Source organism: Streptomyces liliifuscus (assembly GCF_016598615.1).
Taxonomy (GTDB): Bacteria; Actinomycetota; Actinomycetes; order Streptomycetales; family Streptomycetaceae; genus Streptomyces; species Streptomyces liliifuscus.
The window spans coordinates 5,055,383-5,166,393 of record NZ_CP066831.1; the positions used below are offsets into that span (position 1 = coordinate 5,055,383).

Consider the following 111,011-nt stretch of genomic DNA (forward strand, 5'->3'; position numbering starts at 1 on the left):
GGCCCCGTGATGGGGATAGACCACGGTGTCGCCAACCTTGAACGTCATGTGACAGGTACCCCTTCCGTGGCTATCCAGGGTAACACGGAAACCGCGTGTTCTGAATGGCGTTTTCGCAGGTCAGGGCATATCTCGGGGCTTGACAATCGCGACATGAACGTGCTGCGGAGGGGTAGCGGAGGACGGTATTCGCAGGTCGGAGCGGCTCTCCACGCGGAGGGAAACGCGCACGTTACAACACCCCGAGACCCCGCTCACGTGCCTGAACGTCCAGATTTGTCGGGTTCCGAGAGCCCACGTTCCGCTACTCCGTTCGGTGAGCGGAGTCGAGTACGAGGGGAATCCGGAATTGATCACGGCGACCGAAGGCGCGTCGAAGATCGGCCGGAGAGTCGACCCGAGAGTCGGCCCGAGAGCCGACCGGAGATCGACGGAAGATCACCGGAAGATCGACCGGGCATCGGCCGAAGATCGATTTCCGGGATCGCCATGCATTCCTTACGTGATTTCCGCGAGAGCCGGACGGGGGGCTTACCGATGCTTCTTATGTGAATGGCAGACCAATGTGCGCCCAATGGAACCGCCGAGTGTGTTGAGCGGCCGGTGACGGGCCCGGTGACAAGGGAGGCACGACCGGGCCGGAGCGCACCCACCGGCCGCTTGAGGCGGGTCGGGTGCGGTGGCGCGGGAACGGCTCGGTAACCTAAGGCCGCTGACAGACCCTTAGGGCGGCTTTATGCAGGAGCCGCTCTGCTTCGCCCACGTTCAAGGAGTTGCCGCCGCCGTGAGCAGCAGCCTTCGACGCGGCACACTCGCCGCCGCCGCCATCGCGTTCTCGGTCGCCTCGCTCGCCGCGTGCGGTGCCGGCAACAAGGCCGAGACGCTGGAGATCAAGCCGGACAACGCCGCCACCAGCGTTGGTGACATCAAGATCCAGAGTGCCGTCGTCGTCACCCAGCCCGAGCTGGAGTCGACAGGCCCCGCCGTCGTCTCCGCGACCCTGTTCAACGAGGGCCCCACCGCCCAGACGCTCGACTCCATCGCCGTGGAGGGCATCTCCGCGCCCGCCAAGCTCAAGCCGGCGAAGGGCTCGGGGGCGCTGACCATCCCGGCCGGCGGTTCGGTGATCCTCGGCGGCAAGGGCAACGCCTCCGCCGTACTGGAGAGCAGCCGTGAGGCCTTCGAGGACGGCGACGCGCAGCCGGTCACCTTCACCTTCAGCAAGACCGGTGACGTGACGCTGAAGGCGTTCGTCGTGCCCGCCGAGAGCTACTTCTCCAAGTGGGGCCCGACCGAGATCCCGACGACGCCGTCCGCGAAGCCCTCCGGTTCGGGCTCACCGACCGGCTCGGCGAGCGGGACGCCCTCGGGCTCCCCGTCCGGTTCCGCGTCGGGCGAGACCGGCGAGGCGGGCTCCGAGCCCTCCGACACCGCCGCCTCGTCGAGCGCGACGTCCTCGGAGTCGGCCGCGGGCCACTGACACCAGTACGACGTAAGGGCGGGCCCCCTCTGGAGGGGGCCCGCCCTTACGTCGTACCCGTTCTCTCTAACGCTCCCAAGCGGTTTACGGCTCGAACTTGTAGCCCAGGCCGCGGACCGTGACCAGGTAGCGAGGCGCGCCCGGGTCCGGCTCGATCTTGGCGCGGAGACGCTTGACGTGGACGTCGAGGGTCTTGGTGTCGCCCACGTAGTCGGCGCCCCAGACCCGGTCGATGAGCTGCATACGGGTCAGGACACGGCCCGCGTTGCGCAGCAGCATCTCCAGGAGGTCGAACTCCTTGAGGGGGAGGTCGACCTTGGAGCCGGAGACGGTGACCACGTGGCGGTCCACGTCCATACGGACCGGACCGGCCTCCAGGGCCGCCGGGGTGACCTCCTCGGGCTCGCCGCGGCGGCGCAGGACGGCCCGGATACGGGCCACCAGCTCGCGGGACGAGAAGGGCTTGGTGACATAGTCATCGGCTCCTATTTCGAGCCCCACGACCTTGTCGATCTCGCTGTCCTTGGCGGTGACCATGATCACCGGGACGTTGGATCGGCTGCGCAGCTGGCGGCACACCTCGGTGCCGGGCAGTCCGGGCAGCATCAGGTCGAGGAGGACGAGGTCGGCGCCGTTGCGCTCGAACTCGTCGAGTCCGTCGGGCCCGGTGGTCGCGATGGCGACCTCGAAGCCCTCCTTGCGGAGCATGTAGGACAGAGCGTCGCTGAAGGACTCCTCGTCCTCGACGACGAGCACTCGGGTCACGGAAGGACCTCCGGGGCAGAAAACGGTTCGTACGGGGATGAGACGGTGGTCGTCCCGTCGGTCTGACCGGTCTCGTCGTCTTCGTCGAGTCCGGGCGTCTGGTCGTCGGTCGCGCGGTCGCGGGCCGCGCCCGCCTCCGGCAGCCTCAGGGTGAAGGTGGAGCCCTGACCCTCGGAGCTCCACACCGTGACCTCCCCGCTGTGCGAGGCTGCCACGTGCTTGACGATCGCGAGCCCCAGTCCCGTACCGCCGGTTGCGCGGGAGCGGGCCGGGTCGACGCGGTAGAAGCGCTCGAAGATGCGCTCCTTGTCCTTGTCGGAGATGCCGATGCCCTGGTCGGTCACGGCGATCTCGATGAGGTCTCCGCCGGGCGCGGTCACCCGGCGCGCGGCTATGCCCACCCGGGTGCGGGCGGGCGAGTAGTTGACGGCGTTCTCCACGAGGTTGCCCAGCGCGGCGGCCAGCTGACCCCGGTTGCCCCAGATACTCAGATCGGCGGTACCGCCGGCGGCCATGGTGATCTGCTTCGCGCCGGCCTGGTGGCGGCAGCGGTCGATCGCCTCGGCGACCAGCTCGTCGATACGAACGGGCTCGGCGTCCTCCAGCGGGTCGTCGTTCTGGACCCGGGAGAGGTCGATGAGCTCCTGGACGAGGTTGGTGAGGCGGGTCGCCTCTATCTGCATCCGTCCGGCGAAGCGTTCCACCGCCTCCGGGTCGTCGGAGGCGCCCATGACCGCTTCGGAGAGCAGCGAGAGCGCGCCGACGGGGGTCTTGAGCTCATGGCTGACGTTGGCGACGAAGTCGCGTCGTACGGCCTCGATGCGGCGGGCCTCGGTGAGGTCCTCGACGAGGAGCAGTACGAGCCGGGAGCCGAGCGGCGCCACCCGGGCGGACACGGCGAGTGCCTCGCCGCGGCCGGTGCCCCGCCGGGGCAGATCCAGCTCGACCTGCCGTATCTCGCCGTCCCTGCGGGTGTCCCGAGCCATCTGGAGCATCGGCTCGACGGCCAGTTTTCCGCCCCGGACAAGACCGAGGGCGTACGCTGCCGAGCTGGCCTTGACCACGGCGTCGGCCTCGTCGAGGACGACCGCGGAGGAGCGGAGCACGGACAGGACCGTGTCCACGCCCGGCGGAAGCACCGGGTCCGTGTGCAGGGAGGTGCGGGTGGGGCGTTTCTGTTCCCGCTCGCTCCAGCGGAACGCCAGCATGGCGATGACACCGGTGAGTACACCGGCGATCGCTGCCGCTGCGGCGACCGCCGCGTTCACGTCCATGGCTCCAGGTTAGGCACGCCGTACGCCCCGGTCACAGCCGTCCGAGGGTGGACTCGAACACTCGTCGCCCAGAGTTCACCCTGGAGACCATGCTGGTTCACTTCGTACGAGCGGGATGCATACGCCTCCCACCTGGGAGAAGAGGCAGTGTCGCCCAGAGTTCACCTGGGGGCCAGTGATGGTTCATTTGAGGGGGCGGAAACCGACGCGTTCAGGCCGGACCGTGGGAGCGTGGGGTTCGAGGGCCTGTGCCGAAAGTGGCGCCGTCCGTCCGAAGCCCGGCAGACGACACTTTCGACACAGGCCCTAGCCCCCTGAACCCCCGAATGCAGACGTAGAGAGGGACACCCTGATGCGGGACGCGTACCACGAGGAACTTGACTCGATCGGCGAGGGCCTGGTCGAGATGGCCCGGCTCGTCGGCTCGGCGATCGGTCGCGCGACGACGGCGATCCTCGACTCCGACCTGAAGCTGGCGGAGAGCGTGATCGCCGCCGACCAGAAGGTCGACGATCTCCAGCACGACCTCGAGGCACGGGCGATAGCCCTGCTGGCCCGGCAGCAGCCCGTGGCCACCGACCTGCGGATCGTCGTCACCTCACTCCGTATGTCCGCCGACCTGGAGCGCTCCGGCGACCTCGCCCAGCATGTGGCGAAGCTCGCACGGCTCCGCTTCCCGGAGCGCGCGATTCCGCACGACCTGCACGCCACGATCCTGGAGATGGGCCAGCTCGCGCAGCGCCTGATGGCGAAGGCCGCGGAGGTCATCATCACCAAGGACGTCGACCTCGCGCTGCAGCTGGAGCAGGACGACGACGCGATGGACCTCCTCCACCGCACGCTCTTCCAGCACCTGCTGGACGACCGGTGGAAGCACGGCATCGAGACGGCCGTGGACGTGACGCTGCTCGGCCGTTACTACGAGCGTTTCGCCGACCACGCCGTGTCCGTGGCCAACCGCGTGGTCTACCTGGTGACCGGCGAGCACGCGGACGAGCTCCAGTCCGCACCGCAGGTGGAAGGGGCGTAGGCCCCCGGCGGTGGGGCGGGCGCATCGAATCGTCGCGGGAGCGCGCGAGCCTCTGTGCGCCGTTGATGCGCCCGACCGGGTGGGCATGCAATGGGTGTAGGCACAAGCCTTCGAGGAGGGACCCATGGCCGAATCCCCCACCACGCCCGACCCGACCCAGGAACGCGACACCGAACAGCCCGCCGAGATCAAGAGCCTGCCGCTCTTCGGCGCCTGCGGCTGCGGCTCGGGCTGCGGATGCGGGTGCCAGTCCGGCAATCCGTGCCAGTGCGGCTGATCACGCCGGTGCGGACGGTCGCGCCGGCGCCGCCGATCACGTACGACGTTTGACTGCGAATGACTGCGAACGGGCCCCACTTCAGGTGCGGGGCCCTTTCGTACGTATGGGCGCCGGCGCTCGTACGACGGCGAGGCGGCCTGCTCCTCCGGCCTCCACGGCAGGCTGCGGGTCGGGGCCTTCCACACCAGCCAGTCCGTCGTCGCCCGGACCGAGCCGTCGCCCGTACGCGGGCGAGCCGCCCGGTGTCGGCACGATCACCGCGGCAGTGGTGGCTGCCGCCGTCGCGGGCGATGCCGTACAGCCAGGCGTAGGGCGCCCCGCGCTTCGGGTCGTACTGGCCGGCGGTCTCCAGCGCGGGGACGAAGAAGTCGGCTGTGAGGTCCGCCGCCACCTGCGGACGACTCGTACGCCGGGTCACGAAGCCGAGCACGGCGTAGAAGTTCTCCTCGTGGAACAGCGCGAACCCGGCGGCGTCCGCCCGCGGCGGCGCGGCCCGACTCGCCCATCGCCCGGGCCCTGCGGCCCGTTCAGGTATCAAGGGCACCCGTACCTCCAAGTGGTCGACGGTCCCTTCACCCCCTGGTCGGCCGACCGACCGCGAACCGTTGCATCGGTTCCGGGCGCCAACTCCTCCGGGTCCAAGAACTCAGGGACAGGATGAGAGCGGACCGGGCTCACCGCGGTAGGCGCTCGCACGGGGCCGACCGGGCCTTCCCCCTCGCACGACCCTGTGATCCGTAGTTCGAGACGGACGAAGTCGTGCCCCGGCCTCGGAATGCCGACCTGGTGACGTCGTGCCACGCTGAGATCGGGGATCGAGTCGGTCCGGGTGCTCCGAGCTTGACCGGACGACTCTGCGACCCGAGGAGGCCGGCATGGCCAGTTACGCCACCCGAAGCAAATCGGCCGACGCGGCGGATCCACGCCCCTGGCACGGGCCCACATCCGGAATCACCATCTTCGCGGCAGTGCTGATGATGTTCGGCGGAGCGATGGCGATCTTCGAGGGAATCGCGGCGATCGCCAAGGACGACCTGTTCATCTCGACCCGCAACTACGTGTTCGAGTTCAGCCTGGCGGGCTGGGGCTGGGTCCACCTCATTCTGGGAATCGTCCTCGTCTTCGCGGGGTGCGCCGTGCTCACCGGAGCGCTGTGGGCGCGCTTCTTCGGTGTACTCGTGGCCGGTCTGGGCGCACTCGCCAACTTCCTGTGGGTGCCGTACTACCCCCTGTGGGCCCTGTCGCTGGTCGCCGTCAACATCTTCGTCGTCTGGGCGCTGTGCACGGGTATGCACAGAGAGGCCGAAGACGGCCGGGTGACGTGACCCGGGGATGCCCGATCAACCGGAGATCCTCCCCACGACCGGAGGCCCTCCCCATCGCCGGAGAGTCTCCCCACGCCAAGAGCCCCCGCCCCGCGAAGAAACCGCGGGGCGGGGGCTCTGAGGTGTGCGCTTACTTCTTCTTGCCCTGGTTCTTGACGGCCTCGATCGCGGCCGCGGCCGCGTCCGGGTCCAGGTACGTGCCGCCCGGGTTCACCGGCTTGAAGTCGGCGTCCAGTTCGTAGGCGAGGGGGATGCCCGTCGGGATGTTGAGGCCCGCGATGTCGGCGTCCGAGATTCCGTCGAGGTGCTTGACCAGGGCGCGGAGGCTGTTGCCGTGGGCCGCGACCAGGACCGTGCGGCCCGCCAGGAGGTCCGGGACGATGCCGTCGTACCAGTACGGGAGCATGCGGACGACGACGTCCTTCAGGCACTCCGTGCGGGGGCGGAGCTCCGGGGGGATCGTCGCGTAGCGCGGGTCGTCCGACTGGGAGAACTCCGTGCCGTCCTCAAGGGCCGGCGGCGGCGTGTCGTACGAGCGGCGCCACAGCATGAACTGCTCCTCGCCGAACTCCGCGAGGGTCTGCGCCTTGTCCTTGCCCTGCAGCGCACCGTAGTGGCGCTCGTTCAGGCGCCAGGAGCGGTGGACCGGGATCCAGTGGCGGTCCGCCGACTCCAGCGACAGCTGGGCGGTGCGGATCGCGCGCTTCTGGAGCGAGGTGTGGACCACGTCGGGGAGAAGGCCGGCGTCCTTCAGGAGCTCGCCGCCGCGGACTGCCTCCTTCTCGCCCTTCTCGTTGAGGTTGACGTCCACCCATCCGGTGAACAGGTTCTTCGCGTTCCATTCGCTCTCGCCGTGGCGGAGGAGGATCAGCTTGTACGGTGCGTCGGCCATGGCCCCGAGCGTAATCGAACCCACAGATCGCCCGCTCCCCCGCCCGGAACCCGGACAGCGCGAGGGCCGGCCAGAGGGCCGAAGGCCGGTCGCGACGCCCACAGTTGACGGCTTCTGTTAATTGAGTGGACCCCACCGGAGCCGTACTCGTAAGTTGCGCTCATTACCTGAGCCACTTACAAGCAGCCGCCTGCGCGCAGCTGTCGACACGCACCCGGGGGTCCCGATGTCACTCACGTCCATGAGACGTGCCGCCCGCGAGACCGTCTCGGGGCTCCCCCGCGAGTTCTGGTGGCTGTGGACCAGCACGCTCGTGAACCGGCTCGGCGCGTTCGTCGCCACCTTCATGGCGCTCTACCTCACCCTGGACCGCGGCTACTCCGCCTCGTACGCCGGACTGGTCGCCGCACTCCACGGGCTCGGCGGAGTCATCTCCTCGCTCGGCGCGGGCGTCATGACGGACCGGCTCGGACGGCGGCCCACCCTCCTCGTCGCCCAGTCCTCGACCGCCGTCTCCGTCGCGCTGCTCGGCTTCGTGCACCATCCGGTCGCGATCGCCGCCGTCGCCTTCCTGGTGGGGATGGCCAGCAACGCCTCCCGGCCCGCCGTCCAGGCGATGATGGCCGACATCGTCCGGCCCGAGGACCGCGTCCGGGCCTTCTCCCTCAACTACTGGGCGATCAACCTGGGGTTCGCCGTCTCCGCCATGGCGGCCGGGTTCATCGCCGAGTACAGCTACCTCGCCGGCTTCCTCATCGAGGCCGGGATGACGATGATCTGCGCGATCCTCGTCTTCGCGAAGCTGCCCGAGTCGCGGCCCGAGCGGGTCTCGAAGGGGGTCGACGAACCCGAGGTCGGGCTCGGGACCGTGCTGCGCGACGGGCGCTTCATGGGTGTCGTCGGGCTGTCCTTCCTCGTCTCGCTGATCTTCCAGCAGGGGTATCTGGGCCTGCCCGTGGCGATGGGCGAGGCCGGGTTCACCCCCGCCGACTACGGCATGGCGATCGCGGTCAACGGCGTCCTCATCGTCGTCCTCCAGATCCCCGTCACCCGCTTCATCGAACACCGGGACCCCAGGCGTCTCCTCGTCCTCTCGTCCCTGCTCGCCGGGTACGGGTTCGGGCTCACCGCCTTCGCCGGCTCGGTCGGCGTCTTCGCGCTCACCGTCTGCGTCTGGACCCTCGCCGAGATCGTCAACGCGCCCACCCAGACCAGCCTCGTCGTCCGCCTCTCCCCCACTCACGGCCGGGGCCGCTACCAGGGCATGTACACCATGTCCTGGTCCGTCGCCGCCCTCGTCGCGCCCCTGATGTCCGGTTTCGTCATCGACCGGTACGGGGCGGAGTGGCTGTGGGGCGCGTGCGCGGTCATCGGTACGGTCGCGGGTCTGGGCTACTGGGCCCTGATGCGCCACCTGCCGACGCACGACCCGGAGGAGACGGAGAAGCCGGAGAAGCCGGAGAAGCCGGAAGTCGAGGCCCCGGAAGCCGCCGAGGCACCCCTCGCCGCCCCCAAGCCCGAGGTCAGCGCGGCGTGAACCAGCCCGCCGTACGAGTCACGGATGCATCCGCGCCCCCTTGAGCACCTTGTCCACCGCGTTGCGCGGCCCGTACACAGCGAGCCCCACCAGGTCCAGCTCCGCCGTCGGTACGGCCCGTACCGCCGCCCGGTTGTCGCGGTCGTTGCCCGTGGTGAACAGGTCGGACGTGAAGACCGCCCGGGGCAGCGCCCTGGACAGCACGCGCGCGTGGGCCGCCGTCAGCGTCTCCTTCGTGCCCTGGAACACCAGGACCGGCTGGCGGAACATCGGCAGGTAGCCGGTCCCGTCGGCGTCCTCGTACGGCTCGCCGATCACCTCGGGCACGGACGGCCCGATCCCGCTCACGAGGAACGCGGTCACGTTCAGCCGCTGCCACGGCTCCAGATCCTCCCGCAGCAGGACGGCGATCTTGGTGTCGAAGCGGACGGGTTCGGCGCGAGCGGGTTCCGTGGGCAGGGATTCCGTGGAAACGGATCCCGTGGGAAAGGGTTCAGCGTTCATGCAATGAGACTGCCGAGCCGCGTACGCCCCCGTCTTGTACGTTCTTTGCATGGTCGCCCAGCGTGAGGTCTCCGCGTGGCGCCCGCGTGTACCGGGTGTCGTGGAGGTGTTCCACGCCCATTTCACGGAGTACGCGTATCCGATGCACGTGCATGACGCGTGGACGCTGTTGATCGTCGATGCGGGGGCCGTGCGGTACGACCTCGACCGGCACGAGCACGGCACCCCGCACGACACGGTCTCGCTGCTCCCGCCGCACGTCCCGCACAACGGCTCGCCGGTCACCTCGTCCGGCTTCCGCAAGCGGGTGCTGTACCTGGACCTCAGCCGGCTCGACGAGACCTATATCGGCCCGGCGGTGGACACCCCGGACCTCGTCGACCCCGTACTGCGGACGCGTGTCGGGCAGCTGCACACCGCTCTCGCCCACCCCGGCGACGAGTTGGAGGCGGAGAGCAGGCTGACCCTGATCGGCGAGCGGCTGCGCGGCCATCTGCGCCCGCGGGCAGGGGAGGACCTTCCGCCTCGGCCCGACCACCCCCTCGCCCACGATCTCCGCGAACTCCTCGACGAGCGGCTCGTCCAGGGGGTGAACCTGGAGGAGGCCGCGGGTCTGGTGCACGCACACCCCGCCCACCTGGTGCGGGCGTTCAGCGGTGCCTTCGGGATCGCACCGCACCAGTACCTGATGTCCCGCCGCGTCGACCGCGCCCGCCGTCTCCTCCTCGACGGCCGCACGCCCGGCGAGGTGGCGGCGGAGACCGGCTTCTACGACCAGTCGCATCTGACCCGGCACTTCAAGCGGCTGGTCGGGGTGGCTCCGGGGCGCTACCGCCTCAGCGCGCGCTGAGGTGATCGCCGAGGTGATCGCCGAGGTGATCGCCGAGTTCCAGCTCGCGTTGGGCCTCGTACAGGTTCCGCGGGCGTACCGTCCCCGAGGTCCCGTAGAGCTCCAGGCGTGAGTGCAGGTCTCCGGAGAAGTCGGGTACGTCGATCTGGTCGAACTCCGTCACCTCGTTGATGCCGACCGTGGCGCTGTAGGGGGCGAGGCCGTCGATCCTCGTCAGGCCCGCGCGGGCGTTGGTGACGCGGATGTTCCAGTGGGTGAACCGGGCGCCGAAGAGCGGTCCGGCACTGGCGTCACCGCCGTGGCGGCCGTTGTTGGTGACCGTGATGTCGGTACGGACGTTCGCGAAAGGCATGCCCCGGTGGGTGTCGAAGGTGCCCATGCCCATGTCACCGCGCGACCAGACGTTGTACGAGGACAGCCCCTCCACGTTGATGCCGTGGAGCTGGGTGCCCGCGGGGGCAGGCGTGGTGCGCCGCTCGATGACGAAGTCCTCGACGAGGTTGTCGTGCGAGCCCTCGCGGCAGAAGTACGGGTGGTGCGAACCCCGGCCCGCGACCCGGGTGTTGCGCAGGGTGCAGGCCGAGGCGGCCACCAGGCCGAAGCCGTTGTCCATGTGGCGTACGACGATGTCGTCGGCCCAGCAGTCGTACGCGCACTGGAAGGCGACGCCGTTGTGACCCCGGTCGAGGAGGTGCGGGGCCTGCGAGGTCTCGACGGCTTCCAGGGTGAGGCCCTCCACACCCGAGCCGGTCAGCGCCTCCACGTGGGTGGTGAGGCGCGGGTCCCACTCGGGGCGGGTGTCGAGCGGGAGCGGTCGCTCCAGGGTGACCTTTCTGCCCCGCACGCGCGCGATGCGCACGGGCCACTCGTACGGGACGTAGCTGGTCAATTTTGTCTTGTCGTCCCAGTGGTAGGCCTCCGGGCCCGGGCCGCCGCCCGCCATGTGCTCCAGGAGGGTGTGTCCGGCGTCGTCGGCGAGGCGGAGGAGGACGAGCCGGCCGGGTCTGAGTCGTCCCGGGTCCGCGACCGTCACCGTCCAGGAGCCGCGCCGGGCGGGCTCGACCTTGGTCAGGGTCTCCCACTCGTCCCGCTTGTTGCCGGTCCAGCCCTCGAAGGGCCAGGCCTTCGCCCGGATGGCGTCCGTCAGGCTGTCGAAGCGGTCCGACGGGCAGAACCAGATGAGGCCGCCCGCCCATGACCAGGACGACTTGTCGCCGCCGTAGCGCGAACCGTAGGCGCCGATCAGCTCGCTGAGACTGCGGGTCGCGTACAGCTTCGTACGGGCGCTGCCGGCGCCGCGCAGGACGACGTTCGAGTGTCCGACGTGGATCAGGCCGTCGAGGCGGTAGGTGCCGGGCGGGATGAGGACCGTGCCGCCGCCGGCCCTTCCGGCGGCAGCGACGGCACGGTTGATCGCGGGGGCGGAGTCGGCCGAGCCGTCCGCCGTGGCGCCGTACACGCGGACGTCGGCCACGACGGGGCGGCGGGGGAAGCGTGTCGCCCCGGCGCGTTGACCGGCCCTGCCGATGTACGGGATCTGCGGGTGCGTGAAGGGGGTGCGGGTGAACTCGCGCCAGAGGGCGGGCACTTGCCCGTGGACGCCACCCGGGGCGCCACCCGGGACCGCACCCGGGACAGCACCCGGGTCGCCGGTCGGGACGCCGGCTGCGGCTTGCGCGGTGGCGGCCGTCGCCCGGCCGCCGGTGACAGTGCCGGTCACGGCGCCTGCCGCCACCGCGGTCGCGCCGCCGAGCAGGGCCCGTCTGGTGGGGCCCTCGTAACGGTCACTCATGCCCGAACCGCCTTCCAGGGATGGGAATTTCCATGGATGTGAACGACGTTCAGATGTGCGTTGGCGGTGAGCATGACACGCGACCCTTGCACGGGGAAAGAGTCGCGCAAGGGTTGATTGATGGAACGCTGATGGGGAGTTAGTACGGACCAGTTGGTCAGTCGGTCGAACGGCGAGTCAGGTGACTGAACGCGTCGAGGTTGCGCGTGGACTCGCCGCGCGACACCCGCCAGGCGTACTCCTTGCGGATCGCGGAGGCGAAACCGAGCTCCAGGAGGGTGTTGAAGCTGCCGTCGGCGGCCTCCAGGACCGAGCCGAGCAGCCGGTCGATCTCGTCGGCGGTGACCGCGGCGAGCGGGAGCTTGCCCGCCACATAGATGTCGCCGAGGGAGTCGACCGCGTAACCCACGCCGTAGAGCTTGAGGTTGCGCTCAAGGAGCCAGCGGTGCACACCGGGCTCGTTCTCGTCCGGGTGGCGGATGACGAAGGCGTTGAGCGACAGGGAGTGCCTGCCGACGATCAGCGAGACGGTCGTGGACAGCTTGCGGGTGCCGGGCAGCTTCACCACGAAGTGGCCGGGCTCCGGGCTCTCCCACTCGATCTCGGCGTCCTTCAGGACCTCCTCGATGGTCCCCGCCGCGCTCTCCACATCAGCCATGGTGGGAGCGTACGTGACGGCGGTGCTCGTGCATCGCCGCCGTGTAGACGTCCGCGGTGGCGGCGGCGGACGTGTCCCAGCCGAAGGACTTGGCGTGCCAGGCGGCGGCCGCGCCCATCCGGTCCGGGAGCGCCCGGTTGTCGGCGAAATCGCGCAGCACGCGCGCGTAGTCGACGGGATTGTGGCCCGGGACCAGAAAACCCGTCTCCTTGTGCCGGACCGCGACGGGCAGACCGCCCACCGCGGCCGCGAGCACCGGCGTGCCGGCCGCCTGCGCTTCTATGGCGACGAGCCCGAAGGACTCGCTGTAGGAGGGCATCACGAGGACGGACGCGGCCCGGAACCAGTCGGCGAGCTGCTCCTGTCCGACCGGCGGCCGGAACCGCACGACGTCGGCGATGCCGAGCCGGGCGGCGAGTTTCTGCAGGCCCTCGGGCTTGGCGAGGCCGCTGCCGCTCGGACCGCCCACGATGGGCACGACGATGTTCGAACGGAGGTCGGGTCGCTCCTCCAGGAGGACGGCGACCGCGCGCAGCAGCACGTCGGGCGCCTTCAGGGGCTGGATGCGGCCGGCGAAGAGAGGTATCAGGGCGTCCTGCGGCAGGCCGAGCCGGTCGCGCGCGGCTGCGCGTCCGTCGGCCGGGCGGAAGCGGTCGAGGTTCACACCCGGGTGCACGACCGCGACCTTGCCGGGCTCGGCCTCGTAGTGCCGTACGAGTTCGTCGGCCTCTTCGGAGGTGTTGGCGATGAGGCGGTCGGCGGCACGCACGATCTGCGTCTCGCCGATGACCCTGGCGGCGGGCTCGGGGGTGTCGCCGTCGGCCAGGGCGGCGTTCTTGACCTTCGCCATGGTGTGCATCGCGTGCACCAGGGGGGCGCCCCAGCGCTCGGCGGCCAGCCAGCCGACGTGGCCGGAGAGCCAGTAGTGCGAGTGCACCAGGTCGTAGTAACCGGGCCGGTGACCCGCCCAGGCCTGCATCACCCCGTGCGTGAAGGCACAGAGCTGCGCGGGCAGATCCTCCTTGGCGAGCCCCTCGTACGGGCCCGCGTCCACATGCCGTACGAGGACTCCGGGCGCGAGTTCCACCTTGGGCGGCAGGGCCCCGGTCGTCGCGCGCGTGAAGATCTCGACCTCGATGTTGATCGCGGCGAGGCGCTGGGCCAGCTCGACGATGTAGACGTTCATGCCGCCCGCGTCGCCGGTGCCCGGCTGGTGCAGCGGTGAGGTGTGCACGGAGAGCATCGCGACGCGGCGGGGCCGACGGTGCAGCCTCAGCCTCGAAGGGGCCGCCGGGGAGCGGCGCCCGAGCCTGCTCACGTACTGGCTCACGTGGCGTTCCTCCTTGCTGCGGACCTGCTCTGACCGTGGTGCGGGCATGCCTGACGGAGGACGTGAAGCGCCCTCCAGCTCCTTGAACGCCGGAGCACTCTGCTCCATTTCCTCTTTGCCGAATCATTACTGGGGGTCGCTCAACCGTTCGATGGTGTGATGCGTGGGGGCGCCCTCTCAGGGGCTCCGCCCCCGCTGCGCAGTTCCCCGCGCCCCTAGGTTTTTAGGGGCGCGGGGAACTGCGCGACCAGCCACAACGCACCCGCACGTACGTCTCAGCCCGCGCCGCCGCCGCAGGCACACGCACCGCATACCCTTGCCCCCATGAAAGCCCGCGCAGCGACCCCCGTCGGGACGGTGACGCGCGGCACCACCAACCCCAACCGCCTGCGCCGCATGGACCGCTGGATCGCGACGACCCACGGCGCCGAACTGCGCAGGTCGGACGCCCCCGTAGCCGTGGACCTCGGCTACGGCGCGGCCCCCTGGACAGCGGTGGAGCTCCTCCACCGCCTCCGCACCACCGCCCCCCGCACCCGCGTGGTCGGCGTGGAGATCGACCCGGCCCGGGTCGCGGCCGCGAAGCCGTACGAACGCGAGGGGCTGGCCTTCCGCCACGGCGGCTTCGAGATCCCCCTGCCGGAGCGGCCGTCGCTGATCCGCGCGGCGAACGTGCTGCGGCAGTACGAGGAGGCGGAGGTCGCCGAGGTCTGGGCGCGGCTGTGCGCCCGCCTCGCTCCGGCGGGCGCCGGCTCGCGGGGCGGACTCCTCGTCGAGGGCACGTGCGACGAGATCGGCCGCAGGCACGTATGGGTCGCGCTCGGCCCCGAGGGCCCGCGGACCGTCACGTTCGCCACCCGCCTCGGCTCCCTGGACCGCCCGTCCGACCTGGCCGAACGCCTCCCCAAGGCCCTCATCCACCGCAATGTCCCGGGCGAACCGGTGCACGCCTTCCTCCGCGATTTCGACCGCGCCTGGGCGGCCGCGGCGCCGTACGCCTCGTACGGCGCCCGTCAGCGCTGGATCCGGGCCGTACGCGATCTGACGGCGGACTGGCCGGTCACGGACGGGGCGAGTCGCTGGCGGCAGGGCGAAGTGACCGTGCGCTGGGAGGCGTTGGCGCCTCGCTCATGAGTCGGCCGGACCCACGGACATGAGTTCGGCCGAGCCGTAACCCGGTGGGAACGATCTCGGTGAGTCGTTCGTCACATTGGCGGGGAACGCGCGGGAGATCATCGTCGATTGGGCAGTGAGGGGTGGGGAACGGGCAGTGCCGGGGAGGGAGTTCCTGCCCGCCTCTGTCACATTGCGCGCCGACATGGCACGATCCCCGAGGCCTTCGTAAGTTACTGACGGTAAATCAACTTGGGGGTTGGTCCATGGGATCCGGCAAGCGGAGCCTGACCACTACGGCCATGGCCCTGGCCTGCGCGGCAACCATCCTGTCCGCGCCGGGAGTGGCCTTCGCGGCCCCGACACCGACCCCCACGCCGACGCCGACACCGGCCCCGAGTTCAACGCCCGCGAGCACCAAGGACCTTGAAGCGGTCCGCAAGAAGCTGGACACGCTCTACCACGACGCGGCGGTCGCCACGGACGCGTACAACCTCGCGGAGGAGCGTGCCGAGGAGCAGTCCACGCAGATCGTCGGGCTGGCCCGCTCGATCGTCGAGGGGCAGGCGCGGCTGGACCACCTCAAGGACCGCGCGGGCGCCGCGGCCCGCGCCCAGTACCGCAGCGGCGGACTGCCGGACGAGGCCCGGCTGATGCTCAGCGACGACCCGGCGCAGTTCCTGGACGGCGCGGGCCGGATCCGCGAGGGCGCACAGGCGACCAAGGGCCTGCTCGCCGAAATGAAGCGCACCCAGGAGGACTTGGAGCAGTACGCGCGTGACGCGGCGGCCCAGTGGAAGAAGCTGGAGTCCAACCGCGAGGCGAAGGAGAAGGCCAAGAAGAAGGTCAAGCAGCAGATCGCCGCCGCCGAGAAGCTCGAGTCGCAGCTGGAGAAGGAAGAGAAGAAGCGCCTGGCGAAGCTGGAGCAGCAGGCCGCGTACAAGGCGCAGTCGGCCTGGCTGGGCTCCGGAGTCCTCGACGAGATCAGCGGCAAGGCGTCGGCCCAGGGCAAGAAGGCCGTGGAGTACGCGACGAAGCAGATCGGCAAGCCGTACGAATGGGGCGCCGAGGGGCCCAACACGTTCGACTGCTCGGGCCTGACCTCACAGGCGTGGGCGGCAGCCGGGCAGGGCATCCCGCGCACGTCCCAGGAGCAGTGGAAGCAGCTCGACCACATCGCCGTCGAGGCCATGCGCCCCGGCGACCTCATCATCTACAACTCCGACGCCAGCCATGTCGCCCTCTACATAGGCGACGGCGCGATCATCCACGCCCCCCGCCCGGGGCGCACGGTGACGATCGCGGGGGCGGGATCGATGCCGATACTCGGGGTCGTACGCCCCGAGCAGTGACACCGCCTGTCCGCCGGTGGGGCCGGCTGTCCGCAGGTGAAGCCGGCCGTTCGCCGGTGACACCGCCGGTCCGCCGGTAATGGCATCGCTCCACTGGTTCGCCGGTAACGGCATCGGTCCACTGGTTCGCCGGTGACGCCGTCAGCCCGCCAGTGGCTCCGCCGGTCCGCCCGGACCGGTCGTCCGGACGGGGACGCTCACCCGTCCACCGGGGTCGTACGTCCCGACAAGTGACGCTTGGTCGCTTTGGTGACGTCGGGGGCGTGACCTGTCGCACGTGATGCGCGGCACGTTCCGGGCTGCCCGGCAACCCCCGGGGCGTGATGTACGTCATCCCGGACAAGAGCGCATCCTGCCCAATTGCGGTACGGGATGCGGCATATGACGGTGGCTGTTTTGGACGTGCCCGGGCCTCCGCCATTCCTTTGTGGCGGCGGCTGACGCTATGGTCCCCGTCGGTGGACCGAGACCCCTCGGTCCACCATGCCCTCGGGGGGAGGGAAGGAACCCAGACGATGCCCGTACCCGTACCGCGGCAGAGAGCGATCCCCGCCGTGGAAGGTGGTCAGGCTCGCGCCGCGTCCTCAACCGGCGGACCGGCTCAGGCCGTGCCCGCACCCGGCGCCCTGCCCAGCCAGGCGCCGCCTTCGACGAGCCGCGAAACAGGCGGCGACAACTGCGACGACCCCGGCCACGGGAGCGACGCCCACCACGGCGGCTTCCACCACGACGGCGTCCACAACGGCAGTGCCCCCACCGGCACGGCCCCGCTGACGCTGCTCGTGATCGAGGACGACCCGGCCGGCTCGCTGAACGTGCCCACGCTCCTGGACTCGGCCGGCAAGCCGATACGTATCCGTACCGCCCGCAACCTCACCGAGGCCGAGCGGCTGCTGACCGACGACGTCCAGTGCATCCTGCTCGACCTCGCGCTGACGACCGGCGGCCGGACGGCCGCCGACACCGAGGCGGAGGACGAGCTGGCCACGCTCAAGCACGTGCTGCGGCTCGCGCCGCGGCATGCCGTCCTCGCGCTCACCGCGTCCGAGGACGCCGAGCACGGCGCCGAGGCGGTGCGCGTCGGCGCCCAGGACTACCTCTTCCGCGACGAGCTGGACAGCCGGCTGCTGAGCCGCGCGATCCGGTACGCGGTGGAGCGGAAGCGTTCCGACACGGCCGAGCGGCGGCTCACCGAGTCCAAGCTGCGCGCGCAGGAGAACGCGCGGCTCGAGCGCGGCCTGCTGCCCACGCCCCTCCTCGAGGGCTCCTCGCTGCGGTTCGCCGCGCGCTACCGGCCCGGCCGCTCGCGCGCGCTGCTCGGCGGCGACTTCTACGACACGGTCCGCACCCCCGACGGCACCGTGCACGCCATGATCGGCGACGTCTGTGGTCACGGCCCCGACGAGGCGGCGCTCGGTGTGGAGCTGCGGATCGCCTGGCGCGCGCTGACGCTGGCGGGCCTGTGCGGCGACGAGCTGCTGTCCACGCTCCAGCAGGTCCTGGAGCACGAGCGCGACAACGACGAGATCTTCGCGACGCTCTGCACGGTGGACATCGCGCCGGACGGCCGTCGCGCGGGTCTGTGCCTGGCCGGTCACCCGGCCCCGCTGATCTCGCGCCCGGCCCGCACGCGAGCCGTCGTCGGCGGCGCGGACGGCGCCGGGGACCCGGCGCCTCCCGTAGCCGAGCTGCTGCCGTACGAGAACGGCGGCCCGGCACTGGGTCTGCTGCCGAACGCCCGCTGGCCGCGCCAGCAGGTGGAGCTGGGCGGCGAGTGGAGTCTGATGCTGTACACGGACGGCCTGATCGAGGGCCGGACCGGTGAGGGCCGGGAGCGGCTCGGTCAGGACGGGATGGTGGACATGGTCCGCCGCCAGTTGGCGCAGGGGCTGCGGGGCGAGGAGCTGCTGCGGGCCGCGGTGAACGAGGTCCGGGCCCTCAACGGCGGGGAGCTCACGGACGACGTGGCTGTGCTGCTGCTTGACCGGGTGGCTTAACGGGCCGCTCCGCGGGGTCCCGCTGCTCGCTGGCTGCGCGGGCCGTCTGTCGGCCGTCCGCGGCTGGGCACGTATGTGCCTGCGGGCCGTCCGTGGCTGGTCGCGCAGTTCCCCGCGCCCCTGAAGGGGCGCGCCGACGTGCGGGCGGCTTGAAGGGAAGGTGTGGGGGCTCAGCGGCCGCCGTTGTACGGGCCGTACGGGCCGTCGCTGCTGCTTCCGCCTCGGCGGCCGCCCCCACCGCCGGAAACCTGCTTGAGCGCGGGCCGGACGTCGACGAAGAAGACGATCGTGGCGATGAGGCCGGCGATCTGCAGGAAGACCATCGGGACCAGCAGATTCACGGCCACCGTGACGCCCAGGATGATCAGCCAGAACATCTTGCTCTGCTTGTTCGCGGCGCGGTACGCGTCGTCGCGCGCCAGGCCTGCCATCACCAGCGCCACCACCGCGAGCACCAGCATGCCGAGGAAGATCAGCGACATGAAGCCGCCGAACGCGGTCAACAGCACTTGGCCCACCTACCCGATTCGAGTCCTCGTCCCTACGCGGTCACCGTACCCGCAGAACGGGTCGGGGACTCCGATAGTGCCCGGAGTCCCCGACCCGTTTCACAACACCCTGCCGCCGTCGACCCGGCGGCTGCGCCGCGCCTACTTGGCGGGCGGCGTCGTCTTCTTCGCGGTGGTCTTGCGGGCGGCCGGGGCCTTCTTGGCCACGGGCTTCTTCGCCGGGGCGGCCTCGGCCTTGGCCTCGGCGGGCTTCTCGGCCTTGACCTCGACCGGCTCCGGCTTCGGCTCGACGGCCACGGCCAGCTCCTCGATCTCCTCGGCCGCCTCGCCGCGCCAGGTCTTCACGGTCTGCTCGCCGCGCTCGGCGACCTTCTCGTACGTCTCGCGCGCCTTCACGGCGTACTCGGCGGCCACGCCGACGCTGCGGAGGGCGAAGTCCTGAGCCGTCTCACCGATCTTCTTCAGGTCGGTGTCCAGGGTCCCGATGAACTCGTTCACCTTGGTCTGAAGGGTCTCCTGCGCCTCCTTGGCGCGGGCGGTTGCCTTCTCCTGGACCTCGTTCGGGTCGATGCCGCGTACGGCGTCGATACGGGCCGGGGCCTCGGCACGCAGCTGCTCGACGATGCCGGGCACCTTCTTGGCCTGCTGAATGGCCAGGTCGGCGGTGCCGGCGGCGAAGTAGAGCGGGGTCGGGTCGCTGAAGGTCTTGCGCAGGTCGTCGGTGATGGCCATGGCGATGGTCCTCCCGGAATCGCTAGTGCTTGAAGCGTGAGGGTTTTTTGGTGCGGTACTCCGCCGCCGGCCGGGCCGTTCCATGCCGTGCCCGGCCGTGCCGTACCGGCAACGCCGTGCTTGTCATGACGTGCCCGGTCAGCTCGCGGAGGACTGCTGGTCGTGAGGGTCGTTCTTGTCGTGCTGGTCCTGCGGATCGTGCTGGTCGTGCGGGTCCTTCGGTGCGGCATCGCTGCCGTCGGCCGTGCGGGCCCTGTCAACGACGGTGTCCGGGCCATCCGTCACGTCCGTTACGCCGGTCGTGCCGGTCGCGTCCGGTGCGTCTGCCGCACCGGGGACGCCCAGAGCCTCCTCGACCGCCTTGATCTCGATCTCGAACCCGTTCTCCTTGCGGAAGGACTCGTAGATCTGGAGCAGCACCTGCTTCTGCCGCTCGTTGAGCGTCGGGTCGGCGAGGATGACGGCACGCGTCTCCACCTCGTCCCGGTCGCGCTCGGCGTCGAGGATCCCGGCACGGACGTACAGCGTCTCGGCGGAGATCCGCAGGGCCTTGGCGACCTGCTGCAACACCTCCGCGCTCGGCTTGCGCAGCCCGCGCTCGATCTGGCTCAGATACGGATTGGACACCCCGGCGGCCTCGGCGAGCTGCCGCAGGGACAGCTGCGCGTTGCGCCGCTGTTCACGCAGATACTCACCAAGATTGCCGACGTTGAGCGATGCCATGTCCCTACCCTGCACCACCCCCGCTAACTATTGCAAGCACCTGCTTGCAAAAGTGCGCCACGCCACTTGCGACTGATCACTGAGCACTGAGGCTGGTCACTCGTTGCCCGTTCCCAGCGGAAGTGACCGAGTCGACGCCGCCGGAGCCCGCAGGGGTACCCGATTGTGCGGAGGGCGACTCCTTCGGAGCCCGGTCGGCGTTGATCGGGTCGGCGTGCTCGCGTAGGAGGCCGATCAGGGCGTCGCGCCTGCCGTCCGCCGGCTGGAGACGGTTGATGAACACCACCGTGGCCGTGTTCTCTCCTGGAGAGAATCTTCAGAGGGCCTCGGCGCCCAAGGCGATGTCGAAGCCGGCGCCGTTGCGTGCCAGGCCCACCAGGAGGATGCCGGCCCATTCCAGGGCGTGGGCCATCTCGAGCCCTCCTGCGTCGAGGGGCCGCATGTCCAAGCTCTCCAGAAAAGCCGCGACACGTGCCTTCGCCTCGGCGCTGTCGCCTGCGAAGAACACGTCCAGGGGCCTGTCTTCGGCAAGGACGCCGCGGAGTATCGAATTGAATGCCTTCACGACGTGTGCGCCCTCGGGGGCAGCGGCGGCGATCTGCTCGGACACCGAGTTGCCCGGGGCAGTCACGAGTCCACTTACGTCGGCGTTGAACGGGTTGGTGATGTCGACGAGGATCTTGCCGGCCAGCGCATCGCCGTAGTGCGCGACCACTTCAACCGCGCTGGCGTACAGGACGGCCACGATGACGATGTCACCCGCCGGCCTTGCGCCGAACGTGCCGACGGTGGCTCCGTTGCCGATCCGGTCGGCGAGCGCCTGAGCCTTGGCGGTGTCGCGGCTCATGAGCTCGATCGTGTGGCCGTGCTTCGCCGCCCGGGTGCCGATGGCGGTGGCCATGTTGCCCGAGCCGATGATGCTGATGATGGTCATGACGCGTGTTCCCTTGTTGTGTTGCGCATGGATCAGTTGGCCGTGGGGGGGCTTGCTGGCGTCCTGGCCCAGCGCCGAGCAGAGCTGCTGGGAGACGCTGTCGAGCGCGCCGGCCCTACCCGCGTCGCCGCGCCCAGCCGGATGCGCGGTATCAACCTGGGCCGACTCGGGTACCCGCCGGCGCGGTGCGGCGCCGCGCCGGACCGCCAGGCCGGCGCCCGGCCTGCGCGGCGCGGCGCTGACGCCCTCCAGCGACGCGCTCAGATCACTGTGGTGCCGCCGTCGGCGACCAGTTCCATGCCATTGACGTAGCTCGAGTCGTCCGAGGCGAGGAACAGCGCGACCGACGCGATCTCTTCGGGGCGGCCCATCTCCCTCCGCGGGATCACGGATTCGAACTGCGCCTTCATCTGCTCGTCCATCACCTCTTCCAGAATCGGCGTGGCGACCTGGCCGGGGGTCAGCACGTTCACCCGGATCCGCCTGTCCCTCAACTCGGACACCCACACCCGTGCGTAGGCGGGCAGTACGGCCTTGCTCGCCGCGTACACGCTCCAGTCGGGGTAGCCCCGGAGCGACGCGTTCGACCCGGTCATGAAGATCGAGCCTCCGTCGTTGAACAGGGGCAGCGCCTTCTGGACCGTGAACAGCGTGCCGCGCGCGTTCAGCGAGAAGGCGGCATCGAACTGCTCCTCGGTGACCTCGCCGAGCCTGCCCTGCTCGCCCGTCCCGGCACTGGCCCACAACACGTCGACCGAGCCCTTTTCCCGCTTGACCGTCTCGAACAGACGGTCCAGATCAGCGAGGTCGGCCGAATCGCCCTGCACGCCGGTCACGTTCCGGCCGATCAGCTTGACGGCCTCGTCCAGCGCGTCCTTCCGCCGGCCCGAAATGAAGACGTGAGCTCCTTCATCGACGAACAACTTCGCACCGGCCAGCGCCATCCCACTTGTCGCGCCTGTGATCACCGCAACCTTGCCATCGAGCTTTCCCACGACCACTCCATTCATATGCCGCGCCGACGTTATGTACACCGGTCTGCGTACTTAACGTAGCGAGCAGCCGCATGGGGCGCAAGCTATGTACACCGAGCCGTACCGAAGCGGGCTACACTGAGGGGGTGACAGAGTTGGAGAAGGGGCCGCGAGGCGTGCGCCGCGGCAGGGGCGCACGAGAGCGCATCGTCAGCGCGTCGCAACAGCTGTTCCGCGATCAAGGCATCAACTGCACCGGCATGGACCAGCTCTGCGCGGTGGCCGAGGTGTCCAAGCGCACGCTCTACCAGCACTTCACCGGCAAGGACGAGCTGATCGCCGAATGCCTACGCCGTTTCGACCCCGACATCCTGCCCGAGGTGTTCGACCGCACCGACCTCACACCTCGCGAGCGACTCCTCGCCACGTTCGACGTGCACGCGCCCCTGTGCCCGTTCATCGCGGCGGCCGTCGAGATCCCCGACCCGGACCACCCGGCACGCGTGTACGCCCGCGACTACAAAAAGGCCTTCGCCACCCGGCTCACGGATGCCGCCCGCGAGGCCGGCGCCACCAACCCCGAACAGCTCGGCGAGCAACTGGCGCTGCTCCTGGACGGCGCCTCGGCCCGCAGCCGAGTCCTCAACACCGAAGCGTTCAGCACCGCCGCCGCGATCGCAGCCGTCCTCGTCGACAGCGCCATCCCCACGGCAGCGGCACAGGCACAGGCACAGGCCGGCGCAAGCGCTGTCTAACAGCACGGCCAGGATGACGAAGGCGCCGGCCGGGGTGGCGCCCCACGTTTCCGAGATCAGCGGTCCCAGCGGTCCCATCCCAAGTGAAGGACCCCGGATCAGGACCACAGCGGCAGATCGCTTCCGCTGAGAACGGACACCTGGTTGCCCGACCCGTCGACCAGAGTGCCCAAGGCCGAAAGCCAAAAAAGTGCCGGCCGACACGTCCATCGGGCGTGTCGGCCGGCATGGTCGCCGGGGCGGGGTACGGCCCCCGCGGGCGGTCAGCGGGTGGTGAGGAGTTCGAGTGTGTCGATCACTCGGTTGGAGAAGCCCCACTCGTTGTCGTACCAGGCGACGACCTTGATGTGGCGGCCCTCGACGCGGGTGAGGGCCGAGTCGAAGATCGACGAGGCGGGGTTGCCCACGATGTCCGACGACACCAGCGGGTCCTCCGAGTACTCAAGGACGCCGGCGAGCGGTCCCTCCGCCGCCGTGCGGTAGGCCGCCAGGACGTCGTCGCGGGTCACGTCACGGGCGACCGTCGTGTTGAGCTCGACGATCGAGCCCACCGGCACCGGTACGCGGATCGAGTCGCCCGACAGCTTGCCGTCGAGATTCGGCAGGACCAGGCCGATCGCCTTGGCGGCGCCGGTCGTGGTCGGCACGATGTTGACGCCGGCGGCCCGGGCGCGACGGGCGTCGCGGTGCGGACCGTCCTGGAGGTTCTGCTCCTGGGTGTAGGCGTGCACCGTCGTCATGAACCCGTGCTCGATGCCGGCGAGGTCGTCGAGCACCTTGGCCAGCGGGGCGAGCGCGTTGGTCGTGCAGGAGGCGTTCGAGACGATCGTGTGCACGGCCGGGTCGTACGCGTCGGTGTTGACCCCGAACGCGAGCGTGACGTCGGCGCCGTCCGACGGCGCGCTGACGAGCACCTTGCGCGCGCCCGCGTCGAGGTGGGCCTGGGCGGCCTTGGCCGAGGTGAACCGGCCGGTGGCCTCCAGGACGATGTCGACGCCGAGTTCGGCCCACGGCAGCTGCGCCGGTTCGCGCTCGGCCAGCACCTTGATCCGACGGCCGTCGACGACGAGGACGTCCCCGTCCACGGTCACCGGGCGCCCGAGCCGGCCGGCCGTACTGTCGAAGGCGAGCAGCCTGGCGAGAGTGGCGGGCTCGGTGAGGTCGTTGACGGCGACGACCTCCAGGGCGCTGTCGCGCTCCAGCAGTGCGCGCAGCACATTGCGTCCGATGCGGCCGAATCCGTTGATGGCGATGCGAGTCATGAGTGAGGTCCCTTCCCTTCGCCACCAGGCTCGCGCGCGGCCGACGCCGCTGACAGTGGCGGGATCGCCATGGTTCAAAAGGATCCCGCCAGACCGGAATGCCGTACGCGGGCCGGACTACTCGCCCCGCGTGAACGTGCGCCGGTACTCGCTCGGTGTCGTCCCGAGGATCCGCTGGAAGTGCAGGCGCAGGTTCGCGCCGGTGCCGAGCCCGATGTCGGCGGCGATCTGTTCGACGCCGCGCTGCGAGCGCTCCAGCAGTTCGCGGGCCAGGTCGATCCGGGCACGCATCACCCACTGCATCGGCGTGTAGCCGGTCTCGTCGACGAACCGCCGGGAGAACGTACGCGGCGAGACCCCCGCCTGCCGCGCCAGTACGTCGAGGGTGAGGGGCTCGTCGAGCCGGTGCAGCGCCCACTCGCGGGTGGCGGCGAACCGCTCGCCGAGCGGCTCGGGGACGCTGCGCGGCACGTACTGGGCCTGGCCGCCGCTGCGGTAGGGGGCCGCGACCAGCCGCCGGGCCGCGTGGTTGGACGCGGCCACCCCGAGGTCGCCACGCAGGATGTGCAGGCACAGGTCGATGCCGGAGGCGGCGCCGGCCGAGGTGAGCACGCTGCCCTCGTCGACGAACAGGACGTTCTCGTCGACCCGGACGAGCGGATGCCTCGCCGCGAGCGCCCGCGTGTAGTGCCAGTGCGTCGTGGCGCGCCTGCCGTCGAGCAGGCCCGTGGCGGCGAGCGCGAAGGCGCCCGTCGAGATGGCGGCGAGCCGCGCGCCCCGCTCGTGGGCGGCGATCAGCGCCTCGACGACGGCCCGCGGCGGATCGTCGCGGTCCGGGTGCCGGTAACCGGGTACGAAGACGATGTCGGCCCAGGCCAGCGCGTCGAGGCCGTGGGCGACGGAGTACGCGAGACCGTCGCCGCCGGTCACGAGGCCGGGCGTCGCCCCGCACACCCGCACCTCGTACGGCATGCTCGCGCGGGTCGTGAACACCTGCGCCGGAATTCCGACATCGAGCGGCTTCGCACCCTCCAGCACAAGGACGGCGACGCGATGCAGGCGGGGTGCGGGCACAGGAAGAGGTTACGCGGGGAGGCGGGGCGTGCCCTCGCTACGCCCCACCCGGCACCCGGCACCCGGCACCCCGCATCCCCCACCACCCCGCACCCCCCATCCCGCGCGGACAGGGCGGGCGCTCGCCGCGACCGGAGCGGATTCAGACCGGGTCAGGCCGGGTCAGGAACCGGCGGGGCGGTGAAGTCCACATCGGCCGCGGGCAGGACACGGATGCCGCGCGCCGGGAAACCGATGTGCCGGTAGATGGCGTTGTGGTGCATGACGGCCCGGTCGGAGGCGACGAACCCGTCCACGTCAGGGCGGGCAGAGGTGGTGTGCCCGTCGGCGACGAGCACGAGGTCGTACCCACGGCTGAGTGCCTGCCGCGCGGTCGTGTCCACGCAGAACTCGGTGGCGAACCCGGTCACGACCACCTCGGTGACGCCGAGTTCCGTGAGCAACGGGCCGAGGTCGCTGTCGAGAAAGGCGTCGGCGGAGCCCTTCCTGACCGTCTTCTCGCCCTCTCCGGGGGCCAGTTCGAGCACGATCTGCCATCCGTCCGTGCCGGGCTCCAGCCCCGGGCCGTCGTGCTGGACCGTGATGACGGGCACGTCGGCCGCACGGGCACGTTCCCGGAGCAGGGCGATCGTGGTGACGGTCTCCTTCGGCCGGTGGGAGATGGCCACGGCGGCGTTCTGCATGTCGAGGACGAGGAGCGCGGGTACATGGGACATGAGGGCACCGTATTGGGGTGCGGACGGATGGGGAGGCGGTTTTCGCCGGAGGGCCGACACCCCCGACCCTGTTCCGGCCGAGGTCGCCGAAGCCGTACCGGAATTCCGTAGTGCCGTTCCCGCGGCACGCCGCACAGCGCTAGCGTCGGATCCCATGATCGTATGGCTCAACGGCACCCATGGCGCGGGCAAGACGACGACCAGTGCACTGGTGCAGCAACTGATCCCGGACTCACGGGTGTTCGACGCCGAGAAGGTCGGCGAGACACTCATGGACATCACGCCGGGGCTGCCCGGGCCCGGGACGGACAACTTCCAGCACTGGCCACCGTGGCGGCCGCTCGTGGTCGAGACCGCCCGCCGCGTACTCGACTACACCGGCGGCACCCTGGTGATGCCGATGACCGTGCTGGTCGAGGAGTACTGGCGCGAGATCAGCACGGGCCTCGCCCAACATGCCATTCCCGTACGGCACTTCGTCCTCCACGCCGACCAGGACACCCTCCGCGGGCGCATCGCCGGCGACACTGTTCTCGGCCCCGACTCCCCGTTCCGTCTCAAGTATCTGGAGCCCTACGCCGAGGCGGCCCGCACGTGGTTGCACGACGAGGCCGAGGTCGTCGACACCACGCACCTCACGCCCGCCGAGGCCGCCCTGCGGATCGCGGAGGCCGTCAAGAGCTGAGGTCCGCCCACCCCGTTCCCGCCCCGACCCCGCAGGTCGTCGGGTACCCGAGCGCCGGCTTCGACTCGGGCTCGGTGACCTCGCTGGCGATTTCAGGACAACGGTCGCGGCGCCGATCGCCGCGGTCCCGGCGGGGAGGCCCGAGCAACTGTGCGGAAGTCCCGCCGCCTCGCCCTGGCGGAAAAGCACGGGGCGCACCTTCAACCTGGGGAACCATGAGGCATGCGCCCAGATGACTGGCACCTCACCGAAGACGTCGACGAATTTCTCGCCCGGGCCGGAGACTTCCTGCGCTCGCGGCCCGGCCCACATGTCATGCAGCTGACGTGGGCGGAGAGAGTGCGAAAGCGCGGGGCGGCCTCGTTCGGCGCCGAAGCCCCCGTCTTCGGCGTACTGGAGCAGGCGGGCGAGGTCAGCGCCACCTTCTACCGGCTCCCGCCCCGCGCGCTGGGCCTCTCCCCGCTCACGCCCGGGCAGGCCGACTCCCTCGCCGCCCGCCTGGCCGCCCTCGGGCACTCCCCTTCCCGCGTCAACGCGGACCACGGCACCGCCACCACCTTCGCCGAGGCCTGGCAGCGGCACACAGGCGCGACGCCGAAACTCCACGACACACAGGTCCGTCTGTACGGCCTCGGCACGCTCACCCCACCGGATCCGCTACCGGCCGGCCGGAGTCGTGTCCTGGGCGAGCAGGACCTCGAGGAGGCCATCTTCTGGTGCGGCGAGTTCGCCAAGGCGGTCGGGGAAGACGTCTCCATCAACGCCGACACCTGGGCCGAAACCCGCTACGCCGACAAGCGCTACACGCTCTGGGAGACCCCGGACGGCACCCCCGTCTCCATCGCGGGCATGAACCCGTTGATCGGCGGCCAGATCCAGGTGGACATCGTCTACACCCCGGCCCACCTGCGCGGTCACGGCTACGCGGCTGCCGTGTCGGCGGAGGTGAGCCGGGCCGCGCTGGCCGCGGGCGCCAAGGACGTCGTCCTGTTCGCGGACGTGTCCAACCCCACCAGCAACGCCCTCTACCAGCGCCTCGGCTATCGCAAGCTCAGCGACTGGGCCGCGTACGACTTCTCGGGTGCCGGTCAGTAACGGAGAAGCCAAACCCGCCGCCGGTCACTAGCGTGATGGGCATGGATCTCAAGCTTGCACAGTGTTTCATCGCCGTCGACGACCACGACAAGGCACTCGCCTTCTACCGCGATGTGCTCGGTCTCGAAGTGCGCAACGACGTCGGATTCGAGGGGATGCGCTGGGTGACCGTCGGCTCGCCCTCGCAGCCGGACGTGGAGATCGTCCTGGAACCGCCGCTCGCGGACCCGAACGCCACGCCCGCCGACCGGCAGGCCGTCGCCGAGCTCATGGCCAAGGGCCTGCTGCGCGGTGTCATCTTCCGGACCGACGACTGCGACGCCCTGTTCGAGCGGATCCGCGCCGCAGGCGGCGACGTACTGCAGGAACCGATGGACCAGCCGTACGGAGTACGCGACTGCGCCTTCCGCGACCCGGCGGGCAACCTCCTGCGGTTCCTCCAGCCGCGCGGCAAGTAGTACGGCGAGGAGTACGGCACGCGGCAGGGCGCGGCGAGTGGCTCGGCGATCACAGGGGAAGCGGTCGCCGAGCCGCTCGGCGCAAACCGGTCACCGGTCTCAGGTCCCAGTCACCAGTCACCAGTCACCAGTCACCAGATGATGACCCCGCCACGGAGACCCAACGCCCGTCGGGCCGCGTTCACGATGTTGTCCAGGCGGCGGCTCACGTCGTCGGCGTGCTCGGCGTGGGACTTGCGCGACGCCGCCCCCGTTCCCGCCTCCGCCTCCGTCGCAGCCTGCGCCATCATGTGATCGGCGATCCGCGACAGATGGGTGCGGAGCAGGTCGCACTCGGCGAGGAAGTCGGACATCTCGTCCGGTGCCACCGTCAGGTCCTCGGTGGCCAGCCGCGGGAAGAACCGCGCGCCGAGCGAACGAACCGGCTCCGACCCCCACACCTCCGTACGCCACCGCTCCCAGCCGGCCACGTCGGAGGACTCGGGCGGAACGTCCAGCACCTCGATGCCGCCCTCCGCTCTGGGCACGTACACATCGACCGACAGACTCATGGCAGGGAGTCGACCACGGACGGGCCCCGCCGGTCCACCACACCCGAGCCACGCGCCCGCCGCTCCACGGACCGGCGAGGCGTCAACGGCCCCTGGAGTCGGCCGCCTTGTTATTCGGACGATCCCTGAACAAGGCCTGAAAACACGCATTGCCTTGCCGCACCCATTCCATTAACCTTTCCTCCGTGACTGCCGGGTCGGCCTTGGGCCAACAGCGAGTAGGGTTCCCGGCCTCCGAGTGAGGCCCGGGCGGGCCAGAGGGCCGCCCTTTCTGATTCAAGCGCGCCGAGCGCTCGTACGGAGTTTCCTGTACGAGTGCCATGCCGCGCCGCACGCGTCATGCCACGCCACGCCATGCCACGCGAGATCACAACCTCCGCGTGCCGTTCCGCATACCGCGCACGGCGTACCGCGTGCCACCACGTATCCGCACGTCTCCCCACCGGTGCCGCCGCAGGCGCATGCCCGGCCGACGTTCGCCCTGTCGACGTTCGCTGTGTGCGCATTCGCCCTGTCGGCATTCGCCCCGCCGGGAATTCGCGCGCCTTCATCTCGTCATCACCGCACTGCTACCGCGGGCGTACCCGAATTCGCCCCGTGGCGATTCCCCATGCCCCGATCCAGTAATCACCCTCCAAAATTACCCACCAGTAATCACCAAGAGGAAGAAGAGAATGCCCATCGATTTCAACCAGCAGGTCATCGAAGAGTTCCGTGCCAACGCGGGCCAGGTCGGCGGCTATTTCGAGGGAGCCCGGCTGATCCTCCTGACCACCACGGGAGCGCGCTCGGGCAAGCGGCACACGGCCCCGGTCGCCTACTACCCCGACGGCGGCGCCAGTGTGCTGGTCATCGCCTCGGCCGCCGGAGCCCCGACACACCCGGACTGGTTCCACAACCTCCTCGCACACCCCCAAGTCACCGTGGAGACCGGGGTGTTCACGTACGAGGCGACGGCGGAGCCGCTGGCCGGCGCCGAACGGGACAAGGCCTTCGCCCGTCTGGTCGAGGCCGAACCGGGCTGGGCGGACTACCAGGCGAAGACCACGCGGGTGATCCCGGTCGTCGCCCTCCAAGAGATCCCCGTCGACGGCCCGCCGAACGTGAACGCCACCTCGATGGGCCAGGGACTCAAGGTCATCCATGACGCGTTCCGCCGTGAACTCGCCCTGATACGAAAGGAGTTCACCACCGCCGGGCCCACCCTCGGCGCCCAGCTCCGCGTCAACTGTCTGACACTCTGCGCGGGCCTGCACAACCACCACACCGGCGAGGAACTCGGCATCTTCCCGTTCCTCGGCGGCCGCAGCCCCGAACTCGCCCCGGTCCTGGAACGCCTGCGCGAGGAACACGAGCGCATCGCCGCCCTGACCGCGGAGTTGAAACGGATCATCGGCGACGACTCCGCGGACCCCCAGCACGCCCGCCGGGAGGTCGAACGCCTCACCGCCGAGTTGGAGACCCATCTGGCCTACGAGGAGGAGCACTTGATCCCCGCCCTCGACGCACCCCTGACCGAGCCGACCCCCTAGTCCGGCCTGCCGCTCGCGGCGCCTGCCCAGCGCCGCGAGGGTCACGGTGACGGTAGCGGCCGCGGGCCGGTGGAGCGGCGGCGGGCCGCCGGTCGGTCGGTGTCGTACGTCCGGACGCCGGCCGGGGATGTCCTCATACAGGCGTCGGGGGCCGGACCCGGCGGCCGGGAGCCGGAACCTGGGATCCGCTGGGCACCGCCCGACGGATCCTGGTGGTCCTGTCCTGGACAGTCCCCAGAGCCCCTCGACTCCTCGGCCCCTTGGCTCCTCGGCTCCTCGGCTCCTTGGCTCCTTGGCTCCTCGGCCCCTCGGCCCCTCGGCCCCTCGGCCCCTCGGCCCCTCGGCCCCTCGGCTCCTCACTCGAACGGCAACGGCCGCGCGTGCACCACGTCCAGTCGTGACACGGCCCGGGTGAGCACGACGTACAGCCGATGCAGGCCCCGGGTCTCCCCCTCCGCGATCGCCGCAGGCTCCACGGCGACGACATGGTCGTACTCCAGGCCCTTCGCGAGCCCGGCCCCCAACACCGTGACGCGCGCGCCCAGTTGGTCGACCTCGGCCGCCTCGATGCCGGCGCCGCCGAGCGCCTCCCGTACCCGTACGACGTCCGAGTCGGCGGTGATGACGCCTACCGACCCCTCGTACGAGAGGGCGCGTCGCACGGCCTCGACGGTCTCGCCGAGCACGTCGTCCGTGCAGCGGATCCTCAACTCGCCGTCCTTGCGCAGGGATTGACCGGCGGGAACTCCCACGTCCAGCTTCGCCAGTACCCGGTTCGCCAGCTCGACCACCGCCTGCGGCACACGGAAGCCGGTGGTCAGCGGCACGACCACCGCCTCCGGTCTGCCCAGGTGGCCGAGGAGTTCGCCCCACTCCCGCGCGGCCCACGGTGTGGTCCCCTGTGCGAGGTCGCCGAGTACGGTGAGCGACCCGTAGGCCGCCCGCCGGCCGATCGCCCGGCACTCCATCGGGGAGAGGTCCTGTGCCTCGTCGATCACCAAGTGGCCGTAGCCTTCCGGGTGTTCGACGAGACCGGCGACCTCGTCGAGGAGGACGAGGTCGGCCGCCGACCACCGGGCGGACTTCCACGACCGGGGCGGCCGCGCCCACAGCAGTGCCTTCTGTTCGTCCGCGTCGAGCACCCCGTCCGCCGCCGCGCCCAACACATCTGGATCGGCGAGGAGTTCGGCGACGACCTCCTCCGGCCGCGCCTTGGGCCACACGGCGTCGACGTACGCACCGACGGGCCGGGCCCGCGAGATCTTCTGGACCCAGGCGCTGGACTGGGGCCCGGCACGCCGTTCGGCCCGCTCCCGCACGTACCGCACGATCCGCGTCCGGACCCGCTCACGCCCGACGGCGTACGGCAGTTCCTCGGCCCGTACGCCCGCCACGATCCGCGCGAGTGTCTCGCCGGGCACCCGCCACCGGTACGAACCGTCGGGCACCGCAAGGCCGTTGACCCCCTCGGCCCCTTCCGGGTTCACCCTGGCGTAGAGGGCCCGCCGCAGCACCTCCGCCATCCGGGCGTCGTGCTTCACGACCGCGGTGGCCTCGTCGTCCTCGCCCGTGACCGGGTGCCGGCCGATCTCCTCCCCGACCGTGGACTGCCGTACGCCGGTCTCGCCGAGCGCGGGCAGCACCTCCGAGATGTAGGAGAGGAAGGTGCGGTTCGGCCCCAGGATCAGCAGCCCACCGCGCTGGACGCGCTGCGGGAACGTGTAGAGCAGATACGCGGCCCGGTGCAGCCCGACAGCCGTCTTCCCGGTGCCGGGCGCGCCCTGCACACAGACGGAGACGGTGAGGTCCGCCCGTACGAGCTCGTCCTGGTCGGGCTGGATGGTGGCGGCGATGTCGCGCATCGGGCCGACGCGGGGCCGCTCGATCTCGCTCGCGAGGATGCGGCTGGCGGCGGGGGTGCCGGTGCGGTGCCCGTCCGGCGCCCCACTGCGGTGCCCGTCCGGGAGCCGCTCGTCCTCCAGGAACTCCCCCTCCAGGTAGTCCCGCTCCAGGTGCTCGACCTCCAGCCGCTCGTCCTCCAGACCGGTGAGGTCGGTCGAGTCGCCGCGGCTCCCCGGTGCCCAGCCGAACCGCCGCCGCACGCGCACACCCTGTGGATCGCGGGCGCTCGCCTGGTAGAAGGCGCGCGAGACGGGAGCCCGCCAGTCCACGACGAGGGGCGGGGCGGAGGGGTGCTCGGTGATCCTCCGGCGCCCGACGTGATAGCTCTGCCCGGCGTGGTCACCGGCGCCGCCGCGCTCTCCCCCGAAGTCCAACCGCCCGAAGAACAACGGCCCTTCGGGCAGTTCCCGCATCTCCTTTGCCCGACTGCGCAGCCGGTACCCGAGCACTTCGGCGTCGGCACCGGACGCGGACACGTCCTCTCCGGTGACGACGTGTTCCTGGGCACCGTCGACCATCGCGGCGAGAGCGGCACGGCAGGTGTCGTGGTAGGCGCGTTCCTGAGTGAGGGAGGTGATGAGTACGGGGTCGGGTGACGTCATTCGAGCAAGAGTAACGGAATAACGTAACCGAGTTAAACTTTTTACTTGGTTATGGAACGGGCGCGGCTCAGCGACCGAGCGTCACACGCAGCGGGGCAGGCCGGCCTCAAGCCTCGCGAACGCGCGCTGCGCCGCGACGACGGCATCGCGCCGCACGTCCGCGACCGGCTCGCCCTCCGCGATCCGCCGCCAGTTCTCCTGCGCGAGGATCCGCTGCACGGCGACGATCTGCCCGGCGGCGAGCCTGGCCTCAAGGCCACCGCCGAGCGCCTCGGTGAGGGCGTCCTCGGAGCGCTCCAGATACTCGTACAGCCGCGCGACCAGCGAAGGGGTCCCGTAGAGCAGCCGGTGGAAGGCGAGGATGTGCGGGTCACCGTTGACCCCGGTGATGGGGTCGCTCCGCTCGATCCCGGCCAGGAAGTGCCGGCGCAGCGCGTCGACGGCGGACTCCCCCGACGCCCGCGCGGCGACCACCCGCGCGGCCTCGGCCTCGTGATCGGCGAACCGGTGCAGAACCAGGTCCTCCTTCGACGAGAAATACCGAAAGAGGGTCGGCTTCGAGATCTGCGCGGCGGCGGCCACCTCGGCGACGGAGACCCGCTCGAACCCCTTCTGCAGGAAGAGCGTGATGGCAACGTCCGAGACGTCCTGGTACATGCGCAGCTTCTTACGCTCACGCAGCCCCATGGCACCCGCGGCTCCTGCCACACCCGCCGCCCCTGACACACCCACCACACCCGCCTTACGCGGCGCGCCCACGGCACTCGCACCACTCACCGCCCGCGTGACCCCGGTCGCACCCGGAGCACCCCTCGCACCCGTCTCGCCCATGCCCCGAGCCTACGCACTTTCCGGACTCCCGCCCTCCCCTTGAACGCCACTACCTCAGCCCCGTGGCTGGTTCCGACCCCTCTTGCCGGCTCCTCTTGACCTCAACCGAACTTGAGGTCGAAGACTCGGTGCTCCACCCCCTCCCCTCTGGAGATCCCCGTGCGAGCAGCCCAGGTGACACGGTTCGGCGACCCGTCGGTCCTGATCACGACCGACCTCCCGGACCCGGCCCCCGCCCCCGGCGAAGTACTGATCGACGTCGCCTACGCGGACACGATCTTCGTGGAGACGCAGATACGGGCCGGCGGGGGCGGCGACTACTTCCCGGTGACCCCTCCGTACGTACCCGGGGGCGGCGTCTCGGGAGTCGTGAGCGCCCTCGGCCCGGACGTCCCCGATGAATGGCTGGGCCGCCGGGTCACTGCGTTCGTGACGGGCGCGTACGCGGAACGGGCCGTCGCGGCCCCCTCCGCCCTGACGGTCGTACCGGACTCGCTGGATCTCCTCGACGCGGCGGCCCTGATCCACGACGGAGTGACATCGACGGGCCTTCTGGAACTCACCGAGGTGACCGAGACGGACCGGGTCCTGATCCTGGGCGCCTCGGGCGGCATGGGCACACTCCTGGTCCAGCTGGCCCATGCGCGGGGTGCCCGGGTGGCGGGCGTGGCCCGAGGAGAGGCGAAGCTCGCCCTGGTACGGGACCTGGGCGCGGACGCGGTGGTCGACGCGACGTCCCCCGACTGGCCGGCCCTGGCCCGCCACGCCCTCGGCGGCTCCGACGGCGCGGCGGACGTGGTCCTGGACGGCGTCGGCGGCCAACTCGGCGCGACGGCCTTCCCCTTGACGGCAGACGGCGGCCGCTTCTCGGCCCACGGCGCCCCGACCGGCGGCTTCACCACCGTGGACACAACCGAGGCAGAACGGCACGACATCACCCTGTTCGGCATCGCAGACGTCCAGTTCAGCCCACCCGACGTCAGCCGCCTGACCACCTACACCCTCGGGGAAGCGGCGGCGGGACGGTTGCGGCCGGTCATCGGGGAGGTGTTCTCGCTGGAGGAGGCGGGGGCGGCACATCGGGCTGTCGAGGGGCGGGGGCTGGTGGGGAAGGTGGTGCTGAAGGCGTGAGGGAGGCCGAGAGCCCCGCTCAGGCCGACGCTTCTCACCGCCAGTGCGGGACTGCCGCCAGACTCCACAGGTCGTCGAGGTGCTTGTTCCACGTGTCCACGACGGCCTTGGAGTCGTCATTGCCGTCACGGACCCACACATTGAGGTCCGTGCGATACCCCTTGGGATCGTAGAACTCGGGGTCCGAGCTGCGCTGCACTGTCCGGGCGACCACGTCGTAGAGCCCGTGCAGCACCTGCTCCCGGTTGAAGATGCAGATCTTGTCCCGCGGTATGCCGGGGTAGAAGCGGTACTCGCACTCCGCGGTCACCCGTCCCACAATCGTGAGCCGCTCGGCGAGCACCGACAACGTCTGGTCGTACTCCTGGCATTTCAGTTCCAGGCGCCTGCGGAAATCCGGGTCATCCATTGGCGCGCCGTCCGGCCCCACGCGTGAAGGGACGGTCATCTGCTGCCCGAAGTCCGGAATCAGCACCCGCACGGAGACGTGTCTGGTCGGCCCTGGATCGTCGAGGAGACCCTCCAGACGGTGATAGAGCTCGTTGTAGAGCGTCTCCCCGGTGTAGCCGAGAAACCGGATCTCCACCTCGCGGGCACGGAACGCTTCGCTCACGAAACTGCCCAGGTCCCGTGACTGGACCCGACCCTGCGGCGGCAACCGAAGCGACGCGGCCAGTTCCCTCACCGAGTCGTACAGGACGTAGCCGACCAGGCTGAGCAGGGCGCCGCCGAGGGCCGCCTTGCCTTCCAGCGCGTCACCGACCGGCTTGACGAACTGTGCGGTCAGCCCGACGACAAAGATCCCGAGAAGCAGGGCCCGCGTGACAAGGGGCTCGAACCGCGCCTGATACCGCCTCAGACGTTCACCACCGCTTACCGCGGGACCGCCTCGCGCGCCGGACATGGCCAGCCCCTCTCCCCCGAGGCCAGACAGTTCGACGCACCGCCTCACCTACCGGCGGACAACCCGACCTGTCTGGTGGAGCCATGGTCCCCATCCGGCAGCGCGCGGGCAAGGTAGGGGTTCGACAGTTCCCGAAGAGGCAGCCCGAGCGAGCCCTTCGCGGCTCTGAGGGTCATCCCGTACGTGTCCACCGCACGGCTGACGTTGGGAGCGTCAAGGCTTGCGCCCGTGACCATGCGGTCGAGGTCCACGTAGGCGGAGCGGATGTTCTCCATCCACCGATACAGGTGCCAGTCCCGCTCCCAGTCCTTGGTGTGGGTGACGGGTAGAGCCTTGCTCCAGCGCTGGAACATGCGGACACGGATCTCGGGACGCGTCGGTGTGAGGTGCATGTGCCGGACCAGGTCGTAGAGCGGGTCGCCGACCATCGCCATCTCCCAGTCGATGATGGTGAGCGCCAACTTGTCGTTCCGGCGAACAAGGTTCCAGGGGTTCAGGTCCCCGTGCAGCAAGGCTGCCTGACGTGGCGTCATGTGGTGTCGGGCCAGAATCTCCTGCAGGCGGCCTGCGTTGGGCAGCCCAAGAACTCTTGCCAGTTGTTGTGTCTCCTTGGGCAGCTCATCCACCAGGCGGACGAGCAACTCCCTCAACCAGTCGAAAAAGCCGACGGCATCGGCGGTCGGGTCCAACGGTCCGTAGTCCACGTAGGCCAGGGCCCAGAGCTGGTCGACGAGCCCGTCAGCCTCGTGCGGCAGCAAGCCGTGCACGGGATGGCTGGGAGCCTGGCCGCTGTCATGCGGCCCGACGTACGTGTGAATCGCGAAGGGATCCTGCGCATGGCTGGTACCCAAAGCCAGCACTCGCGGTGCGGCGACGGCCGCTCCGGACTCCTCGATGGCCCGTAGCACGGCGTGCTCGCTGAGAAAGGTGGGCTCGCGACGGCTGACAGCGGCGACCTTGCGCCGCACCATGACGGGGATTTCGACGCCCGGCACACGCACCACTGTGTTGAGGTGCGCAGTGCCCTTGAACACGTGGGCGGCCGGCGCGGCGCCCTCCGCCCTCAACGCGTCCAGTACAGCGGTGTGCGGGAAGTCCGAGGCCTCCAGGAGCCGCCCGTCGGGTTGCCAGTTGATGGTGGTGACGGCTTGGCGGTCCTGGCACCATTCGTTTCGGGACAGCTGCCACCGGTGCAGGACACGCTCGATCTCGGCCTCGTCCGGCACGGTGACGAGGCCCAGCGGTTCGGCCGCGGCCTCCAGTGCACGCCGCACCGCCTGTGTCGCCATCTCCAGGTACTTCTGGTCGAGCGAGACCTTCAGGGACTTCGCCGCTCGCATCACATCCGGATACAGGGACTGTGCCCGTTCGAAAGCGACATAGTGACCGAGATCCTGGCCAAGGCCCGCGACAGCCGTCGGCCTGACCCCTTGCATGGCGTTCGCCCAAGATTCAACGACGTCGTCCCACTGATCCTTCGGGTACTGCATGCGGACCAGGTGGGTGGCCAGATCGTGCAAAGGGTCGCCGTAGGTCGCAAGCTCCCAGTCGACGCAGATCAGAGGCGGCTCGCCACGGTAGGTCACGATGACGTTGTCGCGGTGCAGATCCGTATGGAGCAGGCTGTATGGGCGCCGGGCCATCGCGGGCACTCGGTCCGCCAGCCGGATCAGGGCGTCCTCGGGAACGCCGAGAGCGGCAAACAGTCCACCGAACTCGTGCCAATTGGGCTGACGGATCTGCCGATCGGCGAGACGCGCCAGCGTACGCAGGAACCCTTGGCTGTCCTTGTCGCTGCGCGGCCAGCCGTCCGGGAGCGGTGGTAACGCCTCCCGCCGCACCCGTGACATCTGGGCCAGCAGACCGGTCATCGCCTCGACCAGCATGGAGTCCACCCGTTTGCCGTTCGGGCAGGCCATGGAGAGCGGAAGGCCCTCCACATAGCTGTGCACGGCTGTTTCACCACGTCGACGCAGACAACGCGGCACATGCGGCAACGTGCCCTCGATGGCGTCAAGGATGTCTGCTTCGCGCCAAGTCCTGATCACCACGGGCAGAGCTTCCGGTCGGGGCATCCGTACGGTCACGGAAGTACCCGGATCGCAGTTCACATGGCGCGCCATGGCCTCGGTCAGCGGCAACACATAGTTCCGGTTGTGATGGCCACCGCTCATCAAGCCGCTCTGCATCGCCACCCGTACGAAGGTGTCATACGCGTCGTTGGCGATACGTTGCTCCCTGGGCACAGGCCCGGGCGCCGGAGATGCGCCCACTGGCCACTCCTGGGGGTGAAGGTGAGCAAACCTTAGCCGGGTCCTAGATCACTCACGACCGGAGACCGAAAGTGGCTGGTCTCAATGTGGTAACTGAGGTGTACGGGACATCCGAGGTGGGCATTAGGCATGCCTTTCCTCACTGCGCGAGCATGTCCCAGATCGAGTCGAACCAGGACTGCATGCTGCCGACGAAGACGGTTCCCGGGGAGTTCGGGTCGTCATCCCTCTCGTAGTGCGTCAGAGTCGCCCCGAGTCCCAGCACGTCCAACGCCACGACCTCCGCCCCGTCATCCAGCTCGATGTTCCGCTCGATCACCTCGTACGGACCGTGCAGCGCCTCACTGCCGTTGAGCAGGTAGAGCTTGAAGGTCGGCACCAATGGAACGTGACGAATCCCGATGTCGACCGCGGGCACCAGATCGTCGGTCCGCAAGTCCCGCAGCGCTCCCCTCAGCGAGGCGGAGTGCCGCCTGGTGATCTCGTGCAGGCGATTCTGCAGGCGCAGGTCAGTCGGGTCGTCCTTGGTCCTCGGGTAAGGCAGCCTCAGCTCCTCGGACGGCAGCAACATGCGCACGGCGATTCGATCGGGAGAGATATCGCGGTCCCGTATCCGCTCCGCCTGCATGCGGATGTGGGCGTCCAGAGACTCCGACGTCAGCGTGTAGACGTCCAAGGTCACCTCGGGAGCCTCGAACGCTTCGTTGATGAACGACCGCAACGTCACCGCCTGCGCGGGGCGCACGGTCCTCGTCGCCGAGGAGTGGATTCGCTGCGCCTTGATCACCCTGGATCCGCTGCCCTGGCGGGTCTCGATCCAGCTCTCGTTGCCCAGCGCTCTCAGGACTCGCTGCACGGTGTCCCTGGAGACCCCGAACTCCTGGGCCAGAACACGCTGGGGCGGCAGAAGCGTTCCCAGGGGGTAGACGCCATTGGCCATACGGGCCCGCAGTTCGTCCGAGACTCTCTCGAACTCCCTGCCGCCACCGTCTACAACTCCCTCTCCACTCACAGCTGGACCGTACCTCTTCCGGACGGCAGGCAAACCAATTTCAGTCAAGTGACCAGACCAACAGGCCTGCCAGTTAAGGGATCTAGAGATGCGGGGAAACCAACCTCAAGCCAACCAGTCCAATTGGTAGGCAAGTTGGCCGCTTCACTGAATGCGGCCAGAGGGGTGGGGTCCATGTTCCTTCAAATCCTGCTGAACGCCGTTACGGTCGCCCTGACACTGGCGATGCAGTACGCGCTCGAGGCCTTGAGGCAGTGGCTCAGCAACCGCCGCTCCACTGCGGCAGCGGAATAGCCTTCGCGGTGCCGGGGCGGAGGGTGTCGAGCCCGCTTCGACACACCGGCGGAGCCGACCTCCGCGCGTCCGGGGCAACCGATCAGGTAAGGGCACGAACGCTCCGCCAGCGCAGTAACGCGGCCTCGGTCGCGAGCGGGCCCGGAACGGTCTCCAAGCCCAACGGCTCGGCGGCACTGCTCAGCACCCCCCACACCTTCAAGGCGGCTGAACGGAGTCGCCGTCGATCGAACTTCCCGTCAATGTCCATGGATTGCGACACCCGGATGACATCGGTGAAGACCGACTGGGCCTTCTTGAAGTCGAGCAGCCGCGGAAGATCCTCACGCCACCCCTGTGCACTGCCAGGTCTGATGTCCTCGACGACCTCGCACCAACGCCGGATCATCTGCCGTTCCTGCGCGGGCGGATACCGCATCAGATACAAGTGGGTGGCCAGGTCGTAGAGCGGGTCGCCGAACATCGCCAACTCCCAGTCGATGGCCCAGAGCTTCCCGTCCCGATCGAAGATGAAGTTCTCACGGTGCAGGTCGGCGTGCAGGAGACAGAACGGCCTGTCGTGCAGACCGGCCACCCGCGTCCTCAGCCGGCGAAAGGAGTGTGGTTCGAGGCCGAGAGCGGCGAACAGGTCTTTGTACTCGCTCAGATTCCGTTCATACACCTGGTCCTGCGTGAACGAGATGAGCGTTTCGAGGAAGCCCGCACTGTCACCTTCCGTCGCACGGTCCTCCGGCCGGCAACGGCGCTCCGCGACCAGAGTGGACGATGTGACGGTCACCAACTGGCGGAACAGTCCGAGAATCTGGTCGAACACGAGGGACGGAAGAGCATCTCCGGACGGATGCAGCGCACCCAGCGTCGAGCCCTCCACGAATCGCTGCAGGTTCACACCACTCACCCGGGCGACCTCGGGAATGACGTCGATCCGCCGCTGCAGGTCGTAGAGCAGGCGTTCCTCCGACCCGAAGCAACGCCGGTCGAACCACAACAGCCGCTCGCGCGGCTCCCGGATCTTCCATCGCCCCTGGAGACCGGATCCCTCCTCGGCAGACAGAGGGAAGACATAGGTTTCGTGGTGGTAGCCGCTGAGGGGGCCTTCAACTGCGTCCAGGGCAGCACTCATCGCTGCGACACGGGGCGGAGGTGCAGGTGCTTCGGGTGCCATCGCCCCGTTTCTCTCTCAGACCGGTCGACGGGAGGTGGAGGCACGCTACTCCTCCGATACGCCGTAGCGTGTCAGAACCGTTTCAACTGGCCCCGACGTCATTGTGGGCGAGCACGGGAACGCCCCCGGCTCACGGCCCGTCACGCACGAAGCATGTCAAGTACCGGTTCAAGAGAGCCGACGACCACCTCCGCGCCCGCCTTCCTCAGTTCCTCCCCCTTGTCCTCGTTACGCGCGTAGCCGAGGAACGACACCCCGGCCTCCTTCGCGGCGACGAAGTCCGAGGGGGCGTCGCCGATCATCAGGGCCGCGGCGGGGGCGGCTCCCAGTGCGCTGAGGGCGCGGTTGAGGCAGTAGGGGTCGGGCTTGAGCCGGTTGAGTTCCTTGGTTCGGCCGTAGATGTTGGGCGCGAAGCAACCGATGAGGCCTCGGCTCTCCAGGTAACTGGCCGACGTGCGGGCCGAGTTGTTGGTGGCGATGGCCAGCCGGGCGCCCACCGCGCTCCAGGTTCGTATCAGCGGGTCCGCGAACTCGGTGGGCCAGGCGGAGGGGACTGCCTTGAGTTCCTGCTGGGTGAGGCGTTCCTCGAGTTCGACCACCAGATCGCTGTGCGGATGGCGGCGGTTGACGGCGTACAGGACCGCCATCGGGTCGGGGTGGACGCGTTCCTCCTCGGTCAGCAGTTCGCGCAGCCCCTGCCGCTCCAGCCACTCCACCAGATCCTTCGCCACCGTCTCCGCCGAGTGCCCCGCGAACAACCGACAGATCGGCCCGTCGAAGTCGAAGAGGATGAAGCGGGCGCGCTCGATCACTTCCTGGAGGTTCGCTGTCTCTGCTGCCACCGGACCAGTCTGCTTCGTATCAGGAGTCACTAGGAGAGTGTCAGGTCCGTCGTAATGGTTTCCCAGAGGGCGTCGAACCACTTTTGGGACTGCTCGACGAAGGCGGCGTCGCGTTGGCCTGCCCTTTGCTCGAAGGAGAACAAGAGGGATGTGGAGCCCAGGGCGTCGTACATGTCCAGTGTGCCGCTGTCGCCGGCCTCCTCGCGCCTGGTGATCATGTAGTACGCGATCAGCGCCTCGACGCCGTTGAGCAGGTACAGCTTCACCGGCGGGGTGAACGGGAGTGCCCGGAAGGTCACGTTGACGTCGATGCCGTGGGAGGAGCGCAGCGACCTGAGGTTGTGGCGCAGGACGTGGCCCTGGGCATTGCGCATCTCCAGCCAGCGCTGGTGGACCGGATCCTCGGCCCCCTGCGCGTCCACCGAGACGGGGAAGGCGAGGTTGATGTCACGGGAGGGCAGGAGGATACGGACGCTGATCGACTCCGGGCGGAGCTTGCCCTCGTGGATCAGGCGGACCGGTTCGCCGAGGGCCAGCATCAGGGTCTCGGCGGTGAGGCACGCGGCGTCCACCCGGACATGCGGCACGGCGAACGCCTCGACCAACTGCGGTGCCAACCCGACCATCGTGGGCTGAGGTTCGTCCCGCGCGGGGGTCACGTCCGCGATACGCGGGGGGCTGCCCTTGCTGACGTTGCTGAGCCGGCCCTCGTCCTGAAGTGCCCGCAGGGCCTGGCGGATCGTGCCGCGCTCCACGCCGAACTCCTCGGCGAGCTCCGCCTGAGTGGGCAGGCGGTCGCCGGAGCGCAGGTCACCCACGCGGATGCGGTCCCGCAGGATGTCGGCGATCTCCTGCGGCGAGAGCTTTCTGCTGCCGTTCACTGCCACGTTCTCCTGGGTCACGACCAAACGCTACAACTCCGCTCCATCTTAGGGGAGTTGTTTGAAAGTTGTTTTGAGGTAGGCACCAACTGGGGATATCTTAGTCAGAGTTGGCAACCAACTTAGCGAAGATGGTGGAAGGTTTGCCTCCTCTCGCAAGTAGTTGGCAAATGGGAAGGCTCCGCGCCTCTCCAGCATCGTCCCGCACCACCGCACCACACGCCCCACCCCATCGCACCCCGCCGCATCGCGCTCCACCGCCCCACACCGCCCGGCCCTCGCCCCGCCTCCGCCCCGCCCCCGCACAGCCCGAAAGACCGAAGGAGGATCCACCATGCCCGTCATCGCCTTCCTCTCCGCCGTCTTCGTCGTCACCTTCGAGCAGCTCGTCCAGTGGCGGTACGGTCCCAGCGGCGTCGTCGGGCTGCTGCTGCTCACCATCGGCATCAAGGCCAAGAGCCCGACCTGCAGCTCGATCGGCGCCGTGATCCTCGCCCTCATGGTCTCCGGGCCCGCCCTATGACCCGTACGAACTGCGAGGACGAAGCCCCACCCGAAGATCAGGTACCCATCTGTGGGAGACCTCAGCCCGTGAGCACCAGCTCGGAGCTGATGGTCTCCCACAGTGCGTTGAACCACAGATGGGACTGCTCGACGAACGTCGTGTCCCGCATCCCGTCACCCTGCTCGAAGGGGAACAGCATGGACTGGGTCCCCTCGGCGTCGTACATCTCCAGGTACTCGTGGTCGATCTCCTCGCCGCGCCGCGTCAGCGTGTAGTACGCGAAGAGCGCCTCCGCGCCGTTGAGCAGGTAGAGCTTCACGGGCGGGGTGAACGGCAGGGCGCGGAAGGTGATGTGTACGTCGATGCCGTGCGTGGCCCGTAACGCCAGCAGGTTGTGCTTGAGGACCTGGCCCTGTGCGTTGCGGTGGGCCAGCCAGCGGCGCTGCAGCCGGTCGTCGACCGTGTCGTCCACCAGCGCCGGGAAGGCGAGGTCGATGTCGCTGGACGGCAGGAGCACCCGGACGTCGACCCTGGCCGGTTTTATTCGGCCCTCGTGGATGAGACGCAGCGGCTCACCCATCGCGAGAGTGAGGGAGACCGCCGTCAGACACAGGGCGTCGATCTCCACGTGAGGGGCCGAGAAGGCCGCCGTGATCCGCGACGCGAGCGCCACCATGGTGGGCTGCGGCGGGGCTCCGGGCCCGGTCAGAGCGGGTCCCACGTCCTGGGCGACGGTCGCCGGGCTCCCTTTGGACACGTTGGACAGCAGGTGTTCCGACTGGAGGATGCGCAGCGCCTGGCGCACCGCCCCGCGCTCCACGCCGAACTCGTCGGCCAACTGGGCCTGTGTGGGCATGCGCTGCCCAGGCCGCAGCTCACCGGACCTGATCCGGGTGCGCAGCTCGTCGGCCACCTCGCGGTGTGACCGCTGTGGCTGTTGTGACCTCTTCCGCCCATTGACGGCGACGTGTTCCGGGTCCACAACCAAACACTACAACTTCGCGCCATCTTTGGGCAGTTATTGAGAAGGTGGTTATGAGACGCATCCAAGAGGAGATAACTTCAGTGAAGTTGGTAACCAACTTGAGGAACATGGTCAAGCTTCCCAGGGGTTGGCCACCAGAGTCGGAACTGTCGACCAGGTGGACGGTCCCAACGGGGGTTCGCCTCCCCGTCCCGAAGGAGGGACCGCATGCCGCTCATCGCCATCATCGTCGCCGCCCTCGCCATCGGTTTCGAGCAGCTGATCCAGGTGAAGTTCGGGGCGATGGGCGTCATCGCCTTCGTCGCCCTCGCCGTCGGTATCAAGGCCAAGAACTCAATGATCGGCGGCATCGGGGCCGTGATCCTCGTGATGCTGCTCGCCCAGTCCGGCTGATCGGGCGCCACCGTCCGGCAGTCCGGCCGACCGGGCTCCCTTCCGGAGGGGAGCCGGGAGCCCGGTCGGTCCGCACCATCGCGGATCGTTCTCGAGATCCGCTGCAGAACAACTGAATCGCTGGAAAAGACAACTGAACAGCTACGGATCACAACTGAACAGCCACACGCAACAACGGAGGAGAAGCCGCCGACACGGAACGGAGTACCAGGGACAAGCGAATCAGAAGATGTCCGGGCACCACGGTCGCCTGGACGTGCGCAGCAGGGCGTCGGCCAAGGAGGCGGCGCCCGCTCGTTCTTCCCGCACCCGCCCCAGCGCCGCAAGCCGCACCGCGGACTCGTCCCCGAGCCAGAGAGACCCCAACTCACTCACATCCAGGGTGAGTTCGGCGTCGGCAGTGGTCCGCGCACAGCTCGCGCCCGCCTCCGACGCGTCCAGCCGGTACCGGCCCCCGCTCAGCCCTCCCCGGTCGACGACCTCCAGGACGAGCGTCCCCGTCGCCCCGTACGTACGCGCCTCCAGTGCCGCCACGACATCCAGGACCCGCACCCACAGCAGGTCGGCCTGCGTCAGGATGCGTGCCGCGCGCGGATCCGGCAGCAGATGCGGCAGCAGGTCGTCCGGTGCCCGCCACCCCGTCCTGACCTTCGTGACCCAGTCGACCGAGCACACGTACTGCCACAGGGCGCGCTCCGCCGCCGGCGTGACCGCGATCATGTCCTTGACCTTCGCGGTCTCCAGCGGCTGCTTCACGTCCCCCCAATGGTCGTCCACGGTGTACGTGAGCAGCCCCTCGGCCTCTCCCTCCGCGTTGCGGTACACGGCGTGGAAGGGCTCGGTCCACGATGCCGGGTCGACCACCAGCGCGCCCGTACGGACCTGCCACCACCGCTCGTCGCGGTCGACCACGCCCGGCTGCGCCCGCCTGAGCCGCTCGTGGAGCTCCGGGCCGGTCTTCCGTACGTCGTCGCCGTCCACGAGGTCGATACGGCCGCCGTCGTCCGGGCCCGACCAGCGGGGGTCGAGCCCTGCCCTCGGCACGTCGATCGTCCACTCGGCGGTCGTCGTGGCCACGCCGAACCCGTACCGGCCGTAGATCGGGTACTCCGCGGCGATCAGCGTCGCCACGGTGTCGCCCCGCTCCTTCGCGGCCGCCAGGTCCTTGGCCATCATCCGGGTGAGGATGCCTCGGCGGCGGTGGGTCGAGGTGACGGTCACGTTCGAGATCGCGTCGGCCCGGACGGGGGTGCCGCCCACGGCTGTGACCTCCTGTGGGAACGAGCGGAACGTGCCTACGCATCTGGTGCCGTCGAATGCGCCCAGTGTTCGTTCGGGGATGATGTAGGTGGTGCGGTCCCTGACGTCTGCGTCCGACACGGTCGGGGGGAACTGGAATCCCGTGTTCAGCGCGCGGATCCAGTCCCTGGTCTCGTCCTCGTGGATGGGGCGTATGTCGATGTCCTGGCGGGGGGTCATACCGTCACGCTAGGCACACGTGGTGTGGGGTGTCGCGCCGTTTTTCTCTCCCCCAACCCCACCCCTTCCCGAAACTGGGAGCTCCGCCCCCAGACCCCCGGGTGGGTGGGCTCAGGATCGCGGGTGGGTGCGGGCCCGCCGTGGCTTGTCGCGCAGTTCCCCGCGCCCCTAAAAACACCGGTGGCCGCCGCCGATCTGCCACGTACCGGCCCGTCCTGGGTTGCTCGCGCCGTTCCCCGCGCCCCTGATGGGGCGCTGTCCGGCGTTCCCCTCACCCCCCTCGCTGGGGCCGGATGGTCCGTCGGCCGGAGGGGACGTGGCGGGATGTGCGGCCGCAGCTTACGAGGACAACAGTGGGCGGCCACCGTGCCGCAACTGCGCTTTACGTCACCGGCTGCGGACGCACATTCCGACGCGGCCCCGCACCCAGGCCACGAGCCGAAGCCCCCACTCACCCAGGGGCGCGGGGAACTGCGCGACCAGCCACAACGCACCCGCAGACGTCGAACCCACAGAAGGCGACGTCACATCAGCAAGTCGTCCACCTGCGCCTCGCCCTCGCGATAGCGACGAGCGATCTCCGCACTGCAATCGTCCGCGGTCCGCTGCAACTCCTGCCGCCGCCGAGAAACCTGCTGCTCGTACCGCACGAGCCGCCCCATCGCCGCGTTCAGCTCCAGATCCGTACGCGCCTCCAGATCGGACAGCTCGACCTCGGCGAGCATGTCCGAGGCCAGCCGCCGGAACTCCTCGCTGTGGGGCGTACCCACAGTGACGTGCCGCGCCGACGACCGCTGCCGCGCCGGCGCATCCGTCAGGATCTCCGACAGGCGCTCCACGACGGACGCCTCGGCCGCGATCCGCGCCTCGCGCCCCCGCCGCGGGGCACCCCGCCGCCCCAACTCGGCCCGCAGGATGTCGATCCGCCCCTGCAGCAGCCGCCGCACATAGCTCAGATCGGCCTCGTCCCGCTGCGCGTCCCTCCGCAGGGTGCGCAGTTCGGGCAGCCGCAGGACGCCCAGCCCCGGTTCGGGCTCGGGCGCCGACTCAGGCATGGGCATGGGACTGTCCGTACGCTGGGTGGGCGGCCGCGCCGCGACCGGGCGCGCTGACGACGACGGCGAAGACTGCGGCAGGGACGCCTCCGGCGATGGCGACTGCGATGACGGCGGCTCCCCCCGAATCAGCGATACGACCCCGGGTGACTGCCCCGTACTCGGTGTGCTCATGTGCCTCAACCGTCCCCTCGACCGGCGCGTGTGAGCATCGTGCCACCCCAAGTGGCCGCTATGTGACCGAGTGCCCCCGATCGGCCCCAGATGGGGGGTTAAGGATCAATAAGAAAGCCCCGTACGGACGTCGGTGCGGAGGCCGACACCGTCGTCAATCCGACGCACGGCATGATGGTCCGTATGCGTGCGGTGGTGCAGAGAGTGGACGGCGCGAGTGTCGTCGTCGAGGGTGAGACCGTCGGGGAGATCAACGGCGAGGGCCTGTGCGTCCTGGTCGGGGTGACCCACGAGGACACCAAGGAGAAGGCGGCCCAACTGGCCCGCAAACTCTGGTCGATCCGCATGCTGGCCGACGAGAGGTCGTGCTCGGACATCGACGCCCCGCTGCTCGTCATCAGCCAGTTCACGCTCTACGGGGACGCCCGCAAGGGCCGCCGCCCCACCTGGAACGCGGCCGCCCCCGGCGATGTCGCGGAGCCCCTCGTGGACGAGGTCGTGGCCCAGCTCCGTGCGCTGGGAGCGACGGTGGCGACGGGCCGCTTCGGCGCGCAGATGCGCGTCTCACTGACGAACGACGGCCCGTTCACGGTCCTGCTGGAGATGTAACGGCCAGACTGCCGGAGACACAGCCGCAGCCGCACCCACCGGGCGGGCCCTCCACAGATCCGCCCGGCAGCCCCTGGTGGGCCCTACGGCTCGACCACGACCTCCTGCGCCGCGGCCGTCGTGTCGGCCACCAGTCGCGCGTCCAGCGGTACGTTCCGCTTGACGAGGCCGAGGGCGATCGGCCCGAGCTCGTGATGGCGTACGGCCGTGGTCACGAAACCGATCTTGCGCCCGTCGGGTCCCTCGTCCGCGAGCCGGAGCTCCGCGCCGTGCGGCGGCAGATGGACCTCGCTGCCGTCCAGGTGCAGGAAGACGAGCCGGCGCGGGGGCTTGCCGAGGTTCTGGACGCGGGCGACGGTCTCCTGCCCGCGGTAGCAGCCCTTCTGCAGATGCACCGCGCTGCCGATCCAGCCCAGCTCGTGCGGGATGGTCCGGTGGTCGGTCTCGAAACCGATCCGCGGCTGGTGGTGCTCGACGCGCAGCGCCTCGTACGCGAGCAGCCCGACCGCCGGACCGTGCTGGTCGACGTCGGCGGCGTACGACTCCAGGTCCGTGCGCGGCAGGAACAGATCACGTCCGTACGGCGTCTCGCGGACGACTACGCCCTCGGGGACGTCGGCGATGGAGCCGGCGGGCAGGTGGACGACCGCGAACTCGGCAGTGCGGTCGGTGACTTCGACGCGGTAGAAGAACTTCATCGACTCCAGGTACGCGATCAGCGCGTCCTGGCTGTCGGGCTCCACATGGGCCCAGGTGGTCGTCCCGTCGTCGACGAGATAGAGCGCGTGCTCGATGTGGCCGTGCGCGGAGAGGATCAGCGCCTCGGTGGCGCGGCCCACCGGGAGGTCGCTGACGTGCTGGGTGAGCAGCAGGTGCAGCCAGCTGAGCCGGTCGTCGCCGGTGACGGTGACCACACCGCGGTGCGAGAGGTCCACGAAACCGGTGCCGCCGGCGAAGGCACGCTGTTCTCGGAACAGGTCCCCGTAGTGGGCGGCGACACCTTCGTCCACACCCTCGGCGGGCACGGCACCGGGCAGGGACAGCAGAGGGCTCTTCATATCCACACAGCCTACGACCGAGTAGGGGCGCTTTTTATTTCCGGCGGAGTGCCGCTTCCCACTCGCGGCAGGGAGCCGCTCCGCCGCACCCTCCCCCGCCTACTCCCCCTTCGCGGCCTTCTTCGCCGCGCTCGCCGTGCAGTCCTCGCAGCGGCCGAAGATCGCGAAGTGCTTCATGTCGGTGGAGAAGCCGAACGTCTCGCGGAGCTTGGCCGTGAAGTCGGCGGCGATCTCGACGTCCGCCTCGATGACGTTCGTGCAGTCGCGGCAGACCAGGTGGAGATGGTGGTGCCGGTCCGCGAGGTGGTACGTGGGCGCCCCGTGCCCGAGATGCGCGTGCGAGACGAGCCCGAGCTCCTCCAGGAGCTCCAGGGTCCGGTACACCGTGGAAATGTTGACCCCCGACGCCGTCTTCCTCACCTCGATGAGGATGTCGTCGGGGGTCGCGTGCTCCAGGGTGTCCACGGCTTCGAGCACGAGTTGTCGCTGCGGTGTCAGCCGGTAACCGCGCTGCCGCAGATCGCTCTTCCAGTCAGTGCCTTCGGTGCTGCTTCCAGTGCTCACCACACCGAAAGTCTAGAACTACTTGAAGAAAGCGATCCCGTCGTCCGGCATGTCGTCCGGCAGGGCCTTGGCCCAGCGCTCGACGTCCTCCGGGCTGACGACCTTCTTGAGCTGGGCGGACATGTACGGGCGGAGCGGGACCTCGGGGGTCTGCTTCTCGCCGACCCACATGAGATCGCTCTTCACATAGCCGTACAGACGCTTGCCGCCGCTGTACGGGCCCGAGGCGGCCGTACGGGCTACCGCGTCCGTGACCAGGTCGATCTGGGGCTTCTTGTCGGCCATCTCGCCGTACCAGATCTCGACGACGCCGTCGTCGCGGACCATGACGACCTCGACCTTGCGGTTCTGGTCGATCCGCCAGAAGCCGGACTCGGACTCCAGCGCGCGCACCTTGTTGCCCTCGGAGTCGAGGACCCAGGTGTGCGAGTGGTACTCCAGGAAGTCCCGCCCGTCGTGGGTGAAGCTGACTTCCTGGCCGAAGTTGCACTTCTCGTCGCCGGGGAAGTCGTGGACGCCCGCGCCGGTCCAGTTGCCGAGCAGGAAGGCAAGGGGGACGAGGTCCTTGTGCAGGTCGGACGGGATCTCGATCATGAGGTCGGCAGTTCCTTGATGGGGGTCAGCGCTGGCCCTGGTACAGCTTCTTCACGGCCAGCCCGGTGAAGGCGAGAACGCCGACACAGACCAGGACCAGCAGGGCTTCGAAGAAGTACTCAAGCACGGGGTGCTCCTCGGGGGTGACGCGGTGGTGGGCAGTACAGAGCCGCTCCCCACTCTAGTGGGGGTGGGGAGCGGCTCTCTCTCCGAGGTCCGCCGGTCAGCTCAGGAGCTGGCTCTGCAGGACGACGGTCTGCTGGAAGGGGACCGCCCCGGCGGTGCCCTTGCGGGACTGGACGATCACGGCGACGGTGTCGCCGGCCGAGAGGTAGGCCTGCCGGACCTGCTCGGCACCGTACGGCTCCGTCTCCACGTACGGCGCTCGGGTGACGTGGGCGAACTCCGTCTTCTCCGGGAAATCCTCGTCCCGGTCGAACTCCTCGGCACCGCGGACGGCGTACGTCGGGCTGTCGTAGTGGATCAGTTCGGTCGCGTACAGCTCGTCCGCGGCGGCCGCGGTGTCGAAGCGCAGCAGGTAGATCCGCGTGTGCGTGCCGTCCTGCGTGGTCCAGCCGCGGGCGGCGATGTGCCGCAGCCCGTTGTCGGTCATCACCTGGCCGGCGGCCTTGCGGTCCTCCTTCGACGTGAACTCCGCCAGGAAGCGGTCCGTCGCGAGCCAGCCGCCCTTGCCGCGCAGCGCCTCGTCCGCCTTCGCTCCCTCGGGGGCGGGCAGTACGAGCGCGCGCAGGTCGGCGTGGTGGGTGGCAGCCCCGTTGGCCTCCGCGAAGGGGGCCGGACTGCCGGCGGGCAGGGGCGGCCTGACGATCTCCGGGTAGTCCCAGCGCCCGTCGGACTCGGTCGCGAGACCTGGCAGGTCCGTGCGCTCCTGCCGCGTGATGCCGTACGCCGCAGCCGTGCCGACCGCCGCGAACACCACCGCGACGGCGGTCCACCGCAGCACGGCACGCAGGACCCGGCGGTCTTTCCCCGCCGTGGGCGGCACGAGCGGTGTTCCTTCGGGGACTGCGGGCACTGCGGGGAGCATGTCGGGCGGGGTAGACACGGGTGCCTGCCGCTCCTCGGTCTGCTGGGTCTGCTCGGTCATACCGCCTCCCCCGGATCGGTGATGCGGTCGAGCTGGGTGCGCAGCAGCAACGCGACTCCCTCGGTGTTCAGTGGCCTGATCCCGGACGCGGTGGCGCTGACCAGCACGTCTCCCTCGTACGCGGAGCAGAACATCGCCTCGATCTCCTCGCCCGTGGTCTTCGGCTGCAGAAAGCACTTGGCGTTTTTGTGGCCCTTGACGGCGGGGCCCGCGCGGAAGACGTCCATGGCGTCGAGGAACTCGTTCTGGAACGTCGCGATGTCCCGGACGGCCGCCTTGTTCTCCATCCGGGACAGCACGACGCTCACCGCGAAAGCGGTCTTCGAGTCGGCGTAGGAGTTGCCCGCCGTGCTGATGTAGCTGCGCATCGCCATGCCCTGGACGCGCTGCTTGTCGATCTGTTTCTCCAGCCGCAGTCGCTGGGAGCGGGGCAGGCCGCGCAGCGACTCCTTGCGCAGGGCGACGGCCTCGGCACCGCTGAGGCGGGCGTCGTAGCCGTACTCGTTGAGGTCGGGGCCGCGGCCCCAGTCGTCCTCCCCGTACGGGACGAGCAGACCGGCCAGCCCTGTGGCGGCGGCCGGCTTCCTGTCGTCCGCCTTGTCCGCCGGGATGTCCCAGACCGGCGCGCCCGCGTCCCGGTCGGCGTCGTTCACGGTCACGACGGTGTAGCCGGTGCCTGCGAGGACGGCGGCGACCAGGAGGCCGGCACCGACGAGGGCGGCGATCCGGCCACGGCGTACGGGTACGGGCTTCTTCGCGTCCGGCGCCACGGGCTCGGCCGCCAGTGTGGCGTCCACCGGCTCCACCGGCACCTCGGGCTCGACCGACACCTCGGGCTCGACCGGCCCGGCTTCCCCCGTGGGGACACTGCTCGGGTCGTCGCTCACAGCCGCTCCATCTGCCGCTCGGCCAGGTCCATGATCTTCGCCTTGGCGATCGGCCTGCTGTCGTTCACGAAGATCTGCATGGCGATGTCGCCCCGCCAGGCATGCGCCTCGGCCGTGTACATCGGGAGGTATCCGGCCTTGTTCTCGGGCTGCTTCCGTACGTACGCCATGCCGTCGCCGGTGCCGGGGACGGCCCAGCTGTCCGTGTCGTACTCCGCCTCGCCGTACTGCTCGCCCTCCACCCGTTCACGGGCGGCCAGGCGCTCCTCCTGGCGGTACTGCACGAGCCGGATCACGACCGAATGCGTGCCGCCCGTCTGCCAGGCGGTGACGGCCGCGCGCCGGAACTCGTCGTCGATGAGGGTGCTGTAGGCCGCCGTCGGCTCGGTGTACCCGTCCGCGTACGTGTCGAGACCCACCCACCCGTCGACGCCTTCGGCGGAGGTTATGTCCCGCGCCCCGCCCGGCCGCTTGATCAGGAGTTTGCGCAGGTCACCGTCGGTCCTCACCCTGCGGTCCTGTGCGGCCGACAGGGGCTGGGGCCCGTTGCCCTCGGCCTGCGGAAGCGACGGCTGCGAGAGCGACGGCAGCTCGGTGGGCTCGCGGTCGGCCTGGATCAGGTATCCGGCACAGGTGCCGGCGACCACCCCGAGCACGGCAGCCGTGGCGATCAGGACCGTCGTACGTCCACGTCGGCGCACACGAGCCGCAGCCGCCGGTTCCTCCACCGAACCCACCAAACCTGATGTTTCGGGCACTTCAGGTACTTCCAAGACGTCCCCCACAGAACGCGAAGTGCGGATTCCGTATCCGCGCGCACAGGAGACCCATGGCCAACACGTGGGGTTGCAAGGGAGTTGATTACGATTCGACCATGGCGAAGAAGCTCGTGATCAAGGTGACGGCGGGGGCCGATGCTCCCGAACGCTGCTCGCAGGCGTTCACGGTGGCGGCGGTCGCCGTGGCCAGTGGGGTGGACGTGTCGCTGTGGCTGACGGGCGAGTCCGCGTGGTTCGCGCTGCCGGGCCGGGCCGCCGAGTTCGAGCTGCCGCACGCGGCCCCGCTCCCCGACCTGCTCGACTCGATCCTGGCCGGCGGCCGCCTCACCCTCTGCACACAGTGCGCCGCCCGCCGGGACATCACAGAGAAGGACGTCATCGAGGGCGTACGCATCGCAGGCGCCCAGGTCTTCGTCCAGGAGGCCATGAGCGACGAGACGCAGGCACTCGTCTACTGACCCGGGACCGGGACGGTCACTGCCGGCGTTTCTTGCCGTCCAGTTCGTCCCACCAGTCGTCGGACTTGGGGTCGCCGGACGGGTCGTCCCACCAGCGGTCGTCGGGGCCTCGGCGGTTGGCCGCCATGGCCGCGATCGGGGGAATCACCATGGCCACGACGCACATACCGACCGCCACGGGCACCGACCAGAGCCGCACGACTCCCCAGGCCAGCACGAACAGCCCGATGCACGTCCCCATCATGGCGAAATACACGTGACGCCTTCGCGCGTACATACATCCAGCGTAGGCCTGGGCGAGCCGAAGGGCCGCACCCCTTTACCGGTAAGCGTCCAACCCCCGGGGGTGCGGCCCTTCGGCCGTTTATACGGTGTCTGCCGTCAGGTGGTTCAGACGGGTTCAGACGGTGATGGCCACTTCGGCCAGGCCGCCGGTCTGGGCGACGACCGTGCGGTCGGCCGTGCCGCCGGGAACGAGGGCGCGGACGGTCCAGGTGCCCTCGGCCGCGTAGAAGCGGAACTGTCCGGTCGCCGAGGTCGGGACCTCGGCGGTGAACTCGCCGGTCGAGTCCAGGAGGCGGACATAGCCCACCACCGGCTCGCCGTCCTTGGTCACCTGACCCTGGATGGTGGTCTCACCGGGCTTGATCGTCGAGGCGTCCGGGCCGCCGGCCTTCGCTCCACACATGTTTCGTTTCCGTCCTTCAGGCCTTGTCTTCGAGGATTACTTGTTGGCGCCGAGCTCGATCGGGACGCCGACGAGGGAGCCGTACTCGGTCCACGAGCCGTCGTAGTTCTTGACGTTCTCGACGCCGAGCAGCTCGTGCAGCACGAACCAGGTGAGCGCGGAACGCTCACCGATGCGGCAGTACGCGATGGTGTCCTTGGCGAGGTCGACCTGCTCCTCGGCGTAGAGCTCCTTGAGCTCGTCGTCCGACTTGAAGGTGCCGTCGTCGTTGGCGTTCTTCGACCACGGGATGTTGCGCGCGGACGGGACGTGGCCCGGACGCTGCGACTGCTCCTGCGGCAGGTGGGCCGGCGCGAGCAGCTTGCCGCTGAACTCGTCGGGCGACCGGACGTCGACCAGGTTCTGCGAACCGATGGCCGCCACGACGTCGTCGCGGAAGGCGCGGATCGCGGTGTTCTGGGCCTTCGCCTTGTAGTCGGTCGTGGCGCGGGTGGGCACCTCGGCGACCAGGTCGCGGGAGTCGAGCTCCCACTTCTTGCGGCCGCCGTCGAGAAGCTTCACGTTCTCGTGGCCGTACAGCTTGAAGTACCAGTAGGCGTAGGACGCGAACCAGTTGTTGTTGCCGCCGTAGAGGACGACCAGGGTGTCGTTGCCGATGCCCTTCTCCGACAGGAGCTTCTCGAAGCCGGCCTGGTCGACGAAGTCACGGCGGACCGGGTCCTGGAGGTCCTTGGTCCAGTCGATCCGGATCGCGTTGCGGATGTGGTTCTTCTCGTACGCGGACGTGTCCTCGTCGACCTCGACGATGGCCACGCTGGGGTCGTCCAGGTGGTCCTGGACCCAGTCGGCGTCTACCAGGACGTCGCTGCGGCTCATGCTCGTTCTCCTCCGGGGCAGTTGCGGCGGGGCGTTGCGTCAGAAATGGGGTGCGATACGCGCTCGACGATCGGCTGCGATGGCGTACGCGGCGCAGGGGTGGCCCCGACGAGAGAGGTCGAAGGGCCCGGCTCGCGGAAGTACGGCGCTTCCGCTCAGAAAGTGCGACAGAGCATGGCGGCGACGCGGCACAGGTCTACTGCCCGCCGCTTCGTGAGATCCGCCTGTCGCTTCATGACGTCGATCGTAGGGACGGACAGGCGGGCATGTCACCGGTGTGTCGTATTCTGAGACGCGATCGTCCGCGATGTGGGATGAGGAGGGTGTCCGGCCCGTTTTCTCCCGGCCCCGGAGGCGCTGCAGCCGTCGTCACATCTCTCGCACATCTGCTGTGCGGACGGGGGTGTCTCGCCTTTCGGACGGACCCGGACGGTCACTCGATCGGGGCCAGGGTTCGTCCTGGCCGGTGGCCGGATGCCCTGACTCCCTACCCGACCAGGCTGACGTCCGAACCCTTCACCTTGATGTCGACGCCCTTCGGGGCCGCCTCGACCTTGTCGAGCTTGATGCCGCCGGGCAGGCCGTCGATCTGCTGCCGGAAGTCGGTGATCAGGCGGACCTTGTCCTCGGCGAGCTGGACGCCCAGGTTGGGGAGGGAGTCGGCCTGCACCTCGACGGTGTCGCCCTTGACGCTGACCGAGCTGAGCACGGAGACCGGGCGGGGGAGCTTGGTGCCGAGCACCGTGGCCTCGACCTCGACCTTGATCTTGCCGTTGCCGCCGTCGGAGAGGCCCACGACCTTGGCGGTGACTCCACTCGCGACGTCCACGGGTTCGGCCTTCGCCGCCTTGAGGAGTTCGTCGTACGTGATCGTCGCCGTGCCGGTCGCCGTGGCGGCCTTCGCGGAGCTGTAGTCGCCGGAGAACGCGACGCCTCGCATCTGGGCGGTGAGGTCGTCGATACGGATCTTGTCCGGGGCGGTGCCGCTGGAGGCGCCCGTGCCGCCGGTGGCGCCGCTCGTGTCGGCCTCGTAGTTCTTGATGCCGACCTCCACCTCGTCCAGTTCGCCGCCGACGACCTGAGTGAGGAAGGGGAAGCCCTTGATCGAGACGCTGGGGGTGGTGGCCAGGCCCTCGTTGGTCTTCAGCCTGTCCGCGGCCTCGTCCTCGGCGAAGCCGACGGCCACGCGGTCGGCGATGATGAAGAGGCCGCCGAGGATGACGGTCACGATCAGAAGTATTCGTAGTGCTCGCATGGTTTTCGTGTTCCCCCACCTTGGCGGTCTCCTGGCGCGAGGGTAACCCTGCCGGGGCCTCCGGCCGGGGGGACGGGGGGAGTTGTCGATCAGCTGTGACAGGGGTGACCGCGGGACCAGCCCTTTTCCTCGCCCCCGCCGCCCCTACCCATTCCCGTCCCTTACTCAGGGGCTCCGCCCCCGAACCCCCGTATCGGCCTGAACGGCCTCGTCCTCAAACGCCGGACGGGCTGGTAGTCAGCCCCTCCGGCGTTTGAGGAGCGGGGGTTCGGGGGCTGGCCCCCGAAAGGGACGGGAATGGGTAGGGGCGGCGGGGGCGAGGAAGGGCGGTCTCGTCAGGCCAGCGCGCGGCCCAGTACGTAGATTGCCGGGGCCGCTGCTGCCAAGGGGAGGGCGACCCCCGCGGTGAAGTGGACGAAGCGGGACGGGTAGTCGTAGCTGGCTACTCGGTGGCCGATCAGGGCGCAGGCGGCGGCACCCGCGCCGAGGAGTGCGCCGGACGGCACACCGAGGTCGGTCGGACCGCCCGCCACAGCCCCCGCGGCCGCGCCCGCCACCAACGCCACAACCACCGAGACGACCGTCGGCAGAGGCAGCGCGCGGGCCAGCACCGCCGCCCCGACCGCCACCGCCCCCACCGTCACCGCGTCCGGCTCCGCCGCCAGATGCCCCGTCGCCACGATCGCCAGCGCCGCCGAGACGACCGTGGCCATCAGCCCGGACATCCGCTCGTCCGCCGACGCACGGCTGCGGAGCTGGAGGACCAGGGTCAGCAGCACCCAGACGCCCAGCGTGCCGAGGATCGCGGCGGGAGCGTTCTCCCGCCCGGCCGCGAGCAGCGCCACGTCCGAGGTGAGCGCGCCCGCGAAGGCGAGCACGATGCCCTGCCTGGCAGGCCACATCCCGTTCAGCCGGAACCAGCCCGCCGCGGTCACCGCCTGGAGGATCACCAGCGGTACGACCAGTGCGTACTCCCCGATTGCCGCCGCCCCTGCCATCAGCAGCCCGAGGACCGCCGTCAGCGCGGCCGGCTGCAGGCCGGGCTCGATGATCGGCGAACGCCCCTCCGCACGGGCCCGCTGGGCGGCGGTGAGGCGGGTGTTTCCGGTGACGGTGGCCGGCCCGTACTCCGGCGCGGAGGCAGGAGAGGGAGCCTGTGCGCCTGGCACGGGCGCGTGCGCCTGGTTTCCGTAGCCGTGAGCGTCCTGGCCGCCCAGACCGTCCTGATGGCCCTGATGCCCCTGTGGTCCCTGCGCGCCCTGGTAGCCCTGCGGCTGGGCCGCCTGGCCCTGCTGGTTCCAACCCGTCTCCGCAGGCATCGGCTGCCCCACCACCCCGTACTGACCGCCCTGAGCCCCTTGAGCGGCTTGAGCGCCGTACTGAGCCGCGTACTGCTGCTCCCCCGGACCGTGCGGAGCCTGCTGCGGCAAGTACGCCGTGTCCGCGGCCGGGGCAGGCGCAGGTGCCGTCGGTGTGAGCGGTGGCTGGACCTGGGTCTCCCAGGTCTGGCCCTCCCACTGCTGGGTGTACTGCTGCTGGTCGGGCTCGGCGTCGGCCTCGTACTGCTGCTGATGGCCCGGCCACCCGGCCGGCGGCTGCTGGTAGGGGTCGTAGCCCTCGTACGGCTGGTTGCTCATCGTCCCGTCACCCTCCTGCGAACGGCGGGAGCACTTCGACCGTGCCGCCCTCGGCCAGCCGTACCGTCTCATGTCCTCGGGTGCCCACGGGGTCACCGTCGATGAGGAACGAGCATCGCCGCAGGACGCGGACGAGTTCGCCGGGGTGTCGCTCGCGTGCCGCGTCGAGCGCGTCCGCGAGGGTCTCCGCCTCGTACGGCTCCTCGGCGACGCCCGCTGCGGCCTTGGCGGCGGCCCAGTAACGCACCGTGCCCTTTGCCATCTGAATCCTGATTCCTGATTCCTCGGTCGACGGGTCGACCGTCGGTCGGGTGAATGGGTGACAAGCTGACAAGCACCGCCCAGGCTAGCCCGCGGGCGCTGCCGCCCCGGCCGCCCACTGCCCGATGCGGGCCAGCAGCGCGTCGTCCGCCGCGTTCTCCGCGTGGCCCATTCCCGGCTCCAGCCACAGTTCGGCGTGGCCGTCGGAGGCGTCGGCCAGCATCCGGGGGTGGTCCACCGGGAAGTAGCCGTCCTGCTCGCCGTGGACGATCAGCAACGGCGTGGGCGTGATCAGCGGGACCGACTCCACCGGGGAGGAGGGGACGGGGTCCCACTCGCGGTGGTGGATGCGGGTGCGCAGGCCGTAGCGGCCGACGGCACGGCCCATCGGGCGGGTTACCAGCCAGTGCAGGCGGCGCATAGGGGCCGTGCCCCGGTAGTACCAGCGAGCGGGTGCGCTCACCGAAACCACGGCGTCCGTATGCGCTCCCGTGCGCCCCTCGTGCTCCTCGCCGCCGGCCGAGTTGATCGCCGCGTGCCGCAGGACGACCGATCCGCCCATCGAGAACCCGACCGTGGCCACCCGGGTGTGACCGAGTTCTCGTGCCCACTCCACCGCCGCCGCCAGATCTAGCACCTCGCGGTCGCCGACCGTCGAACTCCCGCCGGAGGCGCCGTGGCCCCGGAAGGAGAACGTGACGACCGCCCCGTACTGCGTGAAAGCGGTGGCCGCCCGCCGTACGTGCAGCCGCTCCAGGTCGCCCGTGAAGCCGTGCGCGACGACGATGGCGAGGTCGCCGGGGGCGTCGCCGAGGACATCGTCCGCGGTGTCGGACGTACCCCTTCCGGGGTCGTACGCGGCATCGATCGTGACCCCGTCGACCGTGCGGAGAAATCTCCGCAGAGGTGGCCGCAGGGTTGTCTCAAGGCGTGGACGAATCAAAGATCGCGTCACATGACCTGCCGGACCTAGGTTCATGTGGGCTATTCTGCTGGGCAGAGGACTCGGGCAGCGAAGCCCCCGGGTCCTTTTGCGCTTTCTGGAGCGTTGTATACGAACGCTGTATACGACTCTCCGGAGAAATGTCGCGACACAAAGTGCGACGTGGGAGCGCAATTGCGGCGCCCAGGGGCGCGGGAGCCGCGAGCAGTACGAAGCAGTGCCGCAAACGTCCTCGCAGGGACCGAGGAGGAACCAGACGTTATGGGCAAGCAAACCGTGCAAGACCGTGTGACGACCCAGGCAGGTGGGGCGCGATGAGTTCTCTGCTGCTCCTTACCAATGCTCTCCAGCCGTCGACGGAGGTGCTTCCCGCTCTCGGTCTGCTGCTGCACAACGTGCGCGTGGCTCCGGCGGAGGGCCCCGCTCTCGTCGACACCCCTGGTGCCGACGTCATCCTGATCGACGGGCGGCGCGACCTTCCTCAGGTCCGCAGCCTCTGTCAGCTGCTGCGGTCCACCGGACCCGGCTGCCCTCTCATCCTCGTCGTCACGGAGGGCGGTCTCGCGGCCGTCACCGCCGACTGGGGCATCGACGACGTCCTGCTCGACACCGCGGGTCCTGCGGAGGTCGAGGCACGGCTGCGGCTGGCCATGGGCCGCCAGCAGATCGTCAACGACGACTCCCCCATGGAGATCCGCAACGGCGACCTGTCGGTCGACGAGGCGACGTACTCGGCCAAGCTCAAGGGCCGGGTCCTCGACCTCACCTTCAAGGAGTTCGAGCTCCTGAAGTACCTGGCGCAGCACCCCGGCCGCGTCTTCACCCGCGCCCAGCTCCTCCAGGAGGTCTGGGGCTACGACTACTTCGGTGGCACGCGGACCGTCGACGTCCACGTACGACGGCTGCGGGCGAAGCTCGGGCCCGAGCACGAGTCGCTGATCGGAACCGTCCGCAACGTCGGCTACCGCTTCGTCACGCCGGAGAAGGCGGACCGTGCAACGGACGAGGCGAAGGCCAAGGCGGCCCGGCCGAAGCCGGAGGATGCGGACGAGTCGGCACACCTCGACGCCACCGGGACTGCCGAGGTCACGGTGGAAGCACAGGAACCCGTACGACCTGCACAGAGGTAGGTCCATCCGCGTAGACTCCGCGCCGTGGCCAAGGTGACTCGGGATGACGTAGCACGACTGGCAGGGACGTCGACTGCCGTCGTCAGTTACGTCATCAACAACGGACCCCGGCCGGTTGCCCCGGCCACGCGCGAGCGTGTCCTCGCCGCGATCAAGGAACTGGGGTACCGGCCCGACCGAGTCGCCCAGGCGATGGCATCGCGGCGCACGGACCTGATAGGCCTGATCGTCCCGGATGCGCGCCAGCCCTTCTTCGGGGAGATGGCGCACGCGGTCGAACAGGCCGCGTCCGAGCGCGGGAAAATGGTGCTCGTCGGCAATTCCGACTATGTCGGCGAGCGCGAGGTCCACTATCTGCGGGCCTTTCTCGGTATGCGGGTCTCGGGGCTCATCCTCGTCAGCCACGCGCTGAACGATCTGGCCGCCGCGGAGATCGAGGCGTGGGACGCCCGGGTGGTGCTGCTGCACGAGCGGCCCGAGGCCATCGACGACGTCGCCGTCGTCACGGACGACATAGGCGGCGCCCAGCTCGCCACCCGTCATCTTCTCGAGCACGGGTACGAGTACGTCGCCTGTCTGGGCGGTGTCGCGGAGACCCCCACCGTCGGTGACCCCGTCTCCGACCACGTGGAGGGCTGGCGGCGTGCGATGCACGAGGCCGGGCGGTCGACGGAGGGTCGCCTCTTCGAGGCGCTCTACAACCGGTACGACGCCTACAAGGTCGGGCTTGAGCTGCTGGCCGGGCCTGATCGGCCGCCGGCGATCTTCTGTTCCACGGACGACCAGGCGGTCGGGCTGTTGCGGGCCGCGCGCGAGCTTCGGATAGATGTGCCGGGGGAGTTGGCTGTCGCCGGGTTCGACGACATCAAGGAAGCGGCGTTGACTGATCCGCCGCTCACCACGATCGCGAGCGATCGGTCTGCGATGGCTCGGGCTGCGGTGGATCTTGTGCTTGATGATGGGTTGCGGGTTGCCGGTGCTCGGCGGGAGCGGTTGAAGTTGTTTCCGTCTCAGTTGGTTGTGCGGCGGTCTTGTGGGTGCGGGTAGCTCCGCTGGGTGGGTTGTTGGTCGGGTGCGGGTGCATCGTGGCTTGTCGCGCAGTTCCCCGCGCCCCTAGAAGCCAGAAGACTGCGCCGTTCCCCGCGCCTCCAAAAGCCAGAAGACTGCGCCGTTCCCCGCGCCCCTGACAAGTCGGCCCCCGCCAAGTGGCGGGGGCCGATGTCTGTTCAGGGGTTTCTAGAACAGCAAGTTGTACTGGTTGAAGCCCGTTCCCAGGCTTGTGCGTGCCGCGAAGAGGTCGCTGGACGCCTTGTTCGTGCCGCGGTAGAGCCAGAGGGTGCCGCCGGAGTCGCGGGTCATGATGTCGGCCACGCCGTCGCCCGTCACGTCGCCGTTGGAGACGTACGAGGTGAAGTTCCAGCCGGTGCGGGCCTTGATGCGGGCCGACCAGGGGGTCTTCTCCTTGCCGGTGCCGCGGTAGAGCCAGAGGGTGCCGTCCGTGGAGCGGACTAGGAGGTCGGGCTTGCCGTCGCCGGAGAGGTCGCCGTGGCCGAAGATCTTCACGTTCTTCCAGGAGCCGCTGACGACCTTGACCTTGCCGTAGAACTCTCCGTTGCCGCGTCCCGGGTAGAGGTAGACCGAGCCGTCGGCGTCGACCGCGAGCAGGTCCGGGCGGGCGTCGCCCGTCATGTCGCCGGGGATCGCGTACGACTTGTAGCCGCCCCAGACCGAACTGATCTGCATCCAGGTCCAGTCACCGGCGGCGTGGTCCATGTAGCTGCGGTACAGCTTGCCGTCGGTCTTGTCGCGGACGATCAGATCCTGGTAGAAGTCCCGGTCCAGGTCGGCCTGGAGGACCCAGGTGGCGGTCTGCCAGCCGTTGCCCTGGTAGGCGCGCTGCGCGAGCGAGGTGCCCTTGCTGTCCTGCTGGAAGAGGCCGCCCGAGGGCGTGCGGGCCAGCAGGTCGGCGCGGCCGTCGTACGTCAGGTCGGTGTCGTCGACGCGCGGCTGGGCCGCCCAGGCGTACGAGCTGACCTTGGTGAAGACCGGGTAGGCGCCCTTGCCTGTGCAGCCCGCGACGCCCCAGGAGACGATGCCGACGATCTTGTTGGCGACGACCAGGGGGCCGCCCGAGTCGCCGTTGCAGGGGCTGTTGGTGCCCTCGTCGGCGCCGGTCGCGGGGGTGCCCGCGCAGGTCATCGAGCCCTCGATGAACTCGTCGCTGCCGAGGACCGCCTGCATGGCGCTGTTGCAGGTCGAGTCGGCGACCAGCGGCAGGCTCGCCTTCTTCAGCTTCGTGGAGAGGGTGGCGTCCTCGGCGCCGGAGGTCAGGCCCCAGCCATAGACGGTGGCGGCGGTGCCGGCCTTGTAGAGCGCGCTGTCGTCGGACGCGGCCAGGCGCAGCCACTGCTGTTCCAGCGGGCGGTCCAGGGTGAGCACCGCGATGTCGTTCTGGGCGGTGGCCTCGTTGTAGCGGGGGTGGGTCCACTGGCGGTAGACGCCCGCGGGGGTGCCGGTGGCGTAGTCGTCGAGGTCGGTGGTGCCGGCCAGGACGGCGCCGTTGCTCACCCAGTCGAGGCCCGCGACGCAGTGGGCGGCCGTGAGGACCTTGTTGGGCGCGACGAGGGTGCCGCCGCAGAAGTAGCCGTCGCCGGTGGCCGGGTCGGAGTAGCCGAGCTGGACCATCCACGGGGCACTGGCGATGGTGGTCTCACCACCGCCGATGATGAACGGTGACTTGCTGGGCGAGGCGTCCTCGGGCGTCTCGCCGGTCGCCTTCGCCGCCGCGACGATCCGGTCGCGCAGCTCCTTGGCGGAGGCGGCCGGCTTCGCGGGCTGCGAGAGGTTCGCGTCGGGCAGACCCGCGGTGGGGTCGTCCGCCGCTGTCGCGGGCTGCGCCGCGAGGACGCCGGCGCAACTCAGCGCCAGCGCGAGAGCGGCCGCCGGGAACGCCGTGGCGGGGCGTCTCCAACGGTCGCGCAGGGCACGTATCACTCAGGGCTCCTGAGGTGGTGGTGTGTCGTGAACCCACCAAGATTGCGCCCCTGGTTTCCCGTTGCACACGTTCTTCACAGTGGTCCGACAAGTATTCGTCCGCCGCTTCCCGCACATCACCGTGCCGCAACCCCCTGTTTCACCGATTTCAGCGGCCTCCGGCGGCTTTATATCGGGCATACGCGGTTCTGTCGGGCTTCTCAGGGAGCACTCAGGGAGCTCTCATGGTCGGGCGTCAGAGTCTGAGTCATGACCGAGAGCTTCCGCCGCAGCGGCGAGTACCCCCAGGGCGACCAGCACCAGTCCGCGTACACGCAGGGCGACGCGCAGTCCGCGTACCCCCAGCAGCCGTACGCCTCCGCGCACCCCGCGAGCTCCTCCTCCGACTCCTCCACCCCCTCCTACGGCTCCTCCGTGAACCCGGAGTGGCCGCCCCCGCCGGCGTACGAGCCCGCGCAGCAGGGCGCCGCTCCCACGGCTCTTCTCACCGAGCCCGTCTCCCCCGCTCCCGCCGCTCCCCGCAAGCGCGCCAAGGGTCCGCTGGCGCTGCTGGCCGCCGTCGCGATAGCCGCCGCGGCCGTGGGCGGCGGTACCGCGTACGCCTTCCAGGAGCTGACCGGCAGCGACACGGTGGCGAGCAGCAGCACCAGCACCAGCGTCGTGCCCACCAGCGAGAAGGGCACCGTCGCCGGGGTCGCCAAGGCGGTCAGCCCGAGCATCGTCGAGATCAGCGCCACCTCGAACGCCGGCGAGTCCACCGGCTCCGGCGTGATCATCACCAGCGGCGGCGAGATCATCACCAACAACCACGTGATCTCGGGCGCCTCCGAGATCAAGGTGCAGCTGAGCAACGGCAAGTCGTACACCGCGAAGGTCGTCGGCACCGACAGCAAGAAGGACCTCGCGCTCATCAAGCTGGAGAACGCGCCGTCCGGTCTGACCGTCGCGACGCTCGGCGACTCCGCGGGCGTCAAGGTCGGCGACCAGGTCGTGGCGATCGGCTCCCCCGAGGGCCTGACCGGCACGGTCACCAGCGGCATCGTCTCCGCCCTCAACCGTGACGTGACCGTCTCCACGGACGAGAGCCAGGGCCAGCAGCAGCAACAGCAGGGCGGCGGCAGCGGCCAGTGGCCGTTCGAGTTCGGCGGCCAGGAGTTCAACGGCGACACCGGCTCGTCCACGACCACGTACAAGGCCCTGCAGACCGACGCGTCCCTCAACCCGGGCAACTCCGGCGGCGCGCTGATCGACATGAACGGCAACATCATCGGCATCAACTCCGCGATGTACTCCGCCGCGGACGCCACCTCGTCGAGCGCCGGCAGCGTGGGCCTCGGGTTCGCCATCCCGATCAACACCGTCAAGGCCGACCTGGACACCCTGCGGGCCGGCGGCTCCGACAGCTGACCGTCCGTCCGGCCGCCCCCTCCACCCACACCCTTCGAGCCACCCCCGCGCACCGACCCACCCGGAGTTCGTCATGAAGATCAGGAACGTCTCCCACACCCTCACGGGCGCCGACCCGGCCGGCTTCGCCCTGGCCCTCGAAGTGGCGTACGAGCTCCACGCGCCGGCCCCCCGCGCGCCCGAGGTGGCCCCCGCGGCCGCTCCGCGCGGCGCCCGCCGTGGTGCCGGCGCCCGCGCCGGCCGAACCGTACGAGGCTGATCCTGCCGGGCCCACCGGCCCGGCAGGCGTTACGAGAACAGCCCTGAGCAGCCCTGAACCGCTCTGAACGTGCGAGGCTGAAAGCGCCCCGACCACGTCCCACCGCACCCGAGGAACTGACCGCGATGAGCCCCGCCGAAGGCGACCGTGAACCCCAGCGCATCCTGATCGTCGACGACGAGCCGGCCGTGCGCGAAGCACTCCAGCGCAGCCTCGCCTTCGAGGGGTACGACACCGAGGTCGCCGTCGACGGTGCGGACGCCCTGGAGAAGTCCACGGTGTACCAGCCCGACCTGGTCGTCCTCGACATCCAGATGCCCCGGATGGACGGCCTGACCGCCGCCCGCCGGATGCGCGGCGCGGGCACCACGACGCCGATCCTCATGCTGACCGCCCGCGACACGGTCGGCGACCGCGTCACCGGCCTCGACGCGGGCGCCGACGACTACCTGGTCAAGCCCTTCGAACTCGACGAACTCTTCGCCCGCGTACGGGCGTTGCTGCGCCGCAGCTCCTACGCGGCCGCGGCCGTCGGAGCCCCCGCGGACGACGCGCTCACCTTCGGCGACCTGCGCATGGACCTCGCGACGCGCGAGGTCACGCGGGGTGGGCGGGCGGTCGAGCTGACCCGTACGGAGTTCACCCTGCTGGAGATGTTCCTGGCCCATCCGCGCCAGGTCCTCACCCGCGAGCAGATCCTGAAGGCCGTCTGGGGCTTCGACTTCGAGCCGAGCTCCAACTCGCTGGACGTGTACGTGATGTACCTCCGCAGGAAGACCGAGGCGGGCGGCGAGCCGCGCCTTGTGCACACGGTGCGGGGTGTGGGGTATGTCCTGCGGTCGGGTGGGGCGGAGTGAAGAAGGTGGTTCGCCGGTTCCGCTCCCTGCCGATCCGGTCACGACTGGCGCTGCTCGTCGCGGCGGCGGTGGCGTTCGGAGTGGCGGCGGTTTCGGTCACCTGTTGGTTCATCGTGCAGGGGAAGCTGTACGAGCAGGTGGACAGGCAGGTCGACAGCGCGGGCTTCAGGCTGAAGGAGCAGGACATCACTGCCCTGTTGGCCGCTTGCCCGAAGTCCGTGACCCCGTCGTCCGACGCCATGCAGCCCAGGGACTACTACGTGCAGGTGGTGAAGTCGGACGGCAACTCCTGTGTCTTCCCCAGCTCCGCCGGAGTCGTGAAGCCCACGGCCCAGGACGAGGAGGTGGCGACGGACCCCGACCAGGGCGGCTCCTTCCACAACACCACGGACGAGGACGGCAACAACGTACGGGTACGAACTGTCCCCGTCCTCGTGGGCTTCGGCCCCACCAGTGAGCCCTATCCCGACGTCGCCCTATTGGTCGGCGTCTCGCTCAAGGACACCGAGAAGACCCTCAACGACCTCGCCCTGATCCTGCTCCTCGTCTCCGGTATCGGGGTCCTGGGTGCCGGGGCCGCAGGCCTGGCCGTGGCGCGCGCCGGCCTCCGCCCCGTCGACAAGCTCACCGACGCCGTCGAACACGTGGCCCGCACCGAGGACCTGGGCATCCGCATCCCGGTGGACGAGGACAGCGAGGACGAGATCGCCCGGCTCTCCCGTTCCTTCAACTCGATGACGGCGTCGCTGGCGAACTCCCGTGAGCTGCAGCAACAGCTCATCGCCGACGCCGGTCACGAACTGCGGACCCCGCTCACCTCCCTCCGTACGAACATCGAGCTGCTCACCCGCAGCGAGGAGACGGGGCGGCCCATCCCCGAGGCGGACCGCAAGGCGCTGCTCGCGTCCGTGAAGGCGCAGATGACAGAACTGGCCTCGCTGATCGGGGACCTGCAGACGCTGTCGCGGTCGGACGCGGGGACGCCGGCGGACCGCGTACAGGTGGTGTCGTTGCAGGACACCGTGGAGGCGGCCCTGCGCCGGGCCCGTCTGCGCGGCCCGGAGCTGACGATCACGGCGAACGTGGACCCCTGGTTCGTACGGGCGGAGCCCTCCGCGCTGGAGCGGGCCATCGTGAACATCCTCGACAACGCGGTGAAGTTCAGCCCCGAGGGCGGCACGGTCGACGTCACCCTCAAGGACGGCGAACTGACCGTACGGGACCACGGCCCGGGCATCCCCGCCGACGAACTCCCGCACGTCTTCGACCGCTTCTGGCGCTCCCCGAGCGCACGGGCCCTGCCGGGCTCGGGACTCGGCCTGTCCATCGTGGCCCGTACGGTCCAACAGGCGGGCGGCGACGTGGCGTTGGGCCCGGCCGAGGGCGGCGGCACGGTGGCGACGATCCGGTTGCCCGGCGCACCGACACCGCCGCCCGCGCTGGACTGAGACGGCCCTTCCCCCGAGGGCCGGTCTCAGCCCGCCTGGGACGGGGCCTGCTTCATGCCGTCGACCACGGCACGGTTCTTGATGGCCATGGTGAAGTTCACCGTGCCGGGCTTGATCAGGACGCCCTCTTCCTTGAGCTGCTTCACCTGGACGTTGCGCGCACCGAGGTAGACATGGGTCTTCTTGTCGAAGATCCACTCCTCGCGCTGCCCGCTGGTCTCGTCCAGCCGGGCCACCGCCACCCCGTGCCGGCCGGCGGCGTCCACCGCGTCGTCGACGACGACGACGCCCGGGATCTTCGCGGCGGCCTCGAACAGCGCCGGGTAGAGCTCGGCCGGCGGGTAGCTCTCGGCGAGCAGGTCACCGATGGTTGTGAAGGCCTGCTGGTCGGGGGTGTTCCCCTGGCCCTTGGTCTCCTTGTAGATCTTGGCAAGCAGTGCGTCGGGGTCGGTGGTCAGCTTGGTCAGGTAGTCGTACGACGGGCTGCCCAGGTGCGCCTTCGGGGTGTTGCCCTGCTCGTCGGGCAGGCTCAGGGTCTCGCCCTCGGGGCTGTCGTTGACGGCGGGGTCGATCAGCCAGCCCTTGACGCCGTCCGGGGACTCCCAGATCTGCCGGCGGTGCAGTTCGTGGCTGGCCAGGCTGGACTTGTCGTCGACGGTCTTGACGAAGGTGTCGGCCAGCACGGACTCGATGTAGATGTACTGGCCGGGCTTGACCGTCGGGTGGTCGCCCTCGGCCGCCGCCAGGGAGATCTGGTCGAGCAGCTGGGGCACGCCCTTCGTGGACGCGGTACCGACGTCCGTGGTCAGGGCCGGTCCGGTGGCGACGCCGCTGTCCCGCAACCCGGTACCGCCGTCGCCGAGTGTCACCATTCCGGCGATGACCACCGCGGACAGGGCGGCCGCCATCGCGGGCAGCGTGATCGCGGGGCGCGGCAGCCGGAATCGCCGGGCCTTCTGAGGGGCCGTCGTCGTCGCCGTGTGCTCTTCCCGCTGGACCTGCTCGTGGATCTGGGCCATCAGACGCTCCTTGTGGAACTGGTGGCGGCCCGTCGGCAGGTCACGCGCCGTCTGGGACAGGAGCTGTGCGTCCTGGTCCCACTCGGCAGGGTGCTGCCGGGACGTGTTCGCGTTCATCGGTTTCCTTCCTGTGCGGGCCGGATCGCATTTACGTGATCGCCTCTTGTCTGTCGTACGGGGCCGGCGCCTTCCCGTTTCTCGCGAACTTTCTTGAACGCGATGCCGGCGACAGGGCGGCCCAACTCGCCCTGGCCCACGGCGACTTGGGGAAGGGAGAGCTGGGCCTCGGCGATCGAACGCAGCTTCTTGCGGGCGCGCGAGAGGCGGGAGGCGACCGTCCCGACGGGAATGCCGAGCGCCTCCGCCGCGGCCTCGTAGTCCAGGCCCTCCCCCAGGCAGAGCGTGATGACCTCGCGCTCCGGTCTGCGCAGGGTCGCGAGCGCGGTGAGTGCGGTGGCGAGCCGGTGCCGGTCGTCGACGCGGTCGGCGACCTCCTCGGCGTGGTCGGGCACGGCGAGCTCGGCCGCGGCGGCCGCGTTCGCGGCGCGGCGGTAGCGCCGGTTGCTGCGGTACTGGTTGCGGGCCGTGTTCGTGGCGATCCCCAGCAGCCAGGGCCGCAGCGAGCCGCCCTCCGGGTCGACCCTGTCGCGCAGCCGCCACGCCTCCATGAAGGTCGCGGCCATCACGTCCTCGGCCGTCGACCAGTCCGCGGTCAGCCGGAACGCGTGGTTGTAGACCGCACGGGCGTACGCGTCGAAGAGTTCGGCGAAGGCGCTCGAATCCCCGGCCCGTATCCGGGTTCGCATATGAGTGGTCACCTCTATGAGCTGTACGGCGGGAGGGGCCGCCTTCCCGTGAGCTGCGTCACAGGGGAGGAAAAGGGGGATCCTGGTTTGCCCGTCCGGAGGAGACCGTGCGAGTCTCGGGCATCATCTCTCCGAAAGGCTGACCGTGATGCCCGGCATGGTTCCAGGTCTGGTCCTCGGCGACTTCTCCTCCCGCGCTTCGACGCGGGAGCGGTAGCCCTTCCTGCCGGACCTGCCACAGCTGTCAGATCTGCCATAGCTGCCGGATCTGCAACATCTGTCCGATCTGTCCGACCCGCGAGCCCGTACGCCGGTATCCGATACCCGGTACCGCGAGACGGGCCGTCTGCCACGCACGGCGGCTACCTCACTTCCCCGCTCCTCGTCGAAGTGCTCTTCGTGCCCACCGCACGCTCGAACACGAGGAGTACGTCGTGTCCACGACGCCCACGATCAGCTGGTCCGAAGACGGATCCGCCCGTACTGATCAGCCCACCCGATCCGCCCACTGGCACTCCGAGAGTGCCATGCCGCCTCCACGCCGGGTCGTCGTCGCCGACGACAGCACGAAAGCCGCCACCGCATACCAACTGGCCTGCGAGGGAACGGCGTTGCTGTGGCAGGGCGACTTCCACAACGCGCGCCAGTTGCTGCGGGCGATGAGCCGCCGTATCGACCGGAAGTCGAACCCCGTCCGGCCCGATGCCATCGCGGCCGAGTCCTTCCACCTCCACCGCCGGGCCCGCGGCCACCGCGCCCGCGTACTGGGCAGACTCCTGGTCCTGCTGGATGACGACCACTCCCTGACCCTGCGCCGAGCACCCGACGTACGCCGGGCATGCACCGAGGCGTACGGGCCACCGCGAGGCGATCGGGCGGTCTCCCTCACTGAGCTGCTGGGTGTCATCGGGGCACATCAGTGGCGCAAGAAGGGTGTGGAGGTTCCGGCCCTTGGAGGCGGCGTCCGCATCCATCCCCACTACGGTGTGTTCTCCCCGGTCAGAGGTGAGTACGTCGACCTGGTCGCACGGACACCGCTGCCCGCGCATCCGCGTACGGCGTTCGACCTCGGTACGGGAACGGGGGTGCTGGCCGCCGTACTGGCCCGCCGGGGTGTCGCCCACGTCGTGGCCACCGACATCGGCCCGCGCGCCCTGGTCTGCGCCCGCGAGAACGCCGACCGGCTGGGCCTCGCCGACCGCATCGAGGTCACCGGCCCCGCCCTCTACCCCGAGGGCCGCGCCGACCTGGTGGTCTGCAACCCGCCCTGGCTCCCGGCCCGTCCGACCTCCACCGTCGAACAGGGCGTCTACGACCCGGACGGCACGATGCTCCACGGCTTCCTGCACGGCCTGGCCGCGCACCTCCACCCGGGAGGCGAGGGCTGGCTCATCCTGTCCGACCTGGCGGAACACCTGGGCCTCAGAACCCGCGCGGACCTGCTGACCGCCATCACCACGGCGGGCCTGCATGTGACGGACCGCCTCGACACAAGCCCCCACCACCCCCGAATCCACGACACCACGGACCCACTCCACAGCGCCCGAGCCGCCGAAGTCACCTCCCTGTGGCGCCTGACCCCCGACTGACGTTCCCGAGGAAGAAGCCCCGGGCCTCCGCCCCGAGAACCGGGGCGGGGCCGTCTCCCTCACAGCCCCCGCCTCCGGTCGGCTCTGAGCACCAAGCCCGCGAACGCGGCCGCACTCGCGCCGAAGACGCCCGCCGCGAAGGCCGGGGCATCATGGTCCACCAGGTGTTTCGTGAGCCAGAAGACGCCGGTGACGCCCGTGCCTCCCAGCACCGCGCCGAACATCCGGAAGCGGACCTCCACCCGGTCCAGCCGGCGGCGGTGTTCTTAGTCCGCCTCGACCTGGCGCAGCATCCGCTCCGCGCTTCCCGGGACGGCCGTCTCCCAGGAGTCGATCTGCTGCTCGACGGGAAGGTCGCGCCAGCTCCTCCTGGTCTCCGGGGTCGCCTCCGGCCCTGGAGAGGCGCCGGGAGGGGCGGTGGGAGAGGGAGCCGGCGGGGGCGTGGGCTCGCTCATCGGGTGTCTCCCGTGGGCGGTGGGCCGAGTCGGTTGTACGCGTCGTGCAGGTGCTCGTCCCTCGTCGACCGGTCGGGCGGAGCGGCTGTGGAGCGGGGGCCGAGCGATGTGGCCGCGCTGATGACGCCCGTCACGAAGGCCTCGCCCCTGCGCCGGGAGGCCGTGGAGAGGGCGCTCCTGCGGCGAGGGGGCACCATCCCGCCGCCCGCCGTCGCCGCGAGGCTCTGCTGGAGTCGTAGGTGACGGAACTCGTAGAGCGCGCCCGACTGGCGCAGCACCCCGCGGCGGTGGGCCTCGTCGAGGAACCCCATGAGCCGCCACGGCGCCCGGCCGGTCAGGGCCAGCCAGATCCTGGCCGTGCCGAGCCGGCCCCAGGCGCTCAGCGCGAGCGAGGACGTACCGACCTGGACCCACACCTCGGTGTGCATGGTGCCCACCGTGCCGCCGGGTGGCATCGCCGAGATCAGCACCAGACAGACCCCGCCCGCGAGGAGGGCGGCGATCGCGCTCCTCGCGAGAGTGGCGTCGCGGTCGGTGCGCAGGGTGCTGCGCGGACCGGCCGCACGCATGGTGTCGGACGGGGTGTTCAGGGCGCGGTAGACGCCGGAGGCGCACCCGCCGATGGCACCGATGAGCACGCCGAAGGCCACGAAGGGCACCACCGCGTCGAGTACGACGGTCCCGACCGGGCGGTGTACGAGCCAGACCTCGGCCTCGTACGGCAGGGCGACCACCAGGTTGTGGGCGTCGACGGGCCTGCCCTTCCACTTGCCTCCCCCCTTCCAGACGATCATCCACTGGTCCTGCTTCTCCTCGATCCGTACCGTCCCCGTGAACCTCCCGAGTTCGTCGTCCCAGGAGATCCGGGCCCCCTTCCTCACGGCGAACGGCTTGTCGAGTCCCGTACGACCCACCAGCAGGAACTCCTCCCGCACCGTCGAGTGGACCGTGCGATCGCCCTCGTCCGTCTCCTGGAGCCGCCAGCCCTCGGTCGACTCGCCGTTCACGCGTGGGTCGGCCGAGTGGATCCGGTACGCGGCGAAGGCACCGGTGACACAGCCGACGACCGCCCCCACGCAGACACCGATGAGCGTGCAGGCGACGAATCCCCGAAGCAGTCCCCTCCTGAAGCCGCGCAGCACGGCGGCCGGGCCGGTGTACGGAGTCGCCGTCCGCTCCCCGCGCCGCAGCCCGGCCAGGAAGAGCAGCAGCCCGGCCGCGAGACAGGTGATGGCGGGGACGGCAGGGACCGGCTCCCTCGCGTAGCCGTAGATCGCGAGACCGACGAAGAAGACGAGGGCCCCCACCGCGCGCACGGCCCGTGGACCGCCCGGGCTGCCCGCCCACGGCAGGCCCAGCGGGAGGGGGCGTCGGGGCAGACCGGCGACACCGAACATCATCGACAGAATCAGCCCGAAACAGCAGCCGTTGAGGAACCAGGAGGGTCTCGGTGTGAGCACGGCACCGAGCCGGGAACCGACCAGGGGCGGCACGAGCAGACCCATGGCCACCGCGACGACCGTGGCGGCGCCGGTCATCCTCAGGGCCGTCCGCGCCAACTGCCGTGGCCCGTGCGGGGATCGAGCCGTGGCGGGCAGCAGCCGGGCGAGTCCGAAGCACAGGCCCAGCAGAATGCCCGCGTAGTTGAGGACGGTCGACGGCCGGCTGTCCCAGTTGGCGACCACGCCGGGCCCGTACTCGGCCAGCGGCACCAGCAGCGCGGCCGAGGCGATCAGCGCCAGTACGGCGGGACCGGTCACACGCAGCGCCCGGGGCATCGCCGCCGGAAACTCCCACCAGGCCAGCCTGCCGGTGCCGGCGGTGTCGACGTCGCGGGCGAGACGGCGGAGCCAGCGGTGCGCCGCGTCCGGACTCCAGGTGCCGTCGGCCCCGCCGAAGGCGGCCGGGACGAAAGCCTCCAGCAGGTGTTCCTCGACTCGCGCCGCCGTGGGGAAGCGGGCCGGGTCCCGCAGCTCGGCCGGGTCACGGGAGTCGTCCCCGTACACCGTGCGGGCCAGCGCCACCATCAACGGCGACCCCAGCACCTCGGCCAGCGGCGGGGGCGGGTCCCGCAGGACCGGCGTCCAGGGGGTGGAGCCGCTGCCGTCCGGTCGCGCGGTGCTCTCCAGATAGCGGCCCGCGGTGGCGAGGTCCAGCGGCCGCAGCCGTACGACCTCGGCGGCGGTCAGCACATCGCCGCCCTGCACGGCCCGGGCCCAGACCCCGGCACGGCAGGTGAGCAGGACGGGCAGCCGTTCGTCGAGTTCGACGTTGAGGCACCGCAGCGCCTCCTTGTGCGCCGAATCGGGAAGTTCGTCGAACCCGTCGAGTACGGGCAACAGGAGCCCGGCGTCCAGCAGTTCGCGAGCCATGGTGCGCTCACCCGCGACGGCGGCCAGCGGCCGGTACTCCGTCGCCAGCCGCTCGGCCAGCCAGTCGCGAAGGCCGACGGACCGGGGATCCCAGCCGGCCAGGGGGAACAGCACCGGCACCGGGTCGCCCGGCTGCCGGGCGGCGAGCGCCCCGAGCACGAACCGCACGGCGAGGACGGTCTTTCCCGCACCCGGCTCGCCCAGCACGACCAGCCGCCCGCGGGGAAGCGCGCGGAACGTCTCGACGATCCGGTCGAGCCCCTGGTCGCCGTCGCGCGGCTCCGGGAGCACGGCCCCTGGCCGGATGTTGCGGCCGTGGTCGGCGAGCGGCGGACCGACCCTGGACCAGTGGACGTTCAGCGGCTCCGGGTCCTGCAACCGGCGCAGCCGGGCCTCCGCCATCCATTGGGCGTGCACCGCGTCGGCGAGTTCGTCGGCCGCCCGCTGCCGTCGGTCGGTGCCGGTGCCGGTGTCCGCCGGCTCGCGCAGCAGGTCGGCCAGGAAGGCGCAGAGCGAGACGAACGCCGAGACCGCCGAGATCCACATCGACGTCCCGTCGGGACCGTCGCCGCGGGCCAGCGCGACGGCCAGCGCGAGCAGCGCCGCGGCGGCCATGCCAAGACCGACCCGTCGTTGTACTCGCGCCTCCCGCAGTGGCACCCTCATGACCCGACCCCCGTGTCCCCGACCCGCCGTCCGAAGGTGAACGACGAGCCGGTCGGTCGTGTACCGGCCGCACGGGCAGGCGCACGGGAGCACCCCGGGAGCACATCGTGGCTGCGTTTCCCGCTCTGTCCCCTCAGCCGACGAACAGCCGCCCCATGGATGCCCCACAGACAAACCGCCTACTGTCACTTTCAATCAGCAGGTGGCACGGACGCGGGCGCGGAAGCGGCCGTGGACAGGCACAGGCACAGGCACAGGGCGAGCAGCCATGAGGGAGAACAGCCATGGGTGAAGAACTGCACGACCACGACAGGGGTCTCTCCTTCGACCTGCCCACGCTTCAGCGACGGAAGATGATCCGGCTGCTGGCCGGTGTCGGCCTGGTGCCGCTGGTGGGATGCAGCAGCGACGACTCGGACAACTCGGCCTCCTCGTCCGACCCCTCCACCAGTTCCTCCTCCGCCGCCTCCTCCGGGAGCGCCGAGTGCGAGACCATCCCCGGCGAGACGGCCGGCCCGTACCCCGGTGACGGCTCCAACGGGGTGAACGTCCTGAAGGAGAGCGGTGTCGTCCGCAAGGACATCACCTCCAGCTTCGGATCGGCGAGCGGCAAGGCGGAAGGGGTGCCGCTGACGGTCACCCTCACCGTCGTCGACGCCGCCTCGGGCTGCGGTACGCCCAAGGAGGGCGCCGCCGTCTATCTCTGGCACTGCGACCGGGACGGCAACTACTCCCTCTACTCCGAGGGCGTCACCGAGGAGAACTACCTGCGCGGCGTCCAGGAGACCGACGCCAAGGGGCAGGTCACGTTCACCAGCATCTTCCCGGCCTGCTACACCGGCCGCTGGCCCCACATCCACTTCGAGGTGTACGGCAGCCTGGAGGACGCCACCAACGCCACGTCCATCACGGCCACTTCACAGCTCGCCTTCGCCAAGGACGTGTGCGACACCGTGTACGCGACGGACGGCTACGACCGCAGCGTCCAGAACATGAGCCAGCTCTCACTGGAGACGGACAACATCTTCAGCGACGGCTACGACCAGCAGCTGGCGACGACGAAGGGCAGCGTCGAGAAGGGCTACACGGCCACGCTCACTGTGCCGGTGTAGGCGTACCTCCGCCGGTACGGTCGCCGACGCATCCACCGGCACATCTCTTGACGATCTCCAGGGACAACCGCGGGCGGAGGAAGCCGCCCAGGGGCCGGCTGCTCGACATCTACGACATCCGTGTCGAGCCCACCCCGCGCGGCGGGGGCCTCTCGGCCCGCCGTCACGTCACCGTCCTGTACGGGAACGACGGCCGCCGCCCGGGCCTTCCGCACCTCGACGACCGGCAACTGGACGACCCGCACGCCGAAGTCGCGGACCTTCTCACCGCCGCGGCCCGGCATCGCGGCATGCCCTGGGACCGCCGCCCGGAGGTCGAGGCGCGCATCCGGCGCCGCGCGGGCCACCGCAAGGCCTGGGAGCACGCGTGGACCGGCGCGATCGTCGTCCTCCTCTGCATGCTCGCGCTCCTCGTGGCGCTGGTCGTCGCCAACGGCGAGGCACCGGTGGTCCTGCTGCTCGTATGCATACCGGCGGCATCCTTCGTCGCCCTCGCGGCCCTCCTCAACTGGCGCTGGGAGTCACAGGTTCCGCGCTCGCCCAGGGAGCCGGAGCCACCGCAGGCCGTCCGCCGCGCGTAGCCGGATCCGAGGACCTTCCGAAGACCTCCGCCGAGCAGGCGGATTCCCGGCAACCTTTCCGTGCGGGGCGGCGACTCACCAGCGATCCGATTCCCCCCACCCCCGCACGGAAGGTACGCCGCATGAGCGAGCGCCGCGGCAAGGCGACGGCCCGACCCCGCCACCGCAGACGGAGTACCGCACTGACGGTCGGCATCCCACTGGCCCTGACCGCCGCCGTGACCACGACCTACGGCACCGGCCTCGGCGTCTTCGGCGAGGGCGCCCGACAGACGGCGTCCGCCGCCACCGCGGCCACAACGGCCACCACTGCCGCCGCGCCGGCCTGGGCCGCCGACACCGCCGACGGGTTCGCATCCGTCAACTCACTCGGCCAGAACGGGACTTACGGCGGCCGGGACGGCCGGACGGTCACCGTGAAGACCCTCGCCGACCTGGAGAAGTACGCGACCGCCGAGGAGCCGTACGTCATCGTCGTGGCCGCGGCGATCACCATGGACCCGGTCGGCAAGGAGATCAAGGTCAGGTCCGACAAGACCATCGTGGGTCAGGGCACGTCCGGGCAGATCGTCGGCGGCGGCTTCTTCCTCGGCACCGGTGTGCACAACGTGATCATCCGGAACCTGACGATCCGCGACTCCTACCAGGGCGTCTGGAACGACAAGGACCACGACTTCGACGCGGTCCAGATGGACGGCGCCCACCACGTGTGGATCGACCACAACGACCTGCGCCACATGGCCGACGGGCTCATCGACGTCCGCAAGGACAGCACGAACGTCACGGTGTCCTGGAACAGGCTCAGCGACAACAACAAGACCTTCGGCATCGGCTGGACCGAGAACGTCGTCACCGACATCACGATCCACCACAACTGGTTCCGCGAGACCGAGCAGCGCAACCCGTCCACGGACAACGCGGCCCACGCGCACCTCTACAACAACTGGCTGCAGGACGACCCGGGCACCACGATCAAGTCGTCCTACGGCAACTACTCGCGGGGCAAGACCAAAATGGTCCTGGAGAACAGCTACTTCCAGGGCATGAACAACCCCGTCACCAAGGACTCCACGGCCGCGATCGTCCAGCGCGGCAACACCTTCTCGGGCACCAGCGGCCGCAACGAGAGCGGCGGCACCGCCTTCGACCCCGGGTCGTTCTACGGCTACACGCTCGACAGGACGGCGGACGTGCCCGCGCTGCTCACGGCCGGTACGGGTCCGCGTACGACGATCGGCACCGCGGTCGGCACCGTCACGACGGCAGGCACCAAGGCGGCGGCCGCCACCCTCACCGTGGCCAAGGACGGCTCGGGCCAGTTCACGACCGTCCAGGCCGCCGTCGACGCCGTCCCCGCCAACAACCCCTCGCGCGTGGTGATCTCGGTCAAGCCGGGCACGTACCGCGAGACGGTCAAGGTGCCGGCGAACAAGCCGCACGTGACCATCCAGGGCGCGGGGGCGAGCCGCAAGGACACGGTCATCGTCTTCAACAACGCGGCCGGTACGGCGAAGCCCGGCGGCGGCACGTACGGCACGAGCGGCAGCGCGACCGTCGCCGTCGAGGCCGACGACTTCCAGGCCCGCAACCTGACGATCAACAACGACTTCGACGAGGCGAGGAACCAGGGCCTCAGCGGCCACCAGGCCGTGGCGCTGCGCACCGCCGCCGACCAGGTCCTCCTCGACGGGATCATCGTCGACGGCGACCAGGACACCCTGCTCCTGGACACCGCGGCCAAGGACAGGCTCGGCCGGGTCTATGCCACCAACTCCTACGTCAGCGGCAACGTCGACTTCGTCTTCGGCCGCGCGACCGCCGTGCTCGACCAGTCCGTCATCACCCTGAAGAAGCGCTGGGACGGCACGTCGGCGGGCTACATCACCGCGCCCAGCACCCCGGCCGACCGCAAGGGCATCCTCATCAACCGCTCGGTCGTGAACGGTGACGTGTCCGCCGGGAGCTTCTTCCTCGGCCGCAACTGGCACGCGGGCGGCGACGCGACCCTGCGCCCGCAGACCACGGTCCGCAACTCCACGCTCGGCGCGGCCATCAAGTCGACGCCGTGGTCGGACATGGGCGGCTTCTCCTGGAAGAACGACCGTTTCGCCGAGTACAGGAACACCGGCCCCGGCTCGGGGCCCGCGAGCGGCGACCGCCCGCAGCTGACCGACGCCCAGGCCACCGGCCAGGAGGTCGCGGACTGGCTGGGCACCTGGAACCCGACCGCCTGACGACGGCCCGGCGGCCCGACGTCACGCCGTCACGCCGTCACGCCGTCACGCCGGTCGACACCCGTCCGGCTGGGGAGTGCGAGCCAAGAGCCGCTCCCCAGCCGGCGCCCCAACTCGGCCACGCCCTCAGGGGATCGGCTGCGGAAACAGCCTCATCGTCGTCTCCGCGTCCGCCGGCATCGGCCCCGCGAGCCCCGCGTACACCCCGCCCCGCGCCATCAGTTCCTCGTGCGTGCCCTCCTCCACCAGCCGTCCGCCGTCCACGACGAGGATCCGGTCGGCGTCGGGGGCCAGCGTCAGATCATGGGTGATCATGACGGTCGTACGGCCGGAGACCAGTCGCCGCAGCGGCTGGACGACCCGGCGGGCGGCGGGCCCGTCGAGGCCGGTGGTCGGTTCGTCGAGTACGAGGACGGGGGCGGCCCGCAGGATCGCGCGGGCGAGGGCGATGCGCTGGAGCTGGCCGCCGGAGAGGATGGCCGTGCCGGGAGCGATCTCCGTGTCGTACGCGTCCGGCAGCGCGCCGATGAACGCGTGGGCGTCGGCGTCCCGCGCGGCCCGTTCGATCTCCTTCTCGTTCGCGCCCGGCCGCCCGCACCCGATGTTCTCGCGGATCGAGCCGTGCAGGATCAGCGTCTCCTGGGGCAGCAGGGCGACGTTCTCGCGCAGGAACTCCAGGGGTACGTCCGTGAGCGGGACGCCGTCCAGGCAGATCACGCCCTCGGTGGGGTCGTAGAAACGGGTCAGGAGCTTGGACAGCGTCGACTTTCCGGCGCCGCTCGGGCCGGTGACGAGGACGAACTCGCCGGGCCCCGCGGTGAACGTCACGTCGTGCAGGGCGTCGTGCTCCGGCCCGCCCGGGTAGCGGAAGGAGACGCCGTGGAAGCTGACCCAGCCGCGCACGGGCCAGGGCCGGACCGGTTCTGCGGGGTCGGTGACCGCGGGCTCGGCGTCCAGGATCTCCTGGAGCCGCTGGGCGCCGGCCGTCGCGGCGGTCAGTGTCAGACCGAGCTGGCCGAGGTCCCGGATCGGGGGGTAGAGGTAGCCGAGGAAGGCGGCGAAGGCGAGCAACTGGCCGAGGGACATGCGCCCTTGGGAGATCTCCCAGGCACCGAGTCCGATGACCGCGAGCACGCACACCGTCTCGACGACCTCGACGAACTGCTCGTACAGCTCACTCGCGCGGGCGCCGCGCACGCTGGCGCGCAGCCAGGCCCTGGCCTCGCGGTCGAGGCGCTTCTCCTCGGCGCGGCGGCGGTTGTAGGCCTGGGTGAGCACGACGTTGCCCAGTGACTCCTCGACCACCGAGGTGATCGCGCCGTCGGCGGTGCGCTCGTCCTGGGCGGCGGTCCTGATCCGGCCGGCGAAGCGGCGGGCCGAGACGAGGAAGAGAGGGGCGAGGAGGAAGGTGACCAGGGCGAGGTCCCAGCGGAGCCAGAGGGCGGCGGCGGAGTAGAAGAGCGCCGAGAAGAGGGCGGAGACCGTGCCCACGACCCCCGACACGACCATCTGCTCGATGGCCTCGACATCGCCCGTGAGCCGTTCGACCAGATCGCCCTGCCGGTGCTTCTGGAAGAAGTGCGGCGGCAGTTCCTGGACATGCCGGAACACGCTCGCGCGCAGCCGCAGGACGAATCTCTCGGCCGTCCAGACGGCGAGCGAGTTCCCGAGGTATCCGACGATCGCGCCGAGCACGGCGACGCCGAGCCAGGCCCCGGCCGGGCCCCAGAAGGCGGCGAGCGAACCGGCTTTGAGCGCGTGGTCGGTCAGCTCCGCGAAGAGCAGGATCGAGGCCGTCTCCGCCAGCGCCGACACGATCACGCACGCGATGATCAGCAGCAGCCATCTGCGGTCGCCGCGCGTCAGCGGCCAGAACCGCGCGAATGCCTCCCGGACTTCCCGCATGCCGTCACATTCCCTTTCCTGACTACCTGAGTCGCCGAGTCACTGATTACCCGAGTCGCCGAGTCGCCGGTTCCCGGCAGCAGATCCGGAAAATGGCCGAGGCGGGGTCTCCGGAACGAATCCGGAGACCCCGCCTCGTGGCAGTGGCTACTTCTTGCCCACCGGGCGACGCTGCGGCTTCTTGGCACCGGGCTTCGGCGCGGGCTTCGCGGCGTGCTTCTTGGGGGCGGCCGGCTTGCGGTTCTTCTTGACCGGGGTGATCTTGTGGAAGCTCATGAGACGTCCTCTTTCTTCTGCGGTTTCTTCTGCGGTGTATTTCCCTTTGTCGTGAGCCCCGTTCGGCTTCGACATGGAAAACACTACGAGACCACGGAAGCGAAAATCGCCAAATCCGCTGAGACCTCAATTAATTGCGACTGAGATGGATTTTCAGGAACCCGCGGGAACCGAACCGCAATTCACACAGACTTTATTACGCCGCTCACCCGGAACTTATTTACCGCGCGGCCTGCTCGGCGGGCTACTTGCCGATCGCCAGGCCCTGCCCGGTGACCCGCACTCTGATCCCGTCCTTCTGCACGCGCACGTCCCGCAAGGTCAGTTCGCCCTTCGGGGGCTTCGGGAGGCGGAAGCCGATGGAGAGGCGGTCGACGAGGGCGGGGCGCGTCAGGCGGGAGAGGCCGTCGAGGAGGGCCAGGTCGAAGCCGAGGCGCTTGAGGAGCGCGGGGTTGGCCACGGCGAGGTCGATGAGGTTGACCTTCATCAACTGGCCGGCGAAACGGGGAGAGCCGGTGAACTCCTCGAACTTGGAGTCGTCGCTCAGCGCCTCCTTGACCGCGGAGTCCGGCACGCCGATCCGCTTCGCGATCGACGGCACCGACAGCAGCTCCTTGGCCTTCTTCTTCTCCTTCGCCAGGCGCGTGGCGGACTTGCGGGTCAGGTGCAGTCCCTGGGACTCGCGGGTGCCGGGACGGAAGGTGGCCAGGTCGCCGATGTCCAGGCGCATACCGCCGACCTCGGTCGAGATACCGCGCTCGCCGTCGCGCTCGATCCGTGCGTCGGCCCGCATCCGCAGGTCGTGCCCGGCGACGGGCAGCACCCCGCGTGCGCGCACCTCGTCGCCGCCGTGACCGGTGAACGTCATCTGGGACGCGCCGAGTTCGCGGTTCAGGTCGTCGAAGGAGAGCAGCACCTCGCCGTGCAGCTCCGGGATCCGGACGCCGCGCAGGGAGGTGGGTCCGCCGTCGACCCGTACGCCCGTCGCGGTGGCGGAGACCTTCGCCAGGGAGACCCGGTCGGCCGCCACGTCCGGGACGGTGACCGACACGGAGTCGAGCCGCTGGTCGAGGATCTGGGTGACGAAGGGGAAGCCGTCGATCTCGACCTCGGGGGACGCGCTCAGCTTCAGCTGGTCCCGTACCTTCTCGGCCGCGGTGCGCTCGGCGTACAGGAGCGCCCAGCGGTCGCCGAGGGCGAGGAAGGCGGCGAGAACGAGCACCGCGATGACGGCCTTGACGGCGAGGGACAGTCCGGCGAAGGGACTTCGCCCGCGCCGGCGGGTGCGACGGCGGGGGCGGGCCCCGGAGCCCCGGCGGTCGCGGGAGCCCCGGCGGTGGTTGGGCGGTGCCCACTCCGCCTCCTGCTCGGCCCCTTCGATCACGACCGGCTCCTCCACCTGGAGGAAGTCCTCAAGGGGTCCGTCGTCGAGGGCGGCGAGATCCTCGTACGGGTTCGGAGGGGAGTGGGAATGCGCCGAGATGGGATGGGGGGTACGCATCGACTGATTCGACCATGCGTACCAACCCCACCCGCAACTCCAATAGGCCCTTTGCGATCTACCTCACGGACAGATCGCCGTTACCGGGTGGCTACTTCACGACGGTGATCCGGTCGGCCGCGGGCGGCGCGATCGGGTTCGTGGCCGAGGAGTTCGCCAGCAGGTACTTCTCCAGGGCCGCGAGGTCGTCGTCGCCCACCAGGTCGCCGGTGCCCTGACCCAGGGTGGTGAAACCGTCGCCGCCGCCCGCGAGGAAGCTGTTCGTCGCGACGCGGTAGGTGGCGGCCGGGTCGATCGCGGCACCGTTCAGCTTGATCGAGTCGGTGACGACACGGTCGGCTCCGGCCTTCGTCAGGTCGAGCGTGTAGGTCAGGCCCTTCGAGATCTGGAGCACCTTCGGCGAGGCCGCGTTCACGCCGGTGACCTGCTCCTTGAGCACCTGGACGAGCTGGGCGCCGGTGAAGTTCTGCAGGTTCACCGTGTTGGCGAACGGCTGGACCGTGAAGCCCTCGGCGTAGGTCACCACGCCGTCGCCCTCGCCGCCCTTGGCCGCGTAGGTGAGGGGCGCCCGGATACCGCCCGGGTTCATCAGCGCGAGGTCGGTCCCGGGGTCCAGCTCCTTGCCGTACGCGAGCTGCGCGTCGGCGATCAGGTCGCCGATCGGGGACTCGGTGCCGGCGTTGGAGATGTCACCGGAGATGTAGCCGATGGGCTTGTTGCCGATCGGCGCGGCGAGCGTGTTCCACTTCGCGATCAGCTCGGTCATGTCCGTGGCCTTGGGCACGGTACGCGTGACCACGTGGTTCGCGGAGGCGACGGCGGTCCGGGCGATGTCGCCGGTCCAGCGGTCGTACGTGAGCGTCGTGTCGGTGTAGAGCCGCCCGAAGGACGCGGCCGAGGTGACCGTACGGGGCTTGCCCGACGGATCGTTGATCGTGCACGCGTACGCGGCGTGGGTGTGGCCGGTGACCAGCGCGTCGACCTTCGGCGTGATGTTCTTGGCGATGTCCACGATGGGGCCGGATATGCCGTCGCCGCCACCGGGCGAGTCGCAGTCGTAGTTGTACGCCGCCGAGGCGGGCAGCCCGCCCTCGTGGATCAGCGCGACGACGGACTTGACGCCCTGCTTCTCCAGCTCCTTGGCGTACTTGTTGATCGTCTCGACCTCGTCCTTGAACTTGAGGCCCTTCACGCCCTCGGCGGAGACGACACCCGGGGTGTCCTCAAGCGTGACGCCGATGAAGCCGACCTTCACGCCGTTCTTCTTCCACACCCAGTAGGGCTTGAGGATCGGCTTCTTGGTCTTCTCGTCGAGGACGTTCGCCGCGAGGTACGGGAAGTCGGCGCCCTTGAACTTCTTGCCCTCCACGTAACAGCCGTCCGTGGGGTGGCAGCCGCCCTTCTGCAGGCGGCCCAGCTCCTTGGCACCCTCGTCGAACTCGTGGTTGCCGACGCTCGTCACATCGAGGTCGAGCTTGTTCAGCGCCTCGATGGTGGGCTCGTCGTGGAAGAGCCCGGAGATCAGCGGGGAGGCACCGACCATGTCGCCGCCGGCCGCCGTGACCGAGTACTTGTTGCCTTCGCGAGCCTGGCGCAAATGCGTCGCCAGGTACTCGACACCGCCCGCGTCGATCGTCTTGCTGGTGCCGTCCGGCTGAAGCTCGGTGACCCGGCCGGAGGAACCGGCCGGCGGCTCCAGGTTGCCGTGCAGGTCGTTGAAGGAGAGCAGCTGGACGTCCTGGTAGCGGCCCGGCTTCTGGTGGCCGGGCTTCTTCTTGCCCGTCTCGCCCGCGGACGCCGGCATCGCGGCGACGAGGGCGCCGACGGTGGCGACGCCCGCGGCCGCCGCGAGGAAGCGGGTCGTCCGGCGTCTGCGTCGGTACGGATGAGGTGTGGCTGACATGTGCCCCCCTGTGGGTCGGCTGATATGTGGGCCCCGTCCCGGCGCAGCCTAGAGTCAACGCGCGTAGCGCGACAGGGGGTTCAGGGTTACGGACTGATTGCCGCGCGGGGCGATTCGCCGCGAACCGGACAGGTTGCAGGCCCCCGGCGCACTCACGGCGCAGTGGCCGTGTCCTCACTCGCCGGGCCACTTCGCCATGAACCGGACACGTCGTACTCTCGTACTCATGACCAGCGAAGACACCGCACCGGCTGTCCCGGCCCGCTCCCTCGACATCCTGTCCGCACTGAGCCCCGAGCAGACCGAGGCCGTGCTCGACCTCCTCGCGGAGGCCGCCCGGGCCGACGGCCAGCAGGCGGTGTCCGAGCAGGGCCGGCTGCAACTGCGCGGTGGCGCCCGGGAGGGCGTCCGGCATCTGCTGCTGACCTCCCAGGACCGGCTCGTCGCGTACGCGCAGCTGGAGGACACCGACCCGGTCGAGGCCCCGGCCGCCGAACTGGTCGTCCACCCGGCGCACCGGGGGCACGGGCACGGGCGGGCGCTCGGCAACGCGCTGCTCGCCGAGTCCGGCAAGCGGGTGCGGGTCTGGGCCCACGGCGGCCACTCCGCGGCCCGCCATCTCGCCCAGGTCCTCGGCCTCACGCTCTTCCGCGAACTGCGGCAGATGCGGAGGCCGTTGACGGACCTGGACCTGCCCGCGCCGAAGCTTCCCGACGGTGTGCACGTACGGACGTTCGTGCCCGGTGAGGACGACTCGGCGTGGCTGGCCGCGAACGCCGCCGCCTTCGCGCACCACCCCGAGCAGGGTTCGCTCGGTCAGCGGGACCTCGACGACCGCAAGGGTGAGCCGTGGTTCGATCCGGCCGGGTTCTTTCTCGCCTTCCGGGGCGAGGAGCTGATCGGCTTCCACTGGACGAAGGTCCATGCGGAGGAGGGGCTCGGGGAGGTGTACGTCGTGGGCGTACGGCCCGGGGCTCAGGGGGGTGGGCTCGGCAAGGCCCTCACCACGATCGGGCTTCGGTATCTGGAGGGGCGGGGGGTGCCGACGGCGATGTTGTACGTCGATGCGGACAACAAGGCGGCGGTGGCTGTTTATGAGCGGCTGGGGTTCGTCACGCACGAGACCGACTTGATGTATCGGACGGAGTCCTGAGCGGAGGGGACGACGGACCGATTCGAAGTCACGGCCGGTGGGGGCTGGTCGCGCAGTTCCCCGCGCCCCTAAAAGGGGCGAAACCGCAGCCCAGTCCGTAGAGGTTCCACGCACGCCCTCGATCCCACCACCAGTGCCACCGTCAGGAGCATGGCCCAGCGTTCGTGGGTGTCGGTCCAGCGGGGGTCGTCCGGGGTCACCAGGAGGGCCCAGCCGTCGGGCAGGAGGAGGAATGCGGCGGCCGCGGTGGACAGGAGCCAGGCCGACACCGCCACTCCCGGCTCGGTGACGGTCGAGCGCCGGACGACCAGGGCCGCCGCGGAGAGAGCGAACACGGCGGTGGCGACGGCCTCCAGGGTGAGGGCGCCGACCGGCGGCCGGACCTCCTCGGGTACGAGGAACAGCGCGGCCGTCCAGCAGAGCGCGGCCCACGGGGCGGCGAGTGCCACGCGCAGGCCGACGCGCAGCGGGCGCCTCACCGGCACCGCCGAGGTGATGTGCCGGGCCGGGTCGTCCAGCAGGAACGCCAGGCCGAGGGCCAGGGCGAGCGCGGCGCCCCGCAGCGCGAGGAGGCCGAGCCACGGGTCGGGGGCGCCGGACAGCAGGCGCGGGATGCCGGCCAGCAGCAGCCCCGCGGCACCGCCGGCCGCGAGCGCGCGCCAGGGCAGCGTGCGCAGCACGGGGGTCAGCAGGGCGCGTGTCGTGACGGTCATTCGTCGCACGAGCCACCGTCCGCTCCCGCGCCGGCCGCCGACTTGTCCGCGGCCGGTACTCCCAGGAGTTCCGCAACCCGCGCGGTCGGCGTCTTCGGCGAGGTGAGCTCCGTCCAATTGGCCTTCACCTTGCCGACGACGCTGTATCGGGGCTTCTTGAGCAGCTCCACCACGATCCGGGTCTGTTCGGCGCTCATGCTCAGGGGTTCCGTGGGGGACAGGACGATGGCGGAGCCCGAGACGCTGTCGTCGAGGCGGACGTTGCGGAGCGCGGTCATCGGGTCGGACTCCCCTCCCAGCGCCAGCCACATGATCGTCACCATGCGGGCGTCGCACACCTCGCTGCCCGCCTTCTCGTTCCCCGCCACCAGCACGGACGCGGCGGCGGCGGCGAACTCGGGGACGCGGTTGCCGCCCCACTCCGTGCCGACGGTCACCTGGCCGGGCGTGGTGGCCGGGGAGATCGCGGTGTCGGAGGTCAGCCCGTAGGTGGCGTCGACGCGCTGCCGTACGGTCAGCCGCTCGCCCCCGGCGCTGCCACCCGCGAGGTTCTGGACCCGGTCGACGACCTCGGCCCAGTCGGCGGTGCGGCCGGTCCACTCGGGGAAGGCGCAGTACGTGGATCCGCCGTGCTTCAGACACGACTGGACCTTCGCCGGAGAGTTGGTCGCCCGCTCGCGGGCCGGCGTCGACCCGGCCGGAGTGCCCCCGGACTGGCCGACAGCGCCCACCAGCGTGAGGGCGAGCGATCCGGCGACGGCCGCCTTGACGACCGTCGTACGCCCGCCGCTGACCAGCACCGCGACCAGGGCCGCGAGCAGGACGAGCCCGACGAGGTACAGGACGTGCCAGCCGGCGGGGCGGCCCAGCAGGTCGGAGGGGAACGGGGAGGAGCCGCTCTCGGTGACGACCGGAACCAGCCAGCTCGTCCAGTTGGAGCCGGACGAGGGCGCCACGAAGAGCATCCCGAAGAGCAGGAGGACGAGGATGACCGGCGCGGCGAAGACCGAGCGGACCAGTCGGGCGAAGAGGACACCGAGCGCACCGAACAGCAGGACCGTCAGCGGGCCGACGGCGAGTTCGGCGGGCGAACCGTGTCCGGCCGCGCCGGGCTTGAGCGCGGCCCAGGTGAACTGGACGAGGACGCACACCGCCGTGAACAGGACGGCCGGGACGATCGACAGCGCGTGGGCGACCGTGCGCCGCCACGGCTCGACGACCAGCGCGTCGAAGTGGCGGTCCGTGTCGTGCCGGTGGGAGCGGACGACCGCGCGGTTGACGCCCAGCATGACGGCGAGCCCGACCAGCATCGGCATGGTCTGCGTGGCCCGGTCGACGTCCTGGAGGACCGGGTAGTCGCCCTGGCTCTGCGTGCTCTGCCACACGATCCAGGCGATGTACAGGGCCGCGATGCCGAGGAAGGAGACGGTCATGCGCAGCTCGCGCGCCTCGAAGCGGGCGAGTGCGAACACGGCGGCCCAGGAGCGTGGCGGGTGCGTCGGCTCGACGGCCCGGACGGGTGTCTCGAGAACGGTGCTCATGCGGCCGCCACCTCCGAGGCCTCGCCGTCGAGGGTGAGCAAGTAGCCGTCCTCCAGGGTCGGTTCGACGAGGTCGGCGCCCTCGGGGGGCTCGCCTACGTTGCGGAAGGAGCCGGTGCCGGTGCGCCATCCGGCCCACGCGCCCGGGTCGCGTTCGGTGCTGCTCCACACCCGGCCCGCCGCCCGTGCGGTCAGCTCGGCCGGGGTGCCCTCGAAGCGGACACGGCCGCGGACCATGACGATCACACGGTGGCAGAGCATCGCGACGTCCTCGGTCTGGTGGGTGGAGAGCAGCACGGTCCGCCCCTCCCCCGCCCGGGCGATCAACTCCCGGAAACGCATGCGCTGTTCGGGGTCGAGGCCGACGGTCGGCTCGTCGAGGACCAGGAAACCGGGGTCGCCGACGAGGGCCGCGGCCAGCGCGACCCGCTGCCGCATCCCGCCGGAGAGCTTCTTGATGCGCTTGCCCCGTACGTCGGACAGCGCGACGTCCTCCAGGACCCGCCGCACCTCGCGGTGGCGGGCGGTGCGGTCCGTCAGCTCCTTGAGGATCGCCACGTAGTCGACGAACTCGAAGGCCGTGAAGTCCGGGTGGAAGCCGGGTGACTGCGGCAGATAGCCCAGCGCGCGCCGCACCTCCTGCCGTCCGGCGGTCGTGGCGGGGTCGTTGCCGAGCACCGTGAACGCCCCCTTGTCCGGGGGCACGGCGGTGGCCAGTACCCGCAACAGGGTTGTCTTTCCTGCCCCGTTGGGACCGAGCAGCCCGGTGACGCCCTCGCCGAGCCGCACCGACACGTCGTCGAGCGCGGCCGTGCCGCCGTAGCGGAGGGTCAGCCCGGAGGCGGACACCGTCGGCGTCGTAGGAAGGTCAGACATGCGTGACTCCTGTGGAAGAGAGCGGAAGCAGGGGGAGACGGCGGCCGGGGTACGGCACCGGCGCCGGAGGAAGGGCGGTGGCCCTCACCCGTCGCCCCCGTCGTAGGAGGAAGAAGAGGAACTGCGGTTGCCGGAGCTCTTCGGGAGCAGGACGGCGATGAAGTGGAGGACCCGCAGGACGACCGAGGCGGTCATCAGCAGCCCGGCCTTCAGCAGCTTGAGCCTCCTGCGCGTGGCGTCGGACATCACGCGGCACCTCCGTCCGTGTGGCCCGCGAACGGTGTGTGCGCGGACGTCGAGTCGAATCGGTCGCGGCCGAGGTAGAAGAGCCCGGCGGCGAGTGCGGCGACCGCGGCCGCGACGCCCTGCCCCGCCGCGGTGTACGGCGCGAGGGTCTCCTGGGCCGTCTGCTCCGCGACCACCAGCAGGGCGACCCACGTTCCGCCGACCAGGCCGGGCGCGAGGACCGGGCCGAGCCGGGGCGTCAGCGCGAGCCCGGTCGCGGTGAGCGCGAGCGCGGGCAGCAGCCAGGCCAGCGCCCGCAGTCCGTACGAGGGAAGCGCCAGCGTGGCAAGGCCGTTGAGGACGAGCGCGACGGCCAGCACGGGAACCGTGCGGATCATCAGCAGCCGGAACCCGTGCATCGGCGACACCACGGCCATCTCGTACGTCGGGTCGAGCACCGGCCCGTACGACAGCGCGACCCCGGCCAGGGGCAGCAGCGGTGCGAGGGCCAGGAACATCGCCGGGGACTCGGGCGTCCGGGCGGCGTTGGCGACGATCACCGTGATGACCAGCACGGCGACGACCGCGCCCAGCCAGGACCTGCGCAGCACCGGTGTCGCGGCGAGCAGCCGGGCGGTGTGGTCGGCCACGCCGATCCGGACGAGCAGCGACTCCAGGAACCCCTGCCGTGGCGCGTCCAGTTCGGCGTCGAGCCGCTCCCATCCCGCGTCCAGGGCGACCGGGTCGCCCACCTCGGCGAGCTGTGCCCGGCAGCGTGCGCAGGCGAGGAGATGTGTGTCGGCCGACCAGAGCATCGGCGCGGCCAACTCGCCCCGCGCGTACGCCCGGAGGTCGTCCTCCGCGACGTGCCAGGTCATGCCGTCCGCCTCGCTCGTGCCGTTCGTGTCGCTGCTCATGCCAACTCCTCCCGCAGCTGCTTGCGGGCCCGCAGGGCCCGTGTCTTGACCGTCCCCGGCGGGATGCCGAGCAGGACGGCCGCCTCCCTGGTGGTCAGCCCGTCGATGACCGTGGCCTGGAGGACCGCCCGCAGCTCCGGCGACAGCCGGACGAGGGCGCCCGCGAGGTCCCCGTGCTCCACCCCCGCGAGCACGCGCTCCTCCGCGGACGCCTCGTCCCGGTGCCGCAGCCGGGCCAGCGCCTGCCGCAGCCGGCCCCGGGCGCCGTCGCCGCGCAGCGCGTCGATCAGCCGCCGGGAGCCGATGCGCCACAGCCAGCCGGCCACATCGCCCTCCTCGCGGTAGCGGGCACTGCCGCGCCAGACCGCGAGGAACGTCTCCTGTACGACGTCGTCGACGATCCCGGCATCCGCGCACCGACCGCGCAGCCGTGCTCCGAGCCACGGCGCGTACCGCCGGTACAGCTCTTCGAAGGCGCGCCGGTCACCGTCCGCCGCGATGGCCCGCAGCAGATCCCCGTCGCTTCTCGTTTCCCTCACACCCCCTCATCGCACGAGCCCCACCGATCGGTTCACGTCTGCGCGAGAACTTTCCGGAACCCGGCATTCACCTTGACAGGTCCCCGGCCATCCACCACCCTTTCACTACTCAATTAGTGAAAGGGTGGTGGTCGGTTGTGGTCGAGTACCGCATCGACCGGCGCAGCGGTGTCGCCACGTACGTCCAGATCGTCCAGCAGACCAAGCAGGCCCTGCGGCTGGGCGTCCTCGAACCGGGCGACAAGCTCCCCACGGCCCGTGAGGTCGTGGAGGCCACCGCGATCAATCCGAACACCGTTCTGAAGGCCTACCGCGAGCTGGAGCGCGAGGGCCTGGTCGAGGCCAGACGCGGCCTCGGCACATTCGTACGGCGCTCGCTGGGCGCCGCACCCGCCGACCACACCGCCCTGCGCTCGAAGCTGACCGCCTGGGTGGACGAGGCACGCAAGGAAGGCCTGGAGCGCGAGGACATCGGCGCGCTCTTCGCCTCCGTACTGGACGAGAAATGCCCTGAGGGGGAGCGATGAACAGGGTTGGGGACGGGACCGCGCTGACAGCGGCCGGGCTGGGCAAGCGGTATCGGCGCCGACGCGGCCATGTGCTGCGGGACTGCTCCTTCCGGCTGCCGGCCGGCCGGATCTGCGCCCTGGTCGGACCGAACGGCGCGGGCAAGTCGACGCTCCTGCAACTGGCGGCCGGTCTGATACGCCCCACCGAGGGCACCTTGACCGTCCTCGGCACCAGCCCCGCCGGGGCCCGCGAGCGCTTCGCCTACGTCGGCCAGGGCAAACCGCTGCCGCCCCAGCTCACGGTCGCCGCCACGCTCCGCCTCGGCGCCGAGCTGAACCGCGCCCGCTGGGACCGATCGGCCGCGGAACGCATCGCGTACGGACACCCCACCGCCCAGGGCGCCCGGGACGGCGCCCTCGACCCCACCGCGAGGATCCGCTCCCTCTCTGGCGGCCAGCGCACCCGCGTCGCCCTGGCCCTGGCCTTCGGCAAACGGCCCGAGCTGATGCTGCTGGACGAGCCGATGGCCGACCTCGACCCGCTCGCCCGGCGCGAACTCCTCGGGGCACTGTTGGGCGAGGCCGCCGAGCACGGCACGACGATCGTGATGTCCTCGCACGTCGTCGCCGAGCTGGAGGGCGTCTGCGACCACCTGCTCCTCATGGGCGGCGGCCGGATCCGGCTCGGCGGCGACCCGGAGGAGCTGCTCGCCGCGCACACCCTGGTCACCGGCCCGCCGCGCGACCTCACCGGCCACACCGTCGTCGAGTCACGCGACACGGGCCGCCAGCTCACGGCCCTGATCCGCCCGGACGGCCCACTGTCCGACGACTGGCAGACCGCCGCGCCCTCCCTGGAGGAACTGCTCCTGGCCCATCTGCGCAACCCGAAGGCACCCGACCTGTTCACCGAGGACGCCGCAGCGGGCGAGGAGAAGAGCGGGAGCGAGGCGGCAGAGGCCGAAGCGGCCGGCGAGACCGGAGAGGCCGAAGAAGGCCAGGAGAACGAGGAGAACGCGCGCGCATGACGACTCTCCTCGCCTCCGACGGCACTTCCACCGGCAGCTCCCCACGCGCCGGCCGCGGCCTCGCCCGGTCCGTGCTGCGCCTGCACCGGTCGGCCCTGTGGTTCTGGCTGCTGCTGGTCGTGGTCCTGTCGGCGACGATGCTGTGGGCGTACGGTCCGGGCTACGACGCCGCCGACACGGACCTCCGGGAGAGGTGCCGCGCCAGCGTGGAGGCCTGCCACTTCCCCGACGGCTCCGCGTTCCACAGGTACGACAGGGCCTTCTCGTACAGCACCCTCGTCGTCACGTACTTCCCCTTCCTCGTCGCCGTCTGGGCGGGCGCGGCCCTCATCGCCCGCGAACTGGAGACCGGCACCGCGCACCTCGCCTGGACCCAGTCCGTCTCCCCCACCCGCTGGCTCACCGCGAAGCTCGCCGTGCCCGCGCTGATCATCACCGCGGGCTCGGCCGTACTGGTCCCGCTGCACCGTCTGATGTGGACCCAGGACGTGGGGCTGCGCTCGATCGACTGGTACGACCGGAGCATCTACCCGTCGAGCGGAACCGTCCCGCTCGCCTACGCCCTGTGCGGCCTGGCCCTCGGCGCGCTGGCGGGCCTGGTCGTCGGCCGCGCGCTGCCCGCTCTGGGCGTCGCCTTCGCGGCCCTGCTGGCCGTGTTCTACCTGGGCGCCGAGTACCGCCTGAGCCTGTGGCCGACGGTCACGGTCACCGGCGCCAAAGCCCTGAACCTGCCGGACGACGCTCTTCAGCTCGACCGGGGCGTGATCACGGACGAGGGCACCCGGATCGCCAACAACATGGCCTGCACCGACGCCGACGGCGCGGCCGGCCTCCGGCACTGCCTGGCCGACAGCGGCCTCGACGAGATCTGGGCCACCTACCACCCGAAGTCCCACTTCTGGCCGCTCCAGCTCGCCGAGACCGGTGTCGTGCTGGCCGTCGCCGCCCTCGCGGTCACCGCCGCGTTCGTCCTGCTCCGCCGCCGCACCGCCACAGAAGGGGTAGCCGTATGAGTGCCTTCGCCGTGAAAGGGACAGCCGAGACCCCCGGAGTACCGCCCGGCGGGCCGGTCAAGGGGCTGCCGTGGGCCGTGCTGCGGCTGCACCGCGCGGCGCTCGCCGTGTGGGGCGCCTTCCTGCTGGCCACCATCGGCATGCTGGTGTGGGAGGCCGGGATCAACGCGGACTCCGTACGGGACCGGATCGCCGCCTGCGGCCACGACCCCGGCCTGTGCCGTATCAGGGCGGTGGTCGACTACGGCGGGACCATCGGCTGGGCCTCCACCCTCGTCTACTACAGCTTCTTCGCCGTGGCCGCGTTCGCCGGCGGCGCGCTGATCGGACGTGAGCTGGAGAACGGCACCGCGCAGCTCGCCTGGACGCAGTCCGTCTCGCCGACGCGGTGGCTGGCCGCCACGCTCGCCGTTCCGGCGGTGCTGCTGGTGGCAGGCGGCACGGTGTTCGTGTTCGTGTTCCGGTGGGCCTGGGCGGCCAACCGGGACCTGATGGGCGACGACTGGACCTTCAACGACGTGTTCGCCGCGCGAGGGCCCGCCCTGGTGGCGTACGGGCTGTGCGCGCTGGGCGTGGGCGCGCTCGCCGGGGTCGTGCTGCGGCGGTCGCTGCCCGCGCTGGGGGTCGCCTGCGGGGTGATGTACCTGATCAACCACAACCTGGAGAAGTCCCGCGAGGATCTCTGGCCGACGGTTGCCTCCGGCGGTTCCGGCGGCCAATTCCATCCCGAGTCCCACTACTGGCCGATGCATCTCGTGGAGACCGGGATTGTGCTCGGGGTCGCCGTTGTTGCCACCGGGGCGGCATTCTGGGTGCTTCGGCGGCGTACGGGCTGAGCGGTTGGATGTACGTGCGGGGTGTTTGTGGCTGATCGCGCAGTTCCCCCGCGCCCCTGAAGGGGCGAAGCCCCTTCAGGGGGGTGCGGCCCGACGCCGGGGAGCCGCCCCCCGCTATCCCGCACGTCATGTCGCCGTAACCGGTCATTCAGACGGGCTTGCGACGCTCAGGCAATGAACCCCGCCGCGCCCGAGCCCTCGCCTCCACCGGAGCACGAGCCCTCGTCCGTGAGGGAGAACGGAAGCCCGCACATCCCCGTACAGCTCCCGCCCGCCCTCTCCGACGCGCCCGTTTCGGCCCCGGCGCGGAAGAATGGGTTCATGAGTCAGCCCAACGCCAGCGCACAGGTCCAGCACCCGCAGCCGTCCGTCGGCTCCATAGCCGCGCACCGCCCGCACACGGTGGCGGCGAACGTCTCCGACCTGGAGCCCGACCTCGACGCTGACCTCGACGCGTACGAGGACACGGTGCAGGACGGCGTCCAGCTTCCGCAGGGCCGGTTCCTCGACCGGGAGCGCAGCTGGCTCGCGTTCAACGAACGGGTCCTCGAACTCGCCGAGGATCCGAACACACCCCTCCTCGAACGGGCGAATTTCCTGGCGATCTTCGCCAGCAACCTGGACGAGTTCTTCATGGTCCGCGTGGCCGGCCTGAAGCGCCGCATCCACACCGGCGTGGCCACCCGCTCCGCCTCGGGGCTGCAGCCCCGCGAGGTGCTGGAGATGATCTGGGCCCGCTCCCGTGAGCTCATGGCCCGGCACGCCGCCTGCTACCAGGAGGACGTGGCCCCCCAGCTCGCCGAGGAGGGCATCCACCTCGTCCGCTGGAGCGAGCTGACCGAGAAGGAGCAGGCCCGCCTCTTCACGCTCTTCCGCCACCAGATCTTCCCGGTGCTGACGCCGCTGGCGGTCGACCCCGCGCACCCCTTCCCATACATCTCGGGCCTGTCGCTGAACCTGGCCGTGGTCGTGCGGAACCCGGTCTCCGGCCACCGCCACTTCGCGCGCGTCAAGGTCCCGCCGCTGCTCTCCCGCTTCCTGGAGGCCTCCCCGAACCGCTACGTCCCCATCGAGGACGTCATCGCGGCCCACCTGGAGGAGCTCTTCCCGGGTATGGAGGTCCTCGAGCACCACGCGTTCCGCGTCACCCGGAACGAGGACCTGGAGGTCGAGGAGGACGACGCCGAGAACCTTCTCCAGGCCCTGGAGAAGGAGCTCATGCGGCGTCGCTTCGGACCGCCGGTGCGCCTGGAGGTCGAGGAGTCCATCGACCGGTACGTCCTGGACCTGCTGGTACGGGAGCTGAAGATCACCGAGGCCGAGGTGTACCCGCTGCCGGGTCCCCTGGACCTCACCGGTCTCTTCGGCATCGGCAAGCTCGACCGGCCCGAGCTGAAGTTCCCGAAGTTCATCGCGGGCACCCACCGCGACCTCGCGGAGGTCGAGTCCGCCTCGGCGCCGGACATCTTCGCGGCGCTCAGGGAGCGGGACGTACTCCTCCACCACCCGTACGACTCCTTCTCCACCTCCGTCCAGGCCTTCCTGGAGCAGGCGGCCGAGGACCCCGACGTCCTCGCGATCAAGCAGACCCTGTACCGGACCTCCGGCGACTCCCCGATAGTCGACGCGCTCATCGAGGCCGCCGAGTCCGGCAAGCAGGTGCTGGTCCTGGTCGAGATCAAGGCCCGCTTCGACGAGCAGGCCAACATCAAGTGGGCGAAGAAGCTGGAGGAGGCCGGCTGCCACGTGGTCTACGGCCTCGTCGGCCTGAAGACCCACTGCAAGCTCTCCCTCGTCGTGCGCCAGGAGGGCGAGACCCTCCGCCGCTACAGCCACGTCGGCACGGGCAACTACCACCCCAAGACCGCCCGGCTGTACGAGGACCTGGGACTCCTGACCGCGGACCCACAGGTCGGCGCGGACCTCTCGGACCTCTTCAACCGGCTCTCCGGCTACTCCCGCCGCGAGACCTACCGCCGGCTGCTCGTCGCACCCAAGTCCCTGCGCGACGGCCTGATCGCCCGTATCAACAAGGAGGTCCAGCACCACCGTGCCGGACGTCCCGCCTACGTCCGCATCAAGGTCAACTCCATGGTGGACGAGGCACTCATCGACTCCCTCTACCGCGCGTCCGAGGCGGGCGTGCCGGTGGACGTGTGGGTGCGCGGAATCTGCGCCGTACGACCGGGAGTCCCGGGCCTGTCCGAGAACATACGCGTACGGTCCATCCTCGGCCGCTTCCTCGAACACTCCCGGGTCTTCGGCTTCGGCAACGGAGGCGAGCCCGAGGTGTGGATCGGCAGCGCCGACATGATGCACCGCAACCTCGACCGCCGTATCGAAGCCCTGGTCAGGATCACCGACCCCGCTCACCGGGCAGCCCTGAACCGGCTGTTCGAGACCGGCATGTCCGACACCACTTCCTCCTGGCACCTCGGCCCCGACGGCGAATGGACCCGGCACGCGACCGACGCCGACGGCCAGCCGCTGCGCAACGTCCAGGAGATGCTCATAGACGCCCGGAGGCGCCGGCGTGGCACAGCAACACCTTGACCCCACGGCCGGACCCGTGGCCGGGGACGCCCTGGCGGCCTATCTCCAGGCCCAGGCCACGGAGTTCCTCCGCGCGCTGCGCCAGCACCGCGAGACCGGCGGTGCGACGGCGACGGCGACGAACGGCACGGAGGAGGCCGTGGACGCGGCGCGCGCCCTGCGCCGCTCGGCCCGCCGCATCAGCGGCACGCTGCACACGTTCCGGCCGCTCCTCGACGAGGGCTGGTCGGAGGGCATGCGCCCCGAACTGGCCTGGCTGTCGGGCACGTTGGCCCGCGAGCACGCGTACGGGGCCAGGCTGGACCGCCTGCTGGCGGCCCTGCACCGGCTGTCGGGCTCCTCGGCGCTCCCGGCCCAGGCCTCGGATCCGGACGCGCATCCCGGCACCCATCCCGGCGCACGCGCCCAACTCCCGTCGGAGAAAGGCGCCCTGACCGTCGGGGCGGCCAAAGCGGGCGCCCTGCTGGAGCGCCAGCTGACACTGGCCCGCACGAGGGCCCACTCCGCCGCACTCCAGGCACTCGGCTCCTCCCGGTTCCACGCCGTCGCCGACAACGTCGCCGTCCTCGCCAGCGAGGTCCCGCTGACCGCGTCCGCATCCGCGTCCGTCACCGGCCTCAAGCCCCTGGCCGCCGCCGCGGAGGAACGCCTCTGCGACGCGGTGGCCGGACTGCCCCTGATCACCGCGGGCCACCCCTACAACGCGGAGGCCCTCGTCCACGGCCTCTCCGCCGACACGGCCCCGCAGCCCCAGGACTCCCCCTGGCACCAGGTCCGGCTCCTGCTGCGCCTGCACCGCTATGCGCGCGAGGTCCTGTTCGGCGACGAAGCCCCCGTGGACGTACGCCTGCTGACCGCGGGTCAGGCCCTGGACCGGCACCGCGACGCGGCCGAGGCCGCAGCGGCGGCGGCCTCCGCGGCCCGCACCCCGCGGATCGCCCCGGCCACGGCGTACGCGCTCGGGGTGCTGCACGCGGACCAGCGACACGAGGTGGAAGCGGCCAGGTTCGCGTTCCAGCGGGCCTGGCTGAGGGAGACGGTCGGCACTCCGTAACCCGCGGAGGCCCCGTACACGCGATGGGAGGCCCAGTGCACGCGACGAACGGAGACCCCGTGCTCGCGGCGGGCTGCGTACTGTGGCGCCACTCGCCGTTCGACGGCGAACTGGAGATCTGCCTGGTCCACAGGCCGAAGTACGACGACTGGTCGCATCCGAAGGGCAAGCTGAAACGCGCCGAGGACGCGCTCGCGGGCGCGGTGCGCGAGGTGGAGGAGGAGACCGGCTACCGGTGCGCCACCGGACCCCGGCTGGCCACGCTCCACTACATGGCCAACGACCGCCCCAAACAGGTCAGTTACTGGGCGGCCGAGGCGACGGAGGGCCGCTTCGCCCCCAACCGCGAGGTCGACCGCATCCTCTGGCTCCCCCCGACGGGAGCCCGCCACCGGCTCACCCAGCCCCGCGACAAGGACCTGGTCGACGAGCTCCTCGCGGTGCTCCGGCACGCCTGATCCCGTCCCCGAACGGCCGCGATGCCGTCCGGGTACGGCTGATCGAACACACGTGACGGAACGGTTAACGCCACCCGAACGATCTTTCCGCGTCGTTCTCTGTGGCTCCTGTGAATGTTGAGATGTGTGTGCACCACACCTGGCACGAGCAATCAACTCGCCTTACTCACTGAGGAGTTGCCAGCATGATGCACATCAGGAGAAGCGCCGCCCTTGTCGTGGCCGCGGCGGCGATCGCGACCGGCGTGAGCATGTCGCCGGCCGCCGCCGCCCAGAACAACGGCGTCTGCACCACCAGCACGAGCTCCAACCTCTTCGGCGAGCTCTGTCTGTACTTCAACTCCGGTCTGCAGGGCTCGCACGCCGACTTCAACGTGCCCACCAGGGACCACGCCGGCTATGTCTTCAGCTCCTCCGGCAACGGTCAGGGCCAGCCGGTGAAGAACAACGCTGCGGGCGGCCGGAACCTCGACACCGACTGCACGGCGAGCGTCTACTTCAACAGCGGCTGGAGCGGCGTCGCCGACTACATCCCGGCGAGGTCGTCCGTGGGGCAGTTCACCCGCGTCTACAACGAGAACGCCTCCAACCACTGGGAGTGCCCGTGACCCAGCGGTCGCGGGGGCGAGTGCTCGCCCCCGCGGCCGCGGCCGTCGGCGCCCTGCTGCTGACGTCCTGCGGCGGCGCCGGCTCACCGGAGAAGGCCTCCCCGAGGCCCGGGCCCAGCCCCTCCACAGAGGTGAAGCTGCGGACCCCGCTCCTCCAACGCCCCATCGACCAGGCCCGGTTGCTGCCCTCCGAGCTGGCCGCGATCGGCCGCGCCGAGCTGATCACCCGCGCGGCCTGCATGCGCCGGTACGGCTTCGAGTACCGCGTCGACTTCACCAGGAGCCTGCACGCCACGATCCCCGACCGCTCGTACGGCGTGATGTCGAAGGAGCAGGCGAGCCGGTACGGCTACCACATGGCCCCGGACGTCGACCCGCGTGTACCGGCGAACCAGGAGAAGCAGACCGACCTGATCGGCGCCGTGAAGGCCCGGACCGCCGAGGACCGCAGGGTCGAGCATCTCCTTCTCTACGGCAGCGAGTCGGAAACCATCACCGAGGCCGACATCAGGCGCGGCGACGGAGCGCAGCCGGCCACCGAGGCGAAGGTCATCGGCGAGTACAAGGACAAGCCCGTGCGCGAGGGCGGCTGCTACGAGGAGGCCCGCACCACGGTCGTCGGCGACGGCGGCTCCGAGCGCAATCCGGTCGCCATGGACATCTACCTGCGCTCCTTCGACGAGGCGGGCAAGGACCCCGAGGTCCGCGAGGTCGTCGAGAAGTGGTCGTCGTGCATGGCCCGCAAGGGATACAAGTACGACTCCCCGCTCGACGCCGGCACCGACCTCCCCACGGCGAGGAGTCCCGAGCCCGACGCCCGCGAGAAGAAAGTGGCCCTCGCCGACATCGCCTGCAAGAACGACACCTCGCTGATCCGCGTCTGGTCGACGGTCGAGGCCCGCTACGAGCGGCGCGCGATGGCCAGGAAGAAAAAGACGATAGCCGCGGAGACCGAGCGCAAACAGGGCATGGTCCGACGCGCACTCGACATCCTGGGTACGACCGAAGGCGCCGCGCGCTAGCCGCCGACGCTCAGGCTGCCGTTCCTAAGTGCCCCTCCGCGTCGGTGCGGGCCAGGCTGCGGGCGCGGCGGGCCGGGCCTCTCCAGCCGCAGCTGCAGCGCGCCAGGCAGAAAGGCCCCTGGTCGACCGTCGTCGTGTGATGTTCCGGAGAATTGCTCTGCTCCTGATGCGCCACGGGAACAACGGTACCCACCGCAAGTAAACGCCACCCCAAGCCGGGGTCCTCGCGTGACAACACCCCCCACCCGTCGTTAAGCGGAACGACAGGAGGCCCGCGCGAGGACGGCCCGGCTGGGGGTTGGCAGGCGATGGTGGAGCGGCAACTGAGACTGCGGGGCAGCGCTGTCGCCCTGGCCGCCGCGACGGCGGGGCTGGTGGTCTGCGCCACCGGATGCTCGGGCCCCGGGGCCGCCGCCGAGGACGCACGGGCCGCCGAGGACCCGGTCGGAACCCTCCACCGGAGCGCGGAGAACCTGGTCCGGGCGGGCAGCTCCAAGGCGCGTACGTCGATGGAGATGGCCACCGGCGGCACCCGCGTGACGATCCGCGGCGAGGGCGTCTACGACTACGCGGACCAGGTGGGCCGTCTGAAGGTGCTCCTCCCCCAGGACCCGGCCGGCGCCGACGAGCGCCGCCCGATCACCGAGCTCCTCGCTCCGGGCGCCCTCTACATGAAGAACCGCGGCGCGGGCGTCCCGGCCGACAAGTGGGTACGCGTCGACACGGCCACGCTCTCCGACGGGAACCTGGTCACGGGCGGCGCGACCGACCCGTTCGCCGCCGCGGAACTGCTGCGGGGCACGCGGAAGGCGACGTACGTGGGGCGGACGTCGGTCGCGGGCACCGCCGTACGGCACTACCGCGGTACCGCCGATCTCGCCGCGGCCGCGCGCGACGCCTCGCCCGGGAGCCGGGCGTCCCTGCGGGCGGCGGCGAAGGGCTTCGCCACGGCGACGGTCCCCTTCGACGTCTACCTCGACGACGAGGGCCGCATCCGCAAGGTCCGCCACCGCTTCAGTTTCGTGAACGGGCAGCAGAAGGGTACGGTCGCGGTCTCCTCGACGACCCTGCTGTACGACTTCGGAGCCCCCGTCGACGTACGGCTGCCGGACGTGAAAGACATCTACGCCGGACGGATCGCCGAGTAGGGAGGCCGGAATGTGCGGGGCCGGAAATGGTCCGTTGGTGCCATGCGCCGTCCGTGGGCCCCTCCCTACTCTAGGAAGTCGGTGACGGCAGGAAGAGGTGATGCACGTGGCTCCGGCGCGCGGTACGGCAGTTCAGGACCACGTGGCCCTCGCCGAGATCGAGCTGTGCGGCGACCTGATCATCGCCGCCTCGGCCGCCCGCGAGGACCGTCTCAGCCCCGACCGCATCGACGAGGTCCTCAAACTGGCCGAAGAACGCTTCCTGGAGGAACACGGCGAGAAGGCCGACAGGTAGCACCGCCTGCTTTCAGGGGCGCGGGGAACGGCGCAGTCCTTCGCCTTTCAGGGGCGCGGGGACGGCGCGGGCCTTTGGCCCTTAGGGGCGCGGGGAACGGCGCAATCTTTTAGGGGCGCGGGGAACTGCGCGACCAGCCCTCACCGGGCCGCACCCGACAACGCACCGGCCTCTACCCGCCCGCCCCGGAGGGCTCACGTGCGCAGAAGCCGCCCAATGGCCTTCGTCGCCTCCTCCACCTTCGCATCGATCTCCGTACCGCCCTTGAGCGCCGCGTCCGCGACACAGTGACGAAGGTGCTCCTCCAGGAGCTGAAGGGCGAACGACTGGAGGGCCTTGGTGGAGGCCGAGACCTGAGTGAGTATGTCGATGCAGTAGACGTCCTCGTCGACCATGCGCTGCAGGCCCCGGATCTGGCCCTCGATCCGCCGCAGCCGCTTGAGGTGCTCGTCCTTCTGCTTGTGGTAGCCGTGGATCCCGCGGTCGTGGTCGGTCACGATTTCCTGGGCTCCGGCCTCCTGCGCCTCGCCGGAGGGCACTGTGGCGCCGGCCTCGGTGGTCGTCATCGCGTCCTCCTGCTGACTGATACCCCTACCGGGTATATGGTAACGAACTCTGCTGGGTATAGGGCCCTTGGGCAACGTCCTCGAAGGACCCCGTGCTGATCACTGTGCCCGATGGGCGACACTGGTGGGCGGCCGGTTAGCCGTGGCCGGATGATGCGCCTAGCATCAGCCTGACCGAAACCGAAGCAATCCGAGGACCCCAAGTGCGATTTCGTCTGACCCCCAGGGAGACGAGCTTCTACGACATGTTCGCCGCATCCGCGGACAACATCGTCACGGGCTCGAAGCTCCTGATGGAACTGCTCGGGGCGGACGCCTCCGGCCGGGCCGAGATCGCCGAGCGTATGCGGGCCGCGGAACACGCCGGTGACGATGCGACGCACGCGATCTTCCACCAGCTGAACTCCTCGTTCATCACGCCGTTCGACCGCGAGGACATCTACAACCTCGCCTCGTCCCTCGACGACATCATGGACTTCATGGAGGAGGCCGTCGACCTGGTCGTCCTCTACAACGTCGAGGATCTTCCGAAGGGCGTCGAGCAGCAGATCGAGGTGCTGGCCCGGGCGGCCGAGCTGACCGCCGAGGCCATGCCGAACCTGCGCACGATGGACAACCTCACCGAGTACTGGATCGAGGTCAACCGCCTGGAGAACCAGGCCGACCAGATCCACCGCAAGCTGCTGGCCATGCTGTTCAACGGCAAGTACGAAGCCATCGAGGTACTCAAGCTCAAGCAGATCGTGGACGTGCTGGAAGAGGCCGCCGACGCCTTCGAGCACGTGGCCAACACGGTGGAGACCATCGCGGTCAAGGAGTCCTGACCTTTTCATGGACACCTTCGCTTTGATCGTGACCATTGGTGTCGCGCTCGGATTCACCTATACCAACGGCTTCCACGACTCGGCGAACGCCATCGCCACATCCGTGTCCACGCGCGCGCTGACGCCTCGGGCCGCGCTCGCGATGGCCGCGGTGATGAACCTCGCGGGTGCCTTCCTCGGCAGCGGGGTCGCCAAGACCGTCAGTGAAGGCCTGATCGAGACACCGCACGGCAACAAGGGCATGTGGATCCTGTTCGCCGCGCTGGTGGGCGCGATCGTCTGGAACCTCGTCACCTGGTACTTCGGCCTTCCGTCCTCCTCCTCGCACGCGTTGTTCGGCGGCATGGTGGGGGCGGCGCTCGCGGGCGGGATCGGGGTCATCTGGTCCGGCGTCCTGGAGAAGGTCGTCATCCCCATGTTCATCTCGCCGATCGTCGGCCTGGTCGCCGGCTATCTGGTGATGTGCGCGATCATGTGGATGTTCCGGCGCTCCAACCCGCACAAGGCGAAGCGCGGTTTCCGTATCGCGCAGACCGTGTCGGCGGCCGGGATGGCCCTTGGCCACGGCCTCCAGGACGCGCAGAAGACGATGGGCATCGTGGTGATGGCCCTGGTCATCGCGGATGTCGAGGACGCGGGCGATCCGATTCCGGTGTGGGTCAAGATCGCGTGTGCGGTGATGCTCTCGCTGGGTACGTACGCGGGTGGCTGGCGGATCATGCGGACGCTGGGGCGGAAGATCATCGAGTTGGATCCACCGCAGGGGTTCGCGGCGGAGACCACGGGCGCCTCGATCATGTTCACGACGGCGTTCCTCTTCCACGCCCCCATCTCGACGACTCACGTCATCACGTCCGCCATCATGGGTGTCGGCGCCACCAAGCGTGTGAACGCGGTCCGCTGGGGTGTCGCCAAGAACATCATCCTCGGCTGGTTCATCACCATGCCGGCGGCCGCCCTCGTCGCGGCGGCCAGCTTCTGGATCGTGAACCTGGCGTTCGTGTAGGGCCTTTCCTCGCCCCCGCCGCCCCTACCCATTCCCGTCCCTTACTCAGGGGCTACGCCCCCGAACCCCCAAAAGACTGCGCAGTTCCCCGCGCCCCTAGGTACTCAGGTACCTAGGGGCGCGGGAACTGCGCAGTCTTTTGGGCTTTTAGGGGCGCGGCGAACTGCGCGACCAGCCCCCACCGGGCCCGCACCCGAAATCGCACCCCACGGGGTCTGGGGCGGAGCCCCAGGAGGGGGGAAACCGACGGGCCCGCCCCCCGGGAGCCAGGGGGCGGGCCCTATTGGGCCCCGCGGTGGCACCGCCATGCAGCACCGCGGGGGGTCGGGAAAATGAGCGGAGCGAGACCGCTCAGCCGAAGCGCCCGGAGATGTAGTCCTCCGTGGCCTGAACGGACGGGTTGGAGAAGATCCGCTCCGTGTCGTCGATCTCGATGAGACGCCCGGGCTGACCGACCGCCGAGAGGTTGAAGAACGCCGTCCGGTCGGAGACACGGGCGGCCTGCTGCATGTTGTGCGTCACGATGACGATCGTGAAGCGCTCCTTCAGCTCACCGATCAGGTCCTCGATGGCCAGCGTCGAGATGGGGTCGAGCGCCGAGCAGGGCTCGTCCATCAGCAGAACCTGCGGCTCGACCGCGATCGCCCGCGCGATGCACAGACGCTGCTGCTGACCACCGGAAAGGCCGGACCCCGGCTTGTTCAGCCGGTCCTTGACCTCGTTCCAGAGGTTCGCGCCTTTGAGCGACTTCTCGACGACATCGCTCAGCTCGGACTTCTTGTAGGAGCCGTTGAGCTTCAGCCCGGCCGCCACGTTGTCGAAGATCGACATGGTCGGGAACGGGTTGGGACGCTGGAAGACCATGCCGATGGTGCGGCGCACGGCCACCGGGTCGACCCCGTGCCCGTACAGGTCCTCGTCGTCCAGGAGCACCTTGCCCTCGACCCGCCCACCGGGCGTGACCTCGTGCATACGGTTCAACGTGCGCAGGAACGTCGACTTGCCGCAGCCGGACGGACCGATGAAGGCTGTCACCGAACGCGGCTCGACGGTCATCGAGATGTCTTCGATTGCCTTGTGGGCACTGTAGTAAGCGGTCAGTCCGCTTACGTCGATTCGCTTGGCCATGGGATCTACTTCTTTCGCGGGGGTAAGTCTGGTCGCTGTATGGCCGCGTCAGCGACCGGTCTTCGGGGCCTTCCAGCGGGCGATGCCGCGGGCCCCGAGGTTGAGGATCATGACGATGATGATCAGCACGAGTGCCGCGGCCCAGGCACGGTCGTAGGCCGCCGCGTTGCCGGCGCTCTGAGCGTACTGCTGGTAGATGTAGAGCGGCAGCGACGCCTGAGCGCCCTCGAACGGGTTGTTGTTGATGAAGGCGCTGCCCCACACCAGAAGCAGTACGGGCGCGGTCTCACCGGCGATGCGCGCGACCGCGAGCATCACACCGGTGGTGATACCACCGATGGACGTCGGCAGAACCACCTTGATGATGGTGCGCCACTTCGGGATACCCAGGGCCAGCGAGGCCTCGCGCAGCTCGTTCGGTACGAGCTTGAGCATCTCCTCCGTGGAGCGGACCACCACCGGCATCATCAGGATGGCGAGGGCCAGCGAACCGGCGAACCCGAAGGGCTCCAGTTTCAGCTCGATCATGATGGCGAGGATGAACAGACCCGCGACGATCGACGGGATACCCGTCATGACGTCGACGAAGAAGGTGACCGTCTGGGCGAGCTTTCCGCGCCCGTACTCGACGAGGTAGACCGCCGTGAGCACACCGACCGGCACGGCCATCACCGTGGCGAGGCCGACCTGCTCCAGGGTTCCGATGATGGCGTGGTTGATACCACCGCCGACCTCCGAGTCCGCGACCACACCCATCGAGTGGCTCAGGAAGTAGAGGTCTAGCACCTTCACACCGCGGCTGATGGTCTCCCAGACCACCGAGGCCAGCGGGATGACGGCGAGGAGGAACGCGACCCAGACGAGGCTGGTGGCGAACCGGTCCTTGGCCTGCCGGCTGCCCTCGACCTTGACGCCGAGACCGTAGCTGACCAGGACGAACAGCACCGAGGCGATCAGCGCCCACTGGATGCTGCTCTCCAGCCCGGCGGCCGCGCTGATGCCGAGGCCCAGACCCACGGAGCCCACGGCGACCGCCCAGGGGGTCCACTTGGGAAGCCGCGCGCCCTGAAGGTTGCTGCTGGGGCGCTCGGGGCGCTTGTCCATGACGACGTTGCTCATGCGTTGGCCCCCGAGTACTCCTTGCGGCGGGCGATGATCGCACGGGCCGCGCCGTTGACCAGCAGGGTGATGACGAAGAGGACCAGACCGGAAGCGATCAGGGCGTTGCGGCCCGTCTCGGTGGCCTCACCGAACTTGCTGGCGATGTTCTGGGCGAAGGTGCCGCCGCCCGGGTCGAGCAGGCTGGTCTCGATGAGGAAGGACGGCGAGAGCACCGTGGCGACGGCCATCGTCTCGCCGAGAGCGCGGCCGAGGCCCAGCATCGAGGCGGAGATGACACCGGAGCGGCCGAAGGGCAGCACCGACATCCGGATGACCTCCCAGCGCGTGGCGCCGAGGGCGAGCGCGGCCTCCTGGTGCATCTGCGGCGCCTGGCGGAAGACCTCACGGCTCACGTTGGTCACGATCGGCAGGATCATGATCGCGAGCAGGATGCCGACGGTGAACAGGGAGCGCGCGGGGCCGCCCTGCCAGTCGAAGATGCCCGTCCACCCGAAGTACGAGTCGAGCCAGCCGAACAGACCGTCCATGTGCGGTACGAGGACGAGGGCGCCCCAGAGGCCGTACACGATGGACGGGACGGCGGCCAGCAGGTCGATCACGTAGCTGATCGGGCCGCCGAGCCTGCGCGGGGCGTAGTGCGTGATGAACAGCGCGATGCCCACGGAGATCGGGACCGCGATCACCATGGCGATGATCGAGGAGATGACCGTGCCGTAGGCGAGGACCGCGATACCGAACTTCGGCGGGTCGGCGTTGGCCTCCCACTCGAAGGCGGTGAGGAAGTTGGCTTCGTCCTCGGAGATGGCAAGAGCCGCGCGGTAGGTGAGGAAGACCGCGATCGCGGCCATGATCACCAGGAGCAGAATGCCCGAGCCTCGCGAGAGACCGAGGAAGATCCGGTCTCCGGGGCGGGTGGCACCGCGTGCGGCGCGCTTCTGCTCCGCGGTCTGTGTGGTGGGGGGAGGGACTGGTGCGTCTTGAGTAGATATGTCCATGGAGTTCTCCGGTCTGCGGAACCTCGGGGTGCGGGCTCCAGGCGGCGGTGCACCGGACGGTGCGGCCCGCTCCGGTTCAACCGGTGCGGGCCGCACACTTGGGTCAGCTCAGGCCGGCGACGGTCGTGCGGACCTTCGTGATGATCTCTTCGGGCATCGGGGCGTAGCTGGCGTCCTTGAGGATGGCCTGCCCCTCCTCGCTGGCGAGGTAGGTGAGGAAGGACTTGGTGGCGGCGAGGGTCTCCGCCTTGTTGCCCTTCTCGCACGCGATCTCGTACGTCACGAGGGTGATCGGGTACGCGCCCTCGGCGGTGGGCTCGTAGTTCAGCTCGAGGGCGAGGTCCTTGCCCTCGCCGACGACCTTGGCCTCGGCGATCGCCTTGGTGGCGTTGTCGACGGTGGCCTCGACGGGCGTGGCCGCATCGGTCTTGACGTGGACCGTCTGGGCGTCCTTGGCGTACGAGAGCTCCATGTAGGAGATCGCGCCGGCGGTCTGGGTCACCTGCTGGGCGAGACCGGAGGAACCCGTGGCGGACTGGCCGCCCTTGGCCTGCCACGCCTTGCCGCCCTCGTACTTCCAGTCCGCGGCGGCCGCGGCCTTGAGGTACTTGGTGAAGTTGTCCGTGGTGCCGGAGTCGTCCGAGCGGTGGAACGTCAGGATCTTGGTCTTGGGCAGGTTCGCGTCGGGGTTCAGCTTCTTGATCGCGGCGTCGTCCCAGGTCTTGATCTTGTCGTCGAAGATCTTGGCCAGGGTCGAGGCGTCCAGGACGAGGCCGTCCACACCCGGGAGGTTGTACGACACGGCGATCGGGCCGCCGACCATCGGCAGGTCGATGGCCTGGCTGTCCTTGCAGACCTCGGCCGACTTGGTGATCTCCTCGGCGTCCAGCGGGGAGTCCGAACCGGCGAAGGCGGTCTGGCCCTGGAGGAAGTTGGTGATACCGGCGCCGGAGCCGTTCGGGTTGTAGTTGATCCGAACGTCCTTGCAGGAGGCCGTGTACTGCTTGACCCAGGCGTCGACCGCGTTCTTCTGCGCGGAGGAGCCGGCCGCGAGCAGCTCGCCCTTGGCGTCGTCACACTTGATGGCGCTGTTGGCCGCGGGCGCACTCGAGTCGCCGCTGCCGCCGCCGGTGTCGTCGGAGCCGCACGCCGTCAGCGCCAGGGCGCCGGAGACGGCGACAGCACCGAGCGAAAGGGCGCGAAGCCGGTTCTTGCGCTGAAGCTTCACTTTCGGGAGTTCCTTCCAGGAGCCGCCGTCTACTGGCGGCGTGCGAGGTCGTGGTGCAGCCTCTCGTCCGCACGAGACTGCCGTCGTACTGCTGGACAACTGATATCGATTGGTACGTGAGCGGGCTTCTGCTCGCACGCCGCACCGGGTAAGGCCGAAATTAGGCAGATCAGGTGAAGCGGCCGATGGCCGTGGGTGAACGGAGGGTGAACCCCTGCCGTCAGTGCGGTGAGGTCACGGAACGCTTACGGGGAGAACACGTGAGGGTCCCGACTACCGGAACCACCTCCTTCGGAAGCATCACTCCCCTCTTCCGGCCTCTCCTCACCCCTCCCGCCCCCCTTCTCACCCCTCCGCCCACCTCGCGTCCCCAGGCTCCCTCGTGGCCGAAAATCGGCGGTGCCGAGCTGCCTCGTACGCGATTCCCGGGACCCGCCCGTGGAACCCGCCGGACCGTGGACCCGTCTCGTTCCACGGGAACAACGGGAGGCGCGCATGCAACGGCGTACGTTCATGGCTGGCGGCGCCGCGCTCGCGGCGACAGCGGTTTCGGCCGCGTGCACCAGCGGCACGGGCGGCACCGGCGGGGGTTCCGGGCCGCGGTCGGGTGAGGGGGCCCGTACGTCAGGCACACCACTGGAGTCGACGAGCACCGCGGCCGACCTCAAGGCCCTGGCGCGGGATCTGGACGGCCCCCTGGTCCGCCCGGGCGAGGCGAACTGGGCGGCGGCCCGCCAGCTCTACAACACCCGCTTCGACTCGCTCAGGCCGACGGCCGTCGCGTACGTCGCCCACGCCGAGGACATCCGTACGACACTCGCGTACGCCCGGGCACGCGCCGTCCCCGTCTCGATCCGCAACGGCGGCCACTCGTACGCGGGCTGGTCCTCGGGTGACGGCCGTCTGATCCTGGACATCTCGAAGCTCTCCAAGGTCCGGGCCTCCGGCGACGAGGCCGTGATCGGCGCGGGCGCCAAGCTGATCGACGTCTACCGCGCGCTGGCCGCGAAGGGCGTCACCATCCCGGCCGGCTCCTGCCCGACGGTCGGCGTCTCGGGCCTGACACTGGGCGGCGGCCACGGCGTCGTGTCCCGTGCCTACGGCCTGACGTGCGACAGCCTCACCCAGGCGACGCTGATCACGGCCGCCGGAAAGCAGCTCACCGCGAGCGCGATCGAGAACAAGGATCTCTTCTGGGCCCTGCGCGGCGCGGGCAACGGCAACTTCGGCGTCGTCACCGAGCTCCGCTTCAAGACGCACCCGGCCCCGCAGGGCGTCTCGGCGTACATGTCCTGGCCGTGGTCCAGGGCCGCCGCCGTCCTCGGTGCCTGGCAGGAGTGGGGCCCCGACCAGCCCGACGAGATCTGGTCCTCGTGCCACTTCGAGAACGCGGCCGGCGGCACTCCCACGGTCTCGGTCTCCGCCTTCTCCCTGGGCACGTACGGCGAACTCCAGAACGCGGTGGACCGCCTCGCCACCCGAATCGGCGCCTCCGCCCGCAGCGTCTCCCTCAAGCGCCGCTCCTACGAGGAGTCGATGGAGGTGTACGCGGGCTGCTCGGCCTTCCCGGACGACGCCCAGTGCCACCTCCCTGGCGCGACACCGGGCCGCTCGCCCCAGGGCGCCCTGGGCCGTGAGACGTACACGGGCCGCTCGGACTTCTTCGACCGCTCGATCCCGGCGGCGGGCATCCAGACCCTGCTCGCCCAGATATCCGGGGTCCGAGGAGGCACGGGCAGCATCGCCCTGACAGCCCTCGGCGGCGCGATCAACAGAATCGACCCCACGGCAACGGCCTTCGTCCACCGCCGCTCCCGCATGCTGGCCCAGTACATCGGGGCCTGGCGCCCCGGAACCTCCGGCACCACATCCAACACCTGGCTGACCCAGGCCCACACAGCGATGAGGCCGTACGCATCAGGCGCGGCCTACCAGAACTACACAGACCCAACCCTCAAGAACTGGCGCCAGGCGTACTACGGCGAGGCGGCCCCCCGCCTGAAGACCCTGAAGAGGAAGTACGACCCGCAGGGCTTCTTCAAGTTCCCACAGTCGCTGTAGGGCGCTGGGGCTGGCAGGGGGGTTGGCTGGGGCGCCCGTTCAGGGGCACGGGGAACGGCGCAGTCTTTTGCCTTCAGGGCCGCGGGGAACGGCCCAGCCTCCGGCTTTCAGGAGCGCGGGGAAGAGGCACCGGCCCAGCCCTGGGCTTTTCAGGGGCGCGGGGAACTGCGCGACAAGCCCCCACCGGGCGCGCACCCGGCAACGAACAACAGGCCCCCCTACCTACGCCGCAAGGTCCCGCTCCTCCGCCTCAACCTCACTACGAGCCCCAGGAATCACTTTCCCCCGCTCCCCGGAGGCACCGCGCGCCCGAACCAACCACCCCACCCGAGGCGACCTCTCCACCGCAGCCACAACCGGCGTCAACAAAGCCATCGCAAGCGGCGAAAGCAGCAACACCACCGCGGTCCCGAGCGCAAATCCACCGATCACATCCGTCGGATAGTGCACGCCCATATAAACCCGGCAGAACCCGCCGAACAGACCCAGCACTATCCCCACGACCCCGAACTTCCGATTCGCGACGAACAGCCCGACCCCCATCGCCATCATGAGAGTCGCGTGATCGCTCACGAACGAAAAGTCGCTCTTGCCGCCGATAAGAACTTCCAGCCCGTCATGGTCGACAAAAGGCCGGGGCCGCTCCACAAATCCCCGTATCGGCACATTCACGAGTACGGCGACGCCGGCGGCGAGCGGCGCCCAGATCAGCGCGGCGACGGACGAGGCGGCGTCCTCGCCACCCCGCTTCCGCACGGTGAGCCAGCACCAGATCACCAGCATCACCATGGCGAGCAGGAGCCCCCACTCGCCCACGAACTCCATGACGCGGTCGAACCAGTGCGGCGCGTCTTTGGCGAGACCATTGATGTCGTAGAGCAAGTCAACGTCAGGGTTCGAACCGGATTCGGCGAGTCCAGCCATGGTGCAACGGCCCCTTCGTCATCTTCTTCCCGACGCACCCACCGGTGCGCCGCGCCATCAACCCCCGTCGTCGGCTACGAGAACAGGAACGCACACTCCCCTTCCATACGTTCCACCCTCCACCGAATGATCACTCAGACGTTATCGAAGAGAGATACATCGCCGCAGCTCAGGGGAGGGTTTCACACAGAGGTGGGCAACGCTTTCGCGCCATCTTCGGTGACCCGGGTCGCCCCGAAGTAGTCGGGGGTGTCGATCGGGTCGAACCGGATCACGGCACCCGCGCGGGGCGCGTTGATCATGTACCCGCCGCCGACGTAGATCCCCACGTGCCGGATGGCCCGGGAGTTGGTGAGGTCGTCCGAGAAGAACACCAGATCCCCGGGCAGCAGCTCCTCCCGGCTGGGGTGCGGGCCGGCGTTGTACTGGTCGTTGGCGACCCGCGGCAGGGTGATCCCCACACTCTCGTACGCGGCCTTGGTCAGCCCCGAACAGTCAAAACGTCCGCCCTGGTCAGCGGTACCGTTCCCACCCCAGAGATACAGCGTCCCCAGTTTCTTCTGCGCGTAGTAAATGGCCCCGGCGGCTTGCTTGGAGGGGTCGACACGGGTGACCGGCTTGGCGAAACTTTCCTCCAGCGTGCGGATCCGCTTGACGTAGTTCTGGGTCTCGGTGATCGCCGGCACTCCGCCCGACCTTATGACGCGGTAAGCACCCGCGTTGTAGGCGGCGAGCATGTTGTTCGTGACGTCTCCGGGCACGTCTTTCACGTACTTTGCGAGTTCGCAGTCGTACGAGGCGGCCGATGGAATCGCGTCATTCGGATCCCAGATGTCTCGGTCGCCATCACCGTCACCGTCGATTCCGTGCGAGGCCCACGTGCCGGGGATGAACTGGGCGATGCCGCGCGCGTCGGCGTGGCTGACGACGTCCGGATCCCAACCGCTCTCCTGGTAGAGCTGAGCGGCGAGCAGCGGGGGGCTGATGGCGGGGCAGAGGTTGCCCCACTTCTGCACGAGTGTCTGGTACGCGGCCGGCACGGCGCCCTTGGCAAGCCCCTTGGCTCCCTGCCCCACGCCGTTGGCCAGATTCCCGGCAACCATGTACACGCCGACGACGAGCAGCATCACGAAGCTGAGTCCCAGCCCGGCCGCGATGCTCCCTGCCACCCATACTTTTCGCACGGCTCAACTCTCCCCCACATCGGTGCTGTTCAAGGCCATTCCGGCGAGGGTGGCGTCATTTCGATGCTGTGAAGCCGGTGCACATGATGCTCGAGTAGTCGTCGGGGGTCCGGATGTGGTGGAACTGCACGGTCCAGTCTCCCGGGTCGTTGATCAGGGGGATGGCAGAGATCGGGTCGAGGCCCTGGGGGTGGTTGCGGAAGTCGTCCGGGTACGTGACGTACTTCCACTCGGTCGGGCCGTCGCCCCCAAAGAGGTCGACAGGCTTGCTGGTGTAGCCCACGTTCGCGTTGGCGCTGAGCAGTCCCTCGACGGGCTTTCCGGTGCTCGGGTCGATGTCGTGGGGCGGCTTGACGCTGATGGTGACGTAGAACGCCTCTTTGGCGTCCTGGGCGGACGTCGCCATGTCGGCGAACCCGATCTCCACCTTGTCGTCGAACCTGATCGTCGCCGGATCCTTGGGCTCCGGATCAGCGGGATCGGCAATGGATGTCAGGAACTTCTCACTCGGCCGCTCCTCGTAGGGCAGGTTGCACTGGCCCTTGACCGAGTCCCAGAGGTTGCGGTCGATCTTGTCCCCCGCATAGGCGGGCGCCCCGCCCTTTTCCGCACCGGAACTGGAGGACGGCGAACTCGCGGCGCCGCTCG

Annotated in this window: 110 protein-coding genes and 1 pseudogene (2 of these 111 running past the window's edge); 44 read left to right on the plus strand and 67 right to left on the minus strand. The window is 69.9% G+C overall.

Going from position 1 to position 111,011, the window contains the following annotated elements:
- A protein-coding gene (locus JEQ17_RS21365) for a CarD family transcriptional regulator (RefSeq protein ID WP_003953493.1) crosses the window boundary here: on the minus strand, positions 1-48 show its 5' end (the start). It extends 435 nt beyond the left edge of the window; 48 of the gene's 483 nt are visible here — the first part of the coding sequence; the start codon lies at positions 46-48; its stop codon lies beyond the left edge, outside the window.
- Between the two features lie 736 nt (positions 49-784).
- On the opposite strand from JEQ17_RS21365, the gene JEQ17_RS21370 reads away from it, so the two are divergent.
- Entirely contained in the window at positions 785-1,480 is a 696-nt protein-coding gene (locus JEQ17_RS21370; protein ID WP_200396727.1) for a copper chaperone PCu(A)C, read from the plus strand.
- Between the two features lie 84 nt (positions 1,481-1,564).
- Here JEQ17_RS21370 and JEQ17_RS21375 read toward each other — a convergent pair whose 3' ends face one another.
- Together JEQ17_RS21375 and JEQ17_RS21380 are read right to left on the minus strand one after the other, a co-directional pair.
- Positions 1,565-2,245 (minus strand): response regulator transcription factor, encoded by a 681-nt coding sequence (locus tag JEQ17_RS21375; RefSeq protein ID WP_033322296.1) that lies wholly within the window; start codon positions 2,243-2,245, stop codon positions 1,565-1,567.
- A complete protein-coding gene (locus JEQ17_RS21380) occupies positions 2,242-3,519 on the minus strand; it encodes a sensor histidine kinase (protein WP_143639563.1) in 1,278 nt (425 codons plus the stop codon). The genes JEQ17_RS21375 and JEQ17_RS21380 overlap by 4 nt, the downstream gene beginning before the upstream one ends.
- A gap of 352 nt (positions 3,520-3,871) precedes the next feature.
- Here JEQ17_RS21380 and phoU point away from each other — a divergent pair, with 352 nt between their 5' ends.
- The gene (phoU, locus tag JEQ17_RS21385) at positions 3,872-4,549 is read left to right on the plus strand and encodes a phosphate signaling complex protein PhoU (protein ID WP_200396728.1); all 678 of its coding nucleotides are present in this window, start codon (positions 3,872-3,874) and stop codon (positions 4,547-4,549) included.
- A gap of 124 nt (positions 4,550-4,673) precedes the next feature.
- Positions 4,674-4,826 carry a hypothetical protein gene (locus tag JEQ17_RS50095; RefSeq protein ID WP_234048304.1) on the plus strand — a complete coding sequence of 51 codons (153 nt, stop codon included), beginning with the start codon at positions 4,674-4,676 and terminating at the stop codon, positions 4,824-4,826.
- Between the two features lie 292 nt (positions 4,827-5,118).
- On the opposite strand, the pseudogene JEQ17_RS50715 reads toward JEQ17_RS50095, so the two are convergent.
- Positions 5,119-5,373 (minus strand): annotated as a pseudogene (locus JEQ17_RS50715) (RNA polymerase sigma factor); the annotation flags it as partial.
- 331 nt (positions 5,374-5,704) lie between these two features.
- Here JEQ17_RS50715 and JEQ17_RS21395 point away from each other — a divergent pair.
- The gene (locus tag JEQ17_RS21395; RefSeq protein WP_407700072.1) at positions 5,705-6,154 is read left to right on the plus strand and encodes a DUF7144 family membrane protein; all 450 of its coding nucleotides are present in this window, start codon (positions 5,705-5,707) and stop codon (positions 6,152-6,154) included.
- A 130-nt stretch (positions 6,155-6,284) separates the two neighbouring features.
- Here JEQ17_RS21395 and JEQ17_RS21400 read toward each other — a convergent pair whose 3' ends face one another.
- Positions 6,285-7,046 (minus strand): phosphoglyceromutase, encoded by a 762-nt coding sequence (locus JEQ17_RS21400; RefSeq protein WP_200396729.1) that lies wholly within the window; start codon positions 7,044-7,046, stop codon positions 6,285-6,287.
- Between the two features lie 226 nt (positions 7,047-7,272).
- On the opposite strand from JEQ17_RS21400, the gene JEQ17_RS21405 reads away from it, so the two are divergent.
- Positions 7,273-8,583 (plus strand): MDR family MFS transporter, encoded by a 1,311-nt coding sequence (locus JEQ17_RS21405; RefSeq protein ID WP_200396730.1) that lies wholly within the window; start codon positions 7,273-7,275, stop codon positions 8,581-8,583.
- 18 nt (positions 8,584-8,601) lie between these two features.
- Here the strand turns inward: JEQ17_RS21405 and JEQ17_RS21410 are convergent, their stop codons facing one another.
- The gene (locus tag JEQ17_RS21410; protein ID WP_407700073.1) at positions 8,602-9,087 is read right to left on the minus strand and encodes a DUF2000 family protein; all 486 of its coding nucleotides are present in this window, start codon (positions 9,085-9,087) and stop codon (positions 8,602-8,604) included.
- Positions 9,088-9,136: 49 nt separating this feature from the next.
- On the opposite strand from JEQ17_RS21410, the gene JEQ17_RS21415 reads away from it, so the two are divergent.
- Complete coding sequence (locus tag JEQ17_RS21415; RefSeq protein WP_200396731.1) at positions 9,137-9,937, plus strand: helix-turn-helix transcriptional regulator; 801 nt, start codon at positions 9,137-9,139, stop codon at positions 9,935-9,937.
- Here JEQ17_RS21415 and JEQ17_RS21420 read toward each other — a convergent pair.
- The 3 genes from JEQ17_RS21420 to mshA form a co-directional block, all read right to left on the minus strand.
- The gene (locus tag JEQ17_RS21420) at positions 9,924-11,729 is read right to left on the minus strand and encodes a glycoside hydrolase family 55 protein (RefSeq protein WP_234048306.1); all 1,806 of its coding nucleotides are present in this window, start codon (positions 11,727-11,729) and stop codon (positions 9,924-9,926) included. The two genes, JEQ17_RS21415 and JEQ17_RS21420, sit on opposite strands and share 14 nt — an antisense overlap.
- A gap of 157 nt (positions 11,730-11,886) precedes the next feature.
- Positions 11,887-12,387 (minus strand): type III secretion system chaperone family protein, encoded by a 501-nt coding sequence (locus JEQ17_RS21425; protein ID WP_200396732.1) that lies wholly within the window; start codon positions 12,385-12,387, stop codon positions 11,887-11,889.
- The gene (mshA, locus tag JEQ17_RS21430) at positions 12,380-13,717 is read right to left on the minus strand and encodes a D-inositol-3-phosphate glycosyltransferase (RefSeq protein ID WP_200396733.1); all 1,338 of its coding nucleotides are present in this window, start codon (positions 13,715-13,717) and stop codon (positions 12,380-12,382) included. Before mshA ends, JEQ17_RS21425 begins: the two co-directional genes overlap by 8 nt.
- Before the next feature lie 324 nt (positions 13,718-14,041).
- Between mshA and JEQ17_RS21435 the strand changes: the two genes are divergently transcribed.
- The 3 genes from JEQ17_RS21435 (at position 14,042) to JEQ17_RS21445 (ending at position 18,179) form a co-directional block, all read left to right on the plus strand.
- Entirely contained in the window at positions 14,042-14,851 is an 810-nt protein-coding gene (locus JEQ17_RS21435; RefSeq protein ID WP_200396734.1) for a class I SAM-dependent methyltransferase, read from the plus strand.
- A 245-nt stretch (positions 14,852-15,096) separates the two neighbouring features.
- Positions 15,097-16,182: a C40 family peptidase gene (locus tag JEQ17_RS21440; protein WP_200396735.1), complete on the plus strand. Its 1,086-nt coding sequence runs from the start codon at positions 15,097-15,099 to the stop codon at positions 16,180-16,182.
- A gap of 515 nt (positions 16,183-16,697) precedes the next feature.
- Positions 16,698-18,179, plus strand: a complete 1,482-nt coding sequence (locus JEQ17_RS21445; protein WP_200396736.1) for a PP2C family protein-serine/threonine phosphatase — start codon at positions 16,698-16,700, stop codon at positions 18,177-18,179.
- Between the two features lie 170 nt (positions 18,180-18,349).
- On the opposite strand, the gene JEQ17_RS21450 is transcribed toward JEQ17_RS21445, so the two are convergent.
- The 5 genes from JEQ17_RS21450 to JEQ17_RS21470 form a co-directional block, all read right to left on the minus strand.
- Positions 18,350-18,688, minus strand: coding sequence for a DUF2516 family protein (locus JEQ17_RS21450; RefSeq protein ID WP_143639534.1), 339 nt, complete (start codon positions 18,686-18,688; stop codon positions 18,350-18,352).
- A gap of 141 nt (positions 18,689-18,829) precedes the next feature.
- On the minus strand, positions 18,830-19,420 hold the full coding sequence (locus JEQ17_RS21455) for a hypothetical protein (protein ID WP_200396737.1): 591 nt from the start codon (positions 19,418-19,420) through the stop codon (positions 18,830-18,832).
- Positions 19,421-19,558: 138 nt separating this feature from the next.
- Positions 19,559-20,143, minus strand: a complete 585-nt coding sequence (locus JEQ17_RS50105; RefSeq protein WP_234048307.1) for a helix-turn-helix domain-containing protein — start codon at positions 20,141-20,143, stop codon at positions 19,559-19,561.
- Positions 20,144-20,459: 316 nt separating this feature from the next.
- Positions 20,460-21,077, minus strand: a complete 618-nt coding sequence (locus tag JEQ17_RS21465; RefSeq protein WP_200396738.1) for an NADPH-dependent F420 reductase — start codon at positions 21,075-21,077, stop codon at positions 20,460-20,462.
- 260 nt (positions 21,078-21,337) lie between these two features.
- Positions 21,338-22,072 carry an SDR family NAD(P)-dependent oxidoreductase gene (locus JEQ17_RS21470; protein WP_200396739.1) on the minus strand — a complete coding sequence of 245 codons (735 nt, stop codon included), beginning with the start codon at positions 22,070-22,072 and terminating at the stop codon, positions 21,338-21,340.
- A 125-nt stretch (positions 22,073-22,197) separates the two neighbouring features.
- Between JEQ17_RS21470 and JEQ17_RS21475 the strand changes: the two genes are divergently transcribed.
- Positions 22,198-22,806 carry a TetR/AcrR family transcriptional regulator gene (locus tag JEQ17_RS21475; protein WP_200396740.1) on the plus strand — a complete coding sequence of 203 codons (609 nt, stop codon included), beginning with the start codon at positions 22,198-22,200 and terminating at the stop codon, positions 22,804-22,806.
- Positions 22,807-23,069: 263 nt separating this feature from the next.
- Here JEQ17_RS21475 and gap read toward each other — a convergent pair whose 3' ends face one another.
- The 3 genes from gap to JEQ17_RS21490 all read right to left on the minus strand — a co-directional run bounded on the left by gap (position 23,070) and on the right by JEQ17_RS21490 (position 25,858).
- Positions 23,070-24,068 carry a type I glyceraldehyde-3-phosphate dehydrogenase gene (gene gap / locus JEQ17_RS21480; protein ID WP_200396741.1) on the minus strand — a complete coding sequence of 333 codons (999 nt, stop codon included), beginning with the start codon at positions 24,066-24,068 and terminating at the stop codon, positions 23,070-23,072.
- A 117-nt stretch (positions 24,069-24,185) separates the two neighbouring features.
- A complete protein-coding gene (locus tag JEQ17_RS21485) occupies positions 24,186-25,142 on the minus strand; it encodes a GlxA family transcriptional regulator (protein ID WP_200396742.1) in 957 nt (318 codons plus the stop codon).
- A gap of 152 nt (positions 25,143-25,294) precedes the next feature.
- A complete protein-coding gene (locus JEQ17_RS21490; RefSeq protein ID WP_200396743.1) occupies positions 25,295-25,858 on the minus strand; it encodes an isochorismatase family protein in 564 nt (187 codons plus the stop codon).
- Between the two features lie 154 nt (positions 25,859-26,012).
- On the opposite strand from JEQ17_RS21490, the gene JEQ17_RS21495 reads away from it, so the two are divergent.
- The 3 genes from JEQ17_RS21495 (at position 26,013) to JEQ17_RS21505 (ending at position 28,096) form a co-directional block, all read left to right on the plus strand.
- On the plus strand, positions 26,013-26,543 hold the full coding sequence (locus JEQ17_RS21495) for an ATP-binding protein (protein WP_200396744.1): 531 nt from the start codon (positions 26,013-26,015) through the stop codon (positions 26,541-26,543).
- 222 nt (positions 26,544-26,765) lie between these two features.
- The gene (locus JEQ17_RS21500; RefSeq protein ID WP_200396745.1) at positions 26,766-27,638 is read left to right on the plus strand and encodes a GNAT family N-acetyltransferase; all 873 of its coding nucleotides are present in this window, start codon (positions 26,766-26,768) and stop codon (positions 27,636-27,638) included.
- Positions 27,639-27,679: 41 nt separating this feature from the next.
- Positions 27,680-28,096, plus strand: a complete 417-nt coding sequence (locus tag JEQ17_RS21505; protein WP_055613553.1) for a VOC family protein — start codon at positions 27,680-27,682, stop codon at positions 28,094-28,096.
- Positions 28,097-28,227: 131 nt separating this feature from the next.
- Here the strand turns inward: JEQ17_RS21505 and JEQ17_RS21510 are convergent, their stop codons facing one another.
- The gene (locus JEQ17_RS21510; protein WP_200396746.1) at positions 28,228-28,647 is read right to left on the minus strand and encodes a hypothetical protein; all 420 of its coding nucleotides are present in this window, start codon (positions 28,645-28,647) and stop codon (positions 28,228-28,230) included.
- A gap of 674 nt (positions 28,648-29,321) precedes the next feature.
- On the opposite strand from JEQ17_RS21510, the gene JEQ17_RS21515 reads away from it, so the two are divergent.
- A complete protein-coding gene (locus JEQ17_RS21515; protein ID WP_200396747.1) occupies positions 29,322-30,179 on the plus strand; it encodes a nitroreductase/quinone reductase family protein in 858 nt (285 codons plus the stop codon).
- Positions 30,180-30,535: 356 nt separating this feature from the next.
- On the opposite strand, the gene JEQ17_RS21520 is transcribed toward JEQ17_RS21515, so the two are convergent.
- Together JEQ17_RS21520 and JEQ17_RS21525 are read right to left on the minus strand one after the other, a co-directional pair.
- Positions 30,536-32,683, minus strand: a complete 2,148-nt coding sequence (locus JEQ17_RS21520; RefSeq protein WP_200396748.1) for a HelD family protein — start codon at positions 32,681-32,683, stop codon at positions 30,536-30,538.
- Between the two features lie 81 nt (positions 32,684-32,764).
- Positions 32,765-33,370 (minus strand): TetR/AcrR family transcriptional regulator, encoded by a 606-nt coding sequence (locus JEQ17_RS21525; protein WP_200396749.1) that lies wholly within the window; start codon positions 33,368-33,370, stop codon positions 32,765-32,767.
- 303 nt (positions 33,371-33,673) lie between these two features.
- Here JEQ17_RS21525 and JEQ17_RS21530 point away from each other — a divergent pair, with 303 nt between their 5' ends.
- Complete coding sequence (locus JEQ17_RS21530; protein ID WP_200396750.1) at positions 33,674-34,645, plus strand: zinc-binding dehydrogenase; 972 nt, start codon at positions 33,674-33,676, stop codon at positions 34,643-34,645.
- A 34-nt stretch (positions 34,646-34,679) separates the two neighbouring features.
- Here the strand turns inward: JEQ17_RS21530 and JEQ17_RS21535 are convergent, their stop codons facing one another.
- From JEQ17_RS21535 to JEQ17_RS21560, 6 genes are all read right to left on the minus strand, one after another.
- A complete protein-coding gene (locus JEQ17_RS21535; RefSeq protein WP_200396751.1) occupies positions 34,680-35,549 on the minus strand; it encodes a hypothetical protein in 870 nt (289 codons plus the stop codon).
- A 44-nt stretch (positions 35,550-35,593) separates the two neighbouring features.
- Positions 35,594-37,738, minus strand: a complete 2,145-nt coding sequence (locus JEQ17_RS21540; RefSeq protein WP_200401638.1) for a phosphotransferase family protein — start codon at positions 37,736-37,738, stop codon at positions 35,594-35,596.
- Positions 37,739-37,961: 223 nt separating this feature from the next.
- Complete coding sequence (locus tag JEQ17_RS21545) at positions 37,962-38,834, minus strand: winged helix-turn-helix domain-containing protein (RefSeq protein WP_200396752.1); 873 nt, start codon at positions 38,832-38,834, stop codon at positions 37,962-37,964.
- 376 nt (positions 38,835-39,210) lie between these two features.
- On the minus strand, positions 39,211-40,251 hold the full coding sequence (locus JEQ17_RS21550) for a phosphotransferase family protein (protein WP_200396753.1): 1,041 nt from the start codon (positions 40,249-40,251) through the stop codon (positions 39,211-39,213).
- A 182-nt stretch (positions 40,252-40,433) separates the two neighbouring features.
- Complete coding sequence (locus JEQ17_RS21555) at positions 40,434-41,165, minus strand: HAD family hydrolase (RefSeq protein ID WP_407700074.1); 732 nt, start codon at positions 41,163-41,165, stop codon at positions 40,434-40,436.
- Entirely contained in the window at positions 41,165-42,043 is an 879-nt protein-coding gene (locus JEQ17_RS21560; protein ID WP_200396755.1) for a GntR family transcriptional regulator, read from the minus strand. Before JEQ17_RS21560 ends, JEQ17_RS21555 begins: the two co-directional genes overlap by 1 nt.
- Positions 42,044-42,350: 307 nt before the next feature.
- Here JEQ17_RS21560 and JEQ17_RS21565 point away from each other — a divergent pair, with 307 nt between their 5' ends.
- Positions 42,351-42,539, plus strand: coding sequence for a hypothetical protein (locus JEQ17_RS21565; protein ID WP_200396756.1), 189 nt, complete (start codon positions 42,351-42,353; stop codon positions 42,537-42,539).
- Between the two features lie 61 nt (positions 42,540-42,600).
- Here JEQ17_RS21565 and JEQ17_RS21570 read toward each other — a convergent pair whose 3' ends face one another.
- Positions 42,601-43,509, minus strand: coding sequence for a winged helix-turn-helix domain-containing protein (locus JEQ17_RS21570; protein WP_200396757.1), 909 nt, complete (start codon positions 43,507-43,509; stop codon positions 42,601-42,603).
- Positions 43,510-43,713: 204 nt separating this feature from the next.
- Between JEQ17_RS21570 and JEQ17_RS21575 the strand changes: the two genes are divergently transcribed.
- Complete coding sequence (locus JEQ17_RS21575; protein ID WP_189836753.1) at positions 43,714-43,899, plus strand: hypothetical protein; 186 nt, start codon at positions 43,714-43,716, stop codon at positions 43,897-43,899.
- 222 nt (positions 43,900-44,121) lie between these two features.
- Here JEQ17_RS21575 and JEQ17_RS21580 read toward each other — a convergent pair whose 3' ends face one another.
- Both JEQ17_RS21580 and JEQ17_RS21585 read right to left on the minus strand, forming a co-directional pair.
- A complete protein-coding gene (locus tag JEQ17_RS21580) occupies positions 44,122-45,378 on the minus strand; it encodes a GNAT family N-acetyltransferase (protein ID WP_200396758.1) in 1,257 nt (418 codons plus the stop codon).
- A 524-nt stretch (positions 45,379-45,902) separates the two neighbouring features.
- Positions 45,903-46,607, minus strand: coding sequence for an RsiG family protein (locus JEQ17_RS21585; RefSeq protein WP_200396759.1), 705 nt, complete (start codon positions 46,605-46,607; stop codon positions 45,903-45,905).
- A 183-nt stretch (positions 46,608-46,790) separates the two neighbouring features.
- Here JEQ17_RS21585 and dtd point away from each other — a divergent pair, with 183 nt between their 5' ends.
- Entirely contained in the window at positions 46,791-47,216 is a 426-nt protein-coding gene (dtd, locus tag JEQ17_RS21590) for a D-aminoacyl-tRNA deacylase (RefSeq protein WP_200396760.1), read from the plus strand.
- Between the two features lie 83 nt (positions 47,217-47,299).
- On the opposite strand, the gene ygfZ is transcribed toward dtd, so the two are convergent.
- The 6 genes from ygfZ to JEQ17_RS21620 form a co-directional block, all read right to left on the minus strand.
- The gene (gene ygfZ / locus JEQ17_RS21595) at positions 47,300-48,274 is read right to left on the minus strand and encodes a CAF17-like 4Fe-4S cluster assembly/insertion protein YgfZ (RefSeq protein ID WP_200396761.1); all 975 of its coding nucleotides are present in this window, start codon (positions 48,272-48,274) and stop codon (positions 47,300-47,302) included.
- Between the two features lie 99 nt (positions 48,275-48,373).
- Positions 48,374-48,841 (minus strand): Fur family transcriptional regulator, encoded by a 468-nt coding sequence (locus tag JEQ17_RS21600; RefSeq protein WP_234048309.1) that lies wholly within the window; start codon positions 48,839-48,841, stop codon positions 48,374-48,376.
- 15 nt (positions 48,842-48,856) lie between these two features.
- Positions 48,857-49,432 carry an FABP family protein gene (locus JEQ17_RS21605; protein ID WP_143639500.1) on the minus strand — a complete coding sequence of 192 codons (576 nt, stop codon included), beginning with the start codon at positions 49,430-49,432 and terminating at the stop codon, positions 48,857-48,859.
- Positions 49,433-49,655: 223 nt separating this feature from the next.
- A complete protein-coding gene (locus JEQ17_RS21610; protein ID WP_200396762.1) occupies positions 49,656-50,540 on the minus strand; it encodes a hypothetical protein in 885 nt (294 codons plus the stop codon).
- Positions 50,537-51,427: a hypothetical protein gene (locus JEQ17_RS21615; protein WP_234048310.1), complete on the minus strand. Its 891-nt coding sequence runs from the start codon at positions 51,425-51,427 to the stop codon at positions 50,537-50,539. Before JEQ17_RS21615 ends, JEQ17_RS21610 begins: the two co-directional genes overlap by 4 nt.
- A complete protein-coding gene (locus JEQ17_RS21620) occupies positions 51,424-52,164 on the minus strand; it encodes a hypothetical protein (protein WP_234048311.1) in 741 nt (246 codons plus the stop codon). Before JEQ17_RS21620 ends, JEQ17_RS21615 begins: the two co-directional genes overlap by 4 nt.
- Positions 52,165-52,301: 137 nt before the next feature.
- Here JEQ17_RS21620 and JEQ17_RS21625 point away from each other — a divergent pair, with 137 nt between their 5' ends.
- Positions 52,302-52,664, plus strand: coding sequence for a DsrE family protein (locus JEQ17_RS21625; RefSeq protein WP_200396763.1), 363 nt, complete (start codon positions 52,302-52,304; stop codon positions 52,662-52,664).
- Between the two features lie 16 nt (positions 52,665-52,680).
- On the opposite strand, the gene JEQ17_RS21630 is transcribed toward JEQ17_RS21625, so the two are convergent.
- From JEQ17_RS21630 to JEQ17_RS21660, 8 genes are all read right to left on the minus strand, one after another.
- Positions 52,681-52,941 carry a DUF3099 domain-containing protein gene (locus JEQ17_RS21630; protein WP_200396764.1) on the minus strand — a complete coding sequence of 87 codons (261 nt, stop codon included), beginning with the start codon at positions 52,939-52,941 and terminating at the stop codon, positions 52,681-52,683.
- A gap of 123 nt (positions 52,942-53,064) precedes the next feature.
- Positions 53,065-53,352, minus strand: a complete 288-nt coding sequence (locus JEQ17_RS21635; protein WP_055617549.1) for a DUF1416 domain-containing protein — start codon at positions 53,350-53,352, stop codon at positions 53,065-53,067.
- A 36-nt stretch (positions 53,353-53,388) separates the two neighbouring features.
- Positions 53,389-54,228, minus strand: a complete 840-nt coding sequence (locus JEQ17_RS21640; RefSeq protein WP_055617550.1) for a sulfurtransferase — start codon at positions 54,226-54,228, stop codon at positions 53,389-53,391.
- 155 nt (positions 54,229-54,383) lie between these two features.
- Positions 54,384-54,464 (minus strand): putative leader peptide, encoded by an 81-nt coding sequence (locus tag JEQ17_RS50880; RefSeq protein ID WP_350310325.1) that lies wholly within the window; start codon positions 54,462-54,464, stop codon positions 54,384-54,386.
- A 251-nt stretch (positions 54,465-54,715) separates the two neighbouring features.
- Positions 54,716-55,483 carry an LmeA family phospholipid-binding protein gene (locus JEQ17_RS21645; RefSeq protein ID WP_200396765.1) on the minus strand — a complete coding sequence of 256 codons (768 nt, stop codon included), beginning with the start codon at positions 55,481-55,483 and terminating at the stop codon, positions 54,716-54,718.
- Positions 55,484-55,818: 335 nt separating this feature from the next.
- A complete protein-coding gene (locus tag JEQ17_RS21650) occupies positions 55,819-57,120 on the minus strand; it encodes a hypothetical protein (RefSeq protein ID WP_200396766.1) in 1,302 nt (433 codons plus the stop codon).
- A 7-nt stretch (positions 57,121-57,127) separates the two neighbouring features.
- Positions 57,128-57,382, minus strand: coding sequence for a MoaD/ThiS family protein (locus JEQ17_RS21655; protein ID WP_143639489.1), 255 nt, complete (start codon positions 57,380-57,382; stop codon positions 57,128-57,130).
- Positions 57,383-57,466: 84 nt separating this feature from the next.
- A complete protein-coding gene (locus JEQ17_RS21660; RefSeq protein WP_200396767.1) occupies positions 57,467-58,360 on the minus strand; it encodes an alpha/beta hydrolase in 894 nt (297 codons plus the stop codon).
- 278 nt (positions 58,361-58,638) lie between these two features.
- Between JEQ17_RS21660 and JEQ17_RS21665 the strand changes: the two genes are divergently transcribed.
- Complete coding sequence (locus JEQ17_RS21665; protein WP_200396768.1) at positions 58,639-59,454, plus strand: response regulator transcription factor; 816 nt, start codon at positions 58,639-58,641, stop codon at positions 59,452-59,454.
- Positions 59,455-59,478: 24 nt separating this feature from the next.
- Complete coding sequence (locus tag JEQ17_RS21670; RefSeq protein WP_200396769.1) at positions 59,479-60,501, plus strand: LacI family DNA-binding transcriptional regulator; 1,023 nt, start codon at positions 59,479-59,481, stop codon at positions 60,499-60,501.
- A 189-nt stretch (positions 60,502-60,690) separates the two neighbouring features.
- Here JEQ17_RS21670 and JEQ17_RS21675 read toward each other — a convergent pair whose 3' ends face one another.
- Positions 60,691-62,448, minus strand: a complete 1,758-nt coding sequence (locus JEQ17_RS21675) for a trypsin-like serine protease (protein ID WP_200396770.1) — start codon at positions 62,446-62,448, stop codon at positions 60,691-60,693.
- A gap of 249 nt (positions 62,449-62,697) precedes the next feature.
- Between JEQ17_RS21675 and JEQ17_RS21680 the strand changes: the two genes are divergently transcribed.
- The 4 genes from JEQ17_RS21680 to JEQ17_RS21695 all read left to right on the plus strand — a co-directional run bounded on the left by JEQ17_RS21680 (position 62,698) and on the right by JEQ17_RS21695 (position 66,419).
- Positions 62,698-63,855 (plus strand): S1C family serine protease, encoded by a 1,158-nt coding sequence (locus tag JEQ17_RS21680; protein WP_200396771.1) that lies wholly within the window; start codon positions 62,698-62,700, stop codon positions 63,853-63,855.
- 73 nt (positions 63,856-63,928) lie between these two features.
- Positions 63,929-64,114 carry a hypothetical protein gene (locus tag JEQ17_RS21685; protein ID WP_200396772.1) on the plus strand — a complete coding sequence of 62 codons (186 nt, stop codon included), beginning with the start codon at positions 63,929-63,931 and terminating at the stop codon, positions 64,112-64,114.
- A 125-nt stretch (positions 64,115-64,239) separates the two neighbouring features.
- Complete coding sequence (locus JEQ17_RS21690) at positions 64,240-64,971, plus strand: response regulator transcription factor (protein ID WP_200396773.1); 732 nt, start codon at positions 64,240-64,242, stop codon at positions 64,969-64,971.
- A complete protein-coding gene (locus tag JEQ17_RS21695) occupies positions 64,968-66,419 on the plus strand; it encodes a HAMP domain-containing sensor histidine kinase (RefSeq protein WP_200396774.1) in 1,452 nt (483 codons plus the stop codon). Before JEQ17_RS21690 ends, JEQ17_RS21695 begins: the two co-directional genes overlap by 4 nt.
- Positions 66,420-66,445: 26 nt before the next feature.
- Here JEQ17_RS21695 and JEQ17_RS21700 read toward each other — a convergent pair whose 3' ends face one another.
- Both JEQ17_RS21700 and JEQ17_RS21705 read right to left on the minus strand, forming a co-directional pair.
- Complete coding sequence (locus JEQ17_RS21700) at positions 66,446-67,555, minus strand: CU044_5270 family protein (protein ID WP_200396775.1); 1,110 nt, start codon at positions 67,553-67,555, stop codon at positions 66,446-66,448.
- Complete coding sequence (locus JEQ17_RS21705) at positions 67,552-68,244, minus strand: RNA polymerase sigma factor (RefSeq protein ID WP_200396776.1); 693 nt, start codon at positions 68,242-68,244, stop codon at positions 67,552-67,554. Before JEQ17_RS21705 ends, JEQ17_RS21700 begins: the two co-directional genes overlap by 4 nt.
- A gap of 434 nt (positions 68,245-68,678) precedes the next feature.
- Here JEQ17_RS21705 and JEQ17_RS21710 point away from each other — a divergent pair, with 434 nt between their 5' ends.
- The gene (locus JEQ17_RS21710; protein ID WP_407700075.1) at positions 68,679-69,833 is read left to right on the plus strand and encodes a methyltransferase; all 1,155 of its coding nucleotides are present in this window, start codon (positions 68,679-68,681) and stop codon (positions 69,831-69,833) included.
- A 59-nt stretch (positions 69,834-69,892) separates the two neighbouring features.
- Here the strand turns inward: JEQ17_RS21710 and JEQ17_RS21715 are convergent, their stop codons facing one another.
- From JEQ17_RS21715 to JEQ17_RS21725, 3 genes are read right to left on the minus strand one after another with little or no spacing between them, the layout of a single operon-like run.
- Entirely contained in the window at positions 69,893-70,075 is a 183-nt protein-coding gene (locus JEQ17_RS21715) for a hypothetical protein (RefSeq protein ID WP_200396777.1), read from the minus strand.
- A 24-nt stretch (positions 70,076-70,099) separates the two neighbouring features.
- Positions 70,100-70,288, minus strand: a complete 189-nt coding sequence (locus JEQ17_RS21720; protein WP_200396778.1) for a hypothetical protein — start codon at positions 70,286-70,288, stop codon at positions 70,100-70,102.
- Positions 70,285-73,326 carry an NACHT domain-containing protein gene (locus JEQ17_RS21725; RefSeq protein WP_200396779.1) on the minus strand — a complete coding sequence of 1,014 codons (3,042 nt, stop codon included), beginning with the start codon at positions 73,324-73,326 and terminating at the stop codon, positions 70,285-70,287. The genes JEQ17_RS21720 and JEQ17_RS21725 overlap by 4 nt, the downstream gene beginning before the upstream one ends.
- Before the next feature lie 284 nt (positions 73,327-73,610).
- Between JEQ17_RS21725 and JEQ17_RS21730 the strand changes: the two genes are divergently transcribed.
- From JEQ17_RS21730 to JEQ17_RS21740, 3 genes are all read left to right on the plus strand, one after another.
- Positions 73,611-74,438, plus strand: coding sequence for an intradiol ring-cleavage dioxygenase (locus JEQ17_RS21730; RefSeq protein ID WP_200396780.1), 828 nt, complete (start codon positions 73,611-73,613; stop codon positions 74,436-74,438).
- A gap of 47 nt (positions 74,439-74,485) precedes the next feature.
- Entirely contained in the window at positions 74,486-75,019 is a 534-nt protein-coding gene (locus tag JEQ17_RS21735) for a hypothetical protein (protein WP_200396781.1), read from the plus strand.
- 122 nt (positions 75,020-75,141) lie between these two features.
- A complete protein-coding gene (locus JEQ17_RS21740) occupies positions 75,142-77,253 on the plus strand; it encodes a pectinesterase family protein (RefSeq protein WP_200396782.1) in 2,112 nt (703 codons plus the stop codon).
- Between the two features lie 126 nt (positions 77,254-77,379).
- On the opposite strand, the gene JEQ17_RS21745 is transcribed toward JEQ17_RS21740, so the two are convergent.
- The 4 genes from JEQ17_RS21745 to JEQ17_RS21755 form a co-directional block, all read right to left on the minus strand.
- Positions 77,380-79,158 carry an ABC transporter ATP-binding protein gene (locus JEQ17_RS21745; RefSeq protein WP_200396783.1) on the minus strand — a complete coding sequence of 593 codons (1,779 nt, stop codon included), beginning with the start codon at positions 79,156-79,158 and terminating at the stop codon, positions 77,380-77,382.
- Between the two features lie 147 nt (positions 79,159-79,305).
- Entirely contained in the window at positions 79,306-79,434 is a 129-nt protein-coding gene (locus JEQ17_RS50505; RefSeq protein ID WP_257678082.1) for a hypothetical protein, read from the minus strand.
- A gap of 244 nt (positions 79,435-79,678) precedes the next feature.
- The gene (locus JEQ17_RS21750; RefSeq protein WP_200396784.1) at positions 79,679-80,935 is read right to left on the minus strand and encodes an LmeA family phospholipid-binding protein; all 1,257 of its coding nucleotides are present in this window, start codon (positions 80,933-80,935) and stop codon (positions 79,679-79,681) included.
- A gap of 91 nt (positions 80,936-81,026) precedes the next feature.
- Positions 81,027-82,838 (minus strand): bifunctional metallophosphatase/5'-nucleotidase, encoded by a 1,812-nt coding sequence (locus JEQ17_RS21755; RefSeq protein WP_200396785.1) that lies wholly within the window; start codon positions 82,836-82,838, stop codon positions 81,027-81,029.
- A gap of 226 nt (positions 82,839-83,064) precedes the next feature.
- On the opposite strand from JEQ17_RS21755, the gene mshD reads away from it, so the two are divergent.
- On the plus strand, positions 83,065-83,991 hold the full coding sequence (gene mshD, locus JEQ17_RS21760; RefSeq protein ID WP_200396786.1) for a mycothiol synthase: 927 nt from the start codon (positions 83,065-83,067) through the stop codon (positions 83,989-83,991).
- Between the two features lie 68 nt (positions 83,992-84,059).
- On the opposite strand, the gene JEQ17_RS21765 is transcribed toward mshD, so the two are convergent.
- From JEQ17_RS21765 to JEQ17_RS21790, 6 genes are all read right to left on the minus strand, one after another.
- The gene (locus JEQ17_RS21765; protein WP_200396787.1) at positions 84,060-84,704 is read right to left on the minus strand and encodes an ABC transporter; all 645 of its coding nucleotides are present in this window, start codon (positions 84,702-84,704) and stop codon (positions 84,060-84,062) included.
- Positions 84,701-86,245 (minus strand): ABC transporter permease, encoded by a 1,545-nt coding sequence (locus JEQ17_RS21770; protein ID WP_200396788.1) that lies wholly within the window; start codon positions 86,243-86,245, stop codon positions 84,701-84,703. Before JEQ17_RS21770 ends, JEQ17_RS21765 begins: the two co-directional genes overlap by 4 nt.
- Positions 86,242-87,120, minus strand: a complete 879-nt coding sequence (locus tag JEQ17_RS21775) for an ABC transporter ATP-binding protein (protein ID WP_200396789.1) — start codon at positions 87,118-87,120, stop codon at positions 86,242-86,244. Before JEQ17_RS21775 ends, JEQ17_RS21770 begins: the two co-directional genes overlap by 4 nt.
- 84 nt (positions 87,121-87,204) lie before the next feature.
- Complete coding sequence (locus JEQ17_RS21780; RefSeq protein ID WP_200396790.1) at positions 87,205-87,366, minus strand: hypothetical protein; 162 nt, start codon at positions 87,364-87,366, stop codon at positions 87,205-87,207.
- Positions 87,366-88,223 carry a cupin domain-containing protein gene (locus JEQ17_RS21785; protein ID WP_200401643.1) on the minus strand — a complete coding sequence of 286 codons (858 nt, stop codon included), beginning with the start codon at positions 88,221-88,223 and terminating at the stop codon, positions 87,366-87,368. Before JEQ17_RS21785 ends, JEQ17_RS21780 begins: the two co-directional genes overlap by 1 nt.
- Positions 88,224-88,258: 35 nt before the next feature.
- A complete protein-coding gene (locus JEQ17_RS21790) occupies positions 88,259-88,801 on the minus strand; it encodes an RNA polymerase sigma factor (protein WP_143639439.1) in 543 nt (180 codons plus the stop codon).
- A gap of 137 nt (positions 88,802-88,938) precedes the next feature.
- Between JEQ17_RS21790 and JEQ17_RS21795 the strand changes: the two genes are divergently transcribed.
- The 11 genes from JEQ17_RS21795 (at position 88,939) to JEQ17_RS21845 (ending at position 99,325) form a co-directional block, all read left to right on the plus strand.
- Positions 88,939-89,328, plus strand: a complete 390-nt coding sequence (locus JEQ17_RS21795; RefSeq protein WP_200396791.1) for a GntR family transcriptional regulator — start codon at positions 88,939-88,941, stop codon at positions 89,326-89,328.
- Positions 89,325-90,338: an ABC transporter ATP-binding protein gene (locus tag JEQ17_RS21800; protein ID WP_200396792.1), complete on the plus strand. Its 1,014-nt coding sequence runs from the start codon at positions 89,325-89,327 to the stop codon at positions 90,336-90,338. Before JEQ17_RS21795 ends, JEQ17_RS21800 begins: the two co-directional genes overlap by 4 nt.
- A complete protein-coding gene (locus JEQ17_RS21805) occupies positions 90,335-91,351 on the plus strand; it encodes a hypothetical protein (RefSeq protein WP_200396793.1) in 1,017 nt (338 codons plus the stop codon). The genes JEQ17_RS21800 and JEQ17_RS21805 overlap by 4 nt, the downstream gene beginning before the upstream one ends.
- Positions 91,348-92,187 carry a hypothetical protein gene (locus tag JEQ17_RS21810; RefSeq protein ID WP_234048312.1) on the plus strand — a complete coding sequence of 280 codons (840 nt, stop codon included), beginning with the start codon at positions 91,348-91,350 and terminating at the stop codon, positions 92,185-92,187. The genes JEQ17_RS21805 and JEQ17_RS21810 overlap by 4 nt, the downstream gene beginning before the upstream one ends.
- Before the next feature lie 321 nt (positions 92,188-92,508).
- Positions 92,509-94,740: an RNA degradosome polyphosphate kinase gene (locus JEQ17_RS21815; RefSeq protein WP_200396794.1), complete on the plus strand. Its 2,232-nt coding sequence runs from the start codon at positions 92,509-92,511 to the stop codon at positions 94,738-94,740.
- Positions 94,721-95,794 carry a CHAD domain-containing protein gene (locus JEQ17_RS21820; protein ID WP_200396795.1) on the plus strand — a complete coding sequence of 358 codons (1,074 nt, stop codon included), beginning with the start codon at positions 94,721-94,723 and terminating at the stop codon, positions 95,792-95,794. The genes JEQ17_RS21815 and JEQ17_RS21820 overlap by 20 nt, the downstream gene beginning before the upstream one ends.
- Before the next feature lie 23 nt (positions 95,795-95,817).
- Positions 95,818-96,252 (plus strand): NUDIX hydrolase, encoded by a 435-nt coding sequence (locus tag JEQ17_RS21825; protein WP_200396796.1) that lies wholly within the window; start codon positions 95,818-95,820, stop codon positions 96,250-96,252.
- Positions 96,253-96,437: 185 nt separating this feature from the next.
- Positions 96,438-96,860 carry a hypothetical protein gene (locus JEQ17_RS21830; RefSeq protein ID WP_200396797.1) on the plus strand — a complete coding sequence of 141 codons (423 nt, stop codon included), beginning with the start codon at positions 96,438-96,440 and terminating at the stop codon, positions 96,858-96,860.
- Positions 96,857-97,882, plus strand: a complete 1,026-nt coding sequence (locus JEQ17_RS21835; RefSeq protein WP_200396798.1) for a hypothetical protein — start codon at positions 96,857-96,859, stop codon at positions 97,880-97,882. Before JEQ17_RS21830 ends, JEQ17_RS21835 begins: the two co-directional genes overlap by 4 nt.
- 308 nt (positions 97,883-98,190) lie before the next feature.
- Entirely contained in the window at positions 98,191-99,030 is an 840-nt protein-coding gene (locus tag JEQ17_RS21840; RefSeq protein ID WP_200396799.1) for a hypothetical protein, read from the plus strand.
- Positions 99,031-99,130: 100 nt separating this feature from the next.
- The gene (locus JEQ17_RS21845; protein ID WP_200396800.1) at positions 99,131-99,325 is read left to right on the plus strand and encodes a hypothetical protein; all 195 of its coding nucleotides are present in this window, start codon (positions 99,131-99,133) and stop codon (positions 99,323-99,325) included.
- Positions 99,326-99,519: 194 nt separating this feature from the next.
- Here JEQ17_RS21845 and JEQ17_RS21850 read toward each other — a convergent pair whose 3' ends face one another.
- Entirely contained in the window at positions 99,520-99,891 is a 372-nt protein-coding gene (locus JEQ17_RS21850) for a metal-sensitive transcriptional regulator (protein ID WP_200396801.1), read from the minus strand.
- 203 nt (positions 99,892-100,094) lie between these two features.
- Between JEQ17_RS21850 and JEQ17_RS21855 the strand changes: the two genes are divergently transcribed.
- Both JEQ17_RS21855 and JEQ17_RS21860 read left to right on the plus strand, forming a co-directional pair.
- Positions 100,095-100,715 carry a DUF47 domain-containing protein gene (locus JEQ17_RS21855; RefSeq protein ID WP_055614694.1) on the plus strand — a complete coding sequence of 207 codons (621 nt, stop codon included), beginning with the start codon at positions 100,095-100,097 and terminating at the stop codon, positions 100,713-100,715.
- A gap of 7 nt (positions 100,716-100,722) precedes the next feature.
- Positions 100,723-101,721, plus strand: a complete 999-nt coding sequence (locus JEQ17_RS21860) for an inorganic phosphate transporter (protein ID WP_200396802.1) — start codon at positions 100,723-100,725, stop codon at positions 101,719-101,721.
- Positions 101,722-102,072: 351 nt separating this feature from the next.
- On the opposite strand, the gene pstB is transcribed toward JEQ17_RS21860, so the two are convergent.
- From pstB to pstS, 4 genes are all read right to left on the minus strand, one after another.
- On the minus strand, positions 102,073-102,849 hold the full coding sequence (pstB, locus tag JEQ17_RS21865) for a phosphate ABC transporter ATP-binding protein PstB (RefSeq protein ID WP_055612687.1): 777 nt from the start codon (positions 102,847-102,849) through the stop codon (positions 102,073-102,075).
- 48 nt (positions 102,850-102,897) lie between these two features.
- The gene (gene pstA / locus JEQ17_RS21870) at positions 102,898-103,968 is read right to left on the minus strand and encodes a phosphate ABC transporter permease PstA (protein WP_200396803.1); all 1,071 of its coding nucleotides are present in this window, start codon (positions 103,966-103,968) and stop codon (positions 102,898-102,900) included.
- The gene (gene pstC / locus JEQ17_RS21875) at positions 103,965-104,966 is read right to left on the minus strand and encodes a phosphate ABC transporter permease subunit PstC (protein ID WP_200396804.1); all 1,002 of its coding nucleotides are present in this window, start codon (positions 104,964-104,966) and stop codon (positions 103,965-103,967) included. Before pstC ends, pstA begins: the two co-directional genes overlap by 4 nt.
- Before the next feature lie 103 nt (positions 104,967-105,069).
- Complete coding sequence (gene pstS, locus JEQ17_RS21880; protein WP_200396805.1) at positions 105,070-106,194, minus strand: phosphate ABC transporter substrate-binding protein PstS; 1,125 nt, start codon at positions 106,192-106,194, stop codon at positions 105,070-105,072.
- Between the two features lie 495 nt (positions 106,195-106,689).
- On the opposite strand from pstS, the gene JEQ17_RS21885 reads away from it, so the two are divergent.
- The gene (locus JEQ17_RS21885; protein WP_200396806.1) at positions 106,690-108,255 is read left to right on the plus strand and encodes an FAD-binding oxidoreductase; all 1,566 of its coding nucleotides are present in this window, start codon (positions 106,690-106,692) and stop codon (positions 108,253-108,255) included.
- A gap of 222 nt (positions 108,256-108,477) precedes the next feature.
- On the opposite strand, the gene JEQ17_RS21890 is transcribed toward JEQ17_RS21885, so the two are convergent.
- The 3 genes from JEQ17_RS21890 to JEQ17_RS21900 form a co-directional block, all read right to left on the minus strand.
- Positions 108,478-109,179 (minus strand): phosphatase PAP2 family protein, encoded by a 702-nt coding sequence (locus JEQ17_RS21890; RefSeq protein ID WP_200396807.1) that lies wholly within the window; start codon positions 109,177-109,179, stop codon positions 108,478-108,480.
- A gap of 182 nt (positions 109,180-109,361) precedes the next feature.
- Complete coding sequence (locus tag JEQ17_RS21895) at positions 109,362-110,306, minus strand: C40 family peptidase (protein WP_200401645.1); 945 nt, start codon at positions 110,304-110,306, stop codon at positions 109,362-109,364.
- Between the two features lie 112 nt (positions 110,307-110,418).
- Positions 110,419-111,011, minus strand: partial view of a serine/threonine-protein kinase gene (locus JEQ17_RS21900; protein ID WP_200396808.1) — the 3' portion only. Its footprint extends 1,117 nt past the window's final position; only the last 593 of its 1,710 coding nucleotides appear in the window; its start codon lies off the right edge, out of view — the gene reads right to left on this strand; it ends in the stop codon at positions 110,419-110,421.

What these genes read in the sequence shown, in the direction of transcription:
- pstA (WP_200396803.1), bottom strand. Translation starts at nt 103,968, where the DNA reads ATGAGCAACGTCGTCATGGACAAGCGCCCCGAGCGCCCCAGCAGCAAC.
- JEQ17_RS21405 (WP_200396730.1), top strand. Translation starts at nt 7,273, where the DNA reads ATGTCACTCACGTCCATGAGACGTGCCGCCCGCGAGACCGTCTCGGGG.
- JEQ17_RS21815 (WP_200396794.1), top strand. Translation starts at nt 92,509, where the DNA reads ATGAGTCAGCCCAACGCCAGCGCACAGGTCCAGCACCCGCAGCCGTCC.
- JEQ17_RS21510 (WP_200396746.1), bottom strand. Translation starts at nt 28,647, where the DNA reads ATGAGTCTGTCGGTCGATGTGTACGTGCCCAGAGCGGAGGGCGGCATC.
- JEQ17_RS21785 (WP_200401643.1), bottom strand. Translation starts at nt 88,223, where the DNA reads ATGACCTGGCACGTCGCGGAGGACGACCTCCGGGCGTACGCGCGGGGC.
- JEQ17_RS21830 (WP_200396797.1), top strand. Translation starts at nt 96,438, where the DNA reads ATGATGCACATCAGGAGAAGCGCCGCCCTTGTCGTGGCCGCGGCGGCG.
- pstC (WP_200396804.1), bottom strand. Translation starts at nt 104,966, where the DNA reads ATGGACATATCTACTCAAGACGCACCAGTCCCTCCCCCCACCACACAG.
- JEQ17_RS21850 (WP_200396801.1), bottom strand. Translation starts at nt 99,891, where the DNA reads ATGACGACCACCGAGGCCGGCGCCACAGTGCCCTCCGGCGAGGCGCAG.
- JEQ17_RS21395 (WP_407700072.1), top strand. Translation starts at nt 5,705, where the DNA reads ATGGCCAGTTACGCCACCCGAAGCAAATCGGCCGACGCGGCGGATCCA.
- mshD (WP_200396786.1), top strand. Translation starts at nt 83,065, where the DNA reads ATGACCAGCGAAGACACCGCACCGGCTGTCCCGGCCCGCTCCCTCGAC.
- JEQ17_RS21645 (WP_200396765.1), bottom strand. Translation starts at nt 55,483, where the DNA reads ATGCGAGCACTACGAATACTTCTGATCGTGACCGTCATCCTCGGCGGC.
- JEQ17_RS21780 (WP_200396790.1), bottom strand. Translation starts at nt 87,366, where the DNA reads ATGTCCGACGCCACGCGCAGGAGGCTCAAGCTGCTGAAGGCCGGGCTG.
- JEQ17_RS21810 (WP_234048312.1), top strand. Translation starts at nt 91,348, where the DNA reads ATGAGTGCCTTCGCCGTGAAAGGGACAGCCGAGACCCCCGGAGTACCG.
- JEQ17_RS21465 (WP_200396738.1), bottom strand. Translation starts at nt 21,077, where the DNA reads ATGACCATCATCAGCATCATCGGCTCGGGCAACATGGCCACCGCCATC.
- JEQ17_RS21770 (WP_200396788.1), bottom strand. Translation starts at nt 86,245, where the DNA reads ATGAGCACCGTTCTCGAGACACCCGTCCGGGCCGTCGAGCCGACGCAC.
- JEQ17_RS21660 (WP_200396767.1), bottom strand. Translation starts at nt 58,360, where the DNA reads ATGAACCTAGGTCCGGCAGGTCATGTGACGCGATCTTTGATTCGTCCA.
- JEQ17_RS21860 (WP_200396802.1), top strand. Translation starts at nt 100,723, where the DNA reads ATGGACACCTTCGCTTTGATCGTGACCATTGGTGTCGCGCTCGGATTC.
- JEQ17_RS21775 (WP_200396789.1), bottom strand. Translation starts at nt 87,120, where the DNA reads ATGTCTGACCTTCCTACGACGCCGACGGTGTCCGCCTCCGGGCTGACC.
- JEQ17_RS21605 (WP_143639500.1), bottom strand. Translation starts at nt 49,432, where the DNA reads ATGATCGAGATCCCGTCCGACCTGCACAAGGACCTCGTCCCCCTTGCC.
- JEQ17_RS21650 (WP_200396766.1), bottom strand. Translation starts at nt 57,120, where the DNA reads ATGAGCAACCAGCCGTACGAGGGCTACGACCCCTACCAGCAGCCGCCG.
- JEQ17_RS21380 (WP_143639563.1), bottom strand. Translation starts at nt 3,519, where the DNA reads ATGGACGTGAACGCGGCGGTCGCCGCAGCGGCAGCGATCGCCGGTGTA.
- pstB (WP_055612687.1), bottom strand. Translation starts at nt 102,849, where the DNA reads ATGGCCAAGCGAATCGACGTAAGCGGACTGACCGCTTACTACAGTGCC.
- JEQ17_RS21625 (WP_200396763.1), top strand. Translation starts at nt 52,302, where the DNA reads ATGGCGAAGAAGCTCGTGATCAAGGTGACGGCGGGGGCCGATGCTCCC.
- JEQ17_RS21725 (WP_200396779.1), bottom strand. Translation starts at nt 73,326, where the DNA reads ATGAGGGTGCCACTGCGGGAGGCGCGAGTACAACGACGGGTCGGTCTT.
- JEQ17_RS21420 (WP_234048306.1), bottom strand. Translation starts at nt 11,729, where the DNA reads ATGAGTGACCGTTACGAGGGCCCCACCAGACGGGCCCTGCTCGGCGGC.
- JEQ17_RS21520 (WP_200396748.1), bottom strand. Translation starts at nt 32,683, where the DNA reads ATGACGTCACCCGACCCCGTACTCATCACCTCCCTCACTCAGGAACGC.
- JEQ17_RS21610 (WP_200396762.1), bottom strand. Translation starts at nt 50,540, where the DNA reads ATGACCGAGCAGACCCAGCAGACCGAGGAGCGGCAGGCACCCGTGTCT.
- JEQ17_RS21845 (WP_200396800.1), top strand. Translation starts at nt 99,131, where the DNA reads ATGCACGTGGCTCCGGCGCGCGGTACGGCAGTTCAGGACCACGTGGCC.
- JEQ17_RS21640 (WP_055617550.1), bottom strand. Translation starts at nt 54,228, where the DNA reads ATGAGCCGCAGCGACGTCCTGGTAGACGCCGACTGGGTCCAGGACCAC.
- ygfZ (WP_200396761.1), bottom strand. Translation starts at nt 48,274, where the DNA reads ATGAAGAGCCCTCTGCTGTCCCTGCCCGGTGCCGTGCCCGCCGAGGGT.
- JEQ17_RS21765 (WP_200396787.1), bottom strand. Translation starts at nt 84,704, where the DNA reads ATGACCGTCACGACACGCGCCCTGCTGACCCCCGTGCTGCGCACGCTG.
- JEQ17_RS21895 (WP_200401645.1), bottom strand. Translation starts at nt 110,306, where the DNA reads ATGCTGCTCGTCGTCGGCGTGTACATGGTTGCCGGGAATCTGGCCAAC.
- JEQ17_RS21455 (WP_200396737.1), bottom strand. Translation starts at nt 19,420, where the DNA reads ATGGCCATCACCGACGACCTGCGCAAGACCTTCAGCGACCCGACCCCG.
- JEQ17_RS21685 (WP_200396772.1), top strand. Translation starts at nt 63,929, where the DNA reads ATGAAGATCAGGAACGTCTCCCACACCCTCACGGGCGCCGACCCGGCC.
- JEQ17_RS21680 (WP_200396771.1), top strand. Translation starts at nt 62,698, where the DNA reads ATGACCGAGAGCTTCCGCCGCAGCGGCGAGTACCCCCAGGGCGACCAG.
- JEQ17_RS21655 (WP_143639489.1), bottom strand. Translation starts at nt 57,382, where the DNA reads ATGGCAAAGGGCACGGTGCGTTACTGGGCCGCCGCCAAGGCCGCAGCG.
- JEQ17_RS50880 (WP_350310325.1), bottom strand. Translation starts at nt 54,464, where the DNA reads ATGAAGCGACAGGCGGATCTCACGAAGCGGCGGGCAGTAGACCTGTGC.
- JEQ17_RS21630 (WP_200396764.1), bottom strand. Translation starts at nt 52,941, where the DNA reads ATGTACGCGCGAAGGCGTCACGTGTATTTCGCCATGATGGGGACGTGC.
- JEQ17_RS21445 (WP_200396736.1), top strand. Translation starts at nt 16,698, where the DNA reads ATGCCCGTACCCGTACCGCGGCAGAGAGCGATCCCCGCCGTGGAAGGT.
- JEQ17_RS21700 (WP_200396775.1), bottom strand. Translation starts at nt 67,555, where the DNA reads ATGAACGCGAACACGTCCCGGCAGCACCCTGCCGAGTGGGACCAGGAC.
- JEQ17_RS21505 (WP_055613553.1), top strand. Translation starts at nt 27,680, where the DNA reads ATGGATCTCAAGCTTGCACAGTGTTTCATCGCCGTCGACGACCACGAC.
- JEQ17_RS21755 (WP_200396785.1), bottom strand. Translation starts at nt 82,838, where the DNA reads ATGTCAGCCACACCTCATCCGTACCGACGCAGACGCCGGACGACCCGC.
- JEQ17_RS21750 (WP_200396784.1), bottom strand. Translation starts at nt 80,935, where the DNA reads ATGCGTACCCCCCATCCCATCTCGGCGCATTCCCACTCCCCTCCGAAC.
- JEQ17_RS21825 (WP_200396796.1), top strand. Translation starts at nt 95,818, where the DNA reads ATGGGAGGCCCAGTGCACGCGACGAACGGAGACCCCGTGCTCGCGGCG.
- JEQ17_RS21730 (WP_200396780.1), top strand. Translation starts at nt 73,611, where the DNA reads ATGGGTGAAGAACTGCACGACCACGACAGGGGTCTCTCCTTCGACCTG.
- JEQ17_RS21575 (WP_189836753.1), top strand. Translation starts at nt 43,714, where the DNA reads ATGCCGCTCATCGCCATCATCGTCGCCGCCCTCGCCATCGGTTTCGAG.
- JEQ17_RS21550 (WP_200396753.1), bottom strand. Translation starts at nt 40,251, where the DNA reads ATGAGTGCTGCCCTGGACGCAGTTGAAGGCCCCCTCAGCGGCTACCAC.
- JEQ17_RS21425 (WP_200396732.1), bottom strand. Translation starts at nt 12,387, where the DNA reads ATGGCTGATGTGGAGAGCGCGGCGGGGACCATCGAGGAGGTCCTGAAG.
- JEQ17_RS21500 (WP_200396745.1), top strand. Translation starts at nt 26,766, where the DNA reads ATGCGCCCAGATGACTGGCACCTCACCGAAGACGTCGACGAATTTCTC.
- JEQ17_RS21490 (WP_200396743.1), bottom strand. Translation starts at nt 25,858, where the DNA reads ATGTCCCATGTACCCGCGCTCCTCGTCCTCGACATGCAGAACGCCGCC.
- JEQ17_RS50505 (WP_257678082.1), bottom strand. Translation starts at nt 79,434, where the DNA reads ATGAGCTTCCACAAGATCACCCCGGTCAAGAAGAACCGCAAGCCGGCC.
- JEQ17_RS21410 (WP_407700073.1), bottom strand. Translation starts at nt 9,087, where the DNA reads ATGAACGCTGAACCCTTTCCCACGGGATCCGTTTCCACGGAATCCCTG.
- JEQ17_RS21690 (WP_200396773.1), top strand. Translation starts at nt 64,240, where the DNA reads ATGAGCCCCGCCGAAGGCGACCGTGAACCCCAGCGCATCCTGATCGTC.
- JEQ17_RS21580 (WP_200396758.1), bottom strand. Translation starts at nt 45,378, where the DNA reads ATGACCCCCCGCCAGGACATCGACATACGCCCCATCCACGAGGACGAG.
- JEQ17_RS21745 (WP_200396783.1), bottom strand. Translation starts at nt 79,158, where the DNA reads ATGCGGGAAGTCCGGGAGGCATTCGCGCGGTTCTGGCCGCTGACGCGC.
- JEQ17_RS21540 (WP_200401638.1), bottom strand. Translation starts at nt 37,738, where the DNA reads ATGCAGAGCGGCTTGATGAGCGGTGGCCATCACAACCGGAACTATGTG.
- dtd (WP_200396760.1), top strand. Translation starts at nt 46,791, where the DNA reads ATGCGTGCGGTGGTGCAGAGAGTGGACGGCGCGAGTGTCGTCGTCGAG.
- JEQ17_RS21665 (WP_200396768.1), top strand. Translation starts at nt 58,639, where the DNA reads ATGAGTTCTCTGCTGCTCCTTACCAATGCTCTCCAGCCGTCGACGGAG.
- JEQ17_RS21740 (WP_200396782.1), top strand. Translation starts at nt 75,142, where the DNA reads ATGAGCGAGCGCCGCGGCAAGGCGACGGCCCGACCCCGCCACCGCAGA.
- JEQ17_RS21885 (WP_200396806.1), top strand. Translation starts at nt 106,690, where the DNA reads ATGCAACGGCGTACGTTCATGGCTGGCGGCGCCGCGCTCGCGGCGACA.
- JEQ17_RS21525 (WP_200396749.1), bottom strand. Translation starts at nt 33,370, where the DNA reads ATGGGGCTGCGTGAGCGTAAGAAGCTGCGCATGTACCAGGACGTCTCG.
- phoU (WP_200396728.1), top strand. Translation starts at nt 3,872, where the DNA reads ATGCGGGACGCGTACCACGAGGAACTTGACTCGATCGGCGAGGGCCTG.
- JEQ17_RS21635 (WP_055617549.1), bottom strand. Translation starts at nt 53,352, where the DNA reads ATGTGTGGAGCGAAGGCCGGCGGCCCGGACGCCTCGACGATCAAGCCC.
- JEQ17_RS50095 (WP_234048304.1), top strand. Translation starts at nt 4,674, where the DNA reads ATGGCCGAATCCCCCACCACGCCCGACCCGACCCAGGAACGCGACACC.
- JEQ17_RS21400 (WP_200396729.1), bottom strand. Translation starts at nt 7,046, where the DNA reads ATGGCCGACGCACCGTACAAGCTGATCCTCCTCCGCCACGGCGAGAGC.
- JEQ17_RS21800 (WP_200396792.1), top strand. Translation starts at nt 89,325, where the DNA reads ATGAACAGGGTTGGGGACGGGACCGCGCTGACAGCGGCCGGGCTGGGC.
- JEQ17_RS21720 (WP_200396778.1), bottom strand. Translation starts at nt 70,288, where the DNA reads ATGAGCGAGCCCACGCCCCCGCCGGCTCCCTCTCCCACCGCCCCTCCC.
- JEQ17_RS21890 (WP_200396807.1), bottom strand. Translation starts at nt 109,179, where the DNA reads ATGGCTGGACTCGCCGAATCCGGTTCGAACCCTGACGTTGACTTGCTC.
- JEQ17_RS21440 (WP_200396735.1), top strand. Translation starts at nt 15,097, where the DNA reads ATGGGATCCGGCAAGCGGAGCCTGACCACTACGGCCATGGCCCTGGCC.
- JEQ17_RS21840 (WP_200396799.1), top strand. Translation starts at nt 98,191, where the DNA reads ATGGTGGAGCGGCAACTGAGACTGCGGGGCAGCGCTGTCGCCCTGGCC.
- JEQ17_RS21435 (WP_200396734.1), top strand. Translation starts at nt 14,042, where the DNA reads ATGAAAGCCCGCGCAGCGACCCCCGTCGGGACGGTGACGCGCGGCACC.
- JEQ17_RS50105 (WP_234048307.1), bottom strand. Translation starts at nt 20,143, where the DNA reads ATGGCATCGCTCAACGTCGGCAATCTTGGTGAGTATCTGCGTGAACAG.
- gap (WP_200396741.1), bottom strand. Translation starts at nt 24,068, where the DNA reads ATGACTCGCATCGCCATCAACGGATTCGGCCGCATCGGACGCAATGTG.
- JEQ17_RS21805 (WP_200396793.1), top strand. Translation starts at nt 90,335, where the DNA reads ATGACGACTCTCCTCGCCTCCGACGGCACTTCCACCGGCAGCTCCCCA.
- JEQ17_RS21705 (WP_200396776.1), bottom strand. Translation starts at nt 68,244, where the DNA reads ATGCGAACCCGGATACGGGCCGGGGATTCGAGCGCCTTCGCCGAACTC.
- JEQ17_RS21415 (WP_200396731.1), top strand. Translation starts at nt 9,137, where the DNA reads ATGGTCGCCCAGCGTGAGGTCTCCGCGTGGCGCCCGCGTGTACCGGGT.
- JEQ17_RS21535 (WP_200396751.1), bottom strand. Translation starts at nt 35,549, where the DNA reads ATGTCCGGCGCGCGAGGCGGTCCCGCGGTAAGCGGTGGTGAACGTCTG.
- JEQ17_RS21565 (WP_200396756.1), top strand. Translation starts at nt 42,351, where the DNA reads ATGCCCGTCATCGCCTTCCTCTCCGCCGTCTTCGTCGTCACCTTCGAG.
- JEQ17_RS21495 (WP_200396744.1), top strand. Translation starts at nt 26,013, where the DNA reads ATGATCGTATGGCTCAACGGCACCCATGGCGCGGGCAAGACGACGACC.
- JEQ17_RS21515 (WP_200396747.1), top strand. Translation starts at nt 29,322, where the DNA reads ATGCCCATCGATTTCAACCAGCAGGTCATCGAAGAGTTCCGTGCCAAC.
- JEQ17_RS21585 (WP_200396759.1), bottom strand. Translation starts at nt 46,607, where the DNA reads ATGAGCACACCGAGTACGGGGCAGTCACCCGGGGTCGTATCGCTGATT.